Here is a 112,590-nt window from a genome sequence, read left to right as displayed (position 1 = left end):
TGGCGAATCGAGCGTCATCCTCGAAGTGATGACGCGCGCCCATGGCCGCCATCTCGGCCTCGTGCGCGGCGGTCGTTCGCGCAAGCAGCAGCCGGTGCTTCAGGCCGGCAACCGCATCGACCTGATCTGGCGCGCGCGGCTGGACGAGCATCTGGGCATCTATCAGGCCGAGGCGCTGGACATGAATGCGGCAAGGCTGATGGACAGCGCCGTTGCAGTTTACGGCCTGCAGGTGCTGGCTGCGCATCTGCGCCTTCTGCCCGAGCGTGACGCGCATCCGGGCCTCTATGAAACGCTGATGGTGATGATCGAGCATCTCGACGACGCCGATGCAGCCGGAGAACTGGTTGCGCGCTTCGAGCTTCTGGTGCTGGACAGCCTGGGTTTTGGCCTCGACCTCAGCGAGTGCGCGGCGACCGGCACGCGCGACGATCTGGCCTATGTCTCGCCGAAATCGGGCAGGGCGGTATCGCGCGCTGCAGGTGAACCGTGGCGCGACAAGATGCTGGCGCTGCCCTCCTTCCTTGAGCGCGGGGCGGGACGCCGTGCCGATCCGGCATCTTTGGAAGATGCGTTCAGGCTGACCGGCTTTTTCCTCACCCGCCACGTCTATGAGCCGCGCGGGATCGAGCAGCCGGACGCGCGCGCCGGCTTCCTGATGGCGCTGCGCAAGCATTTCACTGCGCGCACGGCGATTGCCGGAGAGACGGCAGCTTGAGCGCCGGATTGCCGAAAGCGGACCTTAAGCATAGCGCCAGCGATGGGTGGTATTCGGTTGCCAAAAGTGTTCGATGCCAATCTGGCCGTGTGCCTGGCAATGTGACGGTGTGAGGCTACATGTTCGAGATCGGCATCATCGCGATCATCGTGCTGTTCGTCATGACGACGCGGCAGCAGAAGCGCATCAAGCGCATCGAAAGCGATCTAGCTGCGGTGAGGGAAGCTCTGGCCGGCCACGCGCCTGTGGCCGCTGCGGCGGAACCGGTGGCCGTGGCGAAAGAACTTCCGAAGGATGCCGACCTGCCTGAAGGCGCGGTTGCGCAGGCTGCGGCAACCGACGTTGAACCCACGAGGGGCAAGGCTTCCGGACCGCCACCCCTTGACGAGGACAAGGCGGAGCCGGCCGTTGGGCCGTGGAGCAATGCCGCGCGAACGAGCGAAGGCGAAACTGAAAACGAACCTGTCGCGGCCGCATCGGTGCCGGAAGGCCGCCGGGATATCGAGACCGCGCTCGGCACGCGCTGGGCGGTCTGGGTCGGCGGCATTGCGCTGGCGCTCGGCGGTCTGTTTCTTGTGAAGTACACGATCGAAGCGGGTGTATTCGGCCCCGGCGTGCGGCTGACCATGGCTTCGATCCTCGGCATTGTCATGGCTGCAGGCGGCGAATTCATCCGCCGAACCGGTTTCAAGGTGCCGGTGCAGGGCGTTGCGGGGGCATATATCCCGGCGATCCTGACCGCAGCCGGCGCCTTCACCCTGTTCGGTGCGATCTATGCCGCGCACGGCGTCTATGGTTTCATCGGCCCCGGCCTTGCCTTCACCTTGCTGGGCATCATCGGCATCGCGACGATTGCGGCTGCACTTGTCCATGGACAAGCGCTGGCCGGCATCGGCCTGCTTGGCGCACTGGCGACACCGATTTTGGTATCCTCGCAATCGCCCAACGCCTGGGCGTTGTTCGGCTATCTGGCGATCGTGCTGGCGGCGACAGGGGCCATTGCGCGCATCCGGCGCTGGGCCTTCCTGATGACGGCGGCCTTCGTCGGCACTGGCCTGTGGACCTTGCTCTATATGGCCGAGACGCCGCAGATCGACTTTGCCGTGCTGATGTTCATCAGCGTGGTGACGCTGACCGTGCTTGCGTTCCTGTGGCTGACTGGCGATGACGATGAGGGCCGGATCAGCTGGCCGGCAGGGGCAGCGGCATTCTTTGTCGGCCTTTCCGCGCTCATCATCTTCAGCGCCGCTGATTTGGTTGCGCAAGGCGGGCCCGCCTGGGCGGCTGTCATCGTCATAGCCATGGTTGCGGCGGCGCTCTATAGGTCGCGCGCTGTCGCGCTGCTGCATGGCGCGGGCGTCGTTACGGCCTTGGCCTACGTTTTCCTGATGCCGCTCCAGTCGCTCTGGCTCGAGCTGTCGAACGGCTACCTCTCGGTCGATGGTATGACGGCCGTGGCCGCCAGCGGGCTCATGCCGCGCCTTGGCATTCCTCTTGGCCTGATCTTCGTCGGCACTGGCTTCTGGTCGGCGCACCGGCTGGCCGCGACGAACCCGAACCGAGCCGCGTCTTGGGCGTTCTGGGGCGTCACCGCTCCGCTCGTGATCCTGCTTTCGCTATGGATCGCCTTCGGCGACATCGACCGCGATTTGCTCCGTGCGCTCATGGCGTTGGCCTTGCTGATCGGCTTCACTGCCGGTGCGGAGTGGATTGCGCGCAACGAACAACCGCCTCTGACGGGAGGCCTTGCGGCGTCTTTCGCGCTGATTGGCGCAGGCGTTGCCGCGCTGTTGATGATCCATATGGCTTTTGGTTCAGGCATGACCACGGTGCTGCTGGGCGCTGCCGCAATCGTTCCTGCGCTCGCCACCCGTTGGCGAAGCTATCCGGTGCTGGGCTGGTTGTCGGCTGGCGCAGCGGTTGCCGTACTCGCCCGCGTCGCCTTCGATCCGACGATTGTCGGTGCCGAGTTCCTGTCACGCACGCCGGTGTTCAACTGGCTGCTGCCCGGTTACGGCGTGCCGGCACTGGCTTTCGGCTTTGCTGCCTGGCAATTGGTGCGCACGACGAACGGGCGGCCAAGGCTCATCATGGAGGCGATGGCGGCGCTGTTTGGGCTGTTGACGCTGGCAATGCTGGTGCGCCACGCCATGCATGGCGGCGTTATCGACGCTGGCGTGCCGACGCTGGCCGAGCAGGCGATCTACACGCTGATTGCTCTCGGTGCCGGCGCGATATTGGTGGCGCTCGACATGCGTTCGCCAAGCTCGGTGCTGCGTTATGGCTCGCTTGCCGCAGGCGTGGTGTCCGTGCTGTTCATTCTTGGCCAGCACTTCGCCGTGCTGAACCCACTGTTCACCGATGAATCGACCGGGCGCATTCCGGTGTTCAACCTGTTGTTCCTCGCATACCTGCTGCCCGCGATAGCGGCTGGCGCGCTGGCGCTCTATGCGCGCGACAAGCGGCCCTACTGGTATTCGGCCATGCTGGCGGCGGTGGCTGCCTTGCTTCTGTTCGCCTATGCGACGCTTTCGGTTCGGCGGCTGTTCAAGGGCGAGTTCATCGCGCTGTGGAGCGGCATGGAGCAGATCGAAACCTACAGCTACTCCGCATTGTGGCTGGTCATGGGCGTGGCCTTGCTGGCGGCCGGGGTGCGGTTGCGCTCGCAGGTGTTGCGCATTGCTTCCGCTGCCCTGATCGCCATAGCGGTGCTGAAAGTATTCCTGTTCGACATGTCGGAACTGGAAGGCGTGCTGCGCGCGCTGTCGTTCATCGGCCTGGGTGCGGTGCTGATCGGCATCGGCCTGTTCTACCAGCGGCTTTTGACGCGTGCCGCGAAGGTCGGTTGAGGCACTCCGGTAGTGCAAAACCTTGCATTTCGGGGTAGTTGGAATAAATCAGGCCCCTTGCACGTTTCCGTAGTGCTTGGGTGATCGAGGCGCTGGCACGCGCTGCAGACCGCTTGCATTGGAAGCGGTGCCGCAATTGGGCGGCTGGCGGAGAGGAGCACGTTTCGGCAAGCGGCTATGGATGGCAAGAAGGCAGCGATTCTTGGCGAAATCCCGCGTTTGCGCCGCTACGCGCGTGCCTTGCTGCGTGATCGCGATGCCGCCGAAGATCTGGTGCAGGACTGCCTGGAACGCGCGCTGACCCGTCTCGACAACTGGCAGACCGGAGAAAGCCCCCGGAGGTGGCTGTTTACGATCATGCATCATCTCTTCATCGACCAGATGCGCAAGGTTGATAGGCGCGGCGAGGCGGCGATGCTGTCGCTCGACACCGACGAGGCGCTGGCAGCGCCCGCCGAGCAACTGGAGACGGTTGCCTCGCGCGAGATCGTCAACGCGCTCCATGCCATCAGCCCGGAGCGGCGCGCGGCGCTGGTGATGGTGGCAATCGAGGGCTTTTCCTATGCCGAGGCCGCCAACATGCTGGGCGTTCCGGCCGGCACGCTGATGTCGCGCATTTCACGAGGCCGCGAGGAACTGAGGGGCCTGCTGGAAGACAGCGCGCGCCGCCGCACACTGAGGGTTGTCGAGAAATGACCCGGCGCGACTTTTCCGAACGTGACATCCACTTGGCGCTCGACAACGAGCTGCCGGGCGACGAACGCGCGGGCTACGAGGCTTGGCTCGAGGCCAATCCAGAAATGAAGGCGAGAAGCGCCCGCTACGCCAGCGACAACGAAGCCTTGCGCGCGGCATTTGCGGATGTTCTCGACGAGCCGGTTCCGGCGCGCCTGCAAAACATCGTCATAGGCGAAGCGGCGGCCAATTCGCCGGCTTCCCGCTCGAAATGGTGGTTTGCCGCTGCTGCGGTGCTGTTGCTCAGCCTTGGCGGGGCAGGCGGCTATTTCGCCGGCGCGATCGGGCTTGATGCAGAGACCGGCCCGGCTGACAGATTGGCGGAGGAAGCAATCGCCGCGCATGTGATCTATGCCGCCGAGAAGCGCCATGCCGTCGAAGTTCCGGCGAGCGACAAGGACCATATGCAGAGCTGGCTGTCCAACCGGGTCGGGCTGAAGTTGGTCGCGCCGGACCTGACCGAGGATGGTTTCGAGCTGGTCGGCGGCAGGCTGCTGCCCGCGTCGGGTTCCAGCAAGGCGGCGATGCTGCTCTATGAAGACGCCAGCGGCAACCGCATTTCGCTGTTCGTGACGTCGGAATCCGCCGCCAAGACGGCGGGCGTCTACAACGAGGAAAAGGATGGCCCGACCGCAGTCTACTGGCTGGACAGGGGCTATGGCTGCGCCGTTGTCGGCACGCTGCCCAACGACCGGTTGAACGAGGTTGCCAAGCGCGCCTACAAGCAGTTGGTTTCCTCCATCTGGTCGTGACCTGACGGTGTTTCCCGAGTCACAATTCGGCCCAATTCGAGGAGCGCTTAAATGCTCCGTTGCGGGCCGGAAAACGAGTCCGTTTCGACAAGGATGTTCCCACCGCCGATCGAGGTTTCCCAACTCGCATGCCTGCCGAAATCCGCACGGCCCGCGCGCCTGACGTCGATGCTCTCGCCGCTATCGAGAACGCCGTCTTCGAAGGCGACCGCATCTCGCGCCGCTCGTTCCGCAAGCTGATCGAGCGCGAGACAGCGGAAACCCTGATTGCCGAACGCGATGGCCGCGTGGCAGGCTATGCGGTGGTGCTGTTTCGCAAGGGCAGCGGCGTGGCTCGGCTCTATTCGCTGGCGGCAGGTCCTGATTTTTCAGGCATGGGCATTGGCCGCGCGCTGTTGGAGGCGGCGGAAAAGACGGCTTTCGAGCATGGCCGCATGCTGTTGCGGCTGGAAGTGCGCGAGGACAATCAGCGCGCCATCGGCATCTACGACAAGGCCGGTTTTCGCCGCATCGGCCGCGAGACGAACTATTACGAGGACGGCGGCCCGGCGCTGCGTTTTGAAAAGACCTTGCGCGGCGACACGCCGCTGGCAACAGCCGTGCCGTTCTACGAACAGACCTGTGATTTCACCTGCGGGCCGTGCTGCCTGATGATGGCGATGGCGCATTTCGACAAAGGCTTCGTGCCCGATCCGGTCATGGAAATCCGGCTGTGGCGCGAGGCGACGACCGTATTCATGATGTCCGGGCCGGGCGGTTGCGAGCCGTTCGGTCTGGCGGTCGCCGCGCATGAAGGCGGGCTGGCGACCGAAATCCTGGTCTCGTTCCACGGCGCGCTGTTCTTGCAATCGGTGCGCAGCGAGGAAAAGCGCCGCGTGATGGAATTGGCGCAGGTCGATTTTCGACGCCGCGCCGACGGCTACGGCATTCCGGCCAGCTACCGCGCCTTCACCATCGACGATATCCGCGCGGCGATCGCCGACGGCAAGCTGGTGCTGGTTCTGGTGAGCGGCTTCCTGATGTTCGGCAAGAAGGTGCCGCATTGGGTGCTGGCCATCGGCGACGACGGTGACCACATCCTGATTCATGACCCGTGGGTCGAGGACGAGAAGGAAGAGACGCAGTCGGACGCGGCCAACATTCCAGTGCCCTATGCGATCTTCATGACCATGGCCCAATTCGGCCGCGACGGTCTGCGCGCGGCGATCATGCTTGGAAAGCGCGGCTGACGATGAGCTGGGTCATCCTGACTGGACGACAATCCGATCTGACCCAGGCGGCGACCCCGCACAAGATCATCACCAACCGCGAATACCTGGCGCATCCGTCGCTGTTTCGCGGCCAGCGGCCCAAGGTCATCAACCTTTCCAACAATTACGGCTACCAGAGCAGGGGCTACTATGCCTCGCTGCTGGCGAGTTCGCGTGGCCACCGGGTCATCCCGACCGTAGAGACGATGATCGACCTGTCCGAGCACAAGCTCTACGAGCACGCGCTGCCGGAGCTGGAGCTGGCGCTGAACAAGTCTCGCAAGGATCTCGGCACTTATCCGGCCAAGATTTGCATCTTTTTCGGCATCGGTCCGTCGAAAGCGTGGGACCGCTTTGCAAGGCTCTTGTTCGACTGGTTCAGGGCGCCCGCGCTGGAGGTTTCGATCAAGGATGCTTCCGGGTGGGCGTCGATCCGCAAGATCGGCTTCCATCCGCTTGGCCGCATGACGCCTGAGGAGCTGAAGCGGTTCACCGAGTGCCTCGACGTCTATACCGGGCGCGAGTGGCGCGAGACCAAGACGCGCACGCCGGCGCGCTACACTTTCGCGACGCTGGTCGATCCGAACGAGGAACTGCCGCCCTCGGAGATCTCCTCGCTGCGCCACTGGGCGAGGATCGCGGAGAAGATGGGCGTCGAAGTCGAGCCGATCACCCGCAAGGACCTTGCCAAGCTCGCCAACTACGACGCGCTGTTCATCCGCGAAACCACGTCGATTTCCAACCACACCTACCGCTTTGCCCGCAGGGCGCAGCAGGAAGGCATGCCGGTGATCGATGATCCACTGTCGATGATCCGCTGCACCAACAAGGTCTATCTCAACGAACTGATGACGGCCAACAAGGTGCCGGTGCCGCCGACGGTGATGATCGCCGGCATCTCCGACCTGCAGCTTGCGGCAGATACGCTGGGCTTTCCGCTGGTGCTGAAGATCCCGGATTCTTCGTTTTCGCGCGGCGTCAAGAAGTGTTCGGACGTGGAGGAATTGAAGGCGCTGGCCACCGAATGGCTGGAAGATTCCGATCTTTTGATCGCCCAGAAATTCATTCCGACCAAGTTCGACTGGCGCGTCGGCGTGCTTGGCGGACAGCCGCTGTTTGCCGTGCACTACCTGATGGCGAGGAAGCACTGGCAGATCGTCAACCACAAGGCGAACGGCAAGCCGGATCAAGGCGGCATCAAGACCTTCACCTTGCAGAATGCGCCGGCGCAAGTCGTCGAGACGGCGGTGAAGGCGGCAAGCTGTATCGGCGACGGCCTTTATGGCGTCGACCTCAAGGAGACGAATGACGGCATCTTTGTCATCGAGGTAAACGACAATCCGAACCTCGACCACAATTGCGAGGATACAGGCGAAAAGGACGAGGTATGGGTGCGGCTGACCCAGTGGTTCCTCGACCGGCTGGAGAAGCAGCGGCGCTAGGCTGGCAACCGGCCTTATGGCTGCAAGGGAGGACACAGTGGCGAAGGTCGTGCTTTCCATGTTCATGACGCTTGACGGCTATTTTGCCGGGCTGGGCGGTGAGTTCATGCCGCCTCCTTGGTCCGACGGGATGGAGGCCTGGGCGCTGGAAGCGATGCGGCAGTCTGGCCATTTCCTTTATGGCCGCGTCAATTTCCAGTTCAACAAGGGCTTCTGGGAAGCGGCCAAGACCGACCCGGACAGCCCGGCCGCAGGCATTGCCTATGCGGGCGAGATGAACGCCAAGCCGAAGACGGTGTTTTCGCGCACGCTGAAGGGCGATCCGGGCTGGAATGCGACGCTGGTGAGCGACGATATTCCGGCCAGGATCGCTGAACTCAAGGCGACGAACGAAAAGGACCTTTTCCTGTTCGGCGGCGCCAGGCTTGCCCGCAGTTTCATCGATCTCGACCTGGTCGATGAATACCGCCTGCTGGTCACGCCAACGATACAGGGATCGGGCGAGCGGCTGTTCGGAACGGGCACCAGGCCCATCGATCTGGCGTTTGTGGAGTCACGCCCAATCGACACCGGTGCGGTACTTTTGCGCTACCGACGCAGCCGGGAGACTTGAAGCGTGGCTCTTGAACTTTATGCGCATCCGTTCTCGTCTTACTGCCAGAAGGCGCTGACCGCGCTCTACGAGAATGAGGTTCCTTTCACCTACGTCATGCTCTCGCCGGAGAATCCGGACGCACTTGAGGAACTCGAAACGCGCTGGCCGATGAAGCGCTTTCCCATGTTGATCGACAGTGGCCGCTCGATCCATGAAGCGACGATCATCATCGAATACCTGCATGCGTTTCATCCGGGGCCGGTGCGCCTTATTCCAGACGACACAAAGCGAGCCGTCGAGGTGCGCTTCATGGATCGCTTTTTCGACAACTACATCTCGACGCCGCAGCAAAAGGTGGTGTTCGACGCTTTGCGCAAGCCGGAAGAGCGCGATCCCAAGGGCGTGAGCGACGCACGCGACATGCTGGAAAAGGCCTATGGCTGGCTGGACAAGCATATGGCGGGCCGCGAATGGGCGGCAGGCGAGAGCTTCAGCATGGCGGACTGCGCGGCTGCGCCCTTCCTGTTCTACGCCGACTGGACGCATGAGATCGCCGAGCGGTTCGAGAATGTTCTCGCCTATCGCACGCGGCTCAACCAGCGCCCGTCCTTTGCACGCGCCGTCGATGAGGCGCGTCCGTACCGCCCGTATTTCCCGCTCGGTGCGCCAGATCGCGATTGAGTGTCACGCGGTTTTAGCGCGCGCTTTTTCCAGCGCGGCAAATCGCTTGACGAAGGCATTCTGCGCCCATGTCACCGAGCGCTGCGACAGGTCGAAACTGTCGGCGCTGATGCCGCGCGGCCGGCCGAAGAACTCCGTTGCCTCGGCGGTCGAAAACCCGGCGAGAAGCGTTGCCTCGAAATAAGCGGCGACCTGATCGGCGCGCTTGATGTCCTTGCGCAGGCCGGCACCGAGTTCCGCCGGAAGCGAGAAGCGCAGATGGATGGCGCGCTGCAGGCGATGCTCGCAATCTTTGTATCCGCCCCCGACCACCGACTTGAACGGCGAGATCATGTCGCCGATGACATATTCGGGTGCGTCATGGAGCAAGGCGGCGAGCTGCGCTTCCGGCGAAGCAGACGGTACCAGCTTCGAAAATATTGCCTCGACAAGAAGCGAGTGCTGCGCGACCGAGAAGGCGTGCTCGCCGCTGGTCTGGCCGTTCCAGCGGGCGACGCGGGCGAGCCCGTGCGCGATGTCGGAAATCTCGACATCGAGCGGTGAGGGATCGAGCAGGTCGAGCCGCCGCCCCGACAACATGCGCTGCCAGGCGCGCGGCGGTGCGCCGACGCGGTCGGCCATCAGGCGTCCTCCGTGCCGGTGGCATCCTGCGGGAAGGTGAAGCCGGCCCACTCGGGGATTGCGAGTTGGACAGGCACGTCGCCGGCTAGAATTGCCGCTCCTTGGTCGAGGGCCGTCTTGACCCGGTCTATGCGGGCAATGGCCAGTCCGGACTTGCCGAAGGTGGAACCGAGCGTTCCGACGGAACGCCCGTTGACGGTTAGATCTGTGCCTGCGGCGGGCAGCGGCTGGTCTGCTGAGGCGATCAGCACACGCCGCCGCGCGGTACCGCGATGCTGCATACGCGAAACCACTTCCTGGCCGACATAGCATCCCTTCCTGAAGCCGACGCCGCCGGTCTGGTCGAGCAGGACATCATGCGGAAAGGCCTCGCCAAGTTGGTAATCAAGGCCACTTTCGGCAATACCGCTGGCGACGCGGAAGGCGTGCCACGCCGCAGGGTCGCCTTGCGCGGAAGCCGGTTCGTAATCGCGCCTGACGGAGCCGGACGGAAAGCGCGTGTCGATGACGCTTGTTGAATCAGTTCCTGAAGGGGTTGAATCATCTTGCCACCTGACCGTGACAACGGATTGATCCTGCTTGATGATTTCTGCCTTGGCCCGCAGCTTGTAGAGCATCAGCCGACGCTGGAAGTCGCTGGCGATGTCGGCGCGGCACTCGATACGGAAGATATCGGCGCCGGCGCGAGAGATGAGAAAATCGAACAGGATCTTGCCCTGCGGCGTCAAAAGCGCGCCCGGCTTTGCCTCGCCCGGTTTGAGCGTTTCGAGATCGACGGTCAGGATGTTTTGCAGGAAGTGCTCGGCCTCGGGGCCGGACACAAGGATGAGCGCGCGATCTTCAAGCAGGGCGAAGGGCATGGATGAAAAGGGGCCTGATATTGCAAACTACCAGCCTTACGTAGTCCGCCGAGGGTGCCCCCGCAAGCATCCATGCAACAGGAGCAACGCTCCTGCACAAGCCTCCTGACAGCGATGGCAAAGCGTGTCAGTCGCCGGCGACGAAGAACGCCCACTTGCCTTCCGGCGTTATGCCGACGCGGTAGAATATGTAGGTGCCGAACTGCTTCATGTCCTCGTAGTCGCCTGCCGTGACGATCTTGAAAAGCTCGACCCGCTGGCGCGCGTCCAGCTTGTCCAGCGGCAGGGCGAAGAAGTAAGGCCAGACATAAAGTTCCTGCGGCGTGCCGGCGTCGAGATGGACATAGCCGGCATTGAGCACTTCTTCCATGATGGCGAGGATTTCCTGGCCCTCGGTGTCGCCCGAGAGACTTTTCAGGAACTCGATCGGCTCGCCTTCGACATCGGTGAGCGACAGTTGCGTGGCATCGTCGCCCATGCCGATCAGCGGCTTCAGCTTCTGGATGTCGCCGCTCTTGCAGGCCTCGACGATCAGGTCGCGCATGCGGCGCACCGGTTCCGGCAGCCGGGTAAGGTCGTAGACCACTTCCGGCAGCGGCTCGTCCGGGTTGATATGCGGCCGGGCGATGCTGCCGTCTTCCGCCGGCGATTCGGGATCGACCTGCGCCGGTGACTCATTGTCTTCCGGTGAAGCAGGCTGTTCGGTGGAAGGCTTCGGCGTCTCGATCGGGTCCGGCATAGGCACGGCATTGGGCGATCCGTCATCGTCGGCGGGCGGCGAAACGGTAGAGGGCAGTTCCTCGCGCTTGATTTCGCTGAGTGCCGACGCAGGGAGAACCGCCGCCAGCAAGGCAGGCGTCGTCGTGGCGCAAACCGCCAGCATGATGAGGCTGAGCCGCACAATGCCCAGCCTGCCTGAATGTGGAAAATTCAATGCCCGCATCTCCTTCACGCCGGCATGATGCCCCAAGGCCAAAGATGCGTCAAAAGCTGTTTGATGGCAGGCGTTAGTGACGCAGGCGTTCCGGCTCGAACGCGCCGGCGATCACCTTTTCGCGCATGCGGTCGAGAAGAGCCAGTGCCGCGGTTTCGCCGTTGGTGCGCAGCATTTCGCCAAAAGCGGTCTCAAGGGCGGCTTCGGCGATAATTTCGGGCTCGATTCCGGCCGAAAGACCTTCGGCCCACGCCTCATTGTGGCTTTCGACGGCTGTCAGGCGCTTTTCTTCCCTGACCATTGCGTCGATATCGTTTACGCTGTGTTCCATACGCAACTACCACCCTTTTCAAGCGCCGACCCTTCATAGGAGGATCAAACTTGAGGCGTTCCCTTGTTGGCCGAAAATCCGCGATCTTTGTAGGGTCTTGTAATCAAAACGAAATTTCGATCGAATTTTACAATTCCCGGATGGTCCCGCTGACTCGGTCCGTATTCCAACACCATACAGCAACAGAATGCGGCACGATATCGATCTCTAAGGTTTAAGTTAATTTGCCGAAGGGCAATTAACCGCGTCTTCATACATATATTGGGTGAGGCGCCGCAATGGCGAAATACCCTGGCCCGATTCTACGACTGTAGCGGGCCGGGCGAGCAGGCATGCTGGCTGGTGACTAGCACTTCAGTCATGTCGGCGCCAGCAGGCAATGGGCCTGATTCGGCGTATTCCCGGGCTGAAAGCGGCTGCGGGCTACGCTATCGCGGCACGCGCGCAGAGCTTGTTGCCGTCGGGGTCGCGCAGATAGGCGAGGTAAAGCTTGCCGGCGGCGGATTCGCGAATGCCCGGAGGGTTTTCGATCGAGGTTCCGCCATTTTTCACGCCCGCATCGTGCCAGGCGTTCACGACGTCGGCATTGTCCATTTTCAGGCCGATGGTGCCGCCATTGGCGTGGGTAGCGCCCTTGCCGTCGATCGGCTTGGTGATGAGGAAGCGGCAACCGTCCTTGGAGTAGACAAGCCGGCCTTTTGCGTCGATCGTTCCGGGTTGGGAACCCGCGGCCGCGAAGATTGCATCATAGAACTTGCGTGATTTTTCGATGTCGTTCGTGCCGACGACAATGTGACTGAACATTTGGCAGTACGCCTCCCTTATTGCGCGGCTATTGAAATCCCATCCGGCAGCCGCAGGCAAGGTCCGCGTGATGTGCCAGCGGCCCTGTGCACTGGTTGCTTCATCTCGAGCGTGACACCAGCCACGCCAGACCACGGATGACCCAAAGAGCGGTGATCCACAGGAAACAGAGCGGCAAGGCGAAGACCACCCAGATCGGGGCTAGGTTCGAGCCGCCCATAACGCCAAGGACGGCGACTGCGATTGCGGCACCCATGGCGTAAATCGGCAACCACGCGGCCTTTCGCCATAGCCCGTCCAGCATGCGCAGGGCAGCAACCTGGAGAACCAGCCACACGACGGCGGCAGCCGGCAGATATGTGACGAACAACTCTTCCATTGCCCTCGCCAAAACTCCGCCCAGTTGGAGTGCGTCTGCCGATCTAGTTTCCGTAACGCGAGGCGATGTCGCGGGTCAAAGCCTCGCCTTCCTTCATGTAGCGGTTGATCGCTTCCGTGGCCGACGGTGTGCAGGCCTTGTAGGACTCGCTGAAGGAGCGATAGCCGCGGTTGAAGGAGGCGATGAAGCGGGCGCGGCGCTCGGCATTGGGATTTTCCGATTCGAGCAGCTTTTCCATTTGCCCGCGCCAGTCATTGCCGGCTTCGCCGCACAAGTTGCGCAGGAAGTGCAGCGAGCCCAGCACTTCGGCAAGGCGCATCAGGCCGGCCTCGAACGGCGCTTCGACGGCAACAGCCGGCCGCACTGGCAGGGCGGCGGAAACGGCTAGGGCAACAGCGAGGAAAAGCGAAGCGCGGTTCATGCGCCTTTGTGGCCAAGCAATTTGTCGGCTGCAAGACCAATCTCAGGATCGGGGGCTTGAGCGGCATCCGGGAGCAGCAAGCTTTCGGCAATGGTGAACACCGAATCCGCCAGCGGCAGGGCGGACATCTCGGCCAGCGTATAGAATGCAGCGGTCGCGGCGTCATCGCTGGCGACAGCTTCGCCGCCGATGTAATCAGCGCCGAACACGGTCAGCCGGTAGTCGACCGGGTGGTTGTCGCGCGCGCCTTCGATGAAGATCGTTTCCAGCGGCCGGAAGGAAGTGCCGTCGAGCGTGGTTTCCTCCATCAGTTCGCGCCGTGCTGCTTGTTCCAGCGTTTCGCCCGCTTCGACCTTGCCGCCGGGAAACGCATAGAGCCCTTGCGAAGGCGGCAGGGCGCGCTTCACCAGGAGAACGCGGTCGCCACGCACGAGCGCAACTGAAACGGCTGGGATTTCAGGCAAGAGCTGTCCTTTTCACTGATCGAGACCGGAGCCTGCTGTGGACGGTTCGTCCCAGGCAGCTTTAGCGGTTGCGCCGCGATAGTTCCATCGCCACCTTTAGTGGTGAACACGCAAATCGAAGGATTGAGCCATGTGCGGGCGCTTTGCCCTGACGGCGACCGTGGAAGAGTTCATGGCCATGATGGCGGTGGCCAACGTGGAGGCATTTCCGCCACGCTACAACATTGCGCCGACGCAGCCGATCATGATGGTTTTGGCCGGTCCGCCGCAGCCCGCCGGTTCGAACCTGCCCGACCGGCAGGCAATGCTGGTGCGCTGGGGGTTGATCCCGTCTTGGGTCAAGGACACGCGCGCCTTTCCACTGTTGTTCAACGCGCGCTCGGAAGAGGCCGCGACCAAGGCCTCGTTCCGTACGGCCATGCGCCACCGCCGTGCGCTGGTGCCGGCGTCAGGCTTCTATGAATGGCAGCAGACGGGCGGCAAGAAAGGGCAGGCCTATTGGGTGCGCCCGAAGCGCGGCGGGCTGATCGCCTTTGCCGGGCTGATGGAGCCTTATGCAGAGCCGGGCGGGTCCGAGATGGACACCGGCGCGATACTGACGACGAGCGCTAATGCCGACATCGCCCATATCCATCAGCGCATGCCGGTGGTGATCGAGGAGCAGGATTTTTCTCGCTGGCTGGATTGCCGCAGCCAGGAACCGCGCGATGTCGCTGATCTTATGAAGCCGGCCCAGCCGGACTTCTTCGAGGCGATCCCGGTGTCCAGCCTCGTCAACAAGGTGGCCAACACCGGCCCGGAAATACAGGAGCGGGATACGGGCGAGACATTGGCCCAGCCCGAGAAACCGAAGCGCCGGAAGCCCGGCGCCGATGACGATCAGATGACGCTGTTTTAAACAGGGTTGCCAGGACACGCGATCAAGCCACCCGATTGGGCGCTGGACTTGCAGGACTGGCAATACGTCTGTTTGTGGTTCTTCAGCGGCAAATCATGCCGCCGCCCGGATCGTCACGCAACGCGCGGCGAGAGGAACTTCTGAACGGGCTTCTTCTTCTTGGTGCTGTGGAGGAGCGCAGCGACGATCGCTGCCGGACCGATGGCGCGGTATTGGTTGGCCAGTACTGGTTGCTTAGGTCGCTTTGCTTCCGGTTTTCGAGACATTGTTCTTTCCTTCGGGTTGGTTTCACTTGGAGCCGGGGGTCATGACGACCAAATCGGACCAAATCGTGACGCTTGACGCAATAGCCGCGCTTCTGAGGTCGAGGCTGTACTTACATGTTTAATAAAATCTTTCGCTTGCGCCGGTCTTGCGGCAAACCGGCATTTTCAGCCAATTTTGCGGCTTGACTGCAACAGAGGCGAAAGCGATAAAGCGCGCCATGGAAACGTCTTTTGCCATTTGTGGCATTTCGATTATCGGCTAGCTTCGCGCTGGCCCGGACGTTTTCGCCTCATCTTTCTTCCAGAGTGGACAAACGAACCGGCCAGCCAGGCTGATCTTTGTGCGCTTTGTTGAACCGGCTAAAGCCGGGAAGGGGATGAATGTCCAAGGCAGTTGCAGGAACGCCCGGTTTCAAGGGCTTGCGTCTCTACAACACCCTGACCCGGTCGAAGGAGGATTTCGCTCCGATCGATCCGGACAATGTGCGCATGTATGTCTGCGGCCCGACGGTCTACGACTTCGCCCATATCGGCAATGCGCGCCCGGTCATCGTTTTCGACGTGCTGTACCGCCTGCTGCGCCATCTCTATGGCGAGGCGCATGTCACCTATGTGCGCAACATCACCGACGTCGATGACAAGATCAACGCACGCGCGCTGCGCGATTACGGCGACGACATCGCGTCCGGCAAGCTTTCGCTCAACGAAGCGATCCGCCGCGTGACCGAAAAGACCGCCGACCAGTTCCACAAGGATGTCGCGACCCTCGGCTGCCTGCCGCCGAATTTCGAGCCGCGCGCAACCGAGTTCGTGCAGCCCAGGTCGGACGGCAAGACCGACATGATCGGCCTGATTCAATCTCTGATCGAACGCGGCCATGCCTATGAAGCGGCAGGCGAAGTTCTGTTCGATACCGCATCGATGCCAGACTACGGCCAATTGTCGAAGCGCCCGCTCGACGAACAGCAGGCCGGCGCGCGCATCGCGGTGGACGCGCACAAGAAAAGCCCCGGCGATTTCGTGTTGTGGAAGCTGTCGTCACCGGAAGAACCGGGCTGGGATTCGCCTTGGGGCAGGGGCCGTCCGGGCTGGCACATCGAGTGCTCGGCAATGTCGTCGGCCTATCTCGGCGAAGTGTTCGATATCCATGGTGGCGGGCTCGACCTGATCTTCCCGCACCATGAAAACGAGATTGCCCAGTCGCGCTGCGCCCACGGCACGCATACGATGGCCAATGTGTGGATGCACAACGGCTTCCTGCAGGTCGAAGGCCAGAAGATGTCGAAGAGCCTCGGCAATTTCTATTCGATCAACGAGTTGCTGGAGACCGAAACCTTTGGCGGCCGCAGGTGGCCGGGCGAGGTGCTGCGGCTCGCCATGCTCATGACGCACTATCGCGAACCGATCGACTTTTCCGTGCGCAAGCTGGAGGAAGCGGAAAACACGCTGCGCAAGTGGAAACGGGCTGCTGATCTTGCCGAGGGTGATGCAAGCTTGCCGCAGAGCGTGATCGAGGTCCTGTCGGATGATCTGGCGACATATGGCGCATTCCAGCATTTGACGCAGTTGGCGAGCGAGGCTGGCGACGGCGACGCGGCGGCTGCATCTGCGCTCAAGACTGCGCTGGAGTTTTTCGGCTTTGATGTGAGTGCGGAAGTCGATCATGCTGTGGTGGATTCCGCCATCGCCCGCCGCCTGACAGTTATCGCCGAAAAGAACTGGGCCGAGGCCGATCGCATCCGCGATGAACTTCTGGCCCAGGGCGTGCAGTTGAAGGACGGCAAGGACCCCGCCACCGGCGAACGCATCACGACATGGGAGGTGAAGCGATGATCGATCATACCGGAATTCCCGTTACCGATTTCGAGGCTTCGAAGACATTCTATGATGCGGCGCTAGCGCCGCTTGGCGCATCGCTGGTGATGATGGTGCCGGAAGAGTACACCGGCGGTGCCAAGGTTGGCGGATACGGCTACGACAGGCCGCAATTCTGGCTGCATGAGAGCAAGGAAAGCGGACCGGGCCGCCACTATTCCTTCACCGCCGACAAGCGCTCTGAAGTCGATGAATTCTATGAGGCGGCGATGGATGCGGGCGGGCGCGACAACGGCAAGCCGGGCGTACGAGCGCACTACCATCCCAACTACTATGGCGCGTTCGTTCTCGACCCCGACGGCAACAACATCGAGGCCGTATGTCACTCTCCAGAATGAGGGCCGCAATGAAGGAAATGACTCAGCGATCAGGCACTTGCCGGCTTTTGCTGAATCAGCCTGTCCGAAGCGCCTGCGAGGTCTTGCGATGAGCCTCGACAATCGCCCGATCTATTCCGGCGGCTGCCAGTGCGGCGCGGTGCGTTTCCGGGTCGAGGGTGCATTGGGCGATGCGTCGGTCTGCCATTGCCGCATGTGCCAGAAGGCCTTTGGTTCGTTCTACGCACCGCTGGTCTCGGTGCGTGAGGCAAAGCTCGTCTGGACGCGCGGCGCGCCGAAATACTTCCAGTCTTCCAATCACGCCAGCCGCGGCTTTTGCGAAAATTGCGGCACGCCGCTGACCTATACGGCACCTGACGGCGTGGGTCTCGCCATCGGCGCATTCGATGAACCCGATGGCATCGTGCCCAAGATCCAATGGGGAACCGAGGCAAAGCTTTCCTATGTCGATGGCATCGCGGCGCTGCCCGGCATGGACACGATGGCGGACCAGGAAGCGGCGGATTTTCTCGCCAGCCTCGTTTCCTACCAGCATCCCGATCACGATACCGAAACATGGCCGCGCGAGGACGACAAGGAATGAGCAGCGAATTGCGGACCCTCTATCCCGAAATCGAGCCGTTCGACAGCGGCACGCTTGATGTCGGCGACGGCCACGCGATCTATTGGGAACGGGTGGGAACCAGGGGCGCCAAGCCAGCGGTGTTCCTGCATGGCGGGCCGGGCGGCACCATTTCGCCAAGGCATCGCCGCCTGTTCGATCCCAAGCTTTACGATGTGATCCTGTTCGACCAGCGCGGTTGCGGGAAATCCACGCCCAATGCCTCGATTGACGCCAACACGACGTGGCATCTGGTAGCCGACACCGAGCGGCTGCGTGAAATGGCCGGCTTCGACAAATGGCTGGTGTTCGGCGGCTCGTGGGGCTCGACGCTGGCGCTCGCCTATGCCGAGACGCATCCAGAGCGCGTCAGCGAACTCGTGGTGCGCGGCATCTACACGCTGACGCGTGCCGAACTCGAATGGTACTACCAGTTTGGCGTGTCGCAGATGTTCCCGGAAAAATGGGAGCGCTTCCTCGCTCCGATCCCGGAAGCGGAGCGCGGCGACATGATGGCGGCTTACCGCAAGCGGCTCGTCGGCCAGGACCGCAAGGCGCAGGTGGAGGCGGCCATCGCGTGGAGCGAATGGGAGGGCCAGACCATCACGCTTTTGCCGGAGCCCGAAACCAGCGACGTGTTCGGCGAGGCAGATTATGCGGTCGCCTTCGCCCGCATCGAGAACCACTATTTCGTTCATGCCGGCTGGCTGGAAGAGGGGCAGCTTCTGCGCGATGCCGGCAAGCTCAAGGACATTCCGGGCGTCATCATACATGGCCGCTACGACATGCCTTGCCCGGCGCACTATGCCTGGCAGTTGCACAAGGCGTGGCCGAGGGCCGAGTTCTTCCTGATCGAAGGCGCGGGCCACGCCTATTCGGAACCGGGCATCCTTGACCGGCTGATCTACGCGACCGACAAGTTCGCGGGGAAGGCGTGATCGAAAAATGTCTGCCATGAAACAGCGCCTTTATCTTTTCGACACGACGCTGCGCGACGGCCAGCAAACACCGGGCATCGACTTCTCGGTGGAAGACAAGACGGCGATCGCCAAGCTGCTGGACGAGTTCGGTATGGACTACGTCGAAGGCGGCTATCCGGGCGCTAACCCCACCGATACGGCCTTCTTCCAGCAGAAGCGCACCGTTCGCTCCCGCTTCGTCGCTTTCGGCATGACCAAGCGCGTCGGGGTTTCGGCCTCGAACGATCCCGGCCTTGCGGCGCTGGTTCAGTCGAAGTCGGACGCCATCTGCTATGTCGCGAAAAGCTCCGAGTATCATGTGCGCGTGGCGCTCGGCTGCACGCAGGAGGAGAACCTCGAGGCCATCCGCGCTTCGGTCGAGGCAGCCGTTGCGGCCGGCAAGGAGGCGATGGTCGATTGCGAGCATTTCTTCGACGGCTTCAAGACCAATGCCGCCTATACGCTGGCCTGCGCCAAGGCGGCGTATGACGCTGGTGCGCGCTGGATCGTGCTGTGCGACACCAATGGCGGCACCCAGCCTTCGGAAGTGCGCGAGATCGTCGCCAAGGTGATCGCAGCCGGCATTCCGGGGGACAATCTGGGCATCCACGCCCACAACGATACGGGCCAGGCAGTGGCCAATTCGCTGGCCGCGGTGGAGGCTGGCGTTCGCCAGATCCAGGGCACGCTGAACGGCATCGGCGAGCGCTGCGGCAATGCCAATCTCGTCACCATCATTCCGACGCTGGTGCTGAAGCCCGCCTACGCCGAGCGCTTCGAAACCGGGATCACGGCGGAACGGCTGACCGGCTTGTCCCGCCTGTCGCGCGCCTTCGACGAACTGCTGAACCGCGCGCCGGAAGCGCAGGCGCCTTATGTCGGCGCTTCAGCCTTTGCCACCAAGGCCGGCATCCACGCCTCGGCGCTTGCCAAGGAGCCGAAGACTTATGAGCATGTCGAGCCGGAAAGCGTCGGCAACCGCCGCCGCGTCATGGTTTCCGACCAGGGCGGCAAGGCCAATTTCCTTGCCGAGCTGAAACGGCGCGGCATCGAGGTCGCGCGTGACGACCACCGCCTCGATACGCTGATTGCGCTGGTGAAGGAGCGCGAGGCGGAAGGCTACGCCTATGAAGGGGCCGACGCGAGCTTCGAGCTTTTGGCCCGCCGCACGCTTGGCGCGGTGCCGGAATTCTTCAAGGTGGAAAGCTTTCGCTGCATGGTCGAGCGTCGCTTCGATGCCAACGGCAACATAAAGACGGTGTCGGAAGCCATCGTGAAGATCGAGGTGGAGGGCGAGCCGCGTATGTCGGTGGCCGAGGGCCATGGTCCGGTCAATGCGCTCGATATCGCGCTGCGCAAGGATCTTGGCCGTTATCAGGACGAGATCGCCGATCTTGAACTGGTCGACTACAAGGTGCGTATCCTGAACGGCGGCACCGAGGCGATAACCCGCGTGCTGATAGAATCGCAGGATGGCAGCGGCGGGCGCTGGTGGACTGTCGGCGTTTCCGACAACGTCATAGACGCTTCGTTCCAGGCGCTGATGGATTCCATCGTCTTCAAGCTGATGAAGAATCGCGAGCTTGCCGGACTGGTGGCCGCCGAGTAAAGCGCCGCCGACCGGGTTGAGCCATCAGCGAAAGACCATTGACCCATCAGAACTTTGCGATGGTCGTTGGCTGCGCCGAGGCCCATATGGGCGCAATGGCAACTGATGTGATTAAACCGCAGGTCGACAGCAAGGGCGCGCAGCGCGGCTTCGTGCTGGCCTTCCTCGCCTATTTCCTGTGGGGACTGCTGCCCTTGTACATGAAGGCGGTGGCCTATCTGCCGCTGATCGAAGTGATCGCGAACCGGATCATCTGGTCGGTTCCCATCGCAGCGGTGGCACTCGTCTGGCTTGGCCGTACGGCGGATTTCAAGCTGGCGCTCCGTTCGCCGCGCATGCTGGCCATGGGCGCTCTCACCGCGACGCTGATCACCATCAACTGGAGCCTCTATGTCTGGGCGATCGCGGTGGACCGCACCGTTGAGACGGCGCTGGGTTACTACATCAACCCGCTGGTGAACGTGATGGTCGGCGCGCTGCTGCTTGGCGAGAAGCTCGACAAGTTGCAGAAGGTGGCGGTTGGGCTTGCTGTGGTTGCGGTTGCGATCCTCACCTATGAGAGCGGCAAGCTGCCCTGGGTTTCGCTGGTGCTGGCATTTTCCTTCGCGTCCTACGGCTTTTGCCGCAAGACGCTGCCGATAGGACCAAGCCAGGGTTTCCTGCTCGAGGTTATGATCCTCGCCATTCCGGCCAGCATCTATGTGCTGTGGCTGATGGCGAACGGACAGGACCATCTGGTCTCGGGTGATTGGAAGGATATTGCGCTGTTGCTCGGTTGCGGGCCGATCACGGCCGTGCCGCTTTTGATGTTCGCCTTTGGTGCAAAGCTGCTACGCTTCTCGACGCTTGGCATCATGCAGTACATCGCGCCGACCATGGTGTTCCTGATCGCGGTGTTCGTGTTCCACGAGCCGTTCGGCATGATCGACGCAGCCGCGTTCGGACTGATCTGGATGGCGCTTGCGATGTATTCATGGTCGATGCTGGGCCGCAAACCAGCAAGCCCGGTCGTGCCTTCCCAGTAAAGGCCTACATCTTCTCAATAAGTGAGGGGACGCCCTCGGCGGGGCCGTCCGCGACAGAGGCGGCGGCCAGGATCGCGGCAACGATTGCGCCCGCCTCGTTGACGACCACAGGTCGAACCTGATGCGCGGTATGGATGAAGCCCTCGCTTGCCATATGCGCGATCAGCGACAGCATCGGGTCCCAGAATCCCTTGATGTTGCCGAACACCATCGGCTTGCGGTGATGGCCGAGCTGGGCCCAGGTCATGATCTCGACGATTTCCTCGACCGTGCCGATGCCGCCGGGCAGCGCCACAAAGGCGTCGGATTCCTCGAACATCTTCTGCTTGCGCTGGTGCATGTTGTCGGTGATGACGACCTCGTCCAGCCGGTCGAGCGCCGTTTCCGTGGCTTCCTTGTTCATCAGGAAGCGCGGGATGATGCCGGTGACCTTGCCGCCCGCCCGGATTGCGCCGTCGGCGACCGCGCCCATGATGCCCTTGGTGCCGCCGCCATAGACGAGGCGCAGCCCCGAAAGCGCGATCGAACGGCCGAGAACATGCCCCGCTTCGAGATAGGCCTGATCACGGCCCGGAGATGAGCCGCAATAGACACAGACGGATCGAATCGTGTTCATGGAATGATTGGTGCTAGGGGCGCGGGCGGCGGTCAAGTCCAATGCGGTCTTTTCTTGTCGGTTTCCGCAAAACAGGATAGACCGCGTTAGGTGGCTAAGGGGCAAGAACAATATGGCAATTACACCTTTGAAGGCTTTTCTGTTTGCAGTCGGCGGCTCTGTCGCGGCGGCAGGCGTGGCCTATGTTTCAGGTGCCCTTGACCCCTACCTCAATCCGCCGCCCGCAGACGTTGCATCGCTCTCCCAACCTGCAACTCCAGAGCAAGCGCCGGCTACTTCGACCGGGACGCAGCCGCGGCTTCCGGCGGCCGATTCAAACGCCATGGCGCCCGCAGCCGATGCGATGAAGCCGGCAGCCCCTGCGGGCGAAGCCGCAACCACGACGCAGCCCGCCCCCGCCGGCGTGGTGGCCCCGACCTTCGACGTCGTGCGCGTCGAGGGTAACGGTTCGGTCGTGATAGCGGGCAACGCGGCCCCGAATGCCAAGGTCGAGATCGTTCATGGCTCCACGGTCCTCGGCGAAACGACTGCGGGCGCCGATGGCGCTTTCGCCATCGTGCTCGACGACCCGCTGAAGCCGGGCGACTACCAGATCGTGCTGCGCTCGACGGCGCCGGACAGCGTGGTTGCCACGTCGACGCAGACCGCTGTGGTTTCAGTTCCCGAACAGGCCGGCGGGCAGGTGCTTGCCATGGTCGAGGAGCCCGGCAAGCCGGCTGAACTCCTGACCGTTCCAAAGCCTGCCGATCAAGCGCAGGCCGAGGCCCCAAAGACCGAGACGCCGCAGGCGCAGCCGGGCGCCACCGAAGCGCCGATCAGCACCGCGCCTGCAACGCCTGACGCAGCCGGCAATGCCGCAGCGCCTGTGACGCCTGTTCAGGGTGCAAAAATTGTCGTCGAAGCCGTTGAGATCGACGGCAGCAAGGTGTTCGTAGCCGGTCTTGCCGATCCCGGCCGCAAGGTGCGCGCCTATGCCAACGAAATCCTGCTGGGCGATGCGCTGACATCTCCCGATGGCCACTTCCTGATCGAAGCAGCGCGCGACCTGCCGGTTGGCGAATACACGATCCGGGTCGATGGGCTCGATGCCGACGGCACCAAGGTCGTCGTTCGCGCCACTGTGCCGTTCCAGAGGGAGCCGGGTGAATCGATCGCAGCCGTTGCGCCGACCGCACCGGCCACGACCGAAACCAAGCCGGCCGACACGGGGACGACCGCGGCGCAAGCGCCTGCCGCAACCGGCGAGCAGAAGCCGGCTGAAACGGCAGCGGCCGCGACCACTGAAGCGCCGGCAACCACCGTTGCACCGAAGCTCGAGCACGTGAACAGCGCCGTCATCATCCGTCGCGGCGACACGCTATGGCGCATCTCGCGTCGTGTTTACGGCCACGGCGTTCGCTATTCGACCATCTATCTCGCCAATCAGGAGCAGATCGCCGATCCGGACCGCATCTGGCCGGGGCAGGTGTTCAAAGTGCCTGAGACATCGAAGGAAGGTGAGGCCGCCGACTACAAGGCGATGGGCGACCAGATCACCACGAACCCAACCCAGCAGCAGTAAGCCTGCCGGGGCGGCCGGCCGCCTTCTCGGGACGGATTGGATTTTCGCAGAAACGATACTTGCCGGAATGATATTCATCGTATATCGACGATAAACGATGAATATATCCCTCCAAGATGACACGGTGCGGTCCGCCTCGGCGGATGCAGCAGCACTTGCGGCCAAGCTGGCGGCGTTGGCGCACCCAGCACGGATCGAAATCCTGAGCCACCTCGCGGCGCACCGGTCGTGCTGTTGCGGCCAGGTGGTCAAGCGGCTCGACCTCGCGCAATCGACGGTGTCGCAGCACCTGAAGATACTGGTCGCGGCGGGGCTGGTCCGCTTCGAGGCGGACGGCCAGCGCTCGCGCTATGCCGTCAACAGGGAGGAGCTTGCCGCGATTTCTGGCGCGCTCGCGACCTTCACCAAGTCCTGCTGTTGAACGCAGCATCCATACCCCGCAAAGCGAACGCTTTTTGCAAGGCAAACAATAGTGGCTGACAAGACTGTTTCCGCCGATTCCGGCTCGACCCTCAAGACGCTGGTGAACCTCTGGCCCTACATGTGGCCGGCAGACCGCGCCGATCTCAAGGCGCGCGTCATCTGGGCTAGCGTACTTCTGGTCGCCGCCAAGCTGACGCTGGTGGCAGGGCCGTATTTCTTCAAATGGGCAACGGATGCGCTGGCCGGCGATGCCAAGTCTTCGCCGCCGCTGCCGGCCTTCCTGCTGGCGCCTGTCATGCTGGTCGTAGCTTACAACATCGTGCGCGTGGTGCAGCTTGCCTTTAACCAGTTGCGGGACGCGCTTTTTGCGCGCGTCGGCCAGCATGCCGTGCGCCAGCTTGCCTATCGCACCTTCGTCCACATGCATCAGTTATCGCTGCGCTTCCATCTCGAACGGCGCACCGGCGGGCTGTCACGCATCATCGAGCGCGGGACCAAGGGCATCGAGACCATCGTGCGCTTCACCGTGCTGAACACCTTGCCGACTGTGCTGGAGTTCGGCCTCACGGCTGGCATCTTCGCCACCGCCTATGGCTGGAAATACGTGGCCGTGGTCGCGGTGACGGTGTGGCTCTACACCTGGTTCACGGTCAGGGCGAGCGACTGGCGCATCGATATCCGCCGCGACATGAACGACAGCGACACCGACGCCAACACCAAGGCGATCGATTCCCTGCTCAACTTCGAAACGGTGAAATATTTCGGCAATGAGGTGATGGAGGCCGAGCGCTTCGACCGCTCGATGGCCCGCTACGAACTTGCCGCAACCCGCATCTGGACATCGCTCGGCTGGCTGAACTTTGGACAGGGCGTCATCTTCGGCATCGGCATGACCGTGGTGATGGCGATGTCGGCGCTCGAGGTGCAGGCCGGAACGCAGACCGTGGGCGATTTTGTCTTCATCAACGCCATGCTGATGCAGCTTTCCATTCCGCTTAACTTCATTGGCTTCATCTACCGCGAAATCCGCCAGGGCCTCACCGACATCGAACAGATGTTCGACCTGCTCGACGTGAAGCGGGAGGTGATCGACAAGCCGGGTGCTTCCGACCTGAAAGTCGGGGCGGGGCGGGTCCAATTCCGCGACGTCCATTTCGCCTATGAGGAAAACCGCAAGATCCTGAAGGGCGTGAGCTTCGAGGTGCCGGCGGGCAAGACGGTAGCCATCGTCGGCCCCTCGGGTGCCGGCAAATCGACGATCTCGCGGCTTCTGTTTCGCTTCTACGACATCCAGTCGGGCGCGGTTTTGATCGATGGCCAGGACATTCGCGACGTGACGCAGGAAAGCCTGCGCGCCGCCATCGGCATGGTGCCGCAGGATACCGTGCTGTTCAACGACACCATAGCCTACAACATCCGCTATGGGCGCACCGATGCTGACGAAGAAGACGTCCGCAAGGCTGCCGAACTGGCGCAGATCGGGCCATTCATCGAGCGCCTGCCGGACGGCTACCGTACCATGGTCGGCGAGCGCGGCCTGAAACTGTCGGGCGGTGAAAAGCAGCGCGTCGCGATTGCCCGCACAATCTTGAAAGCGCCGCCGATCCTTATCCTCGACGAGGCGACATCGGCGCTGGACAGCCATACCGAACAGGAAATCCAGGCAGCACTCGATCTGGTCAGCAAGGGGCGCACCACCATCGTGATCGCACACCGGCTTTCGACGGTTATCTCCGCCGACGAGATCATCGTCTTGAAGGACGGCCAGATCGCGGAGCGCGGCACCCATGCGGCGCTGATGCGCGAACATGGCCTTTACGCCTCGATGTGGGATCGCCAGCGCGAGGCGACCGAGGCCGAGGAGAAGCTGCGCATCGCCCGGGAAACCGACGAACTCGGCGTCATCGTCAGGCGGCGCACATCGGAGGTGTCGCAAGGCTGACCACTGGGGTTGGACGATGGCATGCGGAATACGGTAGTTTCCTGCTTGGGATCGGCTACAGGCTGAATGAGGAGGGCACACCCGATGTACTACGCAATCCTTGCCTACCACGTTGAAGAGATCGTCGAATCATGGTCGCCGGAAGAAGATGCGGCGCTGATGACGGAGCTTCACAAGATCCATGACCGGCTAACGCGCGCACGGACGCTTGGGCCGGCGGCGAGGTTGAATTCCACGCATGAAGCCTGCACGCTGCGCGGGCCGGGCGAAGGCATGGTGCTCGACGGACCGTTTGCCGAAACCAAGGAGCAACTTCTGGGCTTTTATGTCGTGGATTGCGAAACGCGCGATGCAGCGGTCGCGGCGGCGCGCGAGCTTCGCCGCGCCAACCCGACAGCCGTCTACGAAATCCGGCCGGTTGCACTTTATCTGCCCGGCGCTCCTCTTGATGCCGGGTCGTGACGAAGGTCAAATTCTTCCGCCGGCGATATAAAACAGCATGCCGGCAAGCGAGCAGGCGGCGAGCGTCGGGATCATTCTAGCGCCGAAGCGGAACGTCGCCAAAATTGCCGCCAGCGTCAGGATGACTGCAGGAACCTGTACTGACTGCCAGACGGGCACGTTCACCGCAAATCCATAGCCTTGCCATTTATCGACCTGGCCAAACAGAACGTGCAGCGCGAACCATATGGCAAGGTTCATGATGACGCCCACGACAGCGGCCGTGATGGCCGATAGGGCCCCGGTCAGCGCCTTGTTGCCGCGCAGCACCTCGATGAACGGGGCACCCAGGAAAATCCACAAGAAGCAGGGCGCGAACGTCACCCATGTCGTCAGTATGGCCGCAAGTGTTGCCGCCAGCATCGGGTCAAGCGCACCAGCATCGCGGTAGGCCCCCATGAAGCCGACAAACTGCACGACCTGGATCAGCGGTCCCGGCGTCGTTTCCGCCATGCCGAGGCCATCCAGCATTTCGCCCGGTTGCAGCCAGTGAAAATTCTCCACGGCTTGTTGCGCGACATAGACCAGCGCCGCATAGGCGCCGCCGAACGTCACCATCGCCATCTTGCTGAAGAAGACAGCGATCTGGCTGAACACATTGTCGGGCCCGAGAAAGACGAGCAGCAGGGCAACCGGCAGCAGCCACAAGGCCAGGAATATGGCGGATATCCTGAGCGACCAGCCCCAGTTGGGGCGTGCGTGGGCGGGCGTGTGCTCGCCCAGCGCCGAATCGGCGTCGGCCAGCACCTTGCCAACGCTCTTATGCCCACCGCCGATACGAAACAGGTGCGAACCCGCGCGTCCGCCGAGAAAGCCGATTAGCCCGGCCGCCAGGATGATCAACGGAAACGGTATTGCGAAGAAGAAGATCGCGACGAAGGCGGCGACCGCAATCGCAATCATCATCGGGTTCCTGAGCGCGCGCTGGCCGATGCGCACCACGGCCTGCAGGACGATCGCCAGCACCGCCGCCTTGAGGCCGAAGAACAGGCCTTCGACAATGCCGACATTACCGAAGGCGGCATAGATATAGCTGAGCGCCAGAATGGACAGGAAACCGGGCAGCACGAACAGTGTGCCGGCAACCAGACCGCCCTTTGTCTTGTGCAGCAGCCAGCCGATATAGATCGCCAACTGCTGCGCCTCGGGGCCGGGCAAAAGCATGCAGTAGTTCAGCGCATGCAGGAACCTGTTTTCGCCGATCCAGCGCTTTTCGTCGACCAGAATGCGGTGCATGACCGCGATCTGCCCGGCGGGTCCGCCGAAGCTCAATGCGGCGACGCGGACCCAGACTTTGAGGGCCTCCGAGAAGGCGATACCGTGCCCGCCCGAGGCGGGCCGATTGGAGGGAAGCGCCGATACGGAAATCTCGTTCATCTCACGCTCCCGGCTTCTTGGCTGTAGGCCAATTGTGCGTTTCCTCGGTGGCATCGCGACACCACCTGTAGAACGCGTCATAGAGCGTAAGACCGGCTGCAAGCTGTTCGAGGTCGTCCACATACATGCGCGACAAGCCGAGCGACGCGGCAAGCAGTCCAGGCGCTTCCGGCGCGAGGTCGAGCCTGGCCGTGTCGGCGCCGCGAACGATGGCGGCCAGCCGGAGCAAGGGTTCGGTGGCCAGCCCGAATTCCTCGACCATCACATCGAAGGTGCACAGTTCGCCGCGGTGGCTCCAGAAAACATCCTCCATGTCGAACGGCTCCGCCTCGAAGCGCTCGCCGACGGCGACGACTTCCGACGGTGCGACATAGAGAAACACCGCTTCCGGATCGACGAAGCGGCGAATGAGCCAGGGGCAGGCGATCCGGTCGATCTTGGGCCGGGCCCTCGTCACCCAGACAGTATGGCCTTCGCGGTTCCGTCTCGGCAGTTTGGCGAAGGGTACGGTCGGTAGCCCGGCCGAGATCCATGCTTCAAATCCGCCCTCAAGGGAATCAGAGGGAATGCCCCGATGGCGCAGCCAGGCCGCGGTGCCGTGGCTGAGCTTCAATCCTTTTTGGCAAATCACGATCGCCGAGCCCCCGGTGAACTGCGAGGACCAGTCGAGCACTTCGAGATGGCTGCGGCGCTGCGATCCAGGGATCAGCTTTGGATCAAGGGCGAAATCCTCATCGTTGCGCACGTCGATGAGTGCCGGGCAATGCGGCGTACCGACAAGGCGGGCAAGCTTTTCAACGGAAATGGTGGTTGGAGATGACATGACGCGTCCTTCCGGTTCTCGGGTTTCTGGACGCGATTCTTGGGCCGTAGCCTCATGGGGAGATCGCAATCCCCATGAGGCGATTCAATCACGCCGATGAGCGTTGTTGTCAAGCGAATGAGTCTTGTCGGTCCGATTGCCGCGTTGCGGCGCGGGGTCGTTTCCGCTAGACAGGCCGCACCTGAAACAGAGCCGGTCCCGACTCGATGCAACTTGCCGATACGATCCGAAACGTGTTCGTTCCGATCCATCGCGAAGGCTACCCGTTCATTGCCATATTCGCGGCGGTAACGCTTGTCGTCGGCTATTTCTCGTCGTTCCTGTTCTGGATCGGCCTGATCCTCACCGCCTGGTGCATCTACTTCTTCCGCGATCCCGAGCGCGTTACGCCTGTCGATGACAGGCTTGTGATCAGCCCTGCGGACGGCGTTGTCTCGGCCGTCGGCCCGGCCGTGCCGCCGCGCGAGCTTGGCCTTGGCGGCGAGGAAATGACGCGTATTTCGGTGTTCATGAACGTGTTTTCCTGCCATGTGAACCGCGCCCCCGTGCGTGGCCGCATCAGCCGCATCGAGCATCGTCCGGGTCAGTTCCTCAACGCCGAACTCGACAAGGCCAGTACCGAAAATGAGCGCAACGGCCTTGTCATCGACAGCCCCAACGGCACCGTGGCCGCCGTCCAGATCGCAGGTCTGGTCGCACGCCGCATCGTCTGCTGGGCCGAGAGCGGCACCGCGATTGCCATTGGCGAGCGCTTCGGCCTGATCCGCTTTGGCTCACGCGTTGACGTCTATTTGCCCGCTGGTGCCGTGCCGCGCGTCGCGATTGGTCAGACGGCGGTGGGTGGGGAGACGGTGATCGCCGAGTTTGGCGGCACGGCATCCGCGCCCCTTGTTCGCGTCTCGTAGTCGGTTCGATGGCACCTCCTTTCAAGAAATTCGAAGCACACGGCGCGGGCGGACCCCGCATTCGTGAAATACCGCTGCGCATGATGTTTCCCAACCTGGTCACGCTTCTGGCCGTCTGCGCCGGCCTGTCGGGCATCCGCTTCGGCTTCGAAGGCCGCTTTGAACCCGCAGTTGTCATGGTGTTGATCGCAGCGTTCCTCGACGGTGTCGATGGCCGGTTGGCGCGCTTGCTCAAGGCGACGTCCAAGTTCGGCGCGCAGATGGATTCGCTGGCCGACGTAATCAATTTCGGCGTCGCCCCGGCGCTGGTGCTTTATGCCTTCCTGCTCGATCGCGCCGGATCGCCGGGTTGGATCGCGGCGCTTCTGTTCGTGATTGCCTGCGGCATGCGGCTGGCGCGCTTCAACGTTTTGGAAGAAGACCACGACCGGCCTGCGTGGCAGAGCGAATATTTCGTAGGCGTGCCGGCTCCAGCCGGTGCGGTGGTGGTGATGCTGCCGCTTTACCTGGCCTTCCTCGGGCTTGAGCCGACGAGATACGCCGCCTTCATCGGTACCGCTTTCACCGTGATCATTGCCTTCCTGCTGGTCAGCCGGTTGCCGGTCTATTCGGGCAAGAGCCTGAAGATCCCCGGCGACCGCATGCTGCTCGTCATCCTCGCGGTGGTGCTCTACATCCTGCTTCTCGTGAGCTATCCCTGGTACACGCTGACCGCTTCGGTAGCCGTCTACCTGCTTTTCCTGCCCTTCAGCGTTCGCGCTTATTCGCGACGTGCCAAGAAGGAAGGGGAGGCCGAGCTGCCGCCGGACGTGGACGCACGCTCGTCGGAATAACCGGCCAACCCAAAAGCACGGACTTCCATATTTTAGCTGAATGAAAACAGGCTTCTGGCCCGGTTTTCCGATTCAAGATCTTAAAATCGTCGGGCCTATGCGGCGGCACTCAGTCCGAGATGTTCGAGCGCCATCCGGCGCGCCGATATGTAGTCGGTCTTGCCCGAACCAAGGACGGGGATTTCCTTGACCTTGATGATGTCGGCGGGCACGGCGAGTTCGGCAGCACCAGCCTTCTTGCCATATTGCCGCAAAGCTTCCGGACTGGCGTCGTTGGCGGTCGTCACCAGCACTATACGCTCGCCGCGCCGCTTGTCGGGCACCGAAACCGCCGCGTGGTGCTGTTCCGGCCACAGCGACTGAACCAGCATCTCGACGGCCCCGAGAGACACCATCTCGCCGGCCACCTTGGCGAAGCGCTTGGCGCGGCCGCTGATCGTGATGAAGCCTTCGCGGTCAACTGAAACGATGTCTCCGGTGTCGTGCCAGCTATCGGCAATGGGTTGCAGTTCGCCCGGCCGGTCGGCGGTCATGTAGCCCATCATCAGGTTCGGCCCGGTTATCCAGAGGCGCCCGCCTTCGGCGATGCCTTCCACCGGTTCAAGTTTCATGCGCGCGGCGGGCAATAGCCGCCCAACCGTGCCTTCTCGGCCATGAATGGCGGAGTTGACCGCAACCACCGGCGCGGCTTCGGTAAGGCCGTAGCCTTCGACGATTTCGGTCTGGAACCGCTCGCGCCAGACGCGGCGGGTTTCCGGCTTTACCGCTTCCGCACCGGCCACGACGAAGCGCAGGCTGGAGAAATCACCGTCCTTGGCATTACGCGCATAGTTGGCGAGGAAGGTGTCGGTGCCGAACATCACCGTTGGCCGCACCTTGCGGGCGATTTCGGGAATGATCTTGTAGTGCAGCGGCGACGGGTAGAGGAACAGCCTGATGCCCGCGACAAGAGGCAGGATGGTGCCGCCGGTAAGTCCGAACGAATGGAACACCGGCAAGACGTTGAGCAGCGTGTCCGCCGGCGAAACGCTGATGCGCGCCTCGGCCTGCATGGCGTTGGCGACGACATTGCGATTGGACAGCACGACAGCCTTGGGCGTTCCCTCGGAGCCGGAGGTAAACAGGATGACTGCCGGCTTCTTCGCGTCCTGAACATGGAGCGGCCTTTGCCACAAAACTGCCGCGGCAAGTTTCTCGAAGCCGGAAATTTCCGACCTTATGTCCTCCAGCCACAGAAGTTTCGCGCCGCCGGCCTCGATAGCCGCGACGATATCGGCGAGCCCGGCCTTTTCCACGAAGGCGCGCGAGGAAATGACGGTGTGGATCACCGCTGTCCGGATTGCGGCGGTGACGCTGGCCGGCCCGGCTGTATAGTTGATCATCGCCGCGACCTGTCCGGCGGAGGAAAGGCCGAGCAACGACAGCACGACACCGTTTGTATTGGGCAGCATGACACCGACCGGCTCGCCGGGCGCGCTGATCTGCATGAAGCGGCGTCCAAGGACGCGAGCGCCGATCAGAAGCTTGCGGTAGGTCAACGCACCGCTGACCACGTCCTCGACAATAGGATAGCTGGCGCCAACGCGATGCGCGGCGTCGCGGACGGCCTGGAACAGGCTTCGGTCTGGATTGGTGGCCGCAAAGCGCGCTTCGGCCACCCGGTCGAACAGCGCATTGGCCGAACTGCCTGAAGGGTCGGTCGTCTGCGCGAGCAACTCCGAAACCGACATCGGCTCCAGCACCGACATCGAAAGCGCGGGAAACCAACGGCGCGGTGCCTTGGCGGGCTCGGTCATGGAAAACGGCAGGTTGCGTGAGCCGCCAACGAAAATCGGTACGATGCGCGCATCCGATTGCAGGGCGATGCGGGAAATGGCGCGGTAGAGCCTGAACGACTTGACGTCAGGTTCGACGGCCTCAGGCAGATAAACGGCAAGCCGACCCTTGCCTTTCAGCACGCGCACCAGCCGGCGGCTGACAAACACATGTTCGGCGTTGAAGGCAATTGTGCGGGCAAGCTCGCGCCACGGCTCCAGCCAAGGCGACTTGGCGGATATAGGGTCGAGGATATGCAGTGTGTTGTCCGGCAAAAGGGAAAGCATCAAGGCCGGGTCGATGCGCGACTGGTGCGTTACCACATAGATCACCGGCGCATCGGCCTTGCGGGCCACTTTGATGCGGTCGTCGTCGATCCGGTAGGCGAGCTTGAAGGGAACGTAGAGAAGCGCCTGCGTGAGGCTGAGGCCAAGCCGCACTTTCTCGATTATGGCGATCAACAGCCAGGCGAACAGTACGCCAGCGAGCAACGCCAAGGTCAGGACCATGCGGACATCACTCCCTAAATGTGCGTGTCCGGCTCTTTCCGGCCGTTTCGGTGCAAAGCGTAACGAAAGTCAGGTCGGCGTCAACCAAAAGGATTAGACGTTTGAAAAGTCTCATATTTCCAGAATCGGCCCGGTCCGGCTGCGTCGAAAGAAAAAGCCGGCTTTGAGGCCGGCTTTCAAAGAGGACGGGCAGGGGTTTGGGGGACTTGGGGACGCCCGTCGCACCAACAATGCATCGGCGCGGGAAAGGTTCCGGAAAAAATCAGATTTCCGGCGAAAGCGCGATCGGTGTCCTGCGAGCGCTGCGCCAGTCAAAGCCGGCATGGGCAAACACGGCGGCAAGCACGATGGCGCCGCCGATGAAACTCGCGACAGGCGGTATCTCGGCGAGGAAGAGCCAGGCGAACAGGATCGCAAACGGCACCTCGGCCGAGCCGAGCAATCCGGCCTCGGCTGCCGGAATGAGCCGGGCACCTTCCGTCCACATGATCGAGGCAAGCGCGAACGATGCGCCGAAGGCGACGAGCAGATAGGCATCGCGCGTCGAAATCGCCAGCGGATCGGTGACGACCCAGCCAAGCGCGAACAGCATGAATGCCGAAACCGCGCCCGCCCAAACCACCGGCGTGTCTCGGAACTTGCGGATCAGCACCATGTAGAGTGCGCTTCCGAGCGTCATCAACAGCGCCAGCCCGTCGCCGAACGGCCGCCCCGCGCCGATGCCCGACGTGACCATCACCGCGACCCCCGTCAACGAGAGCGCAGCCGCCATCATCGTCAACCGGCGCGGATACTCGCGAACGAGCATCCAGCCGAACAGTGCGGCTACGAAGGGTGCCGTGGCGTAGATGATGGCAACATTGGCGACATAGGTGTTCTTGAAGGCGGCAATGAAGGCAACGCTGGCGGCGGCCCCGATGGCCGCCATGAGCCAGCCTCGCCAGCCGAGGCGCAAGGACGATCCGGGATTGTCCGAGCGCGCGCGCCGGTAAAGCACATAGGCGGTGACCAGCAGGCCGCCGACCAAACCGCGCCAGCAGTTGATGGTCAATGGATCGGCATGGATGGATTTGGTGAGCACGCCGGCAAGGCCGAACACGGCAGCCGAGCCGGCCACCAGGCATATGCCCAGTATGTGTTCGGCTGAGGCCCTGCCGTCATGCATCGCGTGTCGTCTCCTTGATTGTGCCGGAACCTATCGCACCCGTGCTGACACCCTTGTGTCAGGTGAGGTCCGGCATGACCATCAGCCTGCGGGCCTGCGGAACCGCTCGTTGGCGATGATGATCAGACCGGCGCTGACGATAAGCGCTGCGCCGATGAACACTTCGGTTCTCGGCACGTCGTTCCAGATGATGAAGCCAAGTGCGAAGGCCCATAGCAGCGACGTGTACTCGAACGGGGCGATGATGGAAGCCGCCGCTCGTTTCATGCCTTCGAACAACAGGAACTGTGCGCTGCCACCAAGCACGCCCACCGCGATCAGCAGCGCCAGGGCTGCCGGGTCCGGCGTGCGCCACAGATGCAGCAGCGGCACCCCGGCAATGACGAGAAAAAACGCGTTGTTGAGTACGAGCTGGATCAGCGTGCGCTCCTGCAATGCGATTTTGCGCAACAGGACGATGGCCAAGCCCCAAAAGAAGGCCGCGGTCAGCACAAGCAGAACCGGTACCGACAAACCGAGACGAGTGGGGTCGCAGGCGACAAACACGCCGGCGAAGCCCAGCAACACGGCTCCCCAGCGGATGAGGGGAACCGTTTCGCCAAGCAGGAAGACTGACAGCACGGTCACGATAATCGGAGCGGCGAAATAGATCGTCGTCAATTCGGCAAGCTGGAGATGTTTCGCGGCCGTATAGTAGCAAAGCCATGCTACAAGCGTCAGGAAACTACGCAGCAGCATGGCCTTGACGATCGGCGAGCGGGCCGATTGGCCATAGATTTTCGCACCGCCAATGATGCCACAGCCGACCAGCACCGTGACGCTGCGGAAAAACAGGATCTGCCAGACAGTGATTTCAGTGACGAGAAGCTTGATTGCTGCGTCCTGGCTGGAAAACAGCAGGTAGGCCATGCTGGTCAGCAAGATGCCGGCCAGCACGCTTTGACGCGACTCCAGAACGGCGACGTTGGTCATGCGATCTCCCGGCCATCATGTGCATTGCCGGGAAACCGGCTCGAACAGGCGTGGCCCAAGTTACACGAAGCACATGTATCGAACTGCTGTGCCAGCGCCGGACATGCTTTGGCTCAGCGCGATTCGACATTGCCGTGTCGATGAGATGCGATGCGTAGTATCGTGCCCCAAGGATAGGAATGAGCAATGGACGCCGCCGAACTGAAAGCCATGCAATCGCCGCTCAAGGACGCTTATCGCGAAGACCCTGCGCGGGCGATAATCACCTTGCGGGCCAAGGGCGCGCTCGACGACCAGTCCATTGCTTGCAAGGTGGAGACGGGCAGGGCGCTTGCCGTTGCGGGATTGCATCCGGCTACCGGTGGCTCGGGTCTCGAACTATGTTCGGGCGACATGCTGCTCGAAGCGCTGGTGGCCTGCGCGGGCGTAACGCTGAAAGCGGTCGCCACGGCTTTGGAGTTCCGTCTCGGCGCAGCAACCGTGGAGGCGGAGGGCGACCTCGATTTTCGCGGCACGCTGGGCGTCGCCAAGGATGCGCCGGTGGGCTTTCGCGCCATTCGGCTGGCGTTCCATCTCGACACCGACGAACCGCAGGAACGCATCGACGCGTTGCTGAAGCTGACCGAGCGCTATTGCGTGGTGTTCCAGACGTTGAACACCAAGCCGCAACTCTCAGTCAGCGCCGAGCGCTGATGTCACTTGAGCGGAATTTGTGGTCCGGCCTACTGGGCAGGCTCCGCCGCTGACGGCTCGTCATCGCCGAGATCGTCGGTATAGGGCGAAGCGCCCGGAATGCACTGGACTGACCAGCCTGCCGGAGCGGGCTGCTTCTGGTATTCGGTGATTGCACCGGTGCACTGGTCGTGGGTGTCGAAAGCGGTCGGCAACACGACCATGCCGCCTTGTGGCCCGGCCACCACCATGTACCAGACCATAGCTACTGTCGCAGACATCAAAATTCTCGCTTTGCATTCCGGCCGGAGCAGTCGTTTGGCTGTCCGGATGACGTTTTTCCGAACGCACAGGCGGCAGGCCCGGCGCTGGTGAAAAGGGCAAGCCGGAGATCGGCCCGCCCGTTCAAAGGTCTGGAATGCAATCATGGCCGCGCCGTGGCAGGCGCGGCTTTGTACAAGGTACTAGTTGGCTGCGAAGCAGTAGAAAAGGCCATCGCCGCCGGTGCCTTTGAGGGCTTCCTGGCTGCAGCCACCGCGCGAGCCGTGCGAGGAGTTCCAGGACTTGGCCGCTGCCGAATCATCAAGGCCCGTGCGGTCGGAGTGCCCCATCAGCGCCACGCCTTCCGCGCCGCTCAAGGTCCAGTCGCCGCAGGTCTTGTCGGCTACCTTTGTCCCGTCCGGATTGGAGCCGGTCAGGATGTCGTGGCGGTTGGGCGTGTCGCCGCGCCCATTGATGACTTCGCCCTTTTCGTTGAGCGCCGTCTGCTTGGTCAGGTTGTTGGCGTCGCCATGCAGCGAAGCGACGTCGTCGGCGATCTTTTCGCCCTTGGCGTTGAACCACGGGCCGCTGCCGATGCGGTCGCGGGCGTCGGCGTCTTTCGTGGAGAGATAGGCGTGCCATGTCTTGCCGGTTACGCCGGCGGCTTCGGCGAGCGAGGCGCAATGTGCATCAGCGCCGGCAAGGCCGCCAAGATCAGCACCTTTGCCGGAGCCGACACTGGTGACGAAGAAACTCATCGAGGTGTCCTGGGCGAATGCCGCGCCACCGGCAGCAAGGGTCAGGGCAGTCACGAGCAGCAGTTTTCGCATGATGGTTGTCCTCCAGCTTGTTGACGGTCGTTACCTGCTGGAAAACGATAGGAGGTGGCAAAATCGTCCACCAATCACGACTTCGTGTGACGGCAGATGAGATTTTTGCCGGGACCGATCATTGAGGGTTTGTAGAGATTCGGGTCAGGGCGGGCCGAAAATGGTGGTTTGCGAGCACCGGAGCGGAATGTACGTGGGGTACATGAGCACCGGAAGCGCAGGAAACCGCTATTTGCAGGCCGCCATCACCCGAATATCGAGATACTCTATTCCGGCATGCGGTAGGCGACCCACCGGTCATGCTTGGCCTGGTAGATCATGCCGGTTTCGGTCAGCGACGGACTGGCGAGATTGACGATGCGGGCCGCGATTTCGGAAGGGTGCGGCAGGGTCATCGGGTTTTCACCCGGCACGGCCTGCGCGCGCATGGCGGTGCGCGTCGCGCCCGGATCGACCGAGTTCACACGCAGCGGCATGTTGCGGGTTTCGTCGGCCCAGGAGCGCCCCAGCGCCTCGACCGCTGCCTTGGAAGCGGCATAAGGCCCCCAGAAGGCGCGCGCCGAATGGGCGGCACCTGATGAAATGAGAATTGCGCGGCCGGCATCGGACATGCGCAGCAGCGGATCGACCGAGCGGATCAAGCGCCACGTCGAGGTCACGTTGATGGTCATGACCTTGTCGAAGGTCTTGGCTTCGACATGGCCGAGCGGTGAGATGGTGCCCAGCACACCCGCATTGGCGACCAGAATGTCGAGCTTGCCCCAGCGCTCGTGGATCGCGCCGCCGAGCCGGTCGATGCCATCCATGTCGGCAAGGTCGAGCGGAACAAGCGTCGCTTCACCCTTGCCGGTCTTTCTGTTTTCGACCTTGATCTCGTCGTCCAGCTCTTCCAGCCCGCCGACCGTTCGTGCGACTGCAATGACGTGCGCGCCTGCTGCGGCCAGATGTTTGGCGATGAAATAGCCGATGCCGCGCGAAGCGCCGGTAACGACGGCGGTGCGGCCGGTGAGATCAAGGGCAGAGGTCATCGTTGTTTCCACTTTAAGCGTGCGCATCAGATAAGATGAATCCGCCCAAGAAGGAACCCTGTGGCGGGTGATCCATTTTGCCCCAGTCCAGCGAAAACTGACGCACGGATGTCGGGACGGGCAGCGCTGGTCCGTCCTAGGGCCAGACCAAGTTGGAGAATGGATCTATGAGCAGAACCGTCGCAATCCTGATCGCAAGGCTGATTTTCGCCGGCATCTTCGCCATGGCCGCCACTTTCAAGTTCGCCGGCATGGCCGATACGGCCGCCTACATTGCTGCCGCCGGCTTTCCATTCCCGCTGTTGCTGGCATGGCTGGCGGCGATCTTTGAAGTGGCGCTTGTGTTGGCCTTTCTGACCGGCGCGTTCTTTTCAGAGGCGGCACTTCTGGCCGGGGCCTACGTGATATTCCTGGCTTTCGCCTTCCACGGCCCGTCGCGCTGGGAAGGCAACCAGGCCGAATTCGGCTTCTTCGTCGACCACTTCACCTTCCTGGCCGGACTGCTCTATGCAGCCGCGCATGGTCCCGGCGACAAACTGGCGATGCAGCACGGCCTGATCTGGCGAAGGTAGAGACAAAAATCCGGCTGGTCGAACCGACTACGATCCGCTTGCCGCCAGCAGCGAAAGGGTCCGCACATTGTCGGAGCCTTCAAAGTCGGCCAGACGAGTCGGGTATTCGCCCGTAAAGCATGCGTCGCAGAACTGCGGCTGCTCATTGTTGCGGTTTGCCTCGCCAACGGCGCGGTAAAGCCCTTCGATGGTGAGGAAGCCGAGCGAATCGACGCGAATGAAATCGGCCATTTCCTCGACCGACATGCGCGACGCCAAGAGTTTCGATTTTTCCGGCGTATCGACGCCGTAGAAGCAGGATGCGCGCGTGGGCGGGGAGGCGATGCGCATATGCACTTCCTTGGCGCCCGCATCGCGCACCATCTGCACGATCTTCTGGCTGGTGGTGCCGCGCACGATGGAATCGTCGACCAGCACCACGCGCTTGCCTTCGATCATCCGGCGATTGGCGTTGTGTTTCAGCTTCACGCCCATATGGCGAATGGAATCGCCCGGCGAAATGAAGGTGCGTCCGACATAGTGGTTGCGGATGATGCCGAGTTCAAACGGCATGTTGGCTTCCTGCGAAAAGCCGATGGCAGCCGGCGTGCCGGAATCGGGCACAGGAACGACAAGGTCCGCTTCCACCGGGTTTTCACGGGCAAGTTCAGCGCCGATGCGCTTGCGCACTTCATAGACGTTGCGGCCTTCGACAGAGGAGTCCGGGCGCGCGAAATAGACATATTCGAAGATGCAGAAACGCGTCTTTTGCGGCTCGAAGGGGAACAGGCTTTCGACGCCCTTTGACGTCACCACCACCATTTCGCCGGGCTTCACGTCACGCACGAAGCGCGCGCCGATGATGTCGAGCGCGCAGGTTTCGGAGGCGAGGATCCACGCGCCGTCGAGGTCGCCAAGGACCAGCGGGCGGATACCCAGTGGATCGCGGCAGCCAATCATCTTCTTCGATGACAGCGCAACAAGCGAGAACGCGCCTTCGATCTGGCGCACGGCATCGATGAAGCGGGCGTTGAGATCGCGTTCCTTGCTGGTCGCCACCAGATGCAGGATGGTCTCGGTGTCCGAGGTGGACGAGAAGATCGAACCCTGCTTTTGCAGCACGCGCTGCACGGTCATGGCGTTGGTGAGATTGCCGTTGTGGGCGATGGCAAAACCGCCATCCGCAAGCTCGGCGAAGAAGGGCTGGATGTTGCGCATGCCCGCGCCGCCGGTGGTGGCATAGCGGGTGTGGCCGATGGCGCGGTTACCCTGCAGGCTGTCGATGACGCGCTGCTTGGTGAAGGTGTCGCCGATCAGGCCGACATGGCGCTCGACGTGGAACTGGCTGCCGTCATAGGAAACGATGCCGGCTGCTTCCTGGCCGCGGTGCTGAAGCGCATGAAGGCCAAGCGTGACGATTGCCGCGGCATCCTGCCGACCGAAAATGCCGAACACGCCGCATTCGTCGTGGAAATGGTCATCGGCCTCGGCTGAGAGAACGCCTTGTTCGTCTGCCATCAAGCTCAAGCTCCGCTAAAGCCGCCATATAGTCTCATGACGGCGATAGAGCAATGGGAGTCCGTCTAACGGCGACCTTAGTTGTTGGTCGCCGGGGCTTCTTCATCCGGCGGCACGTCGGCGCCGTCTTCCGGTGCGGCCGCGCCGTCACCGTCAACTGCAGGAGCTTCCGTGCCGGGTGTTTCGGCAGCGGGCGGTGCGGCAGTTCCGCTTTCGGGCGTCTGCTGGCCTTGATTGAGGCGCTTCAAGATGGCGTTTTCAGGGTCTTCCGGCAGCAGGCTTTCAAGCTTTGCGCCGACCGATTCCAGAAGCGGCCGCGACTTTGCAGCTTCGATCCATGCGGGAGCCTTGTCGCCGGCCAGCCAGTTGAAGAACAAGAGGCCGACAGCGACCACGAGGATGCCGCGCGCCGCGCCGTAAAGAAAACCAAGCGTGCGGTCGAGCGCACCGATGCGCGAATCGATGATGAAATCGGCGATCTTCATCGTGATCACCGTGACAACGATCAGCGCGATGATGAAAACGATGCCGGCGGCAGCCGCCATGGCGATCTTGTCATTGTCGATATAGGGCTGAACGTAGGGCAGTACGGGCTTGTAGAAGAAGAAGGCCGCTGCCGCCGAAGCTGCCCAGGAAGCGATAGACAGAACCTCGCGCGAAAAACCGCGAACCATCGCCAGCATCGCCGAAACCAGCGTGAAGCCGACGAGAATTCCGTCAAGCAGCGTAATCGGCATGGTCATCGCCCCACTTCATGAGCCGCATCATTCGTCTTCGTTGGCGCGGCTGCGGCGGGAGCCGGCGATGCGCGCCACCAGGTCGGCAAGCTCGGTTGGTCGAAACGCACCGGCCCCAATCCCTCCGGTGATTTCCTCGCTGCCCTTTGAGCTTGCCAAGGGCAGGACCGCGCTTCCAAAACCCAACTTTTCGGCTTCCTTAAGACGCTGCTGCGCATGCGCAACCGGCCTTATTGCACCCGAAAGGCTGATTTCGCCGAAATAGACGCAATCCGCGGGAAGGGCAAGGCCGGTGAGCGATGAAACCAGGGCAGCGGCCACGGCGAGGTCGGCGGCAGGTTCGGAAATCCGGTAGCCGCCGGCGACGTTGAGATAGACGTCGTGCTGCGAAAAACGCACGCCGCAATGCGCTTCCAGTACGGCCAGGACCATGGAAAGCCGCGCGCCGTCCCAGCCGACCACGGCGCGTCGTGGCGTGCCTAGAGAGGAGGGCGCGACCAGCGCCTGGATTTCGACAAGCACCGGACGAGTGCCTTCCATGCCGGCAAAGACCGCAGCGCCGGGCGATTTGGCATGTCGCTCGCCGAGGAACAGCTCGGACGGGTTGGCCACTTCGCGCAGGCCCTTGTCCGACATCTCAAACACGCCGATCTCGTCGGTCGGGCCGAAGCGGTTCTTTACCGTGCGCAGGATGCGGTAGTGGTGGCCGCCTTCGCCTTCGAAATAGAGCACACCGTCGACCATGTGCTCGACCACGCGCGGACCGGCGATCTGACCTTCCTTGGTGACATGGCCGACCAGAACGATGGCCGCGCCCGTCGATTTGGCATAGCGGATCATCGCCTGCGCCGCTGCGCGGACCTGCGTGACGGTGCCGGGAGCCGATTCGGCAAGGTCGGTCCACAAGGTCTGGATCGAATCGAGGATGACGAGGTCGGGCCGCTTGCCGTCGGCTATGGTGGCGAGGATGTCCTCGACATTGGTTTCGGCGGCTAGCTCGACTGAGGTATTGGCGACGCCGAGGCGCTGGGCGCGCAACCTGATCTGGGCGACGGCTTCTTCGCCCGACACATAGACGATGCGATGGCCGCGATTGGCCAAAGCCGCTGCCGCCTGCGTTAGAAGCGTCGATTTGCCGATGCCGGGGTCGCCGCCGACCAGAAGTGCGGAGCCGCGCACGAAGCCGCCGCCGGTGGCGCGGTCCAATTCACCTATGCCCGAGACGATGCGCGGCGCATCCTCAATCTCGCCGGACAGCGTGGTGAGCATGACGGCGCGGCCTTTGCGGGCATTTTTCGCCGATGCCGGCCCGGAGCCGATGCCGCCGCTGGTGCCTTCCTCGACGAGCGTGTTCCACTCGCCGCAGCCATCGCACTTGCCGGCCCAGCGCTGATGCACCGAACCGCAGTTCTGGCAGATGAATTGAACGCGGGACTTGGCCATCAGGGCTGGACTACAAACCTAAAATCCGAAATGCCTTTTCGGCCTCTGTTTTCAGCACAAAACCACGCGTGACGTCGTCAAAATCGGCGAGTATCCCACTGTAAAAATAACCTTCCCGGCTAGGTACAAACTCGGCCGGCCACAGGTTGACTTCTCGTTCTTTGCACATCTCCCCGAATGTCATATGCCATTTTTTGCCGTTCCAGCCTGCGTCACGACTGAGCTCCTCTGATGAATGTCCAGGATTGTCGAGCAAAGCTGAGACTGCTCGCTTCTCTCCTTCTTTCAGAGGAGAAATTTTGAATGCATCCACAATTCTTTCAGTGGGGTTCTTGTTAGCTTCGATCTGGCCAATTGCATCGAGAATTGCCCTCGCATCGGAGCTACGGGAAGGATCGTTTAGCAAACGCCGCGCGTTCTCTTTGATCGTCGCTATAGACGCTGCGTCTTTCGATTCCAATTTGTTAAAAAACTCAGGTTTGTTCACTCGAACCTCTCCGGCAGATGGCTGTCCTCGGCAAGGTCGAAGAATCGGGTAAATTCGCCCTGGAAGCCGAGGCTGATCGTGCCCGTAGGGCCATGTCGCTGCTTGGCGATAATGACTTCGGCCTTGCCGCGGGCTTCGTTCATCTCGTTTTCCCATTGCACATATTCGGGCGTGCCGAGCTTGGGTTCCTTGTTCTTGAGATAGTATTCCTCGCGGAACACGAACATCACCACGTCGGCGTCCTGCTCGATCGAACCGGATTCACGCAGGTCCGAGAGCTGCGGGCGCTTGTCGTCGCGGCTTTCGACCTGACGCGAGAGCTGTGACAGGGCGATGATCGGCACCCCCAGTTCCTTGGCCAAGGCCTTGAGGCCGGTAGTGATCTCGGTCACCTCCTGCACGCGGCCCTGGCTCGCCTTGGCGGACGAGCCCTGCATGAGTTGGATATAGTCGATGACGATGACGTCGAGGCCGCGCTGGCGCTTCAACCGCCGGGCCCGCGCCGCGAGCTGTGCGATCGAGATGCCGCCGGTCTGGTCGATGAACAGCGGCAGTTTCTGCATCGTCTGCGAGCAAGCCACGAGCTTTTCGAAATCCAGTTCGCTGATTTCGCCACGCCGGATTTTCGATGACGGAATTTCCGTCTGCTCGGAAATGATACGGGTTGCGAGCTGTTCCGACGACATTTCCAGCGAGAAGAAGCCGACCACGCCGCCATTGGCAGCCTTGAACGAGCCGTCCGCCTGCTGGGCCGGCACATAGGCCTCTGCGATGTTGAAGGCGATGTTGGTGGCGAGCGACGTCTTGCCCATGCCTGGGCGGCCGGCCAGCACGATCAGGTCGGAAGACTGCAGGCCGCCCATGCGGCGGTCGAGGTCGCGCAGGCCGGTGGCGACGCCTGACAGGCCGCCGTCGCGCATATAAGCGGCGTTGGCCATGTCGACGGCAGTCTTGACCGCGTCGGTGAAGCTTTCGAAGCCGCCGTCATAGCGCCCGGTTTCGGCCAGCTCGAACAGCCGCCGCTCGGCGTCCTCGATCTGGTCCGACGGCGACATGTCGACGGGCGCGTCATAGGCGATGTTGACCATGTCCTCGCCAACCGTGATCAGCGCGCGGCGCGTGGCGAGATCATAGATAGCGCGGCCATAATCGGCGGCATTGATGACGGTGACGGCCTCGGCGGCGAGGCGCGCGAGATAGTGCGCCACCGTCATGTCGCCGACTTTCTCGTCAGCCGGCAGGAAGGTCTTGATCGTCACCGGGTTGGCCATCTTGCCCATGCGGATCAATTCGGCCGAAACCTCGAAGATCTTGCGGTGCAGCGGTTCGTAGAAATGCGAGGCCTTGAGGAAGTCCGAAACGCGGTAGAAGGCATCGTTGTTGACGAGGATGGCGCCGAGCAGCGCCTGCTCGGCCTCGATGTTGTTCGGCGCCTCGCGATAGAGCGGTTGCTCCGGCACTCCGAACTTGCGCGCTGCCTCAGCCATGATTCCCTCTGATTACAATCAGGCTCCTCGATATCAGAACGACGAAAAGGGGTGCTGACATATCTGCATCACAACCAGCTGAATGACCTTTCGTGCCCGCGATTCACAGCCAGATGGCTCCGGTGGAAAGAATCCGCATTGACTCGAATCGAGGCTAGGGTTCGCAAGAACAAAACAGGAATATATTGCTGCGTCAATCGATGAGTGTATCGCCCCAGTCAGCGCGGCGTGCCCGCTTGAAGGTATCGCCGTCGCGCTTGGTGAACAGGCGTTGGCTTGCCCGCCCATCCGTTTTGCAAAGTTTGAGGTCCACCTTGCCGGAACCTGCCTTGGGCGGCGCAAGCACGCGTGGCCCTATCGGAGCAAGCTTGTCGCGTGTTGCGGCGAGATAGATGAATTTCTCGTCCTCCCACGGCACCTCGGCATCCTTGGCCAGCCTGTGCAGCCGCGAGCGCGCCACCCGCCGTGCGAAATGGCACCAGTCAGGCGCAACAAGCGGGCAGGGCTGCTGGTGCGGGCAAGGGGCGAGCACATGCGCACCGACATCGATCAATTGGCTGCGCGCCGCCAGGATCCGTTGCCATCCGGCGGGTGTGCCGGGTTCGACCAGCAGCAACGTATCGGTGCTCAACTGCCAGAGCTTCTCGATCAGGCTCGGCAGCGAAGAGGGCACGATCTCGTCCAGCACATAAGCGGCTGTGACCAATTCGGCAGGCTGCAATTCGGCTAGGTCGATGGTCGCATCGCCGCTTTTCCAGTCCACGGGCAGTGTGAGTTCTCCAGCCAGCCTTTCGCCGATGCGCCGGGCGGCGGCACTTGCCTCCAGCAGCGTCGCGCGCTGCAACTGCGGCCATGCGTCGGCAACCGCCCAAAGCACGGTTCCGGGGCCGGCGCCGATGTCGAGCAGGCTTGCCGGCGTCCAGTCAGCCCTTGCTTCGTCAATGGCGTCAAGGCTGGCGCGCACGGCTGCGTAGGTCGCGGGCAGGCGGGTTGCGAGATAGGCCTTGACCGACAGGTCCGCGGCCATGTGAAGGCGACCGTCGCGGGTTTCCGCGCGATAGCGCTCCGACAGCGTCTTGGCCGCCGCCTTCAGGTCGGCAAGCGGCGTGTTTTCAAGCAGCTCATCGACGGCTTGCCGAAGCTGCGCAGGCAGTTCCAAGGGCTAGGCCCCGCGCGGTGCGAAAAGTATCACGGAAGCGCCTGCGAGGCACACCATTGCGCCGATCAGATCCCACCGGTCCGGCCGAATACCTTCGGCCAGCCACAGCCAGCAAAGCGAAGCGGCTATGTAGATGCCGCCATAGGCCGCATAGGTGCGGCCCGCCGCATCGCTGTCCACAAGCGTCAGGAACCATGCGAACAGGATGAGCGAGGCGATGCCGGGCACCAACCACAGCGCCGACTTGTCCAGCCGCCACCATGCCCAGAACGCGAAGCATCCGGCGATCTCGGCAAGTGCGGCGGCAGTGTAGAGAACATAGGTCATGGCGGGCTCCGGCGGCAACCTCACCCTATTCGCCGCAATCCGCACTGTTTACAAGCGGCGAGCCTTGCCGCCGGCTTATTTTCCGTCGGAAACCCTGCGGTTACGGCTGGCTCCGGGTTTCGACTTGGACCCGTTTGCCGGCTTGTCCTGCGCAACCGGCTTGCCATGCGCCATCTCGTGCATCTCCAGCGTCTTTTCACATTTGGAGATGTAGTCGCGCGTCATTGGCAGCACGTCGTTCTTGCGCGTCAACTGGACCTGGAAATTGACCAGGTCCTGCCACCGGAACGAGGCTTCCGATCCGCAAAGATAGAACTCCCACATGCGGCAGAACCGTTCGTCGTAGATTTCCTTGACCTTGTCGCGGTTGGCCAGGAACCGTTCGCGCCAGTGCTTCAGCGTCTCGGCGTAGTGCAGGCGCAGGATTTCGATGTCGGTTACAGCAAGCCCCGATTTTTCGATGGCCGGCATCATTTCCGAGAGCGCTGGAATGTAGCCGCCCGGGAAAATGTGCTTGCGAATGAAGGCGTTGGTGGTTGTCGGCGGCGCGGTGCGGCCAATGGTGTGCAGGAGCATCACCCCGTCCGGCTTCAAAAGGGTCGCGCATTTGTCGAAGAAGGTCTGGTACTGGTTGATGCCGACATGCTCGAACATGCCGACGGAGACGATGCGGTCGAATCGCTCGGACAAATCGCGATAGTCGCGGATTTCGAAGTGCACATGGCGGTCGAGCCCCGCCGCCTGTGCCCGTTCCGTCGCCACCTGATGCTGCTCGTGGGAGAGCGTGACGCCGAGCACCTCGGTTTCGAAGGTCTTGGCGATGTAGAGCCCCAGCCCGCCCCAGCCGCAGCCGATGTCCAGCACGCTCTGGCCGGGCTTGATGCGCAGTTTCGCGGCGATATGGCGCTTCTTGGCCAGTTGCGCCTCTTCCAGCGTCATGTCCGGCCGCTCGAAATAGGCGCAGGAATACTGCATGTCGTCGTCGAGGAAGAGTTTGTAGAGCGCGCCCGAAAGGTCGTAGTGGTGCTCGACGTTTTTCTTCGAGCGCCGGGTCGTGTTGAGCTGTTGCAGCGGCCGAAACGCCAGCCGCGCCGAATTAAGCAGCTTGCCCCAGCTTGAATCGGTCCACGATATGCCGAGGTTCTTGTAGATCAGGTGAAGGAAGCTCAATACGTCGCCTTCGACGAAGTCGAGTTCCTGTTCCATGAAGGCTTCGGGGATGGCAAGCGACGGGTGCAGCGCAATCGCACGCTCGGCTCGCTTGGTGTGGATGACCATGTGCACCTTGTCGCCGGTGCCGTCGCCATAGGTTCTGGTGGCGCCGTTCGGTCCTGTGACCGTCAGATTGCCGGTGTGGATGGCCTTGTCGATAATCCGTTGCAAAAAAATATTCATTGCTCGCCCTCGATCAGACAGCGCTCATTCTGATCTTGCTAAAAAGCGAACGATTTGAAAAGTTCTTTCCTGGCATAAAAAACCCGGGCACGGGGCCCGGGTTCTTGGTCCAGATGTTCAGGGCTGAACTAAATCAGGCTTCCTCGCCCTCGAACTCGGCGTTCGGGTCGAAGAAATTCTCCGGACGGGCGTTGTCGTTGATGTCGTCGCCGTAGATCGCCTCGGCGGTGGTCAGCTCTTCGCCCTGTGCCTGCCGTTCGGCTTCGTCAGCGGAACGTGCGATGTTGAGGGTGATGGTGACCTCGACTTCCGGGTGCAGCGAAATCGCGACGTTGGTCAGGCCGATGGTCTTGATCGGGTGGTTGAGTTCCACCTGGTTGCGGGCAACGGTAAAGCCCTCGGCGGTCAGGATGTCGGCGATGTCGCGGGTCGAGACCGAACCGTAAAGCAGGCCGGTTTCGCCAGCCGAGCGCACGATCACGAAGTTCTTGCCGTCGAGCTTTTCGGAAACCGACTGGGCTTCCGACTTGCGCTCAAGGTTGCGGGCCTCAAGCTGCGCGCGCTGGCCTTCGAACTTCTTCTTGTTGGCTTCGTTGGCGCGCAGGGCCTTGCCCTTGGGCAGAAGGAAATTGCGGGCAAAACCGTCCTTGACCTTGACGGTGTCGCCCATCTGGCCGAGGCGCGAGACGCGTTCGAGAAGGATGACTTCCATGTTCTTGTCCTTTCATGCCCAAAAAGGGCGGAAACGAATAGGAAAGGCAGGAAGCTTTGGCGCGCTGTCGCGCCTTTTTCGCTGTCCTGCCCGATTGCGGCAGTTAGAGGCGGCAAAACCGTCTCAACTCGGGATTTTTTGAATTTCCAGCCGTGCCCGTCACGGTGGAAAGAAGCGGGCGGAGGACCGCCCGCTCCGGAGAGTTTTAGCGTACCACGTAGGGCAGCAGGCCGAGGAAGCGGGCGCGCTTGATCGCCTGGGCGAGTTCACGCTGCTTCTTCTGGCTGACGGCGGTGATGCGCGAAGGCACGATCTTGCCGCGCTCGGAAATGTAGCGCTGCAAAAGACGCACGTCCTTGTAGTCGATCTTGGGCGCATTGGCGCCGGAGAACGGGCAGGTCTTGCGGCGGCGATGGAAGGGGCGCCGGGTCGGGATCTGGTTGATGTCGACCATTATTCTGCACCTCCTTCAAAGCTGCGCGGGGCGCGCGGAGCACGCTCGCCGCCACCATCGCGGTCGAACGAACGGGCCGGGCGGTCGCCACGGTCACGATCGCCGAAGCCGCGCGACGGACGGTCGCCGCGGTCGCCGAAGCTGCCGCGCTCGGAACGCTCTTCGCGCTTCTGCATCATCGCCGAAACGCCTTCTTCGTGCTTCTCGACCTTTACGGTCATGAAGCGCAGAACGTCTTCGGACAGACCCATCTGACGCTCCATTTCGTTGAGCGCTGCCGGAGGGCAGGTGAGGTCCATAAGCGTGTAGTATGCCTTCCGGTTCTTCTTGACCCGGTAGGTGAGGGACTTCAGTCCCCAGTTCTCGACCCGACCAATCGAGCCGCCGCCTGCGGTGATGACGCCCTTGAAACGTTCAACGAGCTCATCGACCTGCTGCTGCGACAGATCCTGCCGGGCAAGAAACACATGTTCGTAAAGAGCCATTTGTCTTGCCTTTCTTCGTTTCTCTCCCGGACCCCGGCGGCTAAAGCCTCTGCAACTTCTCTTGACCCGTTGAAGCGGGGAAGAAAGGAGCATTTCGAGACGGTCGAGAGCGGAGACACGGGAGGCAAAAGCGCTTCTGGCTTCCTGACGCAGGTTCAAATAAACCTACGGCCCTCCGTTCAGCCCCCAGCCAGGACCGGCAGATTGCGGGCGTCTATACAGGAAACTGGCCGGATGACAAGCCTCGGACGCCGATCTTGGCCCGTCAGGTCCGAATTCTCAGGCATGTCAGTCTAAAGAAGGGGTTCCGAAGGAGCAAACGGGCCTGTTCCAACATTGCCCGCCTGCATCGTCGCTCTGTAAGGTATCGGCGCTGTCCGGCTCTCCGCAAGAGGTTGCGCAGGGCGGCATTTGCGATCCGCAGTGCAGGCCAGATTTGATCTGGAACGGCACGCACCGATACCGATGGAATGACTGAAATGACCCCCTTCACCTTCGCAACAACGCCTTTCGTCGTTTTCGAGGCTGGTGCGTCGAAGCGCCTCGGCAAGCTTGCGGGCATGAAGCTTGGCGCGCGCGTGCTGCTCGTCACCGATCCTGGCCTGCGCAAGCTGGGCCTTTGCGATAACGCCATACGTTCGCTGGAAGGGGAGGGTGCGAAAGTAACCGTTTTCGACACGGTCGAGGCCGATCCATCGCTGGCGACGCTCAACAAGGCGGTCGAGGCAGGCCGCGCGGCGTCTATCACGGGCGTCGTCGGCTTCGGCGGCGGATCATCGCTCGACGTCGCCAAGCTCACGGCATTGCTCGTCGGTTCGGGCGAGGCGCTCGATGAAGCCTGGGGCGTTGCCAATGCCAAGGGGCCGCGCCTGCCGCTGGCGCTTGTCCCCACCACCGCCGGCACTGGCTCCGAAGTCACGCCCGTCTCCATCATCACCGTGGGCGAGGAAGAAAAGCGGGGTGTGTCGTCACCGGTCATCCTGCCGGATATCGCGGTGCTGGACGCTGAACTGACGCTCGGCCTGCCGCCGGCGATCACTGCTGCAACGGGCGTTGACGCCATGGTGCATGCGATCGAATCCTACGCTTCGACCAATGCCAACAACAACCCGCTGTCGAAGATGCTGGCCCGGCAGGCGCTGCAATTGCTGGGCGCAAACATCGAAACCGCCGTCAACAATGGCAAGGATATCGCCGCCCGCGACGCCATGCTCCTGGGGTCGATGCTGGCCGGGCAGGCCTTCGCCAACTCGCCGGTCGCTGCCGTGCATGCGCTGGCCTATCCCATCGGCGGCACGTTTCATGTGCCGCACGGCCTGTCGAACGCGCTCGTCCTGCCGCATGTGCTGCGCTTCAATGCACCGCAGGCGGCCCATCTTTATGCCGAGATCGCGGCCGATGCGTTCCCGAAACTGGATGCAGGCGAGGGTGCGCAGGGGTGCTGCGCCGCCTTCATCGAGGAACTGGCGGCATTGTCGAAGCGGCTTGGCCTGCCGGCGCGCCTGCGCGATGTCGGCATCGGCGAAGAACATCTCGCCAAAATGGCGTCGGATGCCATGAAGCAGACCAGGCTACTGGTCAACAATCCGCGTCCGCTTGCCGAGGCCGACGCGCTGACGATCTACAAGGCGGCGTGGTGAGGCCATGAGCGAACGCACGCCACCTTCCACGCGCGACGCCTACAAGGTGTTCCGCACCATCCCGACCCGCTGGCTCGACAACGACGTCTACGGCCACATGAACAACTCTGTTCACTACACGCTGTTCGACACGACGGTGAATTGCTGGCTGATCGAAAACGGTCTGCTCGACATTCACGGCGGCGATCGCATCGGTCTGGTGGTCGAAACCGGCTGCCGCTACTTCGCGGAAATGGGCTATCCGGACACGATCATTTCGGGTCTGCGGGTGGGAAAGCTCGGCTCGTCGTCGGTGCGTTACGAGATCGCCCTGTTTCGCAATGACGATCAACGTGCGGCAGCCGAGGGCTTTTTCGTCCACGTTTATGTGGATCGCACGACGCGGCGGCCGAACCCTATTGGCGACAGGCTGCGCGCAGCGCTGGGGCAGATTATCTAGCCTTTGGAAGCCTTCAGGATCATGCGGCCGATGGCCAGCACCATGTAGCCACCGAAGAAGGCTGCAAGCGACCAGCCGAAACCGGATGGTCCCGCCAGATCCATGCCGATGCCGATGGCCTGCGGCCCAAGCACCATGCCGATGCCGTAGCACAGGACGAAAGCGGCGTTGGCTGAGGCAAGTTCATGGCCGGACAATTGCGAGCCGAGATGGGCAAGGCCGACCGTATAGAGCGCTGCCACGACCCCACCCCAGACGAACAGCAGGCCCGCCATCAGGTGCCAGTTTTGCGCAAACAGCGGCATGAACACGGTTCCGAGCAAGCCGACAGTCGCGCACAGGAGCAGGATGTAACGGCGGTCCCGGACCCTGTCGCTGATCATGCCGATCGGGATTTGCAAAAGCACGTTGCCAAGACCGATCATGGTTAGAAGCAGCGCTGCGTCCGCTTCCGAATAACCGATACGGTTGCCGTAGACTGGAAACAGCGCAAAGCCGCCGGTTTCGACCGCGCCGAACACCAGCACGGCCGCCGTCGCGGTCGGCACCAGCCAGATGTAGCGCAGAAAGCCGGCATGGTCCTCGTGCGGCGAGATGACGGGGCTTTCGTTGCGTGCTGCCAGAACCGGGATCGCCGCCAGCGTGACCAGCACGATGGTGACGCCAAAGGGCATGAAGCCGGTGCTGCCGAGTTGTGCGAAAAGCCACGGACCCGCGGCAAAACCCAGCGACAAGACGGTTGCATAGATGCCGAGCACGAGGCCGCGCCGATGAGGTGGGGCAGACGTGCTGATCCAGAATTCCGACAGGATGAACAGGATGGTGAGCGCCAGATGCAGCATCGCGCGCAGCGGAAACCACATCCAGAATGCCGGCGCGAAATGAAACCCGACAAACGAGAGTGCTCCGATCGCGATCATCGCCAGCATCGTCCAGGCAACGCCGAAGCGTGTCGCCAGCGGCGTTGCAAGCGGTGCGGCGGCAATGGAGGCGACACCCGCGACTGCCGTGTTGAGGCCGATCATCGTGGCGGAGTGGCCGCGTGTTTCGAGAATGACGCTGAGCAGTGGCATGCCGAGGCCGATGGCGATGCCAACCACGCTGATCGAGGAAATGGCCGCGATCATCGGCAGCCAGTGAACGCGCTCCTCGGCCTGGGTCTCAGAATCGGCCGTCATTGCATGGCCATCCGTTCGGCACTGACCTGTCCGAAAACCAGCCGCGCCCGCCTGCTGGAGCAGGTGCGACCTTCGGGGCAGCAAGGGGTGTTTTGAACCACCAAGGCAGGAAATCCGTACTGGAACTGATTAAAGGAAATCGCGGATGAAACGGTTGTGCTGCATGCGATAAAACGGCACCGGCCCGCCGGGTCGCAACAGGGGGTCGTCGGCGAGCCGCTTTTCTATCTCGCCCAGTATGGTGCGGGTAATTGTCGGGACGTCGGTTTCCTTGGCCTCGGCAAGCGGCAGCCAGACCAGTTCTTCAAGCTCGTTGGTTGGCCCGCCGTCAGGCAGTTCCACCGCCACGTCGCTGCGCCAGGCCGCGAGAAAGCGCGTATCGAAGCGCCTGACGCGCCCTGGAGGTGTTATCGCGCGGGCAACGAAACGCACGCTCGCAAGCGATGGCCGAACGCCGTGCGTGACGAACCCTTGCCAGTCGTGCTTGCTGCTGACGAAAGCACCCTTGGTGCCGATCAGCAGGCCCGCTTCCTCGTAAGTCTCGCGGATAGCCGAAAGCGCGATGGCCCGTGCGCGCACCGTACTGGTGCGGCCGGCCCGTGCCGTCAGCTTGGCTTCTTCTGCCGGGTGGAGGGCCGAAGCGACATCAACGCGGCTGTCGGCCGGATCGGTGCGGCCGCCGGGAAACACGAATTTTCCGGGCATGAAGGCGTGGTTGGCGTGACGGCGGCCCATCAGCACCAGCACATCATTTCCCTTGCGGTCGAGCAGAAGCAGTGTCGCTGCGTCGCGCGGGCGCAGCGGGGCAGCCTTGACTTCCATTTCGGCGCTTTCGACCTTGTCGACTTCCGCCCGTGTCAATCCATGCATGTATTCGACCTAGCGGAAACTTGACCGGCATGAAAGAGGCGATCGCCGGTGCACCATTGCGCCAAGCCGGCAATTTTTGCCGGCCGACGGTGCCCTAAAGCTCCGGATGGGTTTCCAGCTGATCGTCCTCACCGCCGAAGCCGTGCATATAGTTCGCCCATTGCAGGCCGATGACAGCGCCCTTGATGGGCTGCAGCAGGCCGAGCGCCATGATCAGCGTCAGCGGCACCCACACCGCAAGATGCTGCCACATCGACCAGGTCGAGGTCATCTCGATGGCCATGAAGCCACCCAGCACGACGTGGCCGACAACGACGATAACCAGATAGGCAGGAAGATCGTCCGAACGGTGATGGTGAAGATCCTCGCCGCACACGTCGCATTTTTCGACCGGCTTGATGAAGGCGCGGAACAGCTTGCCTTCCCCGCAATGCGGGCAGCGGCCGAGAAAACCGCGCCTCATCGCCGCCCACAAGGGCCGTGCCTGCCTGCCGGACTGGTACTCGCCGCCGAAAACCTGTTGTTCCATCATCGTCTCCTGCCGCGCGGGCCCGGTCGATTCTGCGAGGCGCGGGCGCGGCCCTTCGCCTTGTGGAACGAACGCCTGGAGCCCGGCAGCGGTTTTGGTTCGGTCAGCATCTCGAAGCGCATCGCCCCCGCCAGGGGAGCCACTTCCACGAGACGGACCTCGACCCGGTCCGCAAGCTGATAGCCTTTTCCGCTGCGCTCTCCGAAAAGCGAACGCGCCGTTTCGTCGTATATATAGTAGTCGCCACCCAAGGATGACACCGGGATAAAGCCATCTGCGCCGTACTGCGGCAATTGGACAAATAGTCCCGATTTGGTGACGCCGGAAATGCGCGCGTCGAAGCGGTCGTCAACGCGTTCGGCAAGGTAGGCCGCGATCAACCGATCAACCGTATCGCGCTCGGCCGCCATGGCGCGGCGCTCGCTGGCCGAGATCAGCACCGAGATTTCCTCCAGCCGCGCCTCTTCGTCACGCGTCAGCCCGCCTTCGCCGAGGCTGAGCGCGGCAATCAGCGCCCGGTGGACGATGAGGTCCGCATAGCGGCGGATCGGCGATGTGAAATGGGCATAGCGCCTGAGGTTCAGGCCAAAATGGCCGATATTGGTCGGTGAGTATTCGGCCTGGCTCTGCGAGCGCAACACGACTTCGTTGACCAGCGCCTCGTTATCTGCGCCGCGAACGCGCTCCAGTATGCCGTTGAACTGCGAAGGCCGCATCTGCGCGCCGCGCGCCAGCGAGAGGCTGAGCGTTTGCAGGAATTCGCGCAGCGATTCCTGCTTGGCCAGCGATGGCGCGTCGTGAACGCGGTAGATCAGCGCCTGCTTCTTGCCTTCCAGCGTTTCGGCCGCGGCCACATTGGCCTGGATCATGAATTCTTCGATCAATTTGTGCGCGTCGAGGCGCTCCGGCACCACGACCTTGTCGACGGTGCCGTCCTCCTTGAGCAGGATCTTGCGTTCGGGCAGGTCGAGTTCGAGCGGTTCACGCGCATTTCGGCCCCGCTTGAGCACCGCATAAGCGTCCCAAAGCGGCTTCAGCACCGTCTCGAGGATCGGGCCGGTCTTGTCGTCCGGCGCACCGTCGATGGCCGCTTGCGCCTGCGGATAGGCAAGCTTGGCAGCCGATTTCATAAGGATGCGCTGGAAGGAATGCCTGATCTTGCGGCCATCGGCCGAAAAGGTCATGCGAACGGCAATCGCCGGCTTGTCCTCGCCTTCGCGCAGCGAGCACAAATTGTTGGAGATGCGCTCCGGCAGCATCGGCACGACGCGGTCGGGGAAATAGACCGAGTTGCCGCGCTTCAGCGCTTCGCGGTCGAGTGCGGAATTGGGCCGTACATAGGCCGACACATCTGCAATGGCGACGGTGACGATAACGCCGCCGACGTTCTTCTCGTCGCCGTCCGGTTCGGCAAACACGGCGTCGTCATGGTCCTTGGCATCGGCCGGGTCGATGGTGATCAGCGGCAGGCTGCGCCAGTCTTCACGGCTGCCGAGTGTCACCGGCTTCAATGCCTCGGCTTCGGCAATCACGTCTTGCGGGAAGATGTGGGGAATGTCGTGCGCGTGGATGGCGATCATCGAGACCGCCTTTTCGCTGGTCAGCGAACCCAGCACGGAAATCACCTTGGCGCGGGGCAGTCCGTAGCGGTTGGCCCGCGCCGGTTCGACCTCGACCAGGTCGCCGTTCTTGGCGCCGTTCTGGAATTCCTTGTCGACGATCAGTTCCGGTTGGCGGCGCTCGACCGGCTCGATGCGGAAGCTGCCATCCGAGAGCACGCGAAAGGCACCGAGCACGGCGTCGTTGCGCTTCTCGAAAATCTTCATCACCCGCGCCGTGTAGGCCGGGCCGGAAGGATCGTCGGTCGCAAAGGTCTTGGCCAGCACACGGTCGCCTATGCCGGGCGCCACACCGCCGCGCGAGATGCGGATCGCCACCACGGAAGGGTTGCCGTTAACGGAAAGCTCCGTCGGGTGCGCCAGCAGAACCCCGTCGCCATCGCGCCCATAAATATCGAGCACCGCAACGTGCGGCACCGCCCCGGCGCGGGTGAGTCGCTTGCGTTCCTTGGTCAGCAGACCTTCGTCGGCCAGGTCGCGCAACAAATCCTTCAGCCAGATGCGGTCGTCGCCGCGCAGCGAAAACGCCTTGGCGATGTCGCGCTTGCCGGTCCGATCCGGGTTCTCCGCGATGTAGCGCAGGATTTCGTCGCGCGAGGGCCGGTAGGCGTCCTTGTCACCCGTCTTGGGGCGGGTGTCGGCTGTTCGCGGATCGCCATGGCTTCGTCCCGAGATCCTGCGCGCCACGCTGCCTATTCCTTCTTTTTCGCCGCCGTTTTCTTTGCAGCCGTTTTCTTAGCCGCCGGCTTGCCGTTGCCCGCCGCCTTGCGGAACGGCTTCTTGCCGCCCCCGCCCTTGGCTTCCTTTTCGGCTATCAGCGCCAGCGCCTCGTCCATGGTGACGGTTTGCGGGTCCTTGCCCTTCGGCAGCGTCGCATTGACCTTGCCGAAATTGACGTAAGGCCCGTATTTGCCGTCGCGCACGACGATCTTGCCGCCGCCGTCCGGGTGGTCCCCGAGTTCCTTGAGCGCTGCCGGCGTGCCGCCATTGCGACCGCCTTTGCCCTTGGACTGCTTTTCCGCGATCACGGTAACGGCGCGGTTGAGGCCGATTGAGAACACGTCCTCGATCGAGTCGAGATTGGCATAGGTGCCGTCATGCAGCACAAACGGCCCATAGCGGCCAAGGCCGGCGGAAATCATCTTGCCGGTTTCCGGATGCTTGCCGACATCGCGCGGCAGTCCAAGCAGCGCCAGCGCCTTTTCGTGGTCGATGGTCGCCACGCTCCAGCCTTTCGGCAGGCTTGAACGCTTGGCTTCCTTGCCGTCGCCACGCTGCACATAGGGGCCGAAACGGCCGGAGCGCAGGGTAATTTCCTCGGCGGTGTACGGGTCCTTGCCGAGAACCTTGGTGCCGTCATCGGCAGCGCCGTTCTCGCCATTGCCGTTGCCGTTTTCGCCGAGCTGGCGCGTATAGCCGCATTCGGGATAGTTCGAGCAGCCTACGAACGCGCCGTACTTGCCGAGCTTCAGCGACAGGTTGCCGCTGCCGCATTTCGGGCAGATGCGTGGGTTGGAGCCGTCTTCGCGCGCCGGGAACACCAGCGGGGCCAGCTCTTCGTTCAGCGCATCGAGAACGTCGGTAACGCGCAGTTCCTTGATGTCGTCGACGGAGGTCGAGAAGTCTTTCCAGAAGTCGCGCAGCACGTCCTTCCAGGCGAGCTTGCCGTCGGAAATCTCGTCGAGTTTTTCCTCGAGCGATGCCGTGAAGTCGTATTCGACGTATCTCTCGAAGAAGCTTTCCAGGAACGCCGTCACCAGGCGGCCCTTGGCTTCCGGTACCAGCCGGCGCTTGTCGATGACGACGTATTCGCGGTCTTCCAGTGTCTTCAGCGTTGCCGCATAGGTCGAGGGGCGGCCGATGCCGAGCTCTTCCAGCTTCTTGATGAGCGACGCTTCCGAGTAGCGCGGCGGCGGCTCGGTCGTGTGCTGAGTCGCGTTGATCGCCTCGCGGGCCATCTGCTCGCCGGAGCGGATTTCGGGCAGGCGACGGTTTTCCTCGTCTTCGGAATCTTCGTCGCGATGGTCGGTATAGGCCGCGATGAAGCCGTCGAAGCGGATCACCGAGCCGACAGCGCGCAGGCCGGCGGTGCGCTGGCCGTTGACGGCCTCGATCTCGACCGTCGTGCGTTCGATTTCGGCCGGGTTCATCTGGCTGGCGATGGCGCGCTTCCAGACGAGATCGTAAAGGCGGAACTGATCGGCATCGAGATACTGCCTGACCGACGCCGGCGTGCGGAAGAAGTCGGTCGGGCGGATCGCTTCGTGCGCTTCCTGCGCGTTCTTGGCCTTTGCGGAATAGTAGCGCGGCTTTTCGGGCAGGTACTTGTCGCCGAACTCCTTGCCGATGGCGGCGCGGGCTGCCGAAATCGCCTCGGGTGCCATCTGCACGCCGTCGGTTCGCATATAGGTGATGAGACCGGCAGTCTCTCCGCCGATGTCCATGCCTTCATAAAGCTTCTGCGCCACCTGCATGGTGCGGTTGGCCGAAAAGCCAAGGCGCGAAGAGGCGGCCTGCTGCAAGGTAGACGTGGTGAAGGGCGGGGCAGGGTTGCGCTTGGTGGGCTTTGCTTCGACCGACAGGGCACGGAACGTCGCGCCGTCCAGCATCGCCTTGATGCCGTCGGCCTGCTCCTTGTTCTTGATGTCGAGCTTTTGCAGCTTCTTGCCTTCGTAGGCGGTCAGCCGTGCCTCGAAACTCTCCTTGCGAGGCGTGCCGAGAATTGCGGCGATCTGCCAGTATTCCTCGCGCACAAAGCGTTCGATCTCCGACTCACGCTCACAGACGAGACGCAGTGCAACAGACTGCACGCGTCCGGCCGAGCGTGCGCCTGGCAGCTTGCGCCACAGAACCGGCGACAGCGTGAAGCCGACGAGATAGTCGAGCGCGCGCCGGGCCAGGTAGGCATCGACCAGCGGCGCGTCGATCTGGCGCGGATTTGCCATCGCGTCGAGCACGGAATTCTTGGTGATGGCGTTGAAGACGACGCGGCTGACCGGCTTGTCCTTCAACACGCGCTTTTGCTTCAAAACCTCGAGCACGTGCCACGAAATCGCCTCGCCCTCACGATCCGGATCGGTGGCGAGGATCAGGCCGTCTGCGTCCTTGACCGCCTTGGCGATATCGGCAAGCCGCTTGCCTGACGCGGTATCGACCGACCAGGACATGGAGAAGTCTTCATCCGGGCGGACCGAGCCGTCCTTGGCCGGCAGGTCGCGGACATGGCCGAACGAGGCCAGAACCTTGTAGTTCCGCCCCAGATATTTGTTGATTGTTTTCGCTTTGGCCGGCGATTCGACGACGACGACGTCCATTTCTGCCTGTATTTTTCTTGGTGGGGCGGAAGGGAATATGCCGCCACGACACATTTCTTTAAATCGTCCGTCAAATGGCCGTGCTTTTCGGTTCGGTCAAGGGTCATCCCTTAATTTGACCTATATACAACCAAAAGTTGTATAAAAAGAAACATTTGCAATTTAAGATAAGCGATCTAGACTTACCCCACACTCGAAAGGGGCAAATCACTCTCGGGTAGATTGATCTGAATTCGATCGTGCGGTGATGTCGCGCGGCCGGAAAAGGAACTGTTTTCTTGATGCGGCACACTTATACGAGACGGCGCACGGAAACGCTCGATTACATGCAGTCGATGCTCGGCCAGTTGCGCACGATGGCGGAAGCCGAGCGCTGTGACATGCTCGCCTACCTGATCGAGATGGCCTATGTCGAAGCAAGCGACATCATTCGCGGCGAGCGCCCCGCGCGGGTCCAGCAGGATGGTCGCAAGGGCGTTGCATGAAAACGGCTCCGGCCGCCTTTGCGCCCGGAGCCTCAGGTCGAATAGTGAGACCGAATATCAATCCGGCTTGGCGATGTGCCAGACGCCGCCGACGCCGTCGCCGGTCACGTCACCCGCCTTCTGGTCCTTGATGAAGGTGTAGACCGGCTTGCCTTCGTAGGCCCACATCTTGGTGCCGTCGGTGCGGTCGACGAGCGACCATTCGCCTTCGGCCTTGGCGTCGGCCTCTGCCTTCAGGGGCGGCCAGTTGGTGGCGCATTTGTCGTAGCAGTTGGTCTTGCCGGCTTCGTCCTTGTCATAGGTGTAGAGCGTCATGCCCTTGGCATCGGTGAAGATCTTGCTGCCGCCGGCATCGGCTTCCATCCATGCCTGTGCCGCAAAACCTGATGCCGTGCTGAGCAAGAGCGCGGCCAGTCCGACTGTGATCGCCTTCATGTTTCATCTCCCTGGGATCGCTTGAAAGGGTCAATGAGACGCCAGAAGTTGTGCGCCTCGTTACAGGAACGCACCCAAGCCTCACTTTCTTCCCGGGTAGCGGCGACTTGCCACGCAACTGTGACTGGAAGACCGTTCCGCCTGCCGCTATGTGAAGGCCTGCAAGCTGGAACGGCGACATGGCTTTGGACATCGGTTACGTCAGTGCGGTCGGGGCAGGGGCGCTTTCGTTCCTGTCGCCTTGCGTGCTGCCACTTGTCCCGCCCTATCTCTGCTATATGGCCGGTGTCTCGGTCGATGACTTTCGCGGCAATGCCGGTGCGGCTGCCAAGGCCGGTGCGCGCGGCGCGCTGATTGCGGCATCCGTCGCTTTCGTCCTCGGCTTCTCGACCGTATTCGTGGCGCTCGGCGCCGGCGCATCGAGCATCGGTCGCCTGTTGCGCGTTTGGCAGGAGCCGCTGGCGATGGCGGCCGGTGTACTCATCATCATAATGGGCCTGAACTTCCTCGGCGTCCTGCGCATTCCGCTCCTGTCCCGCGAAGCCCGCTTCCAGAGCGAAGGCAAGCCCGCAAGCCTCCTCGCGGCCTATGTCATGGGCCTTGCGTTTGCCTTCGGCTGGACGCCTTGTATCGGCCCGGTGCTGGGGCCTATCCTGACCCTTGCCGGCGGGCGCGAGACGGTCGGCGAGGGCGCGCTGCTGTTGGCGGCCTATTCGCTCGGCCTCGGCATTCCGTTCCTGATCGCCGCCCTGTTTTCGGGCGCATTCATGCGTTTCCTCGGCAAATTCCGCGTTCATCTCGGCCGCGTCGAAAAGGCCATCGGCGCGCTGCTCGTTGTCGCCGGAGTGTTCTTCCTCACTGGCGGCGTACAGGCGGTATCCTACTGGCTGCTCGAGAATTTCCCGGTGCTGGGAAGGCTTGGCTAAAGCACCTGGACCCGCTGAATAAGAGTCAGCCGCTTCGCGATCCTCACCCGAATTTAACCGCATTGGTGCAGCAAGGCGGCGGTGCTACATAGCGCTGATCCGTGCAATTCATTTCCCGGTTATCATCCATGAGCCAACGTACCTGCCTGTCGATCATCCTTGCCGCCGGCGAGGGCACGCGCATGAAAAGCGCTGTCCCGAAGGTGCTGCACAAGATTGCCGGCCTGCCGATGGTCGCGCATGTGGTGAGGGCTGCGCAAACGGCGGGTGCAGGCAATCTCGCGCTGGTGATCGGCCATGGCGCGGACCAGATGCGCGATGCGGCGGCAAAGTTCGCACCGAAAGCCGAAACCTTCGTGCAGGAAAAGCGCCTCGGCACGGCCCACGCCGTGCTGGCTGCCCGCGCGGCAATCGAACGCGGCCACGATGATATCCTCGTCATGTTTGGCGATACGCCGCTGATTGATCCCGGCGCGCTGACCGTCGCCCGCTTGAAGCTTGCCGAAGGTGCCGCGGTGGTTGTCATCGGATTCCGCACCGACAACCCGACCGGCTACGGCAGGTTGATCGAGAAGGGCGGCAAGCTCATAGCCATTCGCGAGGAAAAGGATGCGAGTGCCGAAGAGCGCGCCATTACCTTCTGCAATGGCGGCTTGATGGCGATTGCCGGCAAGCACGCACTGGGGTTGCTGGATACTGTCGGCAATGCCAACGCCAAGGGTGAATATTACCTCACCGACATCGTTGAAATCGCCAGCCAGCGCGGCCTCGATGTCGTCGCCACCGAGGCGACCTTTGAAAATGCACTGGGCATCAACAACCGCGCCGAACTGGCTGCGGCAGAAGCCATCTGGCAAAAGCGCCGTCGCCATGAGGCCATGCTTTCCGGTGTCGCGTTGATCGCACCCGAGACGGTGTATTTCTCTCACGACACAGAAATCGGCGCGGATACGGTGGTCGAGCCCAATGTCTGGTTCGGTCCGGGCGTCACCGTCGAGGGCGGCGCGACCATCCACGCGTTCAGCCATCTGGAAGGCGCTAAGGTCGCGTCGGGCTGTGAAGTCGGCCCGTTCGCCCGTCTGCGGCCCGGTGCCGATCTCAAGATCAAGGCCAAGGTCGGCAATTTCTGCGAGGTCAAGAAGGCCGTGGTAGAGAAGGGCGCGAAGGTCAACCACCTCACCTATATCGGCGACGCGGTGATCGGCGCGGGCGCGAACATTGGTGCCGGCACCATCACCTGCAACTATGACGGCTATTCGAAATTCCTCACAGAAATTGGCGAAAACGCCTTCATCGGTTCGAATTCCTCGCTGGTTGCCCCGGTTTCGATCGGCAACGGCGCTTATGTTGCCTCCGGCAGCGTCATCACCGAAAACGTCCCCGACGATGCGCTGGCGTTTGGCCGCGCCCGCCAGAAGACGATGCCCGGTAAGGCAAAGGAATTGCGCGCCCGCCGCGCCGAAGCTGCGAAAAAGTAAGCAATTCTGCTAACTGGATTGCAACGCCAATCTGGAAACATGATGTGCTGCGGCAATCCAGGTGATTGCTACGTGGCGAAACGCAATGTGATTTTCTCGGATGAACTGCGCTTCCTAAACAGCGCACATCGAATATCGGGTCAGGGGCAAGGCAAATGTGCGGGATTGTAGCGATTGTTGGCCATTCGCCGGTGGCGCCGCTGATCGTCGATGCGCTGAAGCGCCTTGAGTATCGCGGCTACGATTCGGCTGGCGTCGCCACCATCGAGCGCGGCGAGTTGTCCCGCCGCCGGGCCGAGGGCAAGCTGGTCAACCTGGAAACCCGGCTGAAGAATGAGCCGCTGTCCGGCACCATCGGCATCGGTCACACCCGTTGGGCTACTCATGGCGTGCCGAACGAAACCAATGCGCATCCGCATTTCTCCAACGGCGTGGCCATCGTCCACAACGGCATCATCGAGAATTTCGCCGAACTGCGCACCGAGCTGATTGCAGACGGCTACCAGTTTTCTTCGCAGACCGACACCGAGGTCGTCGCCCATCTGGTCTCGCGCGAAATGGCGCGCGGCGCCAAGCCGGTGGAAGCGGCCCACAATGCCTTGAAGCGCCTGCAGGGCGCTTTCGCGCTCGCCATCATGTTCAAGGGCGATGAAGACCTGATCGTCGGCGCCCGCAACGGCCCGCCGCTCGCCGTTGGCCACGGCCAGGGTGAGATGTTCCTGGGCTCCGATGCCATCGCACTTGCCCCTTTCACCAATTCCATCACCTATCTGGAGGATGGCGACTGGGCGGTGGTGCGTCGCAACGACGTGTCGATCTTCGACATGGAAGGCAAGGCGGTCGAACGCAAGCGCCAGCAGTCGCTTGGCACCTCCTATCTGGTCGACAAGGGGAACCACCGCCATTTCATGGAAAAGGAAATCCATGAACAGCCGGAGGTGATTTCGCACACGCTGGCGAACTATCTCGACTTCACCAACGGCGCGACAAAGCCGCTGGACCTGCCGTTCGACTTTGCCAAGATCAATCGCCTCGCCATCTCGGCTTGCGGCACGGCCTATCTGGCGGGCCTGATCGGTAAGTACTGGTTTGAGCGTTACGCCCGCCTGCCGGTCGATATCGATATCGCCTCGGAGTTTCGTTATCGCGAAATGCCGCTGTCGTCCGGGGACGCCGCGCTCTTCATCTCGCAGTCGGGCGAGACCGCCGATACGCTGGCCTCGCTGCGCTACTGCCGCCAGGCGGGCATGAAGATCGGCGCGGTCGTCAACGTGCGCGAATCGACCATTGCCCGCGAGGCCGACGTAACCTTGCCGACGCTGGCGGGTCCGGAAATCGGCGTTGCGTCCACCAAGGCGTTCACTTGCCAGCTGTCGGTCATGGCGTCGCTTGCGGTGCATGCTGCCGCCACCCGTGGCACCATTTCCGCGGACGAGGAAAAGGCGCTGGTGCGCGCACTCTCCGAAGCGCCGCGCTACACCAACCAGGTGTTGAATAGCCTCGACGGCCAGATCGAAAGACTGGCCCGCGAACTCACCCGCTACGAGCATGTGCTTTACCTTGGCCGCGACACCAACTTCCCGCTCGCCATGGAAGGGGCGCTCAAGCTCAAGGAAATTTCCTACATCCACGCCGAAGGCTATGCGGCTGGTGAGCTGAAGCACGGTCCGATCGCGCTCATCGACGAGAAGATGCCGGTCATCGTCATCGCGCCGCACGACCGCATCTTTGAAAAGACTGTCTCGAACATGCAGGAAGTGGCTGCGCGCGGCGGCAAGATCATCCTGATCACCGATGCCAAGGGCGCGGCCCAGGCGAGTGTGAATACGCTCGAAACCATCATCTTGCCGGATGTGCCGGAAATCATCTCGCCCATCGTTTATGCGCTGCCGATCCAGTTGCTGGCTTATTTCACCGCCGTGTTCATGGGCACCGACGTCGACCAGCCCCGCAACCTCGCCAAGTCCGTGACGGTGGAATAGGGCAAGACCAACTTCGCTGTTCCAAACAGGGCCCCGCTCGCCTAATGTTGCGCCGCAACGAAGCGGGGAGCGATGTCGGACGTAGTCAAGACTTCAGCCATGACGCGGCTCAGGAACTATTTCCTGACCGGCTTCATCGTCTGCGCCCCGCTGGCGATCACCGCCTATCTCACATGGTCGTTCGTTGGCTGGGTCGATTCGTGGGTCAAGCCCTATATCCCCTCCCGCTATAGCCCGGACACCTACCTGCCATTCGCGGTTCCAGGCTTCGGCCTCATCGTCGCGCTGGTTCTGATCACGTTGATCGGCTTCCTCACCGCTAACATTGTCGGCCGCGCCATCGTCAATTTCGGTGAGCGCCTGCTTGGCCGCATGCCGCTGGTGCGCGGTATCTACCGCTCGCTCAAACAGATTTTCGAAACCATCCTGTCCAACAAGGGCGACATGTTCAAAGCGGTCGGGCTGGTTGAGTATCCGCGCAAGGACGTGTGGTCGCTGGTCTTCGTCCCCGGCGAGAAACAGACCGAGATCAACGAGAAGCTGGATGCCGGCGACGATCCGCTGCTCGCCGTCTTCATGCCGTGTACGCCCAATCCAACCACGGGCTTTTTGATGTATGTGCGCAAATCCGAGGTGGTCATGCTGGACATGACCATCGAGGAAGGCGCGCGGTTGATCGTTTCGGCTGGCTTGGTGGCCCCGGACCTCAAGACCAAGCAGACCGGTCCAAAAGGCGGGTCGATCAAGATTTCCAATCCGACATTGGAAGAAGCTCAGCCGGCGCGCAGCAAGCGCACCGCTTCATCCCTGCCGAACAAATAGAGCAGCAGCCGCAAAGCTTCGCCGCGCTCCTTCTGGAGTTCCGGGTCTTGCGACAGGATCAGCCGGGCATCGTCACGCGCTGCTTCGAGAAGATCGCCATGCGCTTCGATGCGGGCGATCTGGAAGCCCGGCGTTCCCGACTGCCGCGTGCCCAGCACTTCGCCCTCGCCGCGCAGCTTCAAATCTTCCTCCGCGATGACGAAGCCGTCTTCCGTCTCGCGCATGACGGACAGCCTGCGCTTTGCGGTTTCGCCGAGCGGGTCCTTGTACAGCAGCACGCAGGAGGAGGGCTTGTCGCCGCGCCCGACCCGCCCGCGCAACTGGTGCAGTTGCGCCAGCCCGAAGCGCTCGGCGTGCTCGATCACCATGATGGTGGCATCCGGCACATCGACACCCACTTCGATGACCGTTGTGGCGATCAATACGCGCGTCTCGCCTTCCTTGAACGCCCGCATCGCCTCGTCTTTTTCTGCGCCTTTCATGCGTCCGTGGACGAGCCCGAGCCTGCTTCCGAATACTGGCTTCAGCGACGCGAAACGATCCTCCGCCGACATCAGTTTCACTTCCTCGGATTCCTCGACCAGCGGGCATATCCAATAGATTTTCTGGCCCTCCGCCACGGCATCGCTTATGCGCCCAACCAGTTCATCCAGCCTCTCGAGCGGCAAGGTGACGGTGCGGATCGGACGCCGCCCGGCCGGCTTTCCGGTCAGCTTGGAAACATCCATGTCGCCGAATGCGGTGAGAACCAGCGTGCGTGGAATGGGCGTTGCCGTCATCACCAGCATGTCGGGCGCATCGCCCTTGGCGGTGATCGCCAGTCTTTGATGCACGCCAAAGCGATGCTGCTCGTCCACCACCGCAAAGACCAGGTTTCTGAACGTCACGCTTTCCTGGAACAGTGCGTGCGTGCCGACGACAATGTCGATCGAGCCGTCGGCCAGTCCCGCCAAGGTGTCCGCGCGCTCGCGGCCCTTTTCGCGGCCGGTCAGGATCGCGGTGCTCAAGCCGGCCTGCGCGGCCAGCGGCGCGATCGTCGAAAGATGCTGGCGGGCGAGGATTTCGGTCGGCGCCATCAGCGCGGCCTGTCCGCCGGCCTCCACCGCGCGCGCCATGGCAAGCAGCGCTACCACCGTCTTGCCGGAGCCGACATCGCCTTGCAGCAGGCGCAGCATACGCTCCGGCTCGGCAAGGTCGGCAAGGATTTCGCCAAGCGCTGCTTCCTGCGATCTAGTCAGTGAATAGGGCAGTGCGGCGCGCAGCTTTTCGACAATACGACCATCGCCGGTCAGCGGTCGTCCGGAAAGCCGACGCACCTTTGCCCGCACCAGCGCCAGCGACACTTGACCGGCAAGCAGTTCGTCATAGGCGAGCCTGCGCCACGCAGCGCCTTCCACGGCCACATCGAGCGGGTCGGCGGGGTTGTGCACACGTTCCAGCGCTAAGCGAAAATCGGGAAAGCTCTGCTTGCGCATGAAGGCACTGTCCTGCCATTCCGGCAGCGTTGGTACGCGCTCCAGCGCTTGGCTGACGGCGCGACGCAGCACCTTGCCCGAGAGCCCCGCCGTCAGCGGATAGACCGGCTCGACCAGCGGCAGATTGTGCGCTTCGCTGGCCAGCGCAATGTGGTCCGGATGCACCATCGAAGGGCGACCGTTGAACCACGCCATGCGGCCGGAAACCAGCACCTGCTCGCCCTCCGGCATCGCCTTTTCCAGATAGGCGGCGTGGGCATGGAAGAAGGTCAGCGCGATCTCGCCTGTATCGTCATGCGCATAGACCCGGTAGGGCACCGACTTGTTGCCGCGCGGGGGCGGCTGGTGCCGGTCGATGCGCACCTCGAGCGTCACGATCGCACCTTCGGCGGCGAAGGCGATGCCCGGTCGGCTGCGGCGGTCGATCACCGAATTGGGCAGCACGAACAACAAGTCGCCCGCGCGCGCCGACCGCTCGCCAAGGTCCACCGGCAGCACGCGCTCGATCAGCGTCGCCACCTTCGGGCCAACGCCGGCCAGCGAGGTAATAGGCGCAAACAGCGGATCGAGCAGGGAAGGGCGCATGGCCGCAGATTAGGGTTCGTCAGCCGCGTTGCAAGGCTGACACCGGCCTCTATCCACGCTATATGCGCAACCAGCCGACGAGGAACACGCATATGACCGGAACGACGAGAACAAGCGAAGGGCTGGAGCCCCGCCGCGCCAAGCTTCTGTTCCGCTCATGGCATCGCGGCATGCGCGAGATGGACCTCATCCTCGGCCGCTTCGCCGACGCCGAGATCGGCGTCTTGACCGGCGACGAGATCGACCAATATGAAAGGCTCCTCGACATCTCCGACACCGATCTTTTGCCGTGGATCACCGGCCAGCAGCCGATCCCGGAAAATCTCGGCCTGCCGATCCTGAACAAGGTCATCGCCGCGCGGGATGTATCCGTCTGACTGCCAGCATTCGAAAAGCACTTTCATGAGCCTCATTCCAAAAATCGGCCTGCCGAAGACCGGCCTTGGCGCATTCATCGTTGACGGCGTTGCCGACGGCTATGAGGCCTTTGCCATCGCGCAGGCGCTGAAGGAGGCCAACCCTGATGGGCCGCTTTTGTTCGTGGCCCGCGACGGCCAGCGCCTGCCTGCCATCGTCGAGGCGCTTTCCTTCGTCGCGCCCGGCCTGCCGGTGCTGGAACTGCCCGCCTGGGATTGCCTGCCCTATGATCGCGCGTCGCCGGGTTCCGAGGTCGCCGCCCGCCGTCTCGATGCGTTGACCGCCATGATCGCGCTGGCGGCCAAGCCACACCGCGCCGTCATTCTCACCACCGCCAATGCGCTTTTGCAGCGCATTCCGCCTGCCGATCTGGTCGAGGCGCAAACCTTCCATGCCAAGCCCGGCAACCAGATCGACATGAACAGGCTGGTGGCGCGGCTGGAAACCTCCGGCTTCGAGCGCGTGCCGACAGTGCGCGGCATCGGCGAATTCGCCGTGCGCGGCGGCATCCTCGACCTTTTCGCGCCGGGTTGGAGCGAAGCGCTGCGCCTCGACTTCTTCGGCGATACGCTGGAATCGATCCGCGCCTTCGATGTCGCCAGCCAGCGCACCACCGGCCAGCGCCACGCCATGTCGCTGCAGGCCATGAGCGAGGTGGCGCTGACGCCTGAAACCATCAGCCGTTTCCGCCGCGCCTATATCGAGGCCTTCGGCGCGCCGTCGCGCGATGACGGGCTCTACGCAGCCGTCAGCGAAGGCCGCCGCTTTGCCGGCATGGAACACTGGCTGCCGCTGTTTTATGAGCGGCTTGAGACGGTGTTCGACTATCTGCCGGACGTGCCCGTGGTGTTCGATCACCTGACGCATGAATCGCTTGCCGAGCGCCACAAGCTGATCCTCGACCACTATGAGGCGCGCAAGGCACAGGCCGGCGGCGCGCTGAAGGAGGCGGTGCCCTATAAGCCGGTCGAGCCGTCACGCATGTATCTTTCGCCGGACGATGTCTCGGCCGCGCTGCAGGATCGACTTGCCATCGAGTTCACGCCCTTCGACGCCCCCGATGCGGGCGGGCGCAAGGTGTTCCATGGCGGTTCGCGCGCCGGTCGCAGCTTTGCCGAGGAGCGCGCCGATCCCAACGCCAATGTCTTCGACGTGGTGGTCAGGCACATTGCCGAGGAACGCGCCAAAAAGCGCCGCGTCGTCGTTGCGGGCTGGACCGAAGGCTCGCTCGACCGGCTGACCCAGATCCTCGACGAACATCATCTTGGCGGATTGAAGCCCGTCGCAACGCTGGCCGAGGTGGAAAAGCTCGAGGCAGGGCAGGCGGGTCTTGCCGTGCTGCCGCTCGAAACCGGCTTCGAGACAGACGAACTGGTGGTCGTCGCCGAACAGGACATCCTTGGCGACCGCCTCATCCGCCGCTCCAAGCGCAAGAAGAAGGCGTCCGATTTCATTGCCGAGGCGGCGTCGCTGTCGTCCGGCGACATCGTCGTCCACGCCGATCACGGCATCGGCCGCTTCATCGGCCTGAAGACCATACAGGCCGTGGGTGCGCCGCACGATTGCCTCGAAATCCACTATGCGGGCGACGACCGCCTGTTCCTGCCGGTCGAAAACATCGAGCTTCTGTCACGTTACGGCTCGGATTCAGCCGAAGCAACGCTGGACAAGCTGGGCGGCGGCGCATGGCAGGCCCGCAAGGCACGGCTGAAGAAGCGCCTGCTCGACATGGCTGGCCAATTGATCCGCATCGCTGCCGAGCGCCAGATGCGCGCCGCCCCTGCGATGATCCCAGCCGACGGCCTTTATGGCGAGTTTGCCGCAAGATTCCCCTACGAGGAGACCGACGACCAGCAGACCGCCATCGATTCCGTCATGGAAGATCTCTCCGCCGGCAGGCCGATGGACCGGCTGGTCTGCGGCGACGTCGGCTTCGGCAAGACGGAGGTCGCGCTGCGCGCCGCCTTCATCGCCGCCATGGAAGGCTTCCAGGTCGCCGTCGTGGTGCCCACCACGCTTTTGTCGCGCCAGCATTTCAAGACTTTCTCGCAGCGTTTCTCCGGGTTGCCGGTTCGCGTTGCCCAGGCTTCGCGGCTGGTCGGTGCCAAGGAATTGGCCGAGACCAAGAAGGCCGTCGCCGAAGGCACGATAGACATCGTCGTCGGCACCCATGCGCTGCTTGGTTCGTCAATTTCGTTCAAGCGGCTCGGTCTGCTCATCATCGACGAGGAGCAGCACTTCGGCGTCAAGCACAAGGAGCGGCTGAAGGAACTGAAGAGCGACGTGCATGTGCTGACGCTCTCGGCCACGCCGATCCCTCGCACCTTGCAGCTGGCGCTGACCGGCGTGCGCGAACTGTCGCTGATCGCCACGCCGCCAGTGGATCGCATGGCGGTGCGCACCTTCATCTCGCCCTTCGATCCGCTGGTCATCCGCGAAACGCTGCTGCGCGAACGCTATCGCGGAGGGCATTCCTTCTATGTCGTGCCGCGCATCAGCGATCTTTCCGAAATCCAGGATTTCCTGCGCGAAAACGTGCCGGAACTGAAAGTTGCCGTCGCCCACGGCCAGATGCCGCCCGGCGAACTCGACGACATCATGAACGCTTTCTATGACGGCCAGTACGATGTGCTTTTGTCGACCACCATCGTGGAATCCGGTCTCGATATTCCGACCGCCAACACGCTGATCATCCACCGTGCAGATATGTTCGGTCTGGCCCAGCTCTATCAGTTGCGCGGCCGCGTCGGGCGCTCGAAGGTGCGCGCCTATGCGCTGTTCACACTGCCGGCGCGCAAGAAGCTCACCGACACCGCCGACCGCCGCCTGAAAGTGCTGCAATCACTGGACACGCTTGGCGCAGGCTTCCAGCTTGCCAGCCACGACCTCGATATCCGCGGGGCAGGCAACCTGCTTGGCGAGGAACAGTCCGGCCACATCAAGGAAGTCGGTTTCGAGCTTTACCAGCAGATGCTGGAGGAGGCCGTTGCCGAGGTAAAGGACAGCGGTGAGGTGCAGGATGGCGGCTGGTCGCCGCAGATCGCGGTCGGCACCGCCGTCATGATCCCGGAAGGCTACGTGCCGGACCTGCAACTCAGGCTCGCGCTCTACCGCCGTCTGGGCGATCTCGAAACGCCGGAAGAGATCGACGCTTTCGGCGCGGAATTGATCGACCGCTTCGGTCCGCTGCCCGAAGAGGTCAAGCACCTGTTGAAGATCGTCTTCATCAAGGCGCTCTGCCGCAAGGCCAATGTCGAGAAGCTCGACGCCGGTCCGAAAGGCGTCGTCATCCACTTCCGCAAGCGCGAATTCTCGAACCCCGCCGGACTGGTCAAGTTCATCGCCGAGCAGGGTTCCATGGCCAAGATCAGGCCGGATCAGTCGGTCGTCTTCATCCGCGACTGGCCGAATTCGGACAAGCGGCTCGCCGGCTCCGCCGTCATCATGACGCAACTGGCCAAGCTAGCGGCGTAGAGAAAAACACCTCTCATCCGACCTCGCTTCGCTCGGATGAGGGGTGTTGCTGGACGCAGACTTGTGGAACTATTGGAAAAAGCCGCAGCCGAGAGATCATGTTTCGACGGCGACCATGAGAGACGAATTCTACGTCATTGATCTTTGTGACCAAATCCTCGGGTATAACGCCCGAAGGCAGGCGCGTTTTGATTTCCTAAGGGGTGATCCTGGCAAAAATAGCATAGGGCGGCGTCTGCCGCTGGACGCATACTATGAAAAACATTCTTTGGTTATCGAGTATCGCGAGTTGCAGCATTCAAAACCCGTTGCGCACTTCGACAAACCTAGTCGGTTGACGGTAAGTGGAGTCACCCGAGGCGAACAACGGCGCATTTATGATGAGCGACGGCGAGCCATGCTACCCCAGTACGGTATAAAGCTCGTCGAAATAAACTACTACGATCTTGTGACGAATACTCGTGGTCGTCTGAAACGAGAATATGCTACCGACTTTGCTGCGATCGTCCAAATCCTGCAACAATGTAAAGTCGTCCCTCGCTCTTAATCTGCCCTCTCCAGTTCCCCGTTCGCCTTCGCCGCCGCAACCTGCCGTATGGCGTCGGTCAGCGTTGCGGCATCCTGAGCGCCCATCACCGCATATTTGCCTTCGATCAGGAAACACGGCACGCCGGTTATACCCATGCGGGAGGCCGTCGTGATTTCGTTCTGGACGGCTTCCGCGTCTGCGTCCGTCGGCAAGAGCGCTTCGGCAACGGATACATCCATTCCCGCTTCGCGCGCGGCCTCGATCAGCACGGCGTGATCGCCGAGATTGCCGCCCTCTTCGAAATTGATCTGGAACAGCCGCCGAACCAGCCGGTTCTGCACCTCTTCGCTCATGGCGCCTGCCCAGCGGATAAGCCGGTGCGCGTCAAGCGTATTGGGCGCGACCTTGATGGCGTCGAAGGCGAAATTGATGCCCTCTGCTTCTCCCAACGGCTCGATACGGGCATGGATTTCGCGAATGCGCTCTTCGCTGCCGAACTTGCCCAGCATGTAGTCGCGCCGGTCCTTGCCTTCACGCGGAATGGTTGGATCGAGCTGGAACGGCCGCCAGCGAACGTGGACCTCGACATCGCCTGCTGTCGCTATTGCCTTGTCCAGTCGCTTCTGGCCGATGAAGCACCACGGACATACGACATCGGACACCACGTCCACGGTAATGGCGGTCGGCTTGGTCATGGTCGTCCTTTCAGGGAAATCCGGCAGAAATGGCGGGTTCAGAGACCTTAACGGCCCAAACCTAGTTCGTCTTCCGCCACCATGTAGGTAACTGATACCCGAAAAGCGAGGTTTTGTCCGGGTGCGCAAGGTAGGCCCAATACGCGATCCATTGTTCGCTGTTGTGCTGCATCGGAACCATATAGGCCCCTGAAATCAGCAACCGGTCGAGCACCCTCACTGCTGCGACGAAATCGTCCTTGTCGCGTGCGTTCACCATCGCGTCCATCGCCGCGTCCACGGCAGGGTCCGCAACGCCGGCAAGATTGAAAGAGCCTTCCGTTTTCGCCGCTTCCGATCCCCAGCGCCCGATCTGCTCGATGCCGGGCGAAAGCGAGTTGTTGAACCCGGTTGCGCCGATCAGCATGTCGAAGTCGAAGCGCTGCTTGCGCGCCTGGATCTGGTCGCCATCCAGCGCCCGGATCGTCACGTCGATGCCGATCTTCGCCAAAGTGCGCTGGTAGACGGCGGCAAGCCGCTGCTCGTCCTGTGATGAGGTCAGAATCTCGAATGCCAAGGGCCGGCCTTTCGGGTCATGCAGCGCGCCATCGCTCATCTTGTAGCCGGCGCCCTTCAGCATATCGAACGCCGCGCGCAGCACCTTGCGGTCCTGTCCCGACCCGTCCGTCACCGGTGGCCGCCATGTTCCGTCCATCACATCGTCGGGAACCCTGCCGGGGAAGGGGGCCAGCAGCGCCTTTTCTTTCTCGCTTGCCGGATGGCCGAGTGCCGAAAGCTCCGAACCTTGCCAGAAACTCATCGTGCGCTTGAACTTGCCGCCGAACAGGTTCTTGTTGACCCATTCGAAGTCGTAGAGCATGCCCAGCGCCCGCCGCACGGTCGGGTCGGCGAACTTTTCCAGCCGGGTGTTGAACAGGAAGCCGGTCACCACCGGCGGAATGCCGCTGGTGAAATTCTCCGCGATCACTCGCCCTTCCTTGAAGGCCGGGAAATCCATGTCGCGGTCGCGCTTGACCGGATCGACCTCCATGCTGATGGCGCACAGGCCCTTCTTGAAGGCCTCCAGTTGCGCGTTGGAGTTCATGAAGTACTCGACGGTCACCTTGTCGTAATTGTCGAAGCCGCGCTTGGCGGGAACGTCCTTGCCCCAATAGGCCGGGTTGCGCTTGAACACGATGCGCTGCCCCGGCACCACCTGGTCGATGACATAGGGGCCGCTGCCGATCACCGGCTTCAGCGTGGTCTGGTCGAAGGTGTCCAGCTTGAAGGCGTGAGCGGGCAGGATCGGCGTCATTGCGATGATCAGCGGAAACTCGCGGTCGGCCCTGTCGTTGAAGGTGAAGCGCACGCTGCGCTCGCCGGTCTTTTCCAGCTTGGCCACCTTCTTCATCCGGTCGGAATAGGGCGGCCGGCCTTTTGTCGTGTAGGCTTCGTAGGTGAAGAGCACGTCTTCGGGCGTCACCGGCTGGCCGTCCGACCATTTGGCGTTGGGGTCGAGATGGAATTCGATCGATTTGCGCTCGTCGTCCATGTCGGCGGTGTCGGCAAGCAGTCCGTAGAGACCGAAAGGCTCGTCGGCATTGCGCTGCATCAATGGCTCGAAGACGAAATTGCCGTAGATTGTATCGATCACGCCGCGCGCGGTGGTGCGCAGGCTCTTGATGATGAACGGATTGAGGTTATCGAACGTGCCGACCACGCAATAGGTGATCTCGCCGCCCTTGGGCGCATCGGGGTTGGCATAGGGAAAATGCGCGAAATCCGCCGGCAGCGCCGGCTCACCCTGCATGGCGATGCCGTGTTTGGGTGCCGCCAGCACGGTTTGCGGCGCAAGGGCGATAAACGCGGCGGCAGCCAGCCAGGCAGTGGTTCGGCGCATCGCAGACTCCGATTTTGGACCTGGGGATGATTCGAACGCCAGACTATCATCCTGAAGGCTGTGCGCCCTCTCAAGAAATGCGCTGAACAGGCTGGATTTGCCAACGCTGTCAGTGTAACACGCGCGCCAAAGCCATTCTGTTGCCTCATTTGCGCAACAGGTAGCGTGGCCACCCGGTGCCCTGAATGCGCCGCGGGCAGAGTCGAGAGGAAGCACGTCATATGAAGAGCTTGAACTCCAACGCTTACCGCCTGTCGGTCATCGCTGCCGGCGTGGCAGGTTTCCTGGGCGTGGGCCTCATGGAAGTGTCCGCTCAGCAGCAGGTTCCCCAGGGCTGGTTCAAGGCCTGCTCCAAGCAGGAAGACGTCGATATCTGCAACGTCCAGAATATCGTTACCGCCGGCAACGGCCAGCTTGTGACCGGCGTCAGCCTCATCGACCTGCGCGGCAAGGTCAACCGCAAGGTTTTCCAGGTCACGGTGCCTACCGGTCGCCTCGTTCCTCCCGGCATCGGCCTGCAGGTTGACGGCGGCAAGGCCCAGAAGCTCGACTACGTGATCTGCTTCCCGGATCGCTGCGTTGCCGAAGTGCCGATGACCGACCAGCTCGTCGCGTCGCTCAAGAAGGGCTCCGAGCTGACGCTGACCTCGGTGAATTTCCAGAACCAGCCGAACCCGATCAAGGTTTCGCTCCAGGGCTTCAGCGGTGCATTCGACGGTCCTGCGATGCAGCAGTCCGATCTCGAGGATCGCCAGAAGAAGCTGCAGGATTTCGTCACCAAGAACAACGAGGACTTCGCCAAGAAGCTCAAGGAAGAGCAGGACAAGGCCAAGACCGGCAATTGATCCGGCGCGCAGCTTCCAGATAAGATTTCGAAAAGGCCCCGGTTTTCCGGGGCCTTTTTCGTTGCCGTCCCGCGTGGGTGCCTCGGCATTGAAGCCGGCTTCGTTCACGGCGCCGTCATGGCCTTCGCATAATTCACGATCCCGACACGTTCGGAGAAGTGAAGCTGATGCGAATGGCATGGCTGGCTTGGGCGCTTGCCGCCCTTTCCCTGATCCCGGTCGGCGCGGCCCATGCCACGGATACGCGCGCCGGCCTGATCCTCGAACGCTTCGAACATGCCAACCAGTGGCGCGACCATGTCATGGTGGTGGCGCACCGCGCCGGCGGGCTGCAGGCGGGCAAGATGCGCTTTCCTGAAAATTCGCTGGCCGCGCTGGAAGCCGCCATCGCAGCCGGTGCCGAAATGGTCGAGGTGGATGTCCGCCGCTCTGCCGACGGCGCGTTGATCGTCATGCACGACAGTTGGCTCGACCGCACCACCACTTGCAAGGGCGAGGTCGTGCGGCGCACGCTGGCCGAACTGAAACAGTGCCGGTTGGTGATCGAAGGAACCGGCGTCGCCACCAGCGAACCCGTCTCGACCCTTGCCGAATTCCTCGCGGCGGCGAAGGACCGCATCCTCGTCAACATCGACAACAAGCTCGCCTTGACCGACCTGCCGGAAATGGTCGCCGTTGCGCGCGACCTAGGCATGGCCGACCAGATCGTCATCAAGGAGAATCTGTGGAACGAGCGCCGCATCGCCGAGGCCCGCGAGATGCTGCGGGCGGCAGGCGGCGGCTTCCATTTCATGCCGATCATCGCCGATGACGCGGTGAGCGATGCGCGTTTCGCCGAGACCGTCAGGGCTGCCTTGCCGGCCGATGCAATGGAGATGATCAACTGGCGCGCAAGCGCCGAGACCCTTACGCCAACCGGCGGGCCGCTGTTTTCCACCCGCATGCGCGCTGCCGCCGTGCGCGGCGACTGGCACATCTGGGCGAACACCTACGCCATCGTCAACAAGCCGGGCGGCTATCTCGCCGGCGGGCGCGGCGATGAACTGGCCACCGCTGCCAGCCTGCCGGCGGAAAGCTGGGGCTTCTGGGCTGAGCGTGGCGTCACCATCCTCCAGACCGACGAACCAGCCGCCGCCATCGAATGGCTCGCGGCGAACGGCTACCGCGTACCCTATGGCGACCTGCAGCCCGGTTCGTCAGGCCAGACCGCCAGCATCAACTGAATGACGTCCAGCCGACCATAGCTCATCTGCTACCATTTCCGAGCGAGGGGAGATGGGTCAATCGCGACGTTGACGAACCCTCTCCCCGTTCTTCACGGGGAGAGGGTAAGGGTGAGGGGCCAATCTCCGACGCCGGAAACAAAAAGGCCGCCCGAAGGCGGCCTTTCAGATCTGGTGCCAGTAGCGTAGCGCTTAGCGCTTCGAGAACTGGAAGCTGCGGCGGGCCTTGGCCTTGCCGTACTTTTTACGCTCGACGGTACGGCTGTCGCGGGTCAGGAAGCCGCCCTTCTTGAGCACGCCGCGCAGCGCCGGCTCGTAGTAGGTCAGCGCCTTGGAGATGCCGTGGCGCACTGCACCGGCCTGGCCGGACAGGCCGCCGCCGACGACGGTGGCGATGATGTCGTACTGGCCGACGCGGTTGGCTGCGACGATCGGCTGGTTGAGGATCATCTGCAGGACAGGACGCGCGAAATAAGCGCCGAATTCCTTGTCGTTGACGACGATCTTGCCGGAACCGGGCTTCACCCAGACGCGGGCGATGGCGTCCTTGCGCTTGCCGGTGGCATAGGCGCGGCCCGACTTGTCGAGCTTCTGGACATGGACCGGTGCAGCCGGCTGTGCCGTCTGCGCAACCGAACCGAGTTCTGCGAGCGAGGAAAGCTGCTCAGCCATTATCAAGCCCTCTTGTTCTTGGCGTTCAGCTTGCCGACGTCAAGCGTCTCGGGCTGCTGGGCGGTGTGGGGATGCTCGGCGCCTGCATAGACGCGGAGGTTCTTCATCTGGCGACGGCCAAGCGGGCCGCGCGGGATCATGCGCTCGACTGCCTTCTCGACGACACGCTCCGGGAAACGACCCTCGAGCAGCTGGCGCGCGGTGCGCTCCTTGATGCCGCCGGGATGGCCGGTGTGCCAGTAGTAGACCTTGTCGGTGTATTTCTTGCCGGTGAACACCACCTTGTCTGCGTTGATGACAATGACGTTGTCGCCATCATCGACGTGTGGGGTGAAGGTGGGCTTGTGCTTGCCGCGCAGGTGGTTGGCGATGACGGTGGCGAGACGGCCGACGACGAGACCCTCGGCGTCGATCAGCACCCACTTCTTCACCACGTCCGCAGGCTTCTGCGAAAAGGTTGCCATGGTTCTTCTTTCAGGTTCGGACCTTGCCGCCCATAATGGGCAGGAAAGGCGTTTCTTGTTGCTTGGATTGGCGGCTTTCGTCGCCAATAACAAAACGGCGGCCTTTGCGGGCCGCTGTTTCGTGGCTGCTTATAGGGGAGGGCAATTGCCGCGTCAAGCGGACGAAAACAGACTATACTTCAAATACTGAAGCAAAAACAATATCTTGTATATACGGTATTATTTTACCACATCGTATTTCAGCGTTTCGGCGGGATCGAATAGGTTCCGGTCGCGTGCGCCACGGTGTGTTTGTCCGGGCCGGCAACGATATCTATGTCGAACACCATCAGGCTTTTTCCCAGCTTCAGGATGCGGCAATGGCCGTCGATCGGCCCCGCTTCAGCCTTGCGCACGAAGTTGATGTTGAGGTTGGTCGTCACCGAGAGCGCATCCGGTCCGGCATGAGAAAGCACGCAGACATAGCCGCCGATGTCGGCTAGCGTGAACAGGGCAGGGCCGGAAACCGTGCCGCCGGGGCGCAGGTGCTGCTCGCCGGCGTTGAGGCGCACCGTGCAGCCGCCCGGCAAAATCTCCGTCGCCTCGTAATTGCGGCTGCCTTCGTTCAGTTGCGGAAACACCGACGCGATCAGCGCGTTGACTTCGGCAACGGTCAGCATCGGGGTCAGTGTGGTATGTGCAGGCATCGCGCAGGTTCCATTCGCTTCCCCCTCGAAAAAGCATATTCGGCCCATGCTGTTCAACGGACGTCGAACTGGTTTTCGCCCCGTTCCTATTGGATAAAGGTATGATTGCTAAGTGCAGGGAGAAGAACATGGCCGAAGTCGTTGCGATGAAACGCGAGCAGCCCGAGGGGCCAGTGTGGGCGCAGCGAAGCGGCCCGATCCTGCGGCTCACCCTTGCCAGTCCGCCCGCCAATGCGCTGTCGCTGGCCGTCATGGCCGCCTTGCAGGCCGAGCTTGAGGCTGCCCGCGACGACAAGGCCGTGCGCGTCATCGTCATTGCCTCGGCTGCCAAGGTGTTCAGCGCCGGTCATGACCTCAAGGAATTGTCCGCCCATCGCGGCGACCCGGATCGCGGCCGCGCCTTTTTCGAAAAGACCTTCGCCGCCTGCGCCGAACTGATGCAGACCGTCGTGCATCACCCCAAGCCCGTCATCGCCGAGGTAGACGGCGTGGCCACCGCCGCCGGCCTGCAACTGGTCGCCAGTTGCGATCTTGCGGTGTGCACGCATGAATCGACCTTTTGCACGCCGGGCGTCCATATCGGCCTGTTCTGCTCCACGCCGATGGTTGCCGTCTCGCGCAACGCTTCACGCAAGCAGGCGATGGAAATGCTGCTCACCGGCGAAACCATCGACGCGGCCACCGCCAAGGACTTCGGCCTCGTCAACCGGGTGGTGCCGCGCGAGTACTTGAATCAGGTTGTCACCAAATACGCCGAAACCATTGCTTCCAAATCGCCTTTGACCCTGAAGATCGGCAAGGAAGCGTTCTACCGGCAGGTGGAAATGAAGCTGGAAGACGCCTACGCCTACACCGCCAGCGTCATGGTCGAGAACATGATGGCGCGCGATGCGGAAGAGGGCATCTCGGCCTTCATCGGCAAGCGTCCCCCGGAATGGAAAGGCGAATAGTATGGCCAGAATAGAGCATTTCGCAGAAGGCCATCTGCAACGGATGACGTTGCACGATCCAATCGGTGCAACCTATTTCACTTATGAGTTGGACGGTCGCCGGCTATTGCAAATCAATACGTCGGGTAGAAAAACCAGGGAACTTCCAGACAAGACCAGCCAGCCCATCCAGTTGGACGAAGCGTCAGCTTCGCAACTTTTCTCAATTCTTAAGAGCCATTTCGGGTTTCGATAAGTATGGAACCGCGCATCTCCATCGTCACCCTTGGCGTCGAGGATCTCGATCGGGCTGCGCGTTTCTATGAGGCAATGGGCCTGAAGCGGCATAGGATCGACGACGGTGTCGCCTTCTTCCAGATGGGCGGAATGATCCTGGCGCTGTGGCCGCGCGGAAATCTTGCCGCCGACAGCGGCCTCGATAACCGGCCGGCATTCGAGCCGGGCGAAAGGCAACCGGCATCGGCGCTTGCCTACAACACCCGCTCCGACGCCGAGGTTGGCGAGGTCTTGGCGGCGGCGCAAAAGGCCGGCGGCACGATCATCAAGCCGGCGCAACGTGCTTTCTGGGGCGGCTGGTACGGCTACTTTGCCGATAGCGAGGGGAATTTGTGGGAAGTCGCCCACAACCCGGCTTTCCCGATCGACGCCAACGGCAATATCTCTCTGCCGCAATAGAGATCGTCGCGCGGCGACCACATCGGCAGCGTTGGCGCACTGCCGCTTGCTCACAGAATGGACCCCGGACATTCCTTCCTCGCTTCGCTCGAGAGTGAATTCCGGGATGACGAAGCGGAGAGGTTACGCCTCAACCTGCTTCGGGATCCCGCCCGACTAGCGGGCCTTGCGTCCCTCGAGGCGAAACCCGAACACGCGTCATCCCGGAAGCGAGCCGAACGTAGTGAGGGCGACGCTGTCCGGGATCCATTCCGTGACCATGCCGCAGCGTATCGCCACCCGTCTTGCAACCATCCGCTTGCGCCTTCTGTCTCATTGACCGCAGGAGAAATCGGCTTCACAGACCGATCATCATGAACCATGACGCCTACGACAACGCCTATATTTCCGGCATCCTCAATTCGGTCAAAACCGTGGCCATGGTCGGCGCTTCGGCCAATGATGTGCGGCCGAGTTTTTTCGTGCTAAAGTATTTGCTCGCCAAGGGGTTTGCGGTGTTCCCGGTCAATCCGGGCCATGCCGGCAAGAAAATCCTCGGCCGCATGACCTATGCGAAGCTTTCCGACATCCCCGAGCCGATCGACATGGTGGACATCTTCCGTGCCTCCAACGCAGTACCGCCGATCGTCGATGAGGCGCTGGCGTTGAAGCCGCTGCCGAAAGTCATCTGGATGCAGTTGACCGTGCGCAACGATGAAGCCGCCGCAAAGGCGGAAGCCGCAGGCGTCAAGGTGGTGATGAACCGCTGCCCCAAGATCGAATATGGCCGCCTCTCCGGTGAGATCGGCTGGAATGGCGTGAATTCGGGCGTGCTGTCGGCGAAAAAGCCGTTGATGCGGCCGGGTTTCCAGAGCTTCGGCGTGCGGCGGGTTGAAAATGGAGAATAGAATTTCGCCGCAAGGCACATTGACGCCGGTTTTGTTCTAAACAGGTTGCATGGTGAGCATTTTCCCCTTTGCAATTGCGTTTATGCTGCCGGATGATAGCAACTGATTTCCAATCACGCTCTTTTGGAGGAATGAAATGTCGCAGGGGGCTCCCGGTTTTAACACGCTTGCCGTTCATGCGGGAGCAAAGCCAGATCCGGCAACCGGCGCGCGCGCCGTGCCGATCTACCAGACCACCTCGTTCGTGTTCGAAAACGCCGATCACGCCGCCTCGCTGTTCGGCCTGAAGGCGTTCGGCAACATCTACACCCGCATCATGAACCCGACGCAGGCGGTGCTGGAAGAGCGCGTCGCAGCCCTCGAAGGCGGCACTGCGGCGCTTGCCACCGCATCCGGCCAGTCGGCGCACTTGCTGACCTTCCACACGCTCTTGCAGTCGGGCGACAATTTCGTCGCTGCCCGCAAGCTCTATGGCGGCACCATCAACCAGTTCGCCACCTCGTTCCAGAGCTTCGGCTGGGATGTGCGCTGGGCCGACGTCAATGACCCGTCGAGCTTCGAGAAGCTGATCGACAACCGCACCAAGGCGCTTCACATCGAAAGCCTTGCCAATCCGGGCGGTGAGTTCGTCGACATCAAGGCGATTGCCGACATTGCCCACAAGCACGGCCTGCCGCTGATCGTCGACAACACGCTGGCCTCGCCCTATCTGGTGCGTCCGTTCGAGCATGGCGCGGACATCGTCGTCCATGCGCTGACCAAGTTCATCGGCGGCCACGGCAACTCCATCGGCGGCATCATCGTCGATGGCGGCACTTTCGACTGGTCGAAGTCGGGCAAATACCCGCTTCTTTCGCAGCCACGCCCCGAATATGGCGGCATGGTGCTGCATGAGACCTTCGGCAATTTCGCCTTCGCCATCGCCGCGCGCGTGCTTGGCCTGCGCGACCTTGGCCCGGCGATCTCGCCCTTCAACGCCTTCCTGATCCTCACCGGCCTTGAAACCTTGCCGCTGCGTATGCAGCGCCATTGCGACAACGCGCAGGCCGTTGCCGAATGGCTGTCGAAGCATCCGAAAATCTCGTGGGTGTCCTATCCTGGCCTCAAGAGCGACAAGAACCACGCGCTCCAGCAGCAATATTCGCCCAAGGGCGCTGGTGCGGTGTTCACCTTCGGCCTCAAGGGTGGCTACGATTCCGGCATCAAGTTCGTCGAGGGGCTGGAGTTGTTCTCGCACCTTGCCAACATTGGCGACACCAAGTCGCTGGTCATCCACCCGGCTTCGACCACGCATCGCCAGTTGAGCGAGGAGCAGCGCAAGGCTGCCGGCGCGGGCGATGAAGTGGTGCGCATCTCGGTCGGCATCGAGGACGTCAAGGACATCATCGCCGACATCGAGCAGGCCCTGGCCAAGGCCTGACATGGCCGAGCCCCGCTTCGTTTCCGTCGATCTGGAAGCCGTCGCGCCCGAACAGGGCGCGCCGGCTGAAGGTCGGCTTATTTCGGGTGATCCGAAATTCCGCACCTGGAATGTCGAGGAACGCGATGGCGGCCTTTACGCCGGCATTTGGGAAGCGACGCCGGGCAAGTGGCGTATCGAATATGACGAGTGGGAGTTCTGCCACATCCTGTCCGGCGTCTCGCTGATTGCCGAGGACGGCGGCGAGACCCGCACCGTCAAGACGGGCGACAGCTTCATCCTGAGGCCCGGCTTCAAGGGAAGCTGGGAAGTGCTTGAAACGACTCGCAAGGAGTACGTCATTAAGCTTTGATGTTGAGCGCTTCCAGCCCGTGGAAATGATAGGTGTCGCGAAAGTGCGGCTCGTCGGCAAGCTGCAAATGGGGCAGGCGGTCGAACAGGGTTTTCAGCGAAACTTGCAACTCCAGACGCGCCAGCGGAGCGCCGACGCAGAAGTGGATGCCGGCCCCGAAGGTCACGTTCTTCTGGTCCGCCCGCTCCGGTGAAAAGACCTCCGGTTCCGCAAATGCCAATGGGTCATGATTGGCCATGCCGAGCAACAGCCCGACCAGTTCGCCCGGCTTCAGCGTTACGCCCGGGGCAATGTCCAATTCCTCATAGGCATAGCGCGTGAACATGTGCAGCGGCGCATCGATGCGCACGCATTCCTCGACCGCCTTTGCCGTGGCCTCGGGCGAGGTGAAGAAGCGCCGCGGATCGCCGCCCTGGGCAAGGATCGTACGCACACCGTTGCCGGTCTGGTGTACCGTGGCTTCATGGCCAGCGTTGAGCAGGAGAATGGTCGAGGAAATGAGTTCGTCTTCCGAAAGCTTCTGGTCACCCTCCTGCGCTGATATCAGCAGCGACAACAGATCGTCGCCGGGGTTCTGGCGTCGTTCCTTCACATATTGCCTCAGGAAATCAGCGAAATCATTGGCAGCCTTGTTGGCCGTTTCTTCCACCTCGCGCGTGCGGCCATGCATGTACATCGCCACCATCTGGTGCGACCAGTCGAGCAGTTGCGGCCCCATTGCGATCGGAACGCCGAGCATTTCGGCGATGATGGTGATTGGCAGCGGCGCGGCGTAGCTGGTCAGGAGATCGACAGGCGCGTGCGGATCGAAGCGGTCGATCAGTTCGTTGGCAAGCACTTCGATGCGCGGCCTCAGCCGCTCCACCTGGCGCGAGACGAAGGCGCGGTTGACCAATGTTCTGAGCCGCGTATGCACCGGCGGCTCCAGTTCGAGCAGCGAATTGGCCTCGATGGCGTCGAATGCCGCGAGATGTCGGCGGTCCGCTGCCGTTCCGCGCGTATCCGGCACCCCGCCGGGGTTCTGGCGGCCGAAGCGCCGGTCGCGCAGCAACCGATTGACGCTGTCGAAGCCGCCGAGGCACCAGAAGCCGAATTCCTCCCAGAAGAAGGCGGGGCTTAGCGCGTGCAGCCAGCGATAGGCTTCGTAGGGGTTCTGCACGAAGGCGGGTTCGTGCGGATCGAGCCGCACGTGCCGCGTGGCCGGGTCGAAGTCGAGATAGGCGGGAGGGTTTGCCAACATGATCAAGCAATAGAACGGTGGGCAAAAAAGAGGAATGGGGCCACAGCTGAGGCAATCTGTTGGGCCAAATCTTGCCTGCCATGCGCCAGCCCTTATGGTGAGCGCCAGCAAAGACAGATCGAAGGTGGATGCGCATGCAGGTGATCGTGGTGGGGGCCGGGATAGCTGGACTTTCGACAGCGTGGTCTCTGGCCAAGCTCGGGCACAGCGTTTCCATTGTCGAACAAGGGCCGATCCCCAATCCTATGGCGGCTTCCGGCGATCATCACCGTATCATCCGCCGTGCCTATCGCGCCGGTACGGGCTATGGCCAACTTATCACCGAAGCCTATGAGGCGTGGGACCAAGTTTGGGCCGACATCGGCGAGAACCAACTCGACCCGCGCGGTTTCCTGTGCGTATCGCGCATACCGGGAGACGAGGCCGAGGAATACCGCGAGGGCATGGAGGCGGGCGGCTTCCCGATAGATTTGCTCGATGCGGACGCAGCGGTGAAACGCTGGCCGTTCCTCGAAGCCGGCAGCTTCCGCTACGCTTACTATTCGCCCGACGGCGGCGTGCTCCACTGCCGCCACATCGCTTCGGGCCTCGTCGGCTGGCTGCGCAAGCACGGCGTCAACGTCTATGAGCACAGCAAGGTCACCAAGGTCGATCCGGACGCCGGTCGCGTTACCTTGGCGAGCGGCGAGACGATGCAGGCTGATCGTGTCGTCGTGACCGCAGGGGCGTGGGTGCTCAAGCTTTTTCCGGAGCTTGGCGCGGAGCTGACCGGCTATCGCACCGCCGTCGTCTACCTGGAGCCGCCAGCCGATCTCAAGGCGGCATGGGAGGCGGCGCCGGTCATACTCGATGTCGGCGGCACCATCGATGGCTACATCATTCCGCCGACACGCGGCAGGGGCCTGAAGTTCGGAGCCAATATCCACAAGGTCGAGAGCAGCGATGCCGACTGGAACCGCCAGCCCGTCGAAGGCGAGGCCGAGGCGCTGCGCGACATTTTCCAGCCGCCGATCGAGCGGGCGAAGGACTACAGGGTGATCGAGTTGGTGACCTGCGCCTACATCTTCACGGCAGACGAGAAATTCATGGCGCGCGAATTCGGCAAGTGCCTCGTCGTGTCGCCGTGTTCCGGGCATGGCTACAAGTTTGGTGCGGCGGTTGGCCGGCGCGTGGCGGCGGGCGTGCATAGCGGCGATATAGACGGCCTGAAGCGCTGGCTGCGAGCCGAAATCGACTGAGCCGGCCTGCCGGCTTCGTTAACTGGCAACCTTAACAACGCCCGCAGAAGGGTCGGCCTTGCGCAAGGGTGAGGCGGCATCCTATTTACGGTGCGACGATAGACACCGATTCTGCCCGGCCTTTCGATTCCAACGCCGGACCACCTCGCCAAAGGGACAGTACATGAAGAACCCGATCGAAACCTACATGAACCTCGTTCCTATGGTGGTCGAGCAAACCAACCGCGGCGAACGCGCTTATGATATCTTCTCGCGGCTGTTGAAGGAACGCATCATCTTCATCACCGGCCCCGTCGAAGACGGCATGGCGACGCTGGTATGCGCCCAGTTGCTGTTCCTGGAAGCCGAGAATCCGAAGAAGGAAATCAACCTCTACATCAACTCGCCGGGCGGCGTGGTGACTTCGGGTATGGCCATTTACGACACCATGCAGTTCATCAAGCCGGCTGTGTCCACGCTGTGCATCGGCCAGGCGGCCTCGATGGGCTCGCTGCTGTTGACGGCCGGCCACAAGGACATGCGCTTTGCTACGCCCAATGCCCGCATCATGGTTCACCAGCCTTCCGGCGGTTTCCAGGGCCAGGCTTCGGACATCGAGCGCCATGCGCAGGACATCATCAAGCTGAAGCGCCGTCTCAACGAGGTCTATGTCAAGCACACCGGCAAGGATTACGAGACGATCGAAAAGACGCTGGATCGCGACCATTTCATGACTGCGGACGAGGCCATGGAATTCGGCCTCATCGACAAGGTCATTTCGTCGCGCGAAGCAGCTGAGGCGGCTACTCAGGATTGATCGCAGGGCGCTACCTCACAAAGGCGTGCTTTTACGGCCATTTGCGGCATTTCGGCCACAATTTGCTGTTCCCTCGGCCCGTGCGATTGCCTACGTTAAGGCAATGTTGATTTTCGACGGCTTAGTTTCAAGCTGGGCTTAGGGAGTCATTGCCACGTTTTCTGATTTGTGTTTCGTACGGAATACGTTGCGGGCGCCAGAAGGGTGGCGGCGGCGGATTCCCGCGCTAGACTAGGTACGCGTCCTGTCAGCCAAACCATCGGCGGGCGGTCATGAAAGGACTGGAAGATGAGCAAGGTCAGCAACGGCGGCGGCGGCGACTCCAAGAACACGCTTTATTGCTCGTTCTGCGGCAAGAGCCAGCATGAAGTACGCAAACTGATCGCCGGTCCCACGGTCTTCATCTGCGACGAATGCGTCGAACTGTGCATGGACATCATCCGCGAGGAGAACAAGACCTCGATGGTGAAGTCGCGCGAAGGCGTGCCGACACCGCAGGAGATCCTGAAAGTCCTCGACGACTATGTCATCGGCCAGCCCTACGCCAAGCGCGTCCTGTCGGTTGCCGTTCACAACCACTACAAGCGTCTGGCTCACGCCGGAAAGAGCAACGACGTCGAACTGGCGAAGTCGAACATCCTTTTGATCGGCCCGACCGGTTGCGGCAAGACGCTGCTTGCCCAGACGCTTGCCCGCATCATCGACGTGCCCTTCACCATGGCCGACGCCACGACGCTGACCGAAGCCGGTTATGTCGGTGAAGACGTCGAAAACATCATCCTCAAGCTGTTGCAGTCCGCCGACTACAATGTCGAACGTGCCCAGCGCGGCATTGTCTACATCGACGAGATCGACAAGATTTCCCGCAAGTCGGACAATCCTTCGATCACACGCGACGTGTCGGGCGAGGGCGTGCAACAGGCGCTGTTGAAGATCATGGAAGGCACGGTTGCCTCCGTGCCGCCGCAGGGCGGCAGGAAGCATCCGCAGCAGGAGTTCCTGCAGGTCGACACAGCCAACATCCTGTTCATCTGCGGCGGCGCTTTTGCCGGCCTGGACAAGATCATCTCCGACCGCGGCCGCAAGACTTCGATCGGCTTTGGCGCGACGGTTGCCTCGCCTGAAGATCGGCGCAGCGGCGAGGTGTTCCGCCTTGTCGAACCCGAGGACCTGCTGAAGTTCGGCCTAATCCCCGAATTCGTCGGCCGTCTGCCCGTTCTGGCGACGCTGGAAGACCTCGATGAGCCGGCCCTGATCCAGATCCTGACCGAGCCAAAGAACGCGCTCGTGAAGCAGTATCAGCGCCTGTTCGAGATGGAGAATGTCGACCTGACATTCCATGAGAATGCGCTTTCGGCCATCGCCAAGCGCGCAATCGAGCGCAAGACCGGCGCGCGCGGCCTGCGTTCGATCATGGAAGCGATCCTGCTCGACACCATGTTCGAATTGCCAGCCCTCGAAGGGGTGCGTGAGGTCGTCATTTCGGAGGAAGTCGTATCCGGAAATGCCCGTCCGCTCTACATCTACTCCGAGACCAAGGAGAAGAAGGGCAACGTCAGCGCCTGATTTTGCCCGAATGGCTTTCAGAAACGGCGCCGCGAGGCGCCGTTTTGCTATCATGGACCGGAACAGGGCAGATCAGCCGGCTATACGAATGAACTGGACCTTGATCTTTCGTGCATATGTATCCAACTAACTGTGGAAGGCCTCGGGCTGCATTCTGTGCTGTAAATCTCCGGCGACAATCGGTGGTAGGCGGAACGACCCGCGGTCGTTAATATAGGATTCGCGATTGGCTAATGAGCGGTCGTGAAGGAAAGGTTTGACAATGGCCAAAACAGCCCGGTCCCCCGGCAACGGCGTTTACGCAGTTCTCCCGCTGCGCGACATCGTGGTCTTTCCGCATATGATCGTGCCACTCTTTGTGGGCCGCGAGAAATCCATCAAGGCGCTCGAAGACGTGATGGGCCAGGAAAAGCAGATCCTGCTTGCCACCCAGATGAACGCTGCCGACGATGATCCCGAGCCCAACGCCATTTATGACGTCGGCACCCTCGCCAACGTGCTGCAATTGCTGAAGTTGCCCGACGGCACCGTAAAGGTGCTGGTCGAAGGCACTTCGCGCGCCAAGATCGCATCGTTCACCGACCGTGCCGACTTCCATGAGGCGCACGCATCGGTTCTGACCGAGCCGGCGGAAGAAGAGGTCGAGATCGAGGCGCTCGCGCGCTCCGTGGTCTCGGACTTCGAAAACTACGTCAAGTTGAACAAGAAGATCTCGCCCGAGGTGGTTGGCGCCGCCAGCCAGATCGACGACTATTCGAAGCTGGCCGACACGGTTGCCTCGCATCTCGCGATCAAGATCCCCGAGAAGCAGGAAATGCTGGGCACGCTCTCCGTCAAGGAGCGCCTTGAGCGCGCCATGGGCTTCATGGAGGCTGAAATCTCCGTGCTGCAGGTGGAAAAGCGCATCCGTTCGCGCGTCAAGCGCCAGATGGAGAAGACGCAGCGCGAGTACTACCTCAACGAACAGATGAAGGCGATCCAGAAGGAACTCGGCGAGGGCGAAGACGGCCGCGACGAGGCTGCCGAAATCGAAGCGCGCATCAAGAAGACCAAGCTTTCCAAGGAAGCCCGCGAAAAGGCGGATGCCGAACTGAAGAAGCTGCGCACGATGTCGCCGATGTCGGCCGAAGCCACAGTGGTGCGCAACTATCTCGACTGGCTGCTGTCGATCCCGTGGGGTCGCAACTCCAAGGTCAAGCAGGACCTCAATTTCGCCCAGGACGTGCTCGATGCCGATCACTATGGCTTGGAAAAGGTCAAGGAGCGCATTGTCGAGTACCTGGCCGTGCAGAGCCGCCAGAAGAAGCTGAAGGGCCCGATCCTGTGCCTCGTCGGCCCTCCCGGCGTCGGCAAGACTTCGCTCGGCAAGTCGATCGCGAAAGCAACCGGGCGCGAGTTCATTCGCATGGCTCTCGGCGGCGTGCGCGACGAGGCCGAGATCAGAGGCCACCGCCGCACATACATCGGCTCGATGCCCGGCAAGGTCATTCAGTCGATGAAGAAGGCCAAGAAGTCCAATCCGCTCTTCCTGCTCGATGAAATCGACAAGATGGGCCAGGATTTCCGTGGTGATCCATCGTCGGCCTTGCTGGAGGTTCTCGATCCGGAACAGAACTCGACGTTCATGGATCACTACCTCGAGGTCGAGTACGACCTGTCGAGCGTGATGTTCGTGACGACGGCGAATACGCTGAACATTCCGGGTCCGCTGATGGACCGCATGGAGATCATCCGCATCGCCGGCTACACCGAGGATGAAAAGGTCGAGATCGCCAAGCGGCACCTGATGTCGAAGGTGGTTCGCGACCACGCCTTGCAGCCGAAGGAGTTTTCGGTCACCGAGGATGCCATTCGCGGCATCATCCAGACCTACACCCGCGAGGCCGGCGTGCGCAGCCTTGAGCGCGAGCTGATGAAGCTCGGGCGCAAAGCCGTAACCGAGATACTGAAGACCAAGAAGAAGTCGGTGAAGATCACCGCCGACAACCTGGCTGATTATCTCGGTGTGCAGCGCTATCGCTTCGGCATGGCGGAGACCGACGATCAGGTTGGCGTGGTCACTGGCCTTGCCTGGACCGAGGTCGGCGGCGAGTTGCTGACGATCGAAGGCGTCATGATGCCCGGCAAGGGCCGCATGACGGTCACCGGCAACCTCAAGGACGTGATGAAGGAATCGATTTCGGCGGCGGCCTCCTATGTCCGCTCGCGCGCCATCGATTTCGGCATCGAGCCGCCCTTGTTCGACAAGCGCGACATCCACGTTCACGTTCCGGAAGGGGCGACCCCGAAGGACGGCCCGTCGGCTGGCGTCGCCATGGCAACCGCGATCGTCTCGGTGCTGACCGGCATTCCGGTCAAGGCCGATGTCGCGATGACCGGCGAAATCACGCTGCGGGGCAGGGTGCTGCCCATCGGCGGCCTGAAGGAAAAGCTGCTTGCAGCTCTTCGCGGCGGCATCAAGAAGGTGCTGATCCCGGAAGACAACGCCAAGGATCTGGCGGAAATCCCGGACAACGTGAAGAACGGCATGGAGATCATTCCGGTCAGCCGCGTCGGCGAGGTTCTTCGCCACGCTCTGGTCAGGATGCCTGACCCGATCGAATGGGTGGAGCCGGCGGAAACGCCTGCGTCCGTCGATGCGACCGACGACACCGGCAAGGGCCTCGCGCATTAGCAATAGCTAACGTTGCATTGCGATAATCTGAAAACCGGGCCTTGCGCCCGGTTTTTGGCATCAAAAGCCCGGAAAACAGGGGATTTCCCGGTGTTTGCGGCGCAATTTTGCTTGGTTGCTGCAACTCTTCTTCTTAAAGTCCGTTTCCTGCCGGATGAGTCTTTCGTCCCGGTTTTCTCATGGAAGGGAAACTATATGAACAAGAACGAACTGGTGTCCGCTGTCGCCGATGCCGCGAAAATTTCGAAGGGTGACGCGCAGTCGGCGGTTGATGCGGTATTTTCCGTCATCACCGGCGAATTGAAGAAGGGCGGCGATGTCCGGCTTGTCGGCTTTGGAAATTTCACCGTGTCCAAGCGTGCTGCATCTACCGGCCGCAACCCTCAGACCGGCGCAGAGGTCAAGATTCCGGCCCGTACCGTGCCGAAGTTCTCTGCCGGCAAGGGCTTGAAGGACGCGGTCAATTAATCCGCTTTCATTGCAATTCCTGAAAAGCCGGGCTTGCCCGGCTTTTCTTTTGCGCGGAATCCGGTGAGGCGGAAGACGAAGGCCCGCCCCGGCACGATGCCGTAGCGGTCGATCAAGAATTCACTGGAAATAAGTGCAGTGAAATGGCGCGAGTGACGGGGCTCGAACCCGCGACCTCCGGCGTGACAGGCCGGCACTCTAACCGACTGAGCTACACCCGCGCACAGACGAACACTGGTCTATGTGTGCGTCGATGGCGGGTGGATAAGGGCTTCACCGCTAGGTGTCAAGCGGGGCAATCACGCTTGTGGGAAAACAATTAGGTGTTTTCGGGAAAAGCACTGCATGGCGGTGAAGTTAGGACACTTGCTTTGCGCCGACCGCTTGGTTAGGCCTTGCGAAGCTGGCCGGAACTGCTTAAAGGTCCGCGCCACGAAGGGCGATTAGCTCAGTTGGTAGAGCGCCTCGTTTACACCGAGGATGTCGGGAGTTCGAGTCTCTCATCGCCCACCAGCCCTTCCGGTCGCATCATGGATTTCTTGCCCTGACGGGGTAGGGCCTCACATATATTGGGCGATTTTCTTTCCCACGGTCAGGAAGGTGAGGGGATTTACCGCTTCTCCGTTGTGCCTCACTTCATAGTGCAGATGCGGCCCGGTGGAACGGCCGCTGCTGCCGGTCCTGCCGACGCTGTCTCCGGCTGAGAGCTTGTCGCCGACACTGACGAGTATTTCGCTGAGATGCGCGTAACGGGTGGTGAAGCCTTGCCCGTGATCGACCTCGACCATGCGCCCGTAGCCGCCGTTCCAGCCGGCTTTGACGACCACCCCCGGCGCGGTAACTTTTGCGTCCATGCCGACGGAGGCGCGGAAATCCATGCCGGAATGCAGAGCGGCCGAGCCGAGTAGCGGATCGGTGCGAACGCCGAACGGGCTGGTTACCGCGTGGCCCGGTGCGGGGTTTGCGAGAGGCAGGCGGCGGGCGTCCGCCTTGGCCTGATCGAGCATGTCGAGCGCCTCGTCCAGTTGCTGGACCTTGGCGTCAAAAATGGTCGTGCCGTCCACCGGGATCAGCGGGCCGCCGACATCGCTTTTGCCGACATTGCCTTCGCTGAAATCGCTGTCGACGGGCAAGCCGGCAGCTTCCAGCGCGTTGGAAATGGCGTCGGCGCTTTCGGACGCAGAGTTTGCCAAGGTCGATATCTGGGCGATCTGGTCGGTTTCGATGGCCTTCAACGACTGGTTGATGGAAACAAACAGTTTGTCGGCGCGGTCAGCCGATGAAACGGGCGTTTCGCCCTGCGTGCCTGATGACCAGAACGCGAACGGTCTCGCCGCGCTTTCGGCGATGCTGGCCAAGGCAACTTTTTCCGGCGCGACAATGGTATCAGCCGCTGATGCGCTTGTGTCTTCACGCGTAGCAGGAACGGGAACCGTCGCCGGCAGGGCGTTGTGGATTCCGCCTTCTGCGCGTTCGAGGAGCGGACCGAGCCGGCCGTGCCGTTCGCTGAGCTGCGTCTGGCGTTCGATCAGCTCGGTGACCTTGGTTTCCATCAGTTGCTGGTCGAGCAACTGCCGGCTGGTGATCCGGTCAACCTGGGCGCGGAGCGCCGAGATGCGGTCTTCATAGGCTTGCTGGATGCGCGCCTGGCGGGCAGTGGCCGCGCCGATGAGGTTGTCGCGCAAGACGAGATAGGACGTCGCCCCGAGATAGCCGATCACGACAGCGGCGAGCGCTGAGCCAGCGACAGCGGCGAGCCAGGGACGAACGGTGAAATGCCTGATTTCATCGCCACGGGCGATGATGACTGTATGGGGTTCTTTACGCTTGCCGAAAACCGCTGACTGACCGGATACTGCCACGGGACGCGCCTTCGTTAACGATGCCGACGGTCCGATTTAAACATTGTTAGGGTTAACAAAGCTTTGTTGAGCGCGCACTGAACTTTGCCTGACTGCAGGCAAAATTCAGCCCTCGGCGGTCAGAGTTCGCGCACGGCCTGCAATACGGCCTCCGCGTGGCCCTTGACGCGCACCTTGCGCCATATCGCTGCGATGCGGCCGTCACGGCCGATCAGGAATGTCGCGCGCTCGACGCCCATGTAGCTGCGCCCATACATCTGCTTTTCGACCCAGAGATTGTACGCGTTGATGACCTCGCGCTCCTCGTCGGCGGCAAGATCTACCGTCAGGCCATGCTTGGTCTTGAACTTGTCGTGCTTCTTGGCGCTGTCGGGCGACACGCCGATCACGACCGCGCCGGCTTTCACGAATTCAGGCTTCAACTGTGAAAAGTCGATCGCCTCCTTGGTGCAACCGGTTGTGTCGTCCTGGGGGTAAAAGTAGAGGACAACGAGCTTTCCCGCGAAATCCGCCAGCTTGACGGTCTTACCGCCATCTCGGGGAAGTTCGAATTCTGGTGCCTTGTCGCCGACGCTCAGTTCGGTTGCCGTGATGTCGGTCATATCGATGCCCTTGTTTAAGCTTACACCTGAGGGTTCACCGATATAATGTCGAGGCTGGATTCGTCCACGTGGGTGTTCTTGCAACGGAATAATGTGTGGACCAGGAACTGCCGCAGCACGAAAAGGTCAGGTTCAGGCGCGACGAGATCACTGATCTGAGCGCTTTGCCGTCCGCGTGCGACGTGCCCCCTCTGGGGCGGGCGGCTATCGGCCGACGTTTTCGCATGTTCAAGCGGGCACTCATGGGGCTGGCATGCCTCCTGGCGCTACTCGTCATCGCCGTCTACACCTTGGGAACCATCGGCATCGGCACCGAGAGGCTGCAGCAGGAGGCTGAAAAGGCCGTCGAGCGGCTTGCCGGGATAAATGTCGACGTCGCCATCGGCTCCACCAGCATCACGCTCGACGGATCGAGTTTCCTGGCCTTGCGGGTCAGGGATTTGAGCCTCACGACGCACGATGGCCGCCTGGTGGTCAATGCCGGCACGGTGCGTTTCGGCGTGAGGCTTTTGCCGCTGCTCTCAGGCGATGTCCGCTTGACCAGCGCCCGTCTTGCCAACGCCACGATTGATGTCGGCGCAATGCCGTCAACCGGCAGCGATTGGGCGGCGTCGCTGCGCAACAACGAAGGGCTGCTCGATCCCGACAAGGTGATCGCCGCCACTTTTGATGCCGCGCGCAAGGCACTCGACGCCGTGAAGATGGATTCGATGCGCGAGATCAGGCTCGACAATGTCGAGTTCCTGCTGCCGCAGAAAGGCGACGTCAATTCGGTAAAGGTCGCGAACGCCGTCGTGTCCCAGACCGGCGTCGAGCAGATGCAACTCACCTCGACCATGGACGTGGACGGGCGTGCCCTGACACTCGATGCTTCGGCGAGCGGCAACCCGGCCACCAGGCAGATCAGAGCGTTGACCGCAAAAATAAAACTTGCCGAACGAGATGGAGCGGGCGACTCCATTCCTGCGAGCAGCAGGCTGGGAGCCATCCAGCTTGGCGTTTCAGGCGGCGAAAGTAGCGGTGACACGCCATCTCGGCTGGAACTTTCGTTGTCGTCGACAGGATCGGTGCTTGACCTTGGGCCAAGGGGCGCGTTGCCCGCCGACGTGGACATGCAGGCCAAGCTGGAGTCCGGAGCCAACAAGCTCGCTATTGACCGGCTTCTGGTCAAGACCGGTAGATCGACGTTCGAGTTCGAGGGGTCAGTCGGTCCAAGGCCCGCCTCGGGGTCTCCTAACGAGGAAGCCGCCTATCGCTATGACCTCGTCAGCAACGGATCGACGCTTGCGCCGCTGGAATCTCCCGAACCCGGCTTGAAGTTCATATCTCGTGTGGCCGGTATTTTCCTGCCGGACAGCAACAAGCTGGTCGCCGACACGATTGCTCTGAGGTCAGGACCGACAGGAGAGGCGGTGGGAACGGCTGCGATCGAGTTTGTCGAAGGCAAGGCCCCGGGCGTGCTTGTCGCCTTCACCGTCCACGACATGCCGGTTTCGCACGTCAAGCAGTTGTGGCCGTGGTTTTCGGCAGCCAATGCCCGCTCATGGGTGCTGAAGAACCTCTTCGGCGGCAAGGTGGTGGATGCGTCCCTCCAGTACCGCGTCGAGCCCGGCCGTGTCGGCAATGGCGTGCCGCTTACCGGCAAGGAAGTGTTTGGCCGTTTCCAGGTGGAGGGCTCGAGATTTGACGTTGCAGGCCGCATCCCTCCGGTTCGCGATGCCGTCGGCGTGGTCGAATTTGCCGGCAACGATGTCGAGATATCGCTGTCGTCGGGCACGGTGTACATGCCGAGTGGCCGCGTGGTGAATGCCAGCAATGGCAAGATGAGCATCTACCGGGCCAATCGCCCGCCCGTCATCGGCAAGCTCGACATGGACGTGGCGGGTGATGCGCAGGCCATCATCGAGCTCGTTTCCTATGAGCCGATCAACGCCATGCGCCACATCGGTCTGAAGCCTGAGGAAATCTCTGGAACGGTGACCGGCAACGTGAAGGCCGATATCCCGTTGCAGAAGGGCCAGGATACGAGCCAGCTCGGCTGGCTGGTGTCGCTCGACTACAAGGATCTTGCACTGGCCAAGCCCTTCGATGGCCAGATGGTTGCCGAAGCGGACGGTTCCATCGTCGTCGATCCGCAAAAGGCGGTGATCGCCGCCACCGCCACGCTGAATGGCATCCCGGCCGAAGTCGATCTTATCGAGCCGTTGGAAGCCGTCGGGCCGCCGCGTAGCCGCAAGGTGGCGCTCATCATCGACGACAAGACGCGCGAGACGTTCATGCCGGGGCTTTCGACGCTGCTGTCAGGCACCGTGAAGGTGGCGCTGGACAAGAACGAGGACGGCAGCCGCAACGTCACCGCCGACCTGACCAAGGCCACGCTCAGCATCCCTTGGGCGGGATGGAGCAAGGGTACCGGCATTCCAGCCGACGTCAGCTTCGTCATGAGCAATGACGGCACGGTCACAAGGCTCAGCAAGTTCGACCTAGACGGCAAGTCATTTTCCATTGACGGCGATGTTGAGCTGTCTGGCGGAAGCCTGACTTCTGCGAAATTCGGCAAGGTTCAATTAAACCGGGGCGACAGCGTCGCCGTATCGGTCAAACGCTCTGGCAAGGGCTACTCGGTGAATGTGTCCGGTCAGTCGCTCGATGCGCGCTCCCTGATCAAGCAGTTCACGTCGGACGTGGATACGGCCACCAAGGGCACCGGCGCGGACGCCATTTCGGTCAGCGCCGATATCAAGTCGCTGTCCGGCTTCCACGACGAAGTGCTGTCTGGTCTGAAGCTGGACTACAGCGCGTCAGGTTCGAAGGTGAACGGTTTGCAGGTCAGCGCCACCGCGGCGTCGGGCGCGGCAATCACCATCGACAACGCGGCAGGTGGCGGACAGCGCACCATGACCATGCGCTCTGCCGACGCCGGCGCCATCCTGCGCTTCCTCAACATCTACGAACACATGCAAGGCGGCGGCATCCTGCTGTCCCTGCAAGGCAGCGGCGATGGACCCTTGCGCGGCAAGATCGACGCGCGCGACTTCCTTGTCGTCAACGAACCGAAGCTTGCCTCGATAGTTTCCACGACACCGGCCGGTGACGATCGCAGCCTCAACCAGGCGGTCAAGGCCGATATCGACGCTTCGAGGGTGCAGTTCGAGCGCGGCTTCACCGAGATCGAGAAAGGCCGGGGCTACGTGAAGCTGGCCAATGGGGTGCTGCGTGGGCCGCTCATCGGCACGACGTTCCAGGGCACGCTCTACGACCCGAACAACAACATGGACATGACGGGCACGTTCATGCCGGCCTATGGCCTCAACCGCATCTTCGGTGAAATTCCGTTGGTCGGAGCGCTCCTCGGCAACGGTCGCGACCGCGGCCTTATCGGCGTCACCTATCGATTGAGAGGCAACGCCAACAAGCCTGATCTGGAGATCAACCCGCTGTCTGTGATCGCGCCGGGCATCTTCCGTTCGATCTTTGAATTCCGCTAGGCGCGATCCAGCATCGCCCGTCTCAGGTCGGGCGCACCAGAATGTGTTTTTTCTTGCCCAGCGAGACCTTTATGACGTTTTCCGGACTCAGGTCCTGAAGCGTCACAGCGCGCCTTTCATCCGACACCGGCTGGTCGTTGAGGCGCACCGCGCCACCCTGGACGTGTCGCCGTGCTTCGCCGTTGGAGGACGCCAGCCCTGCCGTGACCAGCAGCGACAGGATGCCGACGCCGGCTTCCAGTGTAGAACTCGCAACCTCGACGGAAGGCAGCGTTTCAGCGAGCGCGCCTTCCTCGAACGTCTTGCGTGCCGTTTCCGCAGCTTGCTCGGCGGCAGTCTTGCCATGCAGCAGGGCCGTGATTTCCGTGGCAAGCACCTTCTTGGCTTCGTTGATCTCGGAGCCGCCGAGCGAAGCCAGCCGAGAAACTTCATCCAAAGGCAGCGTGGTGTAGAGCTTGAGGAAGCGGCCAACGTCCGCATCCTCGGTGTTGCGCCAGTATTGCCAGAAATCGTATGGGCTCAGCATGTCCGCATTGAGCCATATGGCTCCGCCCAGCGACTTGCCCATCTTGGCGCCGGAAGACGTGGTCAGCAGCGGCGTCGTCAGCGCATAGAGTTGCGGCGTGCCCAGCCGGTGGCCGAGATCGATGCCGTTGATGATGTTGCCCCATTGGTCGGAGCCGCCCATCTGCAGGCGCACGCCATAACGCTTGTTCAGCTCTACGAAATCGTAGGCCTGCAGGATCATGTAGTTGAACTCGAGGAACGACAGCGACTGTTCGCGCTCGAGCCTCTGCTTGACGGAATCGAAGGCAAGCATGCGGTTGACGGAAAAATGCTGCCCGACATCGCGCAGGAATTCGAGATAGTTCAGCGGCAGCAGCCATTCGGCGTTGTTGACCATCAGCGCATCGCGCGGGCCGTCGCCGAAGTTCAGGTAGCTGGAAAACACCTGCTTGATGCCGTCGATGTTGGATTGGATGGTCTCGACCGTCAAAAGCTTGCGCGCCTCCTCCTTGAAGGAAGGATCGCCGACCATGCCCGTGCCACCACCCATCAGCGCAACGGGCCGGTGGCCGGTCTGCTGCATCCAGTAAAGCATCATGATCTGGATCAGGCCGCCCGCATGCAGGCTGGGTGCGGTGGGATCGAAGCCGATATAGGCCGTGACCGTTTCCTTGGCGAAGAGCTGGTCGAGGCCGCTTTCATCCGAAATCTGGTGGATGAAGCCGCGCTCGCTCATGATGCGCAGGAAGTCGGACTTGAAGGCGGACATTTTTCTTTTCCCGAAAGCACCGGCCCGAAATGGTCGCGGCGTGGCAAGTGTGAACGCGCGCGTTTAACATCAGGAACCAAGGAATCACAAGAACGGTAGGCCAAATGGCAACCCAAACGGGGACGATGTGCGCGATCGGGCTGATGAGCGGCACATCCATGGACGGCATCGACCTGGCAGCAATGCGGACGGATGGCGGCAATATCGTCGAGCGCGGACCGAATTTCTTCGTACCTTACGAGGCCGCAATTCGCGACCGCATCACGCGGGCATTGGAAACGGCCAAGCAGATTTCGGCGCGCGACGACAGGCCCGGAGACCTTGCCGCACTGGAAAGGGAAATTACCCGGCGTCATGCCGACGCGGTCTCTGCTTTCATCAGCCAGAAGCTGGCCGGGTGGGAAAGGCCGGACATTGTCGGCTTCCATGGCCAGACCGTCCTGCACCGGCCGCATGTCGCGCTGACAGTGCAACTGGGTGACGGCACGCTTCTGGCGGAACTGGCTGGCCTGCCGGTAGCATATGACATGCGTGCAAATGATATGGTGCATGGCGGGCAGGGCGCGCCGCTGGTGCCCGTCTACCATGCCGCCTTGGCGCGCGCGATACCCGCACCTCACGCCGGGCAATTTCCCGTCGTGTTCGTCAATATCGGCGGCATTTCCAACATCACCTACGTACCGGCCACCGGCGATCCTGTTGCCTTCGACACCGGCCCCGGCAATGCCTTGATCGACCAGTGGGTGTCGCGCGAGGGCGGCATTCCTTTCGATGCGGATGGAGCGATTGCCAGCGAGGGCGACGTGGTGCGTAGGGTTGTGGACCGCTATCTGGAGAAGCCGTTCTTTGGCAAGCCGGGACCGAAGTCGCTTGATCGTAACGATTTCACGCTTGCAGAAGCCGAAGGTATGGAACTGGCCGACGGTGCCCGCACGCTTGCCGCGGTTTCGGCGCAGGCTATCCTCAAATCGGTCGCACACCTGCCCGGCAAGCCGAAGCTCTGGATCGTTTGCGGGGGAGGCCGCAAGAACCCGCACATCGTGCGCGATCTTCGCGAAGGCGCTGAAGCCGCTGGCGCACAAGCGGTTCTGGCCGAGGATGTCGGTCTGGATGGCGATGCCACCGAGGCGGAAGCCTGGGCCTATCTTGCGGTCCGTGTTTTGAAGGGATTTCCGCTGACATTTCCGACCACGACCGGCTGCAGGCAACCGGTCAGCGGCGGAGTGCTTGTGCGCCCGTTATCTTAGCCGCTTCGGGCGCGGATCGGCGAGTTCGCCGGCCAGGCGGCGGTCGAGATAGTCGGCGCATTCCTGCAGCAAAAGCTCCGCGTCGTTGGCGAAGAAGTGGTTTGCGCCGGGGATCGTCTTTTGCGTGATGGTAATGCCCTTTTGGGTATGCAGCTTGTCGACCAGTCCCTGAACGTCCTTCGGTGGCGCCACCTTGTCGGCATCGCCGTGGATGATGAGGCCGGACGAGGGGCAGGGCGCGAGGAACGAGAAGTCGTAGATGTTCGGCTGCGGCGAGATCGAAATGAAGCCTTCGATTTCGGGTCGGCGCATCAGAAGCTGCATGCCGATCCACGACCCGAACGAATAGCCGGCAACCCAGCAGCTCTTGGAATCGGGATGCAGTGACTGCACCCAGTCGAGCGCTGCGGCTGCGTCGGACAATTCGCCGGTGCCGTGGTCGAATTCGCCCTGGCTGCGGCCGATGCCACGGAAATTGAAACGCAGCGTGGTGAAGTTGCGCTTCTGGAACATGTAGAAAAGGTCGTACACGATCTTGTTGTTCATCGTGCCGCCGAATTGCGGATGCGGATGCAGTACAATGGCGATCGGCGCGCTTTTTTCCTTGGACGGCTGATAACGACCTTCCAGGCGACCGGCCGGACCTGTAAAAATGACCTCAGGCATCTATAACTCCGCACTTTAAACTCTGGAGCGGTGTCGAAACAATTCCTGACCTGGTTGCACAAGATTCGACCTTGACGCGCGCCGAAGCTGTTTCTAGAACCAGATTAGAATTATTCAAAACTGAGTGGTTGGCCACCCGTGCCGCGAAGGCGCTAGATAGGACGGCTGGCCTTGTAATTTCAAGGAAATAACGCTTCGGCCTCCGAAGCGGCCTCAAGCTGGGAGATATTGACAGGGAAATGGCTGCTGAACGCGCCTATCTCGACTACAATGCAAGCGCGCCGCTGCTGGATGCTGCGCGTGCTGCAATGGTCGCGGCGTTCGATATCGCTGCCAATCCCTCGTCCGTGCATGCAGAGGGTCGGGTGGCCCGGCGTTTGATCGAAAATGCGCGCCGCGACGTCGCCGCACTGGTCAACGCAAAGCCCGAACATGTCGTCTTCACTTCCGGCGCGACCGAGGCCGCATCGACCTTGCTCACGCCCGACTGGCAGATGGGTCGCGGCGCTGTGCGCATGAGCCATCTCTACGTTTGCGCTGCCGATCACCCTTGCTTGCTGAATGGCGGCCGGTTCGCCGCTGGAAATGTCAGCCGCATTGACGTCAAGACCGATGGTATCATCGATCTCGATCAACTGGCGGCAGCGCTCGCAGCGCATGACAAGGCCTCGGGGCTGCCTCTGGTTGCGATCCATGCCGCGAATAACGAGACCGGCGTCATCCAGCCGATCGAAAAGGTCGCTGAGATCGTGAAGGCCGCAGGCGGCATCCTGGTCTTCGACGCGGTCCAGGCGGTAGGCCGCATTCCTCTAGATATGTCAAAGCCTTGCGCCGATTACCTGATTCTTTCTTCGCACAAGATCGGCGGTCCCAAGGGCGTCGGCGCGATTGTCGCTGCCGCCGATTTGATGATGCCGCGTCCGCTGGTCAGCGGCGGTGGTCAGGAAAAGGGCCACCGCGGCGGCACCGAGAACCTGCCCGGCATTGCCGGCTTTGGCGCGGCTGCGCGGCAGGCGCTTGACGGCCTCGCTGCCATTGGCCATGTCGCGGCAAAGCGCTCCGAGGTCGAGGCGATCGTGACCGGGCTCGTGCCAGATGTCGAGATCTTTGGCAAAGCTGCACCCAGGCTCGCCAACACGACGTTTTTCGCCATTCCAGGCGTTAAGGCCGAAACGGCGCAGATCGCCTTCGATCTTGCCGGCGTGGCGCTGTCGGCCGGCTCAGCCTGTTCATCGGGCAAGGTCGGTCCGAGCGGCGTGCTGAAGGCGATGGGCTACGAGGAAAGCCACGGTGCGCTGCGCGTTTCCGTCGGCCACGCGACGAGTGCGCGTGATCTGGAATTGTTTCGCGAAGCATTGGCGGGCATAGCTGCGCGCCGTGCAGATCGCGTCAACGCCGCCTGAGCGTGGCACGAGAATTGGGCCTTCGGGCCTGGTAGAGCCGTGCGGACCTCCGTGGCCGGTGATTTTCCGGCCGGGACGCACTATATGGAACTTACGCCGCCCCCACCCGGGCGGTGCCATAGTTTGAAAACTGTCGGGCCTTGACCCCGGCGTGGATGGAGAACGCTTATGCCTGCCGTGCAGGAAACGATCGATCGAGTCCGAAAGATCGACGTTGACCAATACAAATATGGATTCGAGACGGAAATCGCGACCGATAAGGCTCCCAAGGGCCTTAACGAGGACATCATCCGTCTGATTTCGGCCAAGAAGGACGAGCCGGAATGGATGCTCGAATGGCGTCTGGAAGCGTTTCGCCGCTGGCTGACGCTGGAAGAGCCGACATGGGCGCGTGTCGAATATCCGAAGATCGACTTCCAGGACATTCACTACTACGCAGCGCCGAAGGGCATGACCGGGCCGACGTCGCTGGACGAGGTCGATCCTGAACTGCTCAGGACCTACGAGAAGCTGGGCATTCCGCTCAAGGAGCAGGAAATCCTCGCCGGCGTGCGCAAGCAGACCGAGCCTAGCGAACTGGATGGCGAGCTTTCCGACAATGTCTACCAGTCGGGCCGCGTCGCGGTTGATGCGGTGTTCGATTCCGTGTCGGTCGTCACCACGTTCCGCAAGGAACTGGCGGCTGCGGGCGTCATCTTCTGCTCGATCTCCGAAGCGATCCGCGAACACCCTGAACTGGTGAAGAAATATCTCGGTTCCGTCGTCCCGGTCAGCGACAATTTCTATGCGACCATGAACTCCGCCGTGTTCACTGACGGCTCGTTCGTGTTTGTGCCGAAGGGCGTGCGCTGCCCGATGGAGCTCTCCACCTATTTCCGCATCAACGAAAAGGGCACCGGGCAGTTCGAGCGCACCCTGATCATCGCGGAAGAGGGCGCCTACGTCTCCTATCTGGAAGGCTGCACGGCACCCCAGCGCGACGAGAACCAGCTTCACGCCGCCGTGGTCGAACTGATCGCGCTCGATGACGCCGAGATCAAGTACTCGACGGTCCAGAACTGGTATCCGGGCGACGCGGAAGGCAAGGGCGGCATCTACAACTTCGTCACCAAGCGTGGCGACTGCCGTGGCGACCGCTCCAAGATTTCGTGGACGCAGGTGGAAACCGGCTCGGCGATCACCTGGAAATACCCGTCCTGCATCCTGCGCGGCGACGACAGCCAGGGCAATTTCTATTCCATCGCGGTGTCGAATGGCTACCAGCAGATCGATAGCGGCACCAAGATGATCCACCTCGGCAAGAACACCAAGAGCCGCATCATCTCCAAGGGCATCGCTGCCGGCTTTTCGCAGAACACCTATCGCGGCCAGGTTTCCGCGCACCGCAAGGCGACCAATGCGCGGAACTTCACCAACTGCGATTCGCTTCTGATCGGCGACCAGTGTGGTGCGCATACCGTGCCCTACATGGAAGCCAAGAACTCGACGGCGAAGTTCGAGCATGAGGCGACCACCTCGAAGATTTCCGAGGACCAGAAGTTCTACGTCATGCAGCGCGGCATTCCCGAAGAGGAAGCGATTGCGCTCATCGTCAACGGCTTCGTCAAGGACGTTATCCAGGAACTGCCGATGGAGTTCGCTGTCGAAGCGCAGAAGCTCATCGGAATTTCGCTGGAAGGCTCGGTCGGCTGACCGGCACAAAAGATTCAGGAAGAACAAATGCTTGAGATCAAGAACCTGCACGCCCGCATCGCCGAAGACGGCACCGAAATCATTCGTGGGCTGAACCTGACCGTCAACAAGGGCGAGGTCGCCGCCATCATGGGGCCGAACGGCTCCGGCAAATCGACGCTGTCCTATATCCTCGCCGGCCGCGAGGACTATGAAGTGACCGAGGGCGAGATCCTCTACAACGGCGAGTCGATCCTTGAGATGGACCCGGCCGAGCGCGCCGCTTCCGGCATCTTCCTCGCCTTCCAGTACCCGATGGAGATACCGGGCGTCGCCACGATGGAGTTCCTCAAGGTCGCGCTCAACGAGCAGCGCAAGGCGCGCGGCGAGGAGCCGCTGAAGATCCCTGAATTCATCAAGAAGGTGAAAGAGGCATCCGGCTCGCTCAACATGGACATGGGCATGCTGAAGCGCCCGCTCAATGTCGGCTTCTCGGGCGGCGAGAAGAAGCGCGCCGAAATCCTGCAGATGAAGCTGCTCGAGCCAAAGCTCTGCGTTTTGGACGAAACCGATTCCGGCCTCGACATCGACGCGCTGAAGATCGTTGCCGATGGCGTGAATTCGCTGCGTTCGCCCGACCGCGCATTCCTCGTCATCACCCACTATCAGCGTCTTCTCGAGCACATCGTGCCCGACACCGTTCACGTCCTTTACAAGGGCCAGGTCATCAAGTCGGGCGACAAGTCGCTGGCGCTCGAACTCGAAGCCAATGGCTACTCCGGCGTCATCGACGAGGCGGCTTGAGGCGGAGTGAGGTGAACGCAATGAACATTCATTCAACCCCGCAGCTCACGCCCGCCGAGACCGCCTTGATCGAGGCGTTCGGCGAAAGGCTTACGCTGCTGCCGGGCGATGGTGACGTCATGCTGAAGCGCGACAACGCCATCGAGACATTGAAAGCCGGTCTGCCGACGCGTCGTGTCGAATCCTGGCACTACACCGACCTGCGCCGCCTGCTGACGACGGTGCCGGAATTCGACGCTGCCCTTGAGGCAAAGACGGTCGCGCCGCTGATCGAAGGTTCGCCGGTGCTGCCGGTTCTCAATGGCGTTGCCGGAAAGCCGGCTGCGATCGAAGGCGTTACGGCAGCCCCGGTCTCCGCAAAGCTTGCTGATGGCACATATGCGCCGGCGCTTGGTACGCAGGGCGATGATGACGCCATCGGTGCGCTGAACACCGCCTTCGTGGCAGATGGCTGGCTTCTGGACATTGCCGACGGCACCCTTCTGGACAAGCCGGTGGAACTGCAGAACATGCAGGCTGGCGGGCAGGTTCATACCCGTTTCGCGGCCAAGGTGGGTGCTGGCGTCACCGCCACAATCGTGGAACGGCAGACCGGCACCGGTGGCGCACTGGTTTCGTCGGTCGATAACCTGACGGTTGGCGACGGCTCGAATGTGACCTGGCTGATCGTGCAGGAGCAGCCCGACACGGCATCTTATTTCGGCCAGTTCAACGCCTGGATCGGCAAGAACGCCAAGCTCACGCTGTTCGTCATGAACGCCGGCGGCAAGCTTGTGCGCCAGGAAATCCGCGTCGTTACCAAGGGCGAGGGCTCGGACTTCCAGTTGCGCGCCATCGACCTTCTGGCCGGCGACACGCACACCGATGTCACCATGGTGCTGGACCATGCCGTGCCGCATACCGGGTCGCGCGAAATCATCCGCAATGTCGTCACCGGCAAGGCACGCGGCGTGTTCCAGGGCCGCATCAACGTGCATCAGGTGGCGCAGAAGACCGACGCCAAGATGGCCTGCAACACGCTTTTGTTGTCGGATGACGGCGAGTTCTCGACCAAGCCGGAACTCGAAATCTTTGCCGACGACGTTGCCTGCGGCCACGGCGCCACGGTCACCGAGATCAACCACAACCATCTGTTCTATCTGATGGCGCGTGGCATTGATGAAAAGTCGGCGCGCGGCCTGCTGGTCAAGGCGTTCGTGGCGGAAGTCATCGAAGAGCTCGAGGACGAACGGATCGTCGAGGCCCTGGAGCAGAAGCTCGACGGCTGGTTCGCCACACATGGGTAACGGGCGCCAACGCTGACGCCCCCTCTCTCCGCGAGCGGGGAGAGGGTAAGGGTGAGGGCAGCAGGACTTTGAAAATGGACCAGTCAACCGCAACACTTCCCTATGATGTCGAGGCGATCCGCCGCGATTTCCCGATCCTGTCGCGTGAAGTCTACGGCAAACCTCTCGTCTATCTGGACAATGGGGCTTCGGCACAGAAGCCGCAGGTGGTGCTGGACGCGATCCAGCAGGCCTATTCGATGGAATACGCCAATGTGCACCGCGGACTGCACTTCTTGTCCAATGCCGCAACCGACGCCTATGAGAAGTCGCGCGAAAGCGTTCGGCGTTTTTTGAACGCACCAAGCACGGACAACATCGTCTTTACCTCGAATTCGACGGCGGCCATCAACACCGTGGCCTATGGTTTCGGAATGCCGCATATCGGCACCGGCGACGAGATCGTGCTGTCGATCCTCGAGCATCACTCGAACATCGTTCCATGGCATTTCATCCGCGAGCGGCAAGGCGCGAAGCTGGTGTGGGTGCCGGTCGATGACCTTGGCGCATTCCATATCGAGGATTTTGAAAAGAGTCTGACCGATCGCACAAAGCTGGTCGCCATCACTCATATGTCGAACGCCTTCGGCACGGTCACCCCGATCAAGGAAATCTGCCGCATCGCCCACCAGCGCGGCATTCCGGTGCTGGTCGACGGCAGCCAAAGCGCCGTGCACATGCCCATCGACGTGCAGGATCTCGACTGTGATTTCTTCGCGTTCACCGGGCACAAGGTTTACGGTCCTTCCGGCATCGGTGTTCTCTATGGCAAGCGTGAGCGGCTGGAAGCCATGCGGCCGTTCATGGGCGGCGGTGAGATGATCGAGGAGGTGACGGAGGACATCGTCACCTATAACGACCCGCCACACCGCTTCGAGGCGGGTACGCCTCCCATCGTGCAGGCCATTGGGCTTGGCGCGGCACTCGACTACATGGACAGCGTCGGTCGCGACCGTATCGCTGCACACGAGGCCGACCTGAAAGCCTACGCACATGAGCGGCTTCGCGCGATCAATTCGCTCCGCATTTTGGGCGACGCCCCGGACAAGGGCGCGATCGTGTCGTTCGAGTTGCAAGGCATCCACGCGCATGACGTATCGATGGTGATCGACAGGCAGGGCGTTGCGGTTCGTGCGGGCACGCACTGCGCCCAGCCGCTGTTGAAACGTTTCGGCGTAACATCCACATGCAGGGCTTCGTTCGGCATGTATAATACGCGGGCGGAAGTTGATGCTCTCGCCGAGGCGCTGGAAAAAGCGCGGAAGTTTTTCGGGTGACGAAAATGGAAGAATCGACAATGGCTGAGGCCACACCTCAGGAAGCGGCGACAAACGGCGTCGTCACGGCCTCCTCCATCCCGGCGGACGAACTGGCGCGGCTGACCGACGATATCATCTCGGCGCTGAAGACGGTTTATGACCCTGAAATTCCAGCCGACATTTATGAGCTTGGCCTCGTCTACAAGATCGATATCGAGGACGACCGCACGGTCAAGATCGAGATGACGCTGACCGCTCCGGGTTGCCCTGTGGCTGGCGAAATGCCGGGCTGGGTTCAAAATGCAGTAAGTGCTGTCGAAGGCATTTCGGATGTCGATGTCACCATGACTTTTGATCCGCCTTGGACGCCTGACCGCATGTCGGAAGAAGCGCAGATCGCCTGCGGATGGTACTAACGCTTCTATGTGGCGTCTTTCGGTGGTCTTGCGCTACGGCGGAAACTTCACCATTTTAGGGTGAGACTCGCTCCGCCGGCCTTGAACCGGCGCGACAGTGGAGAAAGTAATGGGACGCTTCGTCGTCATCAGTATGACCGAGAGGGCTGCCGAACGTGTGCGCGAGATTGTCGCGACGCGTGAAAACGCCCATGGCATTCGCCTTGGCGTCAAGAAGGGCGGTTGCGCCGGCATGGAATATACCGTCGATCTTGTCACCGAGCCGGTGGCCAAGGACGACCATGTCGAGCGTGATGGCGCCCACGTTTACGTAGCGCCAGAAGCAGCACTTTTCCTGCTCGGCACCGAATTGGATTTCGAGCAGACGAAACTCCGCACGGGGTTCACCTTTCGCAACCCCAACCAGAGTTCGGCATGCGGTTGCGGTGAATCCGTGGAATTGAAGCCGGCCGACCTCAAGGCGCTGGCTGAAGCGCGCGGCGCCGCAAGCGCGGCCTGATCCGCCCGGTCACTGTGGACGACGAGCGCATCCGGGAACTCTTTGATGGGCTCGGGGCCGTTTCCATCCGCCGCATGTTCAGCGGCAAGGGCATCTATCATCAAGGCGTCATCTTCGCGCTGATCCTGCGCGGCGAACTGATGCTGAAGGGCGATGACGCGGTTGCAGGCGACTATGAAGCGGCTGGCGCCAAGCGCTGGACGTATCGCCACAAGCGCCACGGCAAGGAAGTGGCGATGCCCTATTGGACGGTGCCGGAAAGCGCGCTGGATGACCCCGACGAGATGACTGCTTGGGCGCGCAAAGCCTATGAAGCCGGTTTGCGCGCCGGCAAGTGACGCCTAAAGCGATTTGGCAATCTGCGCCGCCAGCCGCGCATTGTTCTCGACCAGCGCGATGTTGGTCTTCAGGCTGCGGCCACCGGTCAGTTCCAGGATCTTCGACAAAAGGAATGGCGTCACCGCCTTGCCGGTGACGTTTTGAACCTGCGCCGCCTTCTGCGCCGCTTCGATGTAACCAGCCATTTCACCGGCCGGAATCTCGTCATTTTGCGGCACGGGGTTCGCCACCAGCATGCCGCCCTCAAGCCCGAGTGCCCGCCGTGTCTGGAACAGCTTGGCGATCTTGTCTGCGCTGTCCAGCGTGAGAGGGGCCCGGAACGGCGATTGGCGCGACCAGAAGGCCGGCATGACTTCGGCCCGATGGGCGATCACCGGAACGCCGCGCGTTTCCAGCACTTCCAGCGTCTTTTCGATGTCGAGAATGGCCTTCGCGCCAGCAGACACAACGATGACTGGCGTGCGCGCCAGTTCGTCGAGGTCTGCGGAAATGTCGAAGCTCGTCTCCGCACCCTTGTGCACGCCGCCGATGCCACCCGTGGCGAAAACCCGGATGCCAGCCATGTGCGCTGCGATCATTGTCGCTGCCACCGTGGTGCCGCCGGTGCGCCCTTCGGCAACGGCGAATGCGAGGTCGGCGCGCGACAGCTTCATAGCGTCGCCTGTCATCGCCAGCGATTCACGCTCGCCATCGGAAAGGCCGATCTTGATCCGGCCGCCGACGACCGCGATCGTGGCGGGAACAGCCCCTTCATCCGCGACGATCTTTTCGACATTGGCTGCCATCGCTCCATTGTCGGGATAAGGCATGCCGTGGGTGATGATCGTGCTTTCAAGCGCCACGACCGGGCGGCCAGCGGCCAAAGCTTTAGCCACCGGCGCATGGACGTCGATGAATGGGCGGGCGCTTTCTGGCGTCATGATCGTCTCCGGCTATGCCGCATGCTGGTTTGTTCGGGGTGCTTTGCTAGTCGCGCATCTCATGCCACTTCCTCCGCCTGAGGCACAAGAGCAAGCGCTTCGGCAAAGGATGAAGCGTCGAATTTCGGAACGGCGTCCGGGCTTTCGATGGCCAGCAGCGCGGCGGCCACCCCTTCGCGCAATGCCCGGCGCAAATCGAGGCCCTTCAGCAACGCAGCCACCGTCGCGCCAGCCAGCGCGTCGCCAGCGCCGGTTACATCCGCGACATGCCGCGCGGCGGGAGGGCTGATCGCGAATGAACCCTTCTCGTCAAACCCAAGGATCGTTTCACTTCCGGAGGTAATGACGCCGCTTCCAAGGCCAGCCTTTTGCAACCCGGAAACCAGTTTCTGTATTGGAGCCTCGCGCTCCATCCCGGCAAGCGTCGCCGCCTCGCGTCGGTTCATGAACAAGATCGCAAGCTGCCCCATGATCGGAACGAAACGCACGACCTTGGCCGGGGAAATGGCGACGGCAAAGATCGGCTTGCCGTTGGCCAGCTTGGCCAGTCGCTCCAGCGCTGCGGCCGGCAGATTGGCGTCGCACAAGACGGCGTCGACTGTCTCCAGCGCCTCGCGCACCTTTGCCCTTCGCATCTGCTTGGCAAAGGCGGCTTCGTAAAGCGCCATGTCCGCAAAGCCGATGAGCAACTCGCCTTCGCGATCGAGAAGCGCCGTATAGCTTGGCGTAGTCCGGTCGAGGAACGTCACGGACAGGTCGCTGACGCCTGCCTCGGCGATGGCACGCGCAACCGTGTCGCCAGCCGCATCGCCGCCCCGCACCGAGAGCAGTGAAGCCGAGACGCCTCTACGCACGGCGGTGCGAAGTGCATTGAACACGCCGCCGCCAACATCCTCGCGCATCGTGCCGGGGTTGGAAGCGGCCGGCACGTAGACGCCGGACACCTGGCCGCGCCGGTCGACATGCGCACCGCCCACGGCAAGGATATTGGGTTTCAGCGTCATGCGGACCTACCGGGCTGGATCAAAACGGAGTTTAGTTTGGTGAACCGGCATCGGCAATCGAACGCAGCGATTCGCCCGCGCCTCTTGCTCCATATGGGCTCACAGGATCGTGCATCGCGCATCAAGTGCAAGTACAAAAAAAGAACAAATGTGAATTTATGTTTGAAATCAATATTTTAAATCCTATTGCCAAAAAAGAACAAAAAAGGTACAAAATAGCAGGGATCAACGGATTGTCCGGCTTTCATTGACGAACAAAGGGTGCTGTATCATGGCTCAGAATTCATTGCGGCTTGTAGAGGACAGTTCGGTGGATAAATCAAAGGCTCTGGATGCGGCCCTGTCGCAAATCGAGCGGGCTTTCGGCAAGGGCTCGATCATGCGTCTGGGCGCCAACGAGCAGGTTGTCGAGATCGAGACGGTGCCGACCGGCTCGCTTGGCCTCGATATCGCCCTTGGCGTCGGCGGCTTGCCGCGCGGTCGCATCATCGAGGTGTACGGCCCGGAAAGCTCCGGCAAGACCACGCTTGCGCTCCACACGGTGGCAGAGGCGCAGAAGAAGGGCGGCATCTGCGCCTTCGTTGATGCCGAGCATGCGCTTGATCCTGTCTATGCCCGCAAGCTTGGCGTCGATCTTGAAAACCTGCTGATTTCGCAGCCGGACACCGGTGAACAGGCGCTGGAGATTTGCGACACGCTGGTGCGGTCCGGCGCAATTGATGTGCTGGTGGTCGACTCGGTGGCGGCATTGACGCCGCGCGCCGAAATCGAAGGCGAGATGGGCGACTCCCTGCCGGGTCTGCAGGCCCGCTTGATGAGCCAGGCGCTGCGCAAGCTGACCGCATCCATATCGCGCTCCAACACCATGGTCATCTTCATCAACCAGATCCGTATGAAGATCGGCGTCATGTTCGGTTCGCCCGAAACCACCACCGGCGGCAATGCGCTCAAGTTCTACGCATCGGTGCGTCTCGACATTCGCCGCATCGGTTCGGTCAAGGACCGCGACGAGGTCGTCGGCAACCAGACCCGCGTCAAGGTGGTCAAGAACAAGCTGGCGCCGCCGTTCAAGGTGGTCGAATTCGACATCATGTATGGCGAAGGCGTGTCGAAAACCGGTGAGCTGGTCGACCTCGGCGTCAAGGCCGGAGTGGTCGAAAAATCGGGTGCCTGGTTCTCCTACAATTCCCAGCGTCTCGGGCAGGGGCGTGAGAATGCCAAGCTCTTCCTGCGTGATAATCCGGAAACGGCGCGCGAAATCGAACTGGCGCTCCGCCAGAACGCGGGGCTGATCGCCGAGAAATTCCTCGAGAACGGCGGCGAGGGCGGTTTGGAAGACGAAGCGGGCGAGATGTAAAATCCCGCCCATGTGAGGCGCACCGTCTTGCATTTCATCGGGTAACATAAGCCGCCGGTCTTTTTGGCCGGCGGTTTGCTTTTTGATGCCGGCTTGTCGCGTTCCAAGGCGATTTGGCTGGCTGGCTTGCCGGATTCGTGCGGGCCTTTTTGTCTTTCTGGACAGTGCGATGGCTGGTCGCTAAAAGGCCATGTTCTGTGCGCCGGCATCGTCGGCGTTTCCCGCGAAAAAGGCATCATTCATGAGTGGCGTGAACGAGATCCGGTCGACTTTCCTCGACTATTTCCGCAAGGAAGGCCATGAGGTCGTCTCGTCGAGCCCGCTTGTTCCGCGCAACGACCCGACATTGATGTTCACCAATGCCGGCATGGTGCAGTTCAAGAACGTATTCACCGGGCTGGAAAAGCGCGCCTATTCGCGCGCCACGACCGCGCAGAAATGCGTGCGCGCCGGTGGCAAGCACAACGATCTCGACAATGTCGGCTACACCGCCCGCCATCTCACCTATTTCGAGATGCTCGGCAATTTCTCGTTCGGCGACTACTTCAAGGAGCGCGCCATCGAGCTTGCCTGGAACCTGATCACGCGCGAGTTCGGTCTCGCCAAGGACAAGCTTCTGGTCACGGTCTATCACACCGACGACGAGGCCGTGCGCCTGTGGAAGAAGATCGCCGGCTTTTCCGAAGACCGCATCATCCGCATCCCGACCTCCGATAATTTCTGGGCGATGGGCGATACCGGCCCTTGCGGCCCTTGCTCGGAAATCTTCATCGATCGTGGCGAGCATATCTGGGGCGGCCCGCCCGGCAGCCCGGAAGAGGATGGCGACCGCTTCCTGGAATTCTGGAACCTCGTCTTCATGCAGTACGAGCAGGTCACCAAGGAAGAGCGTGTCGACCTGCCGCGCCCCTCCATCGACACCGGCATGGGGCTCGAGCGCATGGCCTCGATCCTGCAGGGCGTCGATTCTGTTTTCGAGACGGATTTGTTCCGTCATCTCGTCGATGCTGCGGCGTCAGCGCTCGGTCGCGGGCCGGACAAGGAAACCACGGCCTCGTTCCGTGTCATCGCCGACCATCTGCGCTCGTCCGCGTTCCTGATTGCCGATGGCGTGCTGCCCTCCAACGAAGGCCGCGGCTACGTGTTGCGCCGCATCATGCGCCGCGCCATGCGCCACGGCCAGTTGCTAGGCGCCGGCGAGCCGCTGATGTGGAAGCTGGTGCCGGCGCTGTTGCGCGAAATGGGCCAGGCCTACCCTGAACTGGTGCGCGGCGAAGCGCTGATCACGGAGACGCTGAAACTTGAAGAGACACGCTTCCGCAAAACGCTGGCGCGCGGCCTGCATCTGTTGGAGGAAGCCACTGCGGATCTTTCGGAAGGCGCGATGCTGGACGGCGAGACCGCGTTCAAGCTCTACGACACTTACGGCTTCCCGCTCGACCTGACGCAGGATGCGCTGCGCCAGCGCAGCATTTCCGTCAATCTCGACGGCTTCAACGATGCCATGCAGCGCCAGCGCGCCGAAGCGCGCGCCAACTGGGCGGGCTCCGGCGAGGCCGCGACCGAGACAATCTGGTTCGGCCTGCGGGAAAAGCTCGGCGCAACCGAGTTCCTCGGCTACGACACGGAAAAGGCCGAGGGCGTCGTGTTGGCGCTGGTTGGCGACGGTAAGGAAATCGACGCTTCAGCCAGCGGCAGCAAGGTTGCGGTGATCGTCAATCAGACCCCGTTCTACGGCGAATCCGGCGGCCAGATGGGCGACACCGGCCGCGTTTCCGGTGACGGTTTCACCATTGAAATCTCGGATACGCAAAAGAAGGCAGACGGCCTCTTCATTCATCTCGGCAAGGTGGTGAAGGGAACGGTCAAGCAGGGCGCGGCAGTGGAGCTCGAAGTCGACCATGCCCGCCGCTCGCGCCTGCGTTCCAACCATTCCGCGACGCACCTCATTCACGAGGCCCTTCGTGAAGTGCTGGGCACCCATGTGGCGCAAAAGGGTTCGCTCGTTGCGCCGGAAAGGCTGCGTTTCGACATTTCGCACAACAAGCCTGTGTCTCCTGACGAGATCGAGCAGGTCGAGCGGATGGCCAACGAAATCGTCGTCCAGAACAGCCCCGTCACGACACGGCTGATGTCGGTGGACGATGCGCGCGCCGAGGGCGCCATGGCGCTCTTTGGCGAGAAATATGGCGATGAAGTGCGCGTGGTCTCAATGGGCACCGCATTGCACGGCGAAAAAGCCAACCGCCCTTATTCGATCGAGCTGTGCGGCGGCACGCATGTGCGGGCAACCGGCGACATCGGCCTGGTCCGGATTGTTTCGGATAGCCCGGTCGCAGCCGGTGTCCGTCGCATCGAGGCGCTGACGGGCGAGGCCGCGCGCCGTCATCTGGATGAGCAGGATCGCCGCCTGAAGGCAGTGGCAGCCACGTTGAAGATTTCGCCGGCGGATGTTCAGGCCCGGGTCGAGGCCCTGCTCGACGAGCGCAAGAAGCTGGAACGCGATCTTGTCGAGGCACGCAAGCAGCTTGCTCTTGGCGGTGGCGCAACGGCTGGTGGGTTGAACGAGACTGAAACGGTCGCCGGTGTCGGCTTCCTCGGCAAGGCGGTTTCCGGCGTTTCGCCGAAGGATTTGAAGCCGCTCGCCGATGCCGGCAAGAAGTCGCTCGGTTCTGGCGTGGTCGTGTTCGTCGGCGCTGGCGAGGATAACAAGGCAAGCGTCGTGGTTGGCGTCACTGACGATCTGACGAGCCGGTTCAGTGCGGTCGAACTCGTTCGCGTTGCCTCGGCTGCGTTGGGCGGGCAGGGCGGCGGCGGCCGGCCGGACATGGCCCAGGCCGGCGGCCCCGATGCCTCGAAGGCGAGTGATGCGATCGCGGCGGTCAAGGCAGCGCTGGCGGCTGCTTAATCAAGCAAGCCTCGACGCTCAACCTCTGCGCTTGTCATCCTAGAAGCGAGCGCATCGCTTGGCCGCGTCAACCAAGCAGGAGTTCAACCCCTTCGCTTCGTCATCTGAAGCGCAAGCGCCACCTCCTCCGCCTCGTCATCCCGGCCAGGAGAGCGCCTCCTCCTCCGCTTCGTCATCCCGGAATTCGCTTTCGAGCGGAGCGAGAAAGGAATGTCCGGGATC

At 62.0% G+C, this 112,590-nt stretch carries 106 protein-coding genes and 2 tRNA genes (1 of these 108 only partly in view); 59 read left to right on the top strand and 49 right to left on the bottom strand.

Annotation, left to right across the window (positions count from 1 at the left end):
• The 8 genes from recO to ACODTY_RS12515 form a co-directional block, all read left to right on the top strand.
• A protein-coding gene (recO, locus tag ACODTY_RS12550) for a DNA repair protein RecO (protein WP_488994610.1) crosses the window boundary here: on the top strand, window positions 1-718 show its 3' portion. Its footprint begins 44 nt before the window's first position; 718 of the gene's 762 nt are visible here — the last part of the coding sequence; its start codon lies beyond the left edge, outside the window; it ends in the stop codon at window positions 716-718.
• Window positions 719-837: 119 nt separating this feature from the next.
• Window positions 838-3,567: a DUF2339 domain-containing protein gene (locus ACODTY_RS12545; protein ID WP_488994592.1), complete on the top strand. Its 2,730-nt coding sequence runs from the start codon at window positions 838-840 to the stop codon at window positions 3,565-3,567.
• 177 nt (window positions 3,568-3,744) lie between these two features.
• On the top strand, window positions 3,745-4,263 hold the full coding sequence (locus ACODTY_RS12540) for a sigma-70 family RNA polymerase sigma factor (RefSeq protein WP_488994591.1): 519 nt from the start codon (window positions 3,745-3,747) through the stop codon (window positions 4,261-4,263).
• Window positions 4,260-5,054 carry an anti-sigma factor family protein gene (locus ACODTY_RS12535; RefSeq protein WP_488994590.1) on the top strand — a complete coding sequence of 265 codons (795 nt, stop codon included), beginning with the start codon at window positions 4,260-4,262 and terminating at the stop codon, window positions 5,052-5,054. Before ACODTY_RS12540 ends, ACODTY_RS12535 begins: the two co-directional genes overlap by 4 nt.
• 128 nt (window positions 5,055-5,182) lie before the next feature.
• On the top strand, window positions 5,183-6,283 hold the full coding sequence (locus tag ACODTY_RS12530; protein ID WP_488994589.1) for a peptidase C39 family protein: 1,101 nt from the start codon (window positions 5,183-5,185) through the stop codon (window positions 6,281-6,283).
• Window positions 6,284-6,285: 2 nt separating this feature from the next.
• Window positions 6,286-7,746, top strand: coding sequence for a RimK family ATP-grasp domain-containing protein (locus tag ACODTY_RS12525; protein ID WP_488994588.1), 1,461 nt, complete (start codon window positions 6,286-6,288; stop codon window positions 7,744-7,746).
• A gap of 37 nt (window positions 7,747-7,783) precedes the next feature.
• Window positions 7,784-8,359: a dihydrofolate reductase family protein gene (locus tag ACODTY_RS12520; protein ID WP_488994587.1), complete on the top strand. Its 576-nt coding sequence runs from the start codon at window positions 7,784-7,786 to the stop codon at window positions 8,357-8,359.
• A 3-nt stretch (window positions 8,360-8,362) separates the two neighbouring features.
• On the top strand, window positions 8,363-9,022 hold the full coding sequence (locus ACODTY_RS12515; RefSeq protein ID WP_488994586.1) for a glutathione S-transferase family protein: 660 nt from the start codon (window positions 8,363-8,365) through the stop codon (window positions 9,020-9,022).
• Window positions 9,023-9,025: 3 nt separating this feature from the next.
• Here ACODTY_RS12515 and ACODTY_RS12510 read toward each other — a convergent pair whose 3' ends face one another.
• The 8 genes from ACODTY_RS12510 to ACODTY_RS12475 all read right to left on the bottom strand — a co-directional run bounded on the left by ACODTY_RS12510 (window position 9,026) and on the right by ACODTY_RS12475 (window position 13,836).
• A complete protein-coding gene (locus ACODTY_RS12510) occupies window positions 9,026-9,646 on the bottom strand; it encodes a YfbR-like 5'-deoxynucleotidase (RefSeq protein ID WP_488994609.1) in 621 nt (206 codons plus the stop codon).
• Window positions 9,643-10,503, bottom strand: coding sequence for a CAF17-like 4Fe-4S cluster assembly/insertion protein YgfZ (gene ygfZ, locus ACODTY_RS12505; protein WP_488994585.1), 861 nt, complete (start codon window positions 10,501-10,503; stop codon window positions 9,643-9,645). The genes ACODTY_RS12510 and ygfZ overlap by 4 nt, the downstream gene beginning before the upstream one ends.
• Before the next feature lie 127 nt (window positions 10,504-10,630).
• A complete protein-coding gene (locus ACODTY_RS12500) occupies window positions 10,631-11,437 on the bottom strand; it encodes a hypothetical protein (protein WP_056235099.1) in 807 nt (268 codons plus the stop codon).
• A gap of 73 nt (window positions 11,438-11,510) precedes the next feature.
• On the bottom strand, window positions 11,511-11,768 hold the full coding sequence (locus tag ACODTY_RS12495) for a hypothetical protein (protein ID WP_056235002.1): 258 nt from the start codon (window positions 11,766-11,768) through the stop codon (window positions 11,511-11,513).
• Between the two features lie 423 nt (window positions 11,769-12,191).
• The gene (locus ACODTY_RS12490) at window positions 12,192-12,572 is read right to left on the bottom strand and encodes a VOC family protein (protein ID WP_488994584.1); all 381 of its coding nucleotides are present in this window, start codon (window positions 12,570-12,572) and stop codon (window positions 12,192-12,194) included.
• Between the two features lie 100 nt (window positions 12,573-12,672).
• Window positions 12,673-12,951, bottom strand: a complete 279-nt coding sequence (locus ACODTY_RS12485) for a hypothetical protein (RefSeq protein ID WP_488994583.1) — start codon at window positions 12,949-12,951, stop codon at window positions 12,673-12,675.
• Window positions 12,952-12,994: 43 nt separating this feature from the next.
• On the bottom strand, window positions 12,995-13,372 hold the full coding sequence (locus tag ACODTY_RS12480; RefSeq protein ID WP_488994582.1) for a TIGR02301 family protein: 378 nt from the start codon (window positions 13,370-13,372) through the stop codon (window positions 12,995-12,997).
• Complete coding sequence (locus tag ACODTY_RS12475) at window positions 13,369-13,836, bottom strand: NUDIX hydrolase (protein WP_488994581.1); 468 nt, start codon at window positions 13,834-13,836, stop codon at window positions 13,369-13,371. The genes ACODTY_RS12480 and ACODTY_RS12475 overlap by 4 nt, the downstream gene beginning before the upstream one ends.
• A 130-nt stretch (window positions 13,837-13,966) precedes the next feature.
• Between ACODTY_RS12475 and ACODTY_RS12470 the strand changes: the two genes are divergently transcribed.
• Window positions 13,967-14,734, top strand: a complete 768-nt coding sequence (locus ACODTY_RS12470) for an SOS response-associated peptidase (RefSeq protein WP_488994580.1) — start codon at window positions 13,967-13,969, stop codon at window positions 14,732-14,734.
• Between the two features lie 113 nt (window positions 14,735-14,847).
• Here the strand turns inward: ACODTY_RS12470 and ACODTY_RS12465 are convergent, their stop codons facing one another.
• Window positions 14,848-15,000 (bottom strand): hypothetical protein, encoded by a 153-nt coding sequence (locus ACODTY_RS12465; RefSeq protein ID WP_156464894.1) that lies wholly within the window; start codon window positions 14,998-15,000, stop codon window positions 14,848-14,850.
• Window positions 15,001-15,381: 381 nt separating this feature from the next.
• Here ACODTY_RS12465 and cysS point away from each other — a divergent pair, with 381 nt between their 5' ends.
• From cysS to rarD, 6 genes are all read left to right on the top strand, one after another.
• Complete coding sequence (gene cysS, locus ACODTY_RS12460; protein WP_488994579.1) at window positions 15,382-16,833, top strand: cysteine--tRNA ligase; 1,452 nt, start codon at window positions 15,382-15,384, stop codon at window positions 16,831-16,833.
• Window positions 16,830-17,213 (top strand): VOC family protein, encoded by a 384-nt coding sequence (locus tag ACODTY_RS12455; RefSeq protein ID WP_488994578.1) that lies wholly within the window; start codon window positions 16,830-16,832, stop codon window positions 17,211-17,213. The genes cysS and ACODTY_RS12455 overlap by 4 nt, the downstream gene beginning before the upstream one ends.
• Window positions 17,214-17,301: 88 nt before the next feature.
• Window positions 17,302-17,796, top strand: a complete 495-nt coding sequence (locus tag ACODTY_RS12450; protein WP_488994577.1) for a GFA family protein — start codon at window positions 17,302-17,304, stop codon at window positions 17,794-17,796.
• The gene (gene pip / locus ACODTY_RS12445) at window positions 17,793-18,752 is read left to right on the top strand and encodes a prolyl aminopeptidase (protein WP_488994576.1); all 960 of its coding nucleotides are present in this window, start codon (window positions 17,793-17,795) and stop codon (window positions 18,750-18,752) included. The genes ACODTY_RS12450 and pip overlap by 4 nt, the downstream gene beginning before the upstream one ends.
• Window positions 18,753-18,768: 16 nt before the next feature.
• On the top strand, window positions 18,769-20,382 hold the full coding sequence (cimA, locus tag ACODTY_RS12440; RefSeq protein WP_488994575.1) for a citramalate synthase: 1,614 nt from the start codon (window positions 18,769-18,771) through the stop codon (window positions 20,380-20,382).
• Window positions 20,383-20,477: 95 nt separating this feature from the next.
• Complete coding sequence (gene rarD, locus ACODTY_RS12435) at window positions 20,478-21,407, top strand: EamA family transporter RarD (RefSeq protein ID WP_488994608.1); 930 nt, start codon at window positions 20,478-20,480, stop codon at window positions 21,405-21,407.
• A gap of 4 nt (window positions 21,408-21,411) precedes the next feature.
• Here the strand turns inward: rarD and ACODTY_RS12430 are convergent, their stop codons facing one another.
• A complete protein-coding gene (locus tag ACODTY_RS12430; protein WP_488994574.1) occupies window positions 21,412-22,023 on the bottom strand; it encodes an LOG family protein in 612 nt (203 codons plus the stop codon).
• Between the two features lie 112 nt (window positions 22,024-22,135).
• On the opposite strand from ACODTY_RS12430, the gene ACODTY_RS12425 reads away from it, so the two are divergent.
• From ACODTY_RS12425 to ACODTY_RS12410, 4 genes are all read left to right on the top strand, one after another.
• The gene (locus ACODTY_RS12425; protein WP_488994573.1) at window positions 22,136-23,584 is read left to right on the top strand and encodes a LysM peptidoglycan-binding domain-containing protein; all 1,449 of its coding nucleotides are present in this window, start codon (window positions 22,136-22,138) and stop codon (window positions 23,582-23,584) included.
• 97 nt (window positions 23,585-23,681) lie between these two features.
• Window positions 23,682-24,005: an ArsR/SmtB family transcription factor gene (locus ACODTY_RS12420; protein WP_488994572.1), complete on the top strand. Its 324-nt coding sequence runs from the start codon at window positions 23,682-23,684 to the stop codon at window positions 24,003-24,005.
• A 51-nt stretch (window positions 24,006-24,056) separates the two neighbouring features.
• Window positions 24,057-25,949 carry an ABCB family ABC transporter ATP-binding protein/permease gene (locus ACODTY_RS12415; protein WP_488994571.1) on the top strand — a complete coding sequence of 631 codons (1,893 nt, stop codon included), beginning with the start codon at window positions 24,057-24,059 and terminating at the stop codon, window positions 25,947-25,949.
• 84 nt (window positions 25,950-26,033) lie between these two features.
• Window positions 26,034-26,411 carry a YciI family protein gene (locus ACODTY_RS12410; RefSeq protein ID WP_488994570.1) on the top strand — a complete coding sequence of 126 codons (378 nt, stop codon included), beginning with the start codon at window positions 26,034-26,036 and terminating at the stop codon, window positions 26,409-26,411.
• Window positions 26,412-26,417: 6 nt separating this feature from the next.
• On the opposite strand, the gene chrA is transcribed toward ACODTY_RS12410, so the two are convergent.
• Both chrA and ACODTY_RS12400 read right to left on the bottom strand, forming a co-directional pair.
• The gene (gene chrA / locus ACODTY_RS12405; protein WP_488994569.1) at window positions 26,418-27,827 is read right to left on the bottom strand and encodes a chromate efflux transporter; all 1,410 of its coding nucleotides are present in this window, start codon (window positions 27,825-27,827) and stop codon (window positions 26,418-26,420) included.
• Between the two features lies 1 nt (window position 27,828).
• Window positions 27,829-28,650 (bottom strand): chromate resistance protein ChrB domain-containing protein, encoded by an 822-nt coding sequence (locus ACODTY_RS12400; RefSeq protein WP_488994568.1) that lies wholly within the window; start codon window positions 28,648-28,650, stop codon window positions 27,829-27,831.
• A 206-nt stretch (window positions 28,651-28,856) separates the two neighbouring features.
• On the opposite strand from ACODTY_RS12400, the gene ACODTY_RS12395 reads away from it, so the two are divergent.
• Entirely contained in the window at window positions 28,857-29,555 is a 699-nt protein-coding gene (locus ACODTY_RS12395) for a phosphatidylserine decarboxylase (RefSeq protein WP_488994567.1), read from the top strand.
• Between the two features lie 8 nt (window positions 29,556-29,563).
• The gene (gene pssA, locus ACODTY_RS12390; protein WP_488994566.1) at window positions 29,564-30,388 is read left to right on the top strand and encodes a CDP-diacylglycerol--serine O-phosphatidyltransferase; all 825 of its coding nucleotides are present in this window, start codon (window positions 29,564-29,566) and stop codon (window positions 30,386-30,388) included.
• A 95-nt stretch (window positions 30,389-30,483) separates the two neighbouring features.
• Here the strand turns inward: pssA and ACODTY_RS12385 are convergent, their stop codons facing one another.
• The 3 genes from ACODTY_RS12385 to ACODTY_RS12375 form a co-directional block, all read right to left on the bottom strand.
• Window positions 30,484-32,712, bottom strand: a complete 2,229-nt coding sequence (locus ACODTY_RS12385) for an AMP-binding protein (protein WP_488994565.1) — start codon at window positions 32,710-32,712, stop codon at window positions 30,484-30,486.
• Window positions 32,713-32,974: 262 nt separating this feature from the next.
• A complete protein-coding gene (locus tag ACODTY_RS12380) occupies window positions 32,975-33,877 on the bottom strand; it encodes a DMT family transporter (RefSeq protein WP_488994564.1) in 903 nt (300 codons plus the stop codon).
• Window positions 33,878-33,958: 81 nt separating this feature from the next.
• Entirely contained in the window at window positions 33,959-34,849 is an 891-nt protein-coding gene (locus tag ACODTY_RS12375; RefSeq protein WP_488994563.1) for a DMT family transporter, read from the bottom strand.
• A 186-nt stretch (window positions 34,850-35,035) separates the two neighbouring features.
• On the opposite strand from ACODTY_RS12375, the gene ACODTY_RS12370 reads away from it, so the two are divergent.
• On the top strand, window positions 35,036-35,542 hold the full coding sequence (locus ACODTY_RS12370) for an OsmC family protein (protein ID WP_488994562.1): 507 nt from the start codon (window positions 35,036-35,038) through the stop codon (window positions 35,540-35,542).
• A 29-nt stretch (window positions 35,543-35,571) separates the two neighbouring features.
• Here ACODTY_RS12370 and ACODTY_RS12365 read toward each other — a convergent pair whose 3' ends face one another.
• The 3 genes from ACODTY_RS12365 to ACODTY_RS12355 all read right to left on the bottom strand — a co-directional run bounded on the left by ACODTY_RS12365 (window position 35,572) and on the right by ACODTY_RS12355 (window position 37,640).
• Window positions 35,572-35,802 (bottom strand): hypothetical protein, encoded by a 231-nt coding sequence (locus ACODTY_RS12365; RefSeq protein ID WP_488994561.1) that lies wholly within the window; start codon window positions 35,800-35,802, stop codon window positions 35,572-35,574.
• A gap of 183 nt (window positions 35,803-35,985) precedes the next feature.
• Window positions 35,986-36,612, bottom strand: a complete 627-nt coding sequence (locus tag ACODTY_RS12360) for a hypothetical protein (RefSeq protein ID WP_488994560.1) — start codon at window positions 36,610-36,612, stop codon at window positions 35,986-35,988.
• Between the two features lie 266 nt (window positions 36,613-36,878).
• Entirely contained in the window at window positions 36,879-37,640 is a 762-nt protein-coding gene (locus tag ACODTY_RS12355; RefSeq protein ID WP_488994559.1) for an SDR family NAD(P)-dependent oxidoreductase, read from the bottom strand.
• Between the two features lie 167 nt (window positions 37,641-37,807).
• Here ACODTY_RS12355 and ACODTY_RS12350 point away from each other — a divergent pair, with 167 nt between their 5' ends.
• Window positions 37,808-38,212, top strand: a complete 405-nt coding sequence (locus ACODTY_RS12350) for a DoxX family protein (RefSeq protein ID WP_488994558.1) — start codon at window positions 37,808-37,810, stop codon at window positions 38,210-38,212.
• 27 nt (window positions 38,213-38,239) lie between these two features.
• Here ACODTY_RS12350 and purF read toward each other — a convergent pair whose 3' ends face one another.
• The 11 genes from purF to rpsF form a co-directional block, all read right to left on the bottom strand.
• Complete coding sequence (gene purF / locus ACODTY_RS12345) at window positions 38,240-39,709, bottom strand: amidophosphoribosyltransferase (RefSeq protein WP_488994557.1); 1,470 nt, start codon at window positions 39,707-39,709, stop codon at window positions 38,240-38,242.
• 77 nt (window positions 39,710-39,786) lie between these two features.
• Window positions 39,787-40,446 carry a CvpA family protein gene (locus ACODTY_RS12340; protein ID WP_488994607.1) on the bottom strand — a complete coding sequence of 220 codons (660 nt, stop codon included), beginning with the start codon at window positions 40,444-40,446 and terminating at the stop codon, window positions 39,787-39,789.
• 27 nt (window positions 40,447-40,473) lie between these two features.
• A complete protein-coding gene (gene radA, locus ACODTY_RS12335) occupies window positions 40,474-41,889 on the bottom strand; it encodes a DNA repair protein RadA (protein ID WP_488994556.1) in 1,416 nt (471 codons plus the stop codon).
• 10 nt (window positions 41,890-41,899) lie between these two features.
• On the bottom strand, window positions 41,900-42,376 hold the full coding sequence (locus tag ACODTY_RS12330) for a hypothetical protein (RefSeq protein ID WP_488994555.1): 477 nt from the start codon (window positions 42,374-42,376) through the stop codon (window positions 41,900-41,902).
• Window positions 42,373-43,863 (bottom strand): replicative DNA helicase, encoded by a 1,491-nt coding sequence (locus ACODTY_RS12325; protein WP_488994554.1) that lies wholly within the window; start codon window positions 43,861-43,863, stop codon window positions 42,373-42,375. Before ACODTY_RS12325 ends, ACODTY_RS12330 begins: the two co-directional genes overlap by 4 nt.
• Window positions 43,864-44,056: 193 nt before the next feature.
• Complete coding sequence (locus ACODTY_RS12320) at window positions 44,057-45,022, bottom strand: small ribosomal subunit Rsm22 family protein (RefSeq protein ID WP_488994553.1); 966 nt, start codon at window positions 45,020-45,022, stop codon at window positions 44,057-44,059.
• Window positions 45,023-45,025: 3 nt separating this feature from the next.
• Window positions 45,026-45,349, bottom strand: coding sequence for a YnfA family protein (locus ACODTY_RS12315; protein ID WP_488994552.1), 324 nt, complete (start codon window positions 45,347-45,349; stop codon window positions 45,026-45,028).
• A 75-nt stretch (window positions 45,350-45,424) separates the two neighbouring features.
• Window positions 45,425-46,744: a cyclopropane fatty acid synthase gene (locus ACODTY_RS12310; protein ID WP_488994551.1), complete on the bottom strand. Its 1,320-nt coding sequence runs from the start codon at window positions 46,742-46,744 to the stop codon at window positions 45,425-45,427.
• A 133-nt stretch (window positions 46,745-46,877) separates the two neighbouring features.
• A complete protein-coding gene (gene rplI / locus ACODTY_RS12305; protein ID WP_488994550.1) occupies window positions 46,878-47,456 on the bottom strand; it encodes a 50S ribosomal protein L9 in 579 nt (192 codons plus the stop codon).
• Window positions 47,457-47,661: 205 nt separating this feature from the next.
• Window positions 47,662-47,910 (bottom strand): 30S ribosomal protein S18, encoded by a 249-nt coding sequence (rpsR, locus tag ACODTY_RS12300; RefSeq protein ID WP_024923879.1) that lies wholly within the window; start codon window positions 47,908-47,910, stop codon window positions 47,662-47,664.
• Window positions 47,910-48,395, bottom strand: coding sequence for a 30S ribosomal protein S6 (gene rpsF / locus ACODTY_RS12295; RefSeq protein WP_488994549.1), 486 nt, complete (start codon window positions 48,393-48,395; stop codon window positions 47,910-47,912). The genes rpsR and rpsF overlap by 1 nt, the downstream gene beginning before the upstream one ends.
• A 479-nt stretch (window positions 48,396-48,874) precedes the next feature.
• Between rpsF and ACODTY_RS12290 the strand changes: the two genes are divergently transcribed.
• Window positions 48,875-50,035, top strand: a complete 1,161-nt coding sequence (locus tag ACODTY_RS12290) for an iron-containing alcohol dehydrogenase (RefSeq protein WP_488994606.1) — start codon at window positions 48,875-48,877, stop codon at window positions 50,033-50,035.
• A 4-nt stretch (window positions 50,036-50,039) separates the two neighbouring features.
• Window positions 50,040-50,474 carry an acyl-CoA thioesterase gene (locus ACODTY_RS12285; protein WP_488994548.1) on the top strand — a complete coding sequence of 145 codons (435 nt, stop codon included), beginning with the start codon at window positions 50,040-50,042 and terminating at the stop codon, window positions 50,472-50,474.
• On the opposite strand, the gene ACODTY_RS12280 is transcribed toward ACODTY_RS12285, so the two are convergent.
• The 5 genes from ACODTY_RS12280 to topA form a co-directional block, all read right to left on the bottom strand.
• Window positions 50,471-51,652, bottom strand: a complete 1,182-nt coding sequence (locus tag ACODTY_RS12280; protein ID WP_488994547.1) for an MFS transporter — start codon at window positions 51,650-51,652, stop codon at window positions 50,471-50,473. The genes ACODTY_RS12285 and ACODTY_RS12280 overlap by 4 nt on opposite strands.
• 129 nt (window positions 51,653-51,781) lie before the next feature.
• On the bottom strand, window positions 51,782-52,522 hold the full coding sequence (locus ACODTY_RS12275; RefSeq protein ID WP_488994546.1) for an NUDIX hydrolase: 741 nt from the start codon (window positions 52,520-52,522) through the stop codon (window positions 51,782-51,784).
• A 94-nt stretch (window positions 52,523-52,616) separates the two neighbouring features.
• On the bottom strand, window positions 52,617-53,051 hold the full coding sequence (locus ACODTY_RS12270) for a DUF983 domain-containing protein (protein WP_488994545.1): 435 nt from the start codon (window positions 53,049-53,051) through the stop codon (window positions 52,617-52,619).
• Complete coding sequence (gene rnr, locus ACODTY_RS12265; RefSeq protein ID WP_488994544.1) at window positions 53,051-55,357, bottom strand: ribonuclease R; 2,307 nt, start codon at window positions 55,355-55,357, stop codon at window positions 53,051-53,053. The genes ACODTY_RS12270 and rnr overlap by 1 nt, the downstream gene beginning before the upstream one ends.
• A 5-nt stretch (window positions 55,358-55,362) precedes the next feature.
• A complete protein-coding gene (gene topA, locus ACODTY_RS12260) occupies window positions 55,363-57,984 on the bottom strand; it encodes a type I DNA topoisomerase (RefSeq protein ID WP_488994543.1) in 2,622 nt (873 codons plus the stop codon).
• Between the two features lie 281 nt (window positions 57,985-58,265).
• Between topA and ACODTY_RS12255 the strand changes: the two genes are divergently transcribed.
• Window positions 58,266-58,469, top strand: coding sequence for a hypothetical protein (locus ACODTY_RS12255; protein WP_488994605.1), 204 nt, complete (start codon window positions 58,266-58,268; stop codon window positions 58,467-58,469).
• Window positions 58,470-58,526: 57 nt separating this feature from the next.
• Here the strand turns inward: ACODTY_RS12255 and ACODTY_RS12250 are convergent, their stop codons facing one another.
• Window positions 58,527-58,904 (bottom strand): COG4315 family predicted lipoprotein, encoded by a 378-nt coding sequence (locus ACODTY_RS12250; RefSeq protein ID WP_488994542.1) that lies wholly within the window; start codon window positions 58,902-58,904, stop codon window positions 58,527-58,529.
• Window positions 58,905-59,083: 179 nt separating this feature from the next.
• Between ACODTY_RS12250 and ACODTY_RS12245 the strand changes: the two genes are divergently transcribed.
• From ACODTY_RS12245 to ACODTY_RS12230, 4 genes are all read left to right on the top strand, one after another.
• A complete protein-coding gene (locus ACODTY_RS12245) occupies window positions 59,084-59,830 on the top strand; it encodes a cytochrome c biogenesis CcdA family protein (protein ID WP_488994541.1) in 747 nt (248 codons plus the stop codon).
• 128 nt (window positions 59,831-59,958) lie between these two features.
• On the top strand, window positions 59,959-61,308 hold the full coding sequence (glmU, locus tag ACODTY_RS12240) for a bifunctional UDP-N-acetylglucosamine diphosphorylase/glucosamine-1-phosphate N-acetyltransferase GlmU (RefSeq protein ID WP_488994540.1): 1,350 nt from the start codon (window positions 59,959-59,961) through the stop codon (window positions 61,306-61,308).
• Window positions 61,309-61,463: 155 nt separating this feature from the next.
• On the top strand, window positions 61,464-63,290 hold the full coding sequence (glmS, locus tag ACODTY_RS12235) for a glutamine--fructose-6-phosphate transaminase (isomerizing) (protein WP_488994539.1): 1,827 nt from the start codon (window positions 61,464-61,466) through the stop codon (window positions 63,288-63,290).
• Between the two features lie 72 nt (window positions 63,291-63,362).
• Window positions 63,363-64,112, top strand: a complete 750-nt coding sequence (locus tag ACODTY_RS12230; protein ID WP_488994538.1) for a DUF502 domain-containing protein — start codon at window positions 63,363-63,365, stop codon at window positions 64,110-64,112.
• Here ACODTY_RS12230 and recG read toward each other — a convergent pair.
• Window positions 64,064-66,172, bottom strand: coding sequence for an ATP-dependent DNA helicase RecG (recG, locus tag ACODTY_RS12225; RefSeq protein ID WP_488994537.1), 2,109 nt, complete (start codon window positions 66,170-66,172; stop codon window positions 64,064-64,066). The genes ACODTY_RS12230 and recG overlap by 49 nt on opposite strands.
• 92 nt (window positions 66,173-66,264) lie before the next feature.
• Here recG and ACODTY_RS12220 point away from each other — a divergent pair, with 92 nt between their 5' ends.
• The 3 genes from ACODTY_RS12220 to ACODTY_RS12210 are packed head-to-tail and all read left to right on the top strand — an operon-like array spanning window position 66,265 to window position 70,610.
• Window positions 66,265-66,549 carry an FAD assembly factor SdhE gene (locus ACODTY_RS12220; RefSeq protein WP_488994536.1) on the top strand — a complete coding sequence of 95 codons (285 nt, stop codon included), beginning with the start codon at window positions 66,265-66,267 and terminating at the stop codon, window positions 66,547-66,549.
• A 25-nt stretch (window positions 66,550-66,574) separates the two neighbouring features.
• Window positions 66,575-70,063, top strand: a complete 3,489-nt coding sequence (gene mfd, locus ACODTY_RS12215; protein ID WP_488994535.1) for a transcription-repair coupling factor — start codon at window positions 66,575-66,577, stop codon at window positions 70,061-70,063.
• A gap of 46 nt (window positions 70,064-70,109) precedes the next feature.
• Entirely contained in the window at window positions 70,110-70,610 is a 501-nt protein-coding gene (locus ACODTY_RS12210; protein WP_488994534.1) for a hypothetical protein, read from the top strand.
• On the opposite strand, the gene ACODTY_RS12205 is transcribed toward ACODTY_RS12210, so the two are convergent.
• Window positions 70,607-71,287: a DsbA family oxidoreductase gene (locus tag ACODTY_RS12205; RefSeq protein ID WP_488994533.1), complete on the bottom strand. Its 681-nt coding sequence runs from the start codon at window positions 71,285-71,287 to the stop codon at window positions 70,607-70,609. The genes ACODTY_RS12210 and ACODTY_RS12205 overlap by 4 nt on opposite strands.
• A 61-nt stretch (window positions 71,288-71,348) precedes the next feature.
• Window positions 71,349-73,166 (bottom strand): extracellular solute-binding protein, encoded by a 1,818-nt coding sequence (locus tag ACODTY_RS12200; protein WP_488994532.1) that lies wholly within the window; start codon window positions 73,164-73,166, stop codon window positions 71,349-71,351.
• 221 nt (window positions 73,167-73,387) lie between these two features.
• Here ACODTY_RS12200 and ACODTY_RS12195 point away from each other — a divergent pair, with 221 nt between their 5' ends.
• Together ACODTY_RS12195 and ACODTY_RS12190 are read left to right on the top strand one after the other, a co-directional pair.
• Window positions 73,388-74,011 carry an invasion associated locus B family protein gene (locus ACODTY_RS12195; protein WP_488994531.1) on the top strand — a complete coding sequence of 208 codons (624 nt, stop codon included), beginning with the start codon at window positions 73,388-73,390 and terminating at the stop codon, window positions 74,009-74,011.
• A gap of 167 nt (window positions 74,012-74,178) precedes the next feature.
• Complete coding sequence (locus tag ACODTY_RS12190) at window positions 74,179-75,234, top strand: glycerophosphodiester phosphodiesterase family protein (RefSeq protein ID WP_488994530.1); 1,056 nt, start codon at window positions 74,179-74,181, stop codon at window positions 75,232-75,234.
• A gap of 192 nt (window positions 75,235-75,426) precedes the next feature.
• Here ACODTY_RS12190 and rpsI read toward each other — a convergent pair whose 3' ends face one another.
• Window positions 75,427-75,906, bottom strand: coding sequence for a 30S ribosomal protein S9 (gene rpsI, locus ACODTY_RS12185; RefSeq protein ID WP_056239187.1), 480 nt, complete (start codon window positions 75,904-75,906; stop codon window positions 75,427-75,429).
• A gap of 2 nt (window positions 75,907-75,908) precedes the next feature.
• A complete protein-coding gene (gene rplM, locus ACODTY_RS12180; protein ID WP_488994529.1) occupies window positions 75,909-76,370 on the bottom strand; it encodes a 50S ribosomal protein L13 in 462 nt (153 codons plus the stop codon).
• On the opposite strand from rplM, the gene ACODTY_RS12175 reads away from it, so the two are divergent.
• Window positions 76,369-76,560 carry a hypothetical protein gene (locus ACODTY_RS12175; protein WP_488994528.1) on the top strand — a complete coding sequence of 64 codons (192 nt, stop codon included), beginning with the start codon at window positions 76,369-76,371 and terminating at the stop codon, window positions 76,558-76,560. The genes rplM and ACODTY_RS12175 overlap by 2 nt on opposite strands.
• 49 nt (window positions 76,561-76,609) lie before the next feature.
• Here ACODTY_RS12175 and ACODTY_RS12170 read toward each other — a convergent pair whose 3' ends face one another.
• Window positions 76,610-77,056, bottom strand: coding sequence for a PaaI family thioesterase (locus tag ACODTY_RS12170; protein ID WP_488994527.1), 447 nt, complete (start codon window positions 77,054-77,056; stop codon window positions 76,610-76,612).
• Between the two features lie 128 nt (window positions 77,057-77,184).
• Between ACODTY_RS12170 and ACODTY_RS12165 the strand changes: the two genes are divergently transcribed.
• The 5 genes from ACODTY_RS12165 to ACODTY_RS12145 all read left to right on the top strand — a co-directional run bounded on the left by ACODTY_RS12165 (window position 77,185) and on the right by ACODTY_RS12145 (window position 81,340).
• Window positions 77,185-78,006: an enoyl-CoA hydratase gene (locus ACODTY_RS12165; protein ID WP_488994526.1), complete on the top strand. Its 822-nt coding sequence runs from the start codon at window positions 77,185-77,187 to the stop codon at window positions 78,004-78,006.
• Window positions 78,007-78,243: 237 nt separating this feature from the next.
• Window positions 78,244-78,681: a VOC family protein gene (locus ACODTY_RS12160; RefSeq protein ID WP_488994525.1), complete on the top strand. Its 438-nt coding sequence runs from the start codon at window positions 78,244-78,246 to the stop codon at window positions 78,679-78,681.
• 353 nt (window positions 78,682-79,034) lie between these two features.
• A complete protein-coding gene (locus ACODTY_RS12155) occupies window positions 79,035-79,568 on the top strand; it encodes a CoA-binding protein (protein ID WP_488994524.1) in 534 nt (177 codons plus the stop codon).
• 136 nt (window positions 79,569-79,704) lie between these two features.
• On the top strand, window positions 79,705-80,988 hold the full coding sequence (locus ACODTY_RS12150; RefSeq protein WP_488994523.1) for an O-acetylhomoserine aminocarboxypropyltransferase: 1,284 nt from the start codon (window positions 79,705-79,707) through the stop codon (window positions 80,986-80,988).
• 1 nt (window position 80,989) lies between these two features.
• A complete protein-coding gene (locus ACODTY_RS12145; RefSeq protein ID WP_488994522.1) occupies window positions 80,990-81,340 on the top strand; it encodes a cupin domain-containing protein in 351 nt (116 codons plus the stop codon).
• On the opposite strand, the gene ACODTY_RS12140 is transcribed toward ACODTY_RS12145, so the two are convergent.
• On the bottom strand, window positions 81,330-82,580 hold the full coding sequence (locus tag ACODTY_RS12140) for a cytochrome P450 (RefSeq protein ID WP_488994521.1): 1,251 nt from the start codon (window positions 82,578-82,580) through the stop codon (window positions 81,330-81,332). The two genes, ACODTY_RS12145 and ACODTY_RS12140, sit on opposite strands and share 11 nt — an antisense overlap.
• Window positions 82,581-82,714: 134 nt before the next feature.
• Here ACODTY_RS12140 and ACODTY_RS12135 point away from each other — a divergent pair, with 134 nt between their 5' ends.
• The 5 genes from ACODTY_RS12135 to ACODTY_RS12115 all read left to right on the top strand — a co-directional run bounded on the left by ACODTY_RS12135 (window position 82,715) and on the right by ACODTY_RS12115 (window position 89,322).
• Window positions 82,715-83,818, top strand: coding sequence for an NAD(P)/FAD-dependent oxidoreductase (locus ACODTY_RS12135; protein WP_488994520.1), 1,104 nt, complete (start codon window positions 82,715-82,717; stop codon window positions 83,816-83,818).
• A gap of 163 nt (window positions 83,819-83,981) precedes the next feature.
• Window positions 83,982-84,614 carry an ATP-dependent Clp endopeptidase proteolytic subunit ClpP gene (gene clpP / locus ACODTY_RS12130; protein WP_488994519.1) on the top strand — a complete coding sequence of 211 codons (633 nt, stop codon included), beginning with the start codon at window positions 83,982-83,984 and terminating at the stop codon, window positions 84,612-84,614.
• Window positions 84,615-84,902: 288 nt separating this feature from the next.
• Window positions 84,903-86,180, top strand: a complete 1,278-nt coding sequence (clpX, locus tag ACODTY_RS12125) for an ATP-dependent Clp protease ATP-binding subunit ClpX (RefSeq protein ID WP_488994518.1) — start codon at window positions 84,903-84,905, stop codon at window positions 86,178-86,180.
• 262 nt (window positions 86,181-86,442) lie between these two features.
• Window positions 86,443-88,854: an endopeptidase La gene (gene lon, locus ACODTY_RS12120; protein WP_488994517.1), complete on the top strand. Its 2,412-nt coding sequence runs from the start codon at window positions 86,443-86,445 to the stop codon at window positions 88,852-88,854.
• Between the two features lie 195 nt (window positions 88,855-89,049).
• Complete coding sequence (locus ACODTY_RS12115; protein ID WP_056105095.1) at window positions 89,050-89,322, top strand: HU family DNA-binding protein; 273 nt, start codon at window positions 89,050-89,052, stop codon at window positions 89,320-89,322.
• A 144-nt stretch (window positions 89,323-89,466) separates the two neighbouring features.
• On the opposite strand, the gene ACODTY_RS12110 is transcribed toward ACODTY_RS12115, so the two are convergent.
• Window positions 89,467-89,543 (bottom strand) — tRNA-Asp (locus ACODTY_RS12110).
• A 216-nt stretch (window positions 89,544-89,759) separates the two neighbouring features.
• On the opposite strand from ACODTY_RS12110, the gene ACODTY_RS12105 reads away from it, so the two are divergent.
• A tRNA-Val gene (locus ACODTY_RS12105) sits at window positions 89,760-89,835 on the top strand.
• A gap of 47 nt (window positions 89,836-89,882) precedes the next feature.
• Here the strand turns inward: ACODTY_RS12105 and ACODTY_RS12100 are convergent.
• Both ACODTY_RS12100 and ACODTY_RS12095 read right to left on the bottom strand, forming a co-directional pair.
• On the bottom strand, window positions 89,883-91,184 hold the full coding sequence (locus ACODTY_RS12100; RefSeq protein WP_488994516.1) for a M23 family metallopeptidase: 1,302 nt from the start codon (window positions 91,182-91,184) through the stop codon (window positions 89,883-89,885).
• A gap of 119 nt (window positions 91,185-91,303) precedes the next feature.
• On the bottom strand, window positions 91,304-91,786 hold the full coding sequence (locus ACODTY_RS12095; RefSeq protein WP_488994515.1) for a peroxiredoxin: 483 nt from the start codon (window positions 91,784-91,786) through the stop codon (window positions 91,304-91,306).
• A gap of 95 nt (window positions 91,787-91,881) precedes the next feature.
• On the opposite strand from ACODTY_RS12095, the gene ACODTY_RS12090 reads away from it, so the two are divergent.
• Window positions 91,882-95,274 (top strand): hypothetical protein, encoded by a 3,393-nt coding sequence (locus tag ACODTY_RS12090; RefSeq protein ID WP_488994514.1) that lies wholly within the window; start codon window positions 91,882-91,884, stop codon window positions 95,272-95,274.
• A 22-nt stretch (window positions 95,275-95,296) separates the two neighbouring features.
• On the opposite strand, the gene tyrS is transcribed toward ACODTY_RS12090, so the two are convergent.
• Entirely contained in the window at window positions 95,297-96,550 is a 1,254-nt protein-coding gene (gene tyrS, locus ACODTY_RS12085; protein ID WP_488994513.1) for a tyrosine--tRNA ligase, read from the bottom strand.
• Window positions 96,551-96,654: 104 nt separating this feature from the next.
• Between tyrS and ACODTY_RS12080 the strand changes: the two genes are divergently transcribed.
• Window positions 96,655-97,797 carry an anhydro-N-acetylmuramic acid kinase gene (locus ACODTY_RS12080; protein ID WP_488994512.1) on the top strand — a complete coding sequence of 381 codons (1,143 nt, stop codon included), beginning with the start codon at window positions 96,655-96,657 and terminating at the stop codon, window positions 97,795-97,797.
• Here ACODTY_RS12080 and ACODTY_RS12075 read toward each other — a convergent pair.
• Window positions 97,789-98,463: an alpha/beta hydrolase gene (locus tag ACODTY_RS12075; protein WP_488994511.1), complete on the bottom strand. Its 675-nt coding sequence runs from the start codon at window positions 98,461-98,463 to the stop codon at window positions 97,789-97,791. The genes ACODTY_RS12080 and ACODTY_RS12075 overlap by 9 nt on opposite strands.
• A gap of 239 nt (window positions 98,464-98,702) precedes the next feature.
• Between ACODTY_RS12075 and ACODTY_RS12070 the strand changes: the two genes are divergently transcribed.
• The 8 genes from ACODTY_RS12070 (at window position 98,703) to ACODTY_RS12035 (ending at window position 106,178) form a co-directional block, all read left to right on the top strand.
• Complete coding sequence (locus ACODTY_RS12070; RefSeq protein WP_488994510.1) at window positions 98,703-99,866, top strand: cysteine desulfurase family protein; 1,164 nt, start codon at window positions 98,703-98,705, stop codon at window positions 99,864-99,866.
• Between the two features lie 168 nt (window positions 99,867-100,034).
• Entirely contained in the window at window positions 100,035-101,558 is a 1,524-nt protein-coding gene (gene sufB, locus ACODTY_RS12065; RefSeq protein ID WP_488994509.1) for a Fe-S cluster assembly protein SufB, read from the top strand.
• 27 nt (window positions 101,559-101,585) lie between these two features.
• Window positions 101,586-102,341 (top strand): Fe-S cluster assembly ATPase SufC, encoded by a 756-nt coding sequence (sufC, locus tag ACODTY_RS12060; RefSeq protein WP_488994508.1) that lies wholly within the window; start codon window positions 101,586-101,588, stop codon window positions 102,339-102,341.
• Window positions 102,342-102,361: 20 nt separating this feature from the next.
• Window positions 102,362-103,627 carry a Fe-S cluster assembly protein SufD gene (gene sufD, locus ACODTY_RS12055; RefSeq protein ID WP_488994507.1) on the top strand — a complete coding sequence of 422 codons (1,266 nt, stop codon included), beginning with the start codon at window positions 102,362-102,364 and terminating at the stop codon, window positions 103,625-103,627.
• 74 nt (window positions 103,628-103,701) lie between these two features.
• A complete protein-coding gene (locus tag ACODTY_RS12050) occupies window positions 103,702-104,943 on the top strand; it encodes a cysteine desulfurase (protein WP_488994506.1) in 1,242 nt (413 codons plus the stop codon).
• 20 nt (window positions 104,944-104,963) lie between these two features.
• Complete coding sequence (locus tag ACODTY_RS12045) at window positions 104,964-105,341, top strand: SUF system Fe-S cluster assembly protein (protein ID WP_488994505.1); 378 nt, start codon at window positions 104,964-104,966, stop codon at window positions 105,339-105,341.
• Window positions 105,342-105,450: 109 nt separating this feature from the next.
• Window positions 105,451-105,840 carry a Fe-S cluster assembly scaffold SufA gene (gene sufA, locus ACODTY_RS12040; protein ID WP_488994504.1) on the top strand — a complete coding sequence of 130 codons (390 nt, stop codon included), beginning with the start codon at window positions 105,451-105,453 and terminating at the stop codon, window positions 105,838-105,840.
• Window positions 105,841-105,854: 14 nt separating this feature from the next.
• Window positions 105,855-106,178 (top strand): TfoX/Sxy family protein, encoded by a 324-nt coding sequence (locus tag ACODTY_RS12035; protein ID WP_488994503.1) that lies wholly within the window; start codon window positions 105,855-105,857, stop codon window positions 106,176-106,178.
• 3 nt (window positions 106,179-106,181) lie between these two features.
• Here the strand turns inward: ACODTY_RS12035 and ACODTY_RS12030 are convergent, their stop codons facing one another.
• Both ACODTY_RS12030 and ACODTY_RS12025 read right to left on the bottom strand, forming a co-directional pair.
• A complete protein-coding gene (locus tag ACODTY_RS12030; protein WP_488994502.1) occupies window positions 106,182-107,099 on the bottom strand; it encodes a pseudouridine-5'-phosphate glycosidase in 918 nt (305 codons plus the stop codon).
• A 59-nt stretch (window positions 107,100-107,158) separates the two neighbouring features.
• Window positions 107,159-108,103, bottom strand: coding sequence for a carbohydrate kinase family protein (locus ACODTY_RS12025; protein WP_488994501.1), 945 nt, complete (start codon window positions 108,101-108,103; stop codon window positions 107,159-107,161).
• Between the two features lie 271 nt (window positions 108,104-108,374).
• Between ACODTY_RS12025 and recA the strand changes: the two genes are divergently transcribed.
• Together recA and alaS are read left to right on the top strand one after the other, a co-directional pair.
• Window positions 108,375-109,460, top strand: a complete 1,086-nt coding sequence (recA, locus tag ACODTY_RS12020) for a recombinase RecA (RefSeq protein WP_488994500.1) — start codon at window positions 108,375-108,377, stop codon at window positions 109,458-109,460.
• 241 nt (window positions 109,461-109,701) lie between these two features.
• Window positions 109,702-112,368 (top strand): alanine--tRNA ligase, encoded by a 2,667-nt coding sequence (alaS, locus tag ACODTY_RS12015; protein WP_488994499.1) that lies wholly within the window; start codon window positions 109,702-109,704, stop codon window positions 112,366-112,368.
• The last annotated feature ends 222 nt before the right edge of the window (window positions 112,369-112,590 follow it).

It is taken from the genome of Mesorhizobium sp. FG116, from assembly GCF_057809835.1.
This window is presented reverse-complemented; position numbering and strand designations above follow the sequence as displayed.

Excerpts from the sequence above, each read along its gene's own strand:
- ACODTY_RS12385 (WP_488994565.1), bottom strand. The coding sequence starts at position 32,712 with ATGGTCCTGACCTTGGCGTTGCTCGCTGGCGTACTGTTCGCCTGGCTG.
- tyrS (WP_488994513.1), bottom strand. The coding sequence starts at position 96,550 with ATGTCCGCCTTCAAGTCCGACTTCCTGCGCATCATGAGCGAGCGCGGC.
- ygfZ (WP_488994585.1), bottom strand. The coding sequence starts at position 10,503 with ATGCCCTTCGCCCTGCTTGAAGATCGCGCGCTCATCCTTGTGTCCGGC.
- ACODTY_RS12370 (WP_488994562.1), top strand. The coding sequence starts at position 35,036 with ATGGACGCCGCCGAACTGAAAGCCATGCAATCGCCGCTCAAGGACGCT.
- sufD (WP_488994507.1), top strand. The coding sequence starts at position 102,362 with ATGAACATTCATTCAACCCCGCAGCTCACGCCCGCCGAGACCGCCTTG.
- chrA (WP_488994569.1), bottom strand. The coding sequence starts at position 27,827 with ATGAACGAGATTTCCGTATCGGCGCTTCCCTCCAATCGGCCCGCCTCG.
- sufB (WP_488994509.1), top strand. The coding sequence starts at position 100,035 with ATGCCTGCCGTGCAGGAAACGATCGATCGAGTCCGAAAGATCGACGTT.
- ACODTY_RS12395 (WP_488994567.1), top strand. The coding sequence starts at position 28,857 with ATGCAACTTGCCGATACGATCCGAAACGTGTTCGTTCCGATCCATCGC.
- pssA (WP_488994566.1), top strand. The coding sequence starts at position 29,564 with ATGGCACCTCCTTTCAAGAAATTCGAAGCACACGGCGCGGGCGGACCC.
- ACODTY_RS12380 (WP_488994564.1), bottom strand. The coding sequence starts at position 33,877 with ATGCATGACGGCAGGGCCTCAGCCGAACACATACTGGGCATATGCCTG.
- clpX (WP_488994518.1), top strand. The coding sequence starts at position 84,903 with ATGAGCAAGGTCAGCAACGGCGGCGGCGGCGACTCCAAGAACACGCTT.
- ACODTY_RS12355 (WP_488994559.1), bottom strand. The coding sequence starts at position 37,640 with ATGACCTCTGCCCTTGATCTCACCGGCCGCACCGCCGTCGTTACCGGC.
- ACODTY_RS12420 (WP_488994572.1), top strand. The coding sequence starts at position 23,682 with ATGAATATATCCCTCCAAGATGACACGGTGCGGTCCGCCTCGGCGGAT.
- ACODTY_RS12250 (WP_488994542.1), bottom strand. The coding sequence starts at position 58,904 with ATGAAGGCGATCACAGTCGGACTGGCCGCGCTCTTGCTCAGCACGGCA.
- ACODTY_RS12535 (WP_488994590.1), top strand. The coding sequence starts at position 4,260 with ATGACCCGGCGCGACTTTTCCGAACGTGACATCCACTTGGCGCTCGAC.
- ACODTY_RS12360 (WP_488994560.1), bottom strand. The coding sequence starts at position 36,612 with ATGCGAAAACTGCTGCTCGTGACTGCCCTGACCCTTGCTGCCGGTGGC.
- ACODTY_RS12310 (WP_488994551.1), bottom strand. The coding sequence starts at position 46,744 with ATGAATATTTTTTTGCAACGGATTATCGACAAGGCCATCCACACCGGC.
- ACODTY_RS12485 (WP_488994583.1), bottom strand. The coding sequence starts at position 12,951 with ATGGAAGAGTTGTTCGTCACATATCTGCCGGCTGCCGCCGTCGTGTGG.
- sufA (WP_488994504.1), top strand. The coding sequence starts at position 105,451 with ATGGGACGCTTCGTCGTCATCAGTATGACCGAGAGGGCTGCCGAACGT.
- ACODTY_RS12270 (WP_488994545.1), bottom strand. The coding sequence starts at position 53,051 with ATGGAACAACAGGTTTTCGGCGGCGAGTACCAGTCCGGCAGGCAGGCA.
- ACODTY_RS12290 (WP_488994606.1), top strand. The coding sequence starts at position 48,875 with ATGACCCCCTTCACCTTCGCAACAACGCCTTTCGTCGTTTTCGAGGCT.
- radA (WP_488994556.1), bottom strand. The coding sequence starts at position 41,889 with ATGGCCAAGTCCCGCGTTCAATTCATCTGCCAGAACTGCGGTTCGGTG.
- ACODTY_RS12150 (WP_488994523.1), top strand. The coding sequence starts at position 79,705 with ATGTCGCAGGGGGCTCCCGGTTTTAACACGCTTGCCGTTCATGCGGGA.
- ACODTY_RS12165 (WP_488994526.1), top strand. The coding sequence starts at position 77,185 with ATGGCCGAAGTCGTTGCGATGAAACGCGAGCAGCCCGAGGGGCCAGTG.
- ACODTY_RS12465 (WP_156464894.1), bottom strand. The coding sequence starts at position 15,000 with ATGTCTCGAAAACCGGAAGCAAAGCGACCTAAGCAACCAGTACTGGCC.
- ACODTY_RS12025 (WP_488994501.1), bottom strand. The coding sequence starts at position 108,103 with ATGACGCTGAAACCCAATATCCTTGCCGTGGGCGGTGCGCATGTCGAC.
- ACODTY_RS12195 (WP_488994531.1), top strand. The coding sequence starts at position 73,388 with ATGAAGAGCTTGAACTCCAACGCTTACCGCCTGTCGGTCATCGCTGCC.
- ACODTY_RS12340 (WP_488994607.1), bottom strand. The coding sequence starts at position 40,446 with ATGCCGATTACGCTGCTTGACGGAATTCTCGTCGGCTTCACGCTGGTT.
- ACODTY_RS12070 (WP_488994510.1), top strand. The coding sequence starts at position 98,703 with ATGGCTGCTGAACGCGCCTATCTCGACTACAATGCAAGCGCGCCGCTG.
- ACODTY_RS12050 (WP_488994506.1), top strand. The coding sequence starts at position 103,702 with ATGGACCAGTCAACCGCAACACTTCCCTATGATGTCGAGGCGATCCGC.
- ACODTY_RS12450 (WP_488994577.1), top strand. The coding sequence starts at position 17,302 with ATGAGCCTCGACAATCGCCCGATCTATTCCGGCGGCTGCCAGTGCGGC.
- rplM (WP_488994529.1), bottom strand. The coding sequence starts at position 76,370 with ATGGCAACCTTTTCGCAGAAGCCTGCGGACGTGGTGAAGAAGTGGGTG.
- ACODTY_RS12530 (WP_488994589.1), top strand. The coding sequence starts at position 5,183 with ATGCCTGCCGAAATCCGCACGGCCCGCGCGCCTGACGTCGATGCTCTC.
- recA (WP_488994500.1), top strand. The coding sequence starts at position 108,375 with ATGGCTCAGAATTCATTGCGGCTTGTAGAGGACAGTTCGGTGGATAAA.
- ACODTY_RS12275 (WP_488994546.1), bottom strand. The coding sequence starts at position 52,522 with ATGCATGGATTGACACGGGCGGAAGTCGACAAGGTCGAAAGCGCCGAA.
- ACODTY_RS12200 (WP_488994532.1), bottom strand. The coding sequence starts at position 73,166 with ATGCGCCGAACCACTGCCTGGCTGGCTGCCGCCGCGTTTATCGCCCTT.
- ACODTY_RS12230 (WP_488994538.1), top strand. The coding sequence starts at position 63,363 with ATGTCGGACGTAGTCAAGACTTCAGCCATGACGCGGCTCAGGAACTAT.
- mfd (WP_488994535.1), top strand. The coding sequence starts at position 66,575 with ATGAGCCTCATTCCAAAAATCGGCCTGCCGAAGACCGGCCTTGGCGCA.
- ACODTY_RS12045 (WP_488994505.1), top strand. The coding sequence starts at position 104,964 with ATGGCTGAGGCCACACCTCAGGAAGCGGCGACAAACGGCGTCGTCACG.
- ACODTY_RS12170 (WP_488994527.1), bottom strand. The coding sequence starts at position 77,056 with ATGCCTGCACATACCACACTGACCCCGATGCTGACCGTTGCCGAAGTC.
- ACODTY_RS12140 (WP_488994521.1), bottom strand. The coding sequence starts at position 82,580 with ATGTTGGCAAACCCTCCCGCCTATCTCGACTTCGACCCGGCCACGCGG.
- rpsI (WP_056239187.1), bottom strand. The coding sequence starts at position 75,906 with ATGGCTGAGCAGCTTTCCTCGCTCGCAGAACTCGGTTCGGTTGCGCAG.
- ACODTY_RS12220 (WP_488994536.1), top strand. The coding sequence starts at position 66,265 with ATGACCGGAACGACGAGAACAAGCGAAGGGCTGGAGCCCCGCCGCGCC.
- ACODTY_RS12455 (WP_488994578.1), top strand. The coding sequence starts at position 16,830 with ATGATCGATCATACCGGAATTCCCGTTACCGATTTCGAGGCTTCGAAG.
- ACODTY_RS12245 (WP_488994541.1), top strand. The coding sequence starts at position 59,084 with ATGGCTTTGGACATCGGTTACGTCAGTGCGGTCGGGGCAGGGGCGCTT.
- pip (WP_488994576.1), top strand. The coding sequence starts at position 17,793 with ATGAGCAGCGAATTGCGGACCCTCTATCCCGAAATCGAGCCGTTCGAC.
- ACODTY_RS12350 (WP_488994558.1), top strand. The coding sequence starts at position 37,808 with ATGAGCAGAACCGTCGCAATCCTGATCGCAAGGCTGATTTTCGCCGGC.
- topA (WP_488994543.1), bottom strand. The coding sequence starts at position 57,984 with ATGGACGTCGTCGTCGTCGAATCGCCGGCCAAAGCGAAAACAATCAAC.
- recG (WP_488994537.1), bottom strand. The coding sequence starts at position 66,172 with ATGCGCCCTTCCCTGCTCGATCCGCTGTTTGCGCCTATTACCTCGCTG.
- rarD (WP_488994608.1), top strand. The coding sequence starts at position 20,478 with ATGGCAACTGATGTGATTAAACCGCAGGTCGACAGCAAGGGCGCGCAG.
- ACODTY_RS12425 (WP_488994573.1), top strand. The coding sequence starts at position 22,136 with ATGGCAATTACACCTTTGAAGGCTTTTCTGTTTGCAGTCGGCGGCTCT.
- ACODTY_RS12545 (WP_488994592.1), top strand. The coding sequence starts at position 838 with ATGTTCGAGATCGGCATCATCGCGATCATCGTGCTGTTCGTCATGACG.
- ACODTY_RS12315 (WP_488994552.1), bottom strand. The coding sequence starts at position 45,349 with ATGACCTATGTTCTCTACACTGCCGCCGCACTTGCCGAGATCGCCGGA.
- alaS (WP_488994499.1), top strand. The coding sequence starts at position 109,702 with ATGAGTGGCGTGAACGAGATCCGGTCGACTTTCCTCGACTATTTCCGC.
- rpsR (WP_024923879.1), bottom strand. The coding sequence starts at position 47,910 with ATGGTCGACATCAACCAGATCCCGACCCGGCGCCCCTTCCATCGCCGC.
- rplI (WP_488994550.1), bottom strand. The coding sequence starts at position 47,456 with ATGGAAGTCATCCTTCTCGAACGCGTCTCGCGCCTCGGCCAGATGGGC.
- ACODTY_RS12400 (WP_488994568.1), bottom strand. The coding sequence starts at position 28,650 with ATGTCATCTCCAACCACCATTTCCGTTGAAAAGCTTGCCCGCCTTGTC.
- ACODTY_RS12280 (WP_488994547.1), bottom strand. The coding sequence starts at position 51,652 with ATGACGGCCGATTCTGAGACCCAGGCCGAGGAGCGCGTTCACTGGCTG.
- ACODTY_RS12325 (WP_488994554.1), bottom strand. The coding sequence starts at position 43,863 with ATGGCTGAGGCAGCGCGCAAGTTCGGAGTGCCGGAGCAACCGCTCTAT.
- ACODTY_RS12205 (WP_488994533.1), bottom strand. The coding sequence starts at position 71,287 with ATGACCAAGCCGACCGCCATTACCGTGGACGTGGTGTCCGATGTCGTA.
- ACODTY_RS12160 (WP_488994525.1), top strand. The coding sequence starts at position 78,244 with ATGGAACCGCGCATCTCCATCGTCACCCTTGGCGTCGAGGATCTCGAT.
- ACODTY_RS12490 (WP_488994584.1), bottom strand. The coding sequence starts at position 12,572 with ATGTTCAGTCACATTGTCGTCGGCACGAACGACATCGAAAAATCACGC.
- ACODTY_RS12365 (WP_488994561.1), bottom strand. The coding sequence starts at position 35,802 with ATGTCTGCGACAGTAGCTATGGTCTGGTACATGGTGGTGGCCGGGCCA.
- ACODTY_RS12175 (WP_488994528.1), top strand. The coding sequence starts at position 76,369 with ATGGTTCTTCTTTCAGGTTCGGACCTTGCCGCCCATAATGGGCAGGAA.
- rpsF (WP_488994549.1), bottom strand. The coding sequence starts at position 48,395 with ATGGCTCTTTACGAACATGTGTTTCTTGCCCGGCAGGATCTGTCGCAG.
- ACODTY_RS12430 (WP_488994574.1), bottom strand. The coding sequence starts at position 22,023 with ATGAACACGATTCGATCCGTCTGTGTCTATTGCGGCTCATCTCCGGGC.
- ACODTY_RS12145 (WP_488994522.1), top strand. The coding sequence starts at position 80,990 with ATGGCCGAGCCCCGCTTCGTTTCCGTCGATCTGGAAGCCGTCGCGCCC.
- ACODTY_RS12030 (WP_488994502.1), bottom strand. The coding sequence starts at position 107,099 with ATGACGCCAGAAAGCGCCCGCCCATTCATCGACGTCCATGCGCCGGTG.
- purF (WP_488994557.1), bottom strand. The coding sequence starts at position 39,709 with ATGGCAGACGAACAAGGCGTTCTCTCAGCCGAGGCCGATGACCATTTC.
- cimA (WP_488994575.1), top strand. The coding sequence starts at position 18,769 with ATGAAACAGCGCCTTTATCTTTTCGACACGACGCTGCGCGACGGCCAG.
- ACODTY_RS12075 (WP_488994511.1), bottom strand. The coding sequence starts at position 98,463 with ATGCCTGAGGTCATTTTTACAGGTCCGGCCGGTCGCCTGGAAGGTCGT.
- ACODTY_RS12095 (WP_488994515.1), bottom strand. The coding sequence starts at position 91,786 with ATGACCGACATCACGGCAACCGAACTGAGCGTCGGCGACAAGGCACCA.
- sufC (WP_488994508.1), top strand. The coding sequence starts at position 101,586 with ATGCTTGAGATCAAGAACCTGCACGCCCGCATCGCCGAAGACGGCACC.
- clpP (WP_488994519.1), top strand. The coding sequence starts at position 83,982 with ATGAAGAACCCGATCGAAACCTACATGAACCTCGTTCCTATGGTGGTC.
- ACODTY_RS12190 (WP_488994530.1), top strand. The coding sequence starts at position 74,179 with ATGCGAATGGCATGGCTGGCTTGGGCGCTTGCCGCCCTTTCCCTGATC.
- ACODTY_RS12135 (WP_488994520.1), top strand. The coding sequence starts at position 82,715 with ATGCAGGTGATCGTGGTGGGGGCCGGGATAGCTGGACTTTCGACAGCG.
- ACODTY_RS12155 (WP_488994524.1), top strand. The coding sequence starts at position 79,035 with ATGAACCATGACGCCTACGACAACGCCTATATTTCCGGCATCCTCAAT.
- ACODTY_RS12525 (WP_488994588.1), top strand. The coding sequence starts at position 6,286 with ATGAGCTGGGTCATCCTGACTGGACGACAATCCGATCTGACCCAGGCG.
- ACODTY_RS12375 (WP_488994563.1), bottom strand. The coding sequence starts at position 34,849 with ATGACCAACGTCGCCGTTCTGGAGTCGCGTCAAAGCGTGCTGGCCGGC.
- glmS (WP_488994539.1), top strand. The coding sequence starts at position 61,464 with ATGTGCGGGATTGTAGCGATTGTTGGCCATTCGCCGGTGGCGCCGCTG.
- ACODTY_RS12115 (WP_056105095.1), top strand. The coding sequence starts at position 89,050 with ATGAACAAGAACGAACTGGTGTCCGCTGTCGCCGATGCCGCGAAAATT.
- ACODTY_RS12480 (WP_488994582.1), bottom strand. The coding sequence starts at position 13,372 with ATGAACCGCGCTTCGCTTTTCCTCGCTGTTGCCCTAGCCGTTTCCGCC.
- cysS (WP_488994579.1), top strand. The coding sequence starts at position 15,382 with ATGTCCAAGGCAGTTGCAGGAACGCCCGGTTTCAAGGGCTTGCGTCTC.
- ACODTY_RS12540 (WP_488994591.1), top strand. The coding sequence starts at position 3,745 with ATGGATGGCAAGAAGGCAGCGATTCTTGGCGAAATCCCGCGTTTGCGC.
- ACODTY_RS12255 (WP_488994605.1), top strand. The coding sequence starts at position 58,266 with ATGCGGCACACTTATACGAGACGGCGCACGGAAACGCTCGATTACATG.
- ACODTY_RS12470 (WP_488994580.1), top strand. The coding sequence starts at position 13,967 with ATGTGCGGGCGCTTTGCCCTGACGGCGACCGTGGAAGAGTTCATGGCC.
- glmU (WP_488994540.1), top strand. The coding sequence starts at position 59,959 with ATGAGCCAACGTACCTGCCTGTCGATCATCCTTGCCGCCGGCGAGGGC.
- ACODTY_RS12285 (WP_488994548.1), top strand. The coding sequence starts at position 50,040 with ATGAGCGAACGCACGCCACCTTCCACGCGCGACGCCTACAAGGTGTTC.
- lon (WP_488994517.1), top strand. The coding sequence starts at position 86,443 with ATGGCCAAAACAGCCCGGTCCCCCGGCAACGGCGTTTACGCAGTTCTC.
- ACODTY_RS12495 (WP_056235002.1), bottom strand. The coding sequence starts at position 11,768 with ATGGAACACAGCGTAAACGATATCGACGCAATGGTCAGGGAAGAAAAG.
- ACODTY_RS12410 (WP_488994570.1), top strand. The coding sequence starts at position 26,034 with ATGTACTACGCAATCCTTGCCTACCACGTTGAAGAGATCGTCGAATCA.
- ACODTY_RS12080 (WP_488994512.1), top strand. The coding sequence starts at position 96,655 with ATGGCAACCCAAACGGGGACGATGTGCGCGATCGGGCTGATGAGCGGC.